Genomic DNA, 115,343 nt, shown 5'->3' with positions numbered 1-115,343 from the left:
CAATAATGTGTTTTCCAATAAAATATCATTATAAAGATGGAGGATCAATTTCATATAAAGCTATTTTATACTCATATACAAAATATCACAAATTGGAAGATGATGGTTCGTATTTTATAGATACTGAATTTTTAAATTTCCCATTTAATTTTCTAAAATAAAAGAGGAGGCTCTACTTCTACGAATGATAATATCGTTAAGCGTGCAGTTGATAGAGGAGCTGACGTAGCAGTAGGTTGGACAAATACTGTAAGTGCAGGTTCACATACGAATTGGCTAAAAAGATACAATAATGCTTTGGCTAACGGTAAATCTGTGTCACAGGCAATCAATACGGCAAATTCTTATATTTATACTCCAGGTTCTGGGGTAAAAAATATAAAATATTATGGTAATGGAAGTGTAAGAATCACTTCAACGAGTCGTGCTGCAACACTTAATTTATATGATTCACCTATTTTAAAAGTTGATAATATTAATTTATACTCAAAAAAATTATTGACTTAGTTTTAAGTAGTAATGGATTTTTTTAAACGGAAGATTTTCAGGGATACATCTATCCTTCAGATGAGGGGTATTTAGTAGATGTTTACTATAAAACTAATGGAATTGTAACGAATGCGGCAATTACTATTCAAATTGATTATAATGGTCAAATTATAGGACTAAAAACAAATAATATTGAAACGAACTCATTAGATGGCGTTCCATCAATTTTAGAAAATGAGCCTGTAGTGTTTGCTACAGATAGACTTAAAAATCATGTTGCAACTACAGAGCTAAATTCTATACAGAGTTCCGAGAGTGTATCTAATCAAATTCAATTTGAATACTATGATGTTGAAGAAAAAACTAAGTATTTAGTGACATATACAGAGATTATAGATGATGTAGGAGCAAAATATGTCTCAGAGAATATTTCTCCAATAAAATAAGTGGAAATGAAATAAAATAAAAAACATTATAGAGAAATAAATATTAAAAATAAAAGTCAACATCAATATAAGATGCGACTTTTATTGTGACTATAAATACAACTTATACCCAATTTTAGGAGGTAGTAATATAAACATTTTAAACTTAATATTCAAGTCGAGAGACAAACCCAAAGACGGGGAGAGTATATCTTCATCGTCTTTTTTTATTGCAAGAAAGGAGTTATATATGAAAAAATTAGAACAAATAAGACAAGAATCAAAAGAAATAAAAGATAAAATTGATCATACAGAAGAAAGATTAAGGCAATTAAAAAATCAAGAAAAGAAGATATTAAAACAAGACATAGTAAAAAAAAGAAAAGAAAGAACTCATAGGCTCATAACAAGAGGAGCAATCTTAGAAAGCCTTATAGAAAATGCAGAGGAACTAACAGATGAAGAAATAAAAATCCTACTAGAAGAAGCAACAAAGACAAAAGAATTTAGAGATACACTAAGAATAATGATAGAAAATTAAGAAAAATAAAATAATCAAATCTCCCTTAGATTTTCTAAGGGCGCAATTATACACCCTAAAGGGTGCTTGCGTCATGCGGAGCCAAACCCTTGCAGGGAGCAACAACCATTCGCTTTTTAAAAGTCAAGGGTAAATAAACTCGCTAAGGCTCGCCCTTGACTTTTAAAATTTGAAATGAACAAAACAATTAAGCCGACATACTGAAACAACAAAAATTAATTCAGTAGTCGGCTTTTTCTATTCTATCATTTCAAAACGCTCATTCACAAAGAGGATATAAAAATCTATTAAGCCTCCACCTAAAACAACAAAAAAAAATAAAGGAAGAGATAAAAATGGCAGACAGTTTTCATTTTTCAGTAAACATAATATCAAGAGGAAAAGGCAAAAGTGCAGTAGCAAGTGCAGCATATATAAGTGGTGAAAAAATAAAAAATGAATGGGACGGTGTAACTCATGACTACACCAAAAAACAAGGAGTAATTAGCAAAGAAATATATTTACCAGATCACGCACCAGAAGAATATAAAGACCGAAAAACCTTGTGGAACTCGGTAGAACTATTTGAGAAAAACTCTAATGCCCAACTTGCAAGAAACTTTATCATATCTTTACCAAAAGAATTAAGCGTAGAAGAAAATAAAAAGATGATAGAAGAATATGTTCAAAACAATTTTGTAAAAGAGGGAATGATAGTAGACCTAGCAATTCATGATGAAAGTAGAGAGGGAAATCAAAATATTCATGCTCATATAATGACCATAGTAAGACCAATAAATGAAGATGGAACATGGGGGCAAAAAAGTAAAAAAGAATATATCCTAGATGAAAAAGGAGAAAAGATTTTAAACAAAAATGGAAAACCAAAGACAAGAAAAGTAGAACTAACAACCTGGAACAATAAAGGCAATGTAGAAAAATGGAGAGAAAATTTTTCAGACCTTTGCAATGAATATCTAGCAAAAAACAAGATAGAAAAAAGAGTAGACCATAGGAGTTTTAAAAGACAAGGCATAAAACAAATACCAACAATACATCTAGGAGCAAGTGCTAGTGCAATGGAAAGAAAAGGAATAAGGACAGAAAAAGGAGATATAAATCGAGAAATAAAAAAACAGAATGAACTATTAAAAAACATAGGCAATGAAATAAAGAAAATAACATCATGGTTAGCAGGCTTTAAAGATAAGCTAAAAGAATCATATAGGGAATATAAAGACCAAAGTAAAAAGCAAATCGAAAATGAATCAGGACTCTTTAACCTCTATGAATATTTAAGCTTCTATCAAGAAATGCAGGAAAACAATAGAGCTGAATTATCATTTTATGGGAAAAGAAACAAAGCAATCTATGATCTAAAAAGATATGCGAGTGGAATAAATTATCTAAGAGAAAATAAAATAAAAACCATATCAGACCTACAAGGACATATAAACACCCTAAGAAGTAAAAACTCTGATATATATAAGACCATAAAAGAAAACAGTAAAAAGATAGAAGACCTTAATAAGTGTTTAGCCTATGCAAAGACTGTAAGAAAAACAAAAGCAACCTACCAAGAATATGAAAGCAAGAAAATATTCAAAGAAAGCTTTTACAAGAATAACCAAAAGGAAATAGACCAACATATAAGGGCAAGAACCTTAATTGAAAAAATCAGTGGAAAGAAAAATTTAAGAGAAAAAGAATGGTTAGGAGAAATTAAAAGCTTAGAAAATGAAATCAGTGAATTAAATACAGAGTCAGAAAAGATAAGGGAAAGATACAAGGAAATAAATCATATTAAATATGCAGTAGAAGTAGTAAATAAAGAATATGGTATTGACATATCAATAGAAATTGACAAGGCGATTAAGAGAGGAGAAAAAGAAAGTATCATAGAAAAGATAAAAGAATATAAAAGGGATAGCGATAGTTTCAATAATAAAAAGCAAAAAATCAAAGATTATTACAAAAATCAAGAAAGGTAAGAGCTGGTAAAAATATCTTATCCAAGCTATAATATGACCAAACAACTAAAGGCAGATCTAGGAGGTAATAGAGATGAATAAAAGGCAAGAACTAATAGATGAACTCATAAAAGCAGATCAAGATGGAACATATAAAACATATAAAAGCACAGAAGAAATAAAATCAATGAACAATGAAGAAATACAGATTATATATTCCAACATGAAAAACTATCTATCAGATAAAAGAACACACATAAACTACTAAAGGTGGAAAAGCAAATAAGAGCAGAAAAACAACAAAAGGTACAAATACCAAAGAAAGCTATAAAAATATCAAAATAAAGCATTCCACCACCAACAACCAAATAAAAAGATCCAAAGGGAAGTATAGAAAAATTAAAGCCTATACTTCCCTTTTTTTCATTTAAGGAAGAAAGGAGCAAATTATGATAAACGAAGAAATAAGCAAAGAAGCAGGAAATGCAATAAAAACCATAATAAGCTACACAATAAAGGCAGCAAAAGAATCAATCAACTTAGAAAAAGAAATAAGAAAAAAGATGAATGAAACTTTAGAAAAAGCAAATGGAAACCTAAAAAGTCTTATGGGCGATGAAATGAAAATAAAAGACCTCTACAAGAAAGGACAACTAGAAAATATAAGCATAGATCAAGGCGACCTCAAAGACTTAAAAAAAGAACTAAACAAACTTGGAGTAAGTTTCTCAGTAATGAAAAACAAAGAAAGCAAAAACTATGAAATATTCTTCCAATCCAAAGACATAAAAGTAATGGAATATGCCTTTAAACAAGTTATAGCCAAAGAAAATAAAAAAGAAAAAGAAAGTATCCTAAAACAAATAAAGAAATATAAAGACCTATCCAAGAACAAGGATAGGACAAAAGAAAAAGTCAAAAGAAAAGTAAAAGAAAAAGTAAAACCAAGCAAAAAAGATATGACCAGAGAAATCTAAGGGAGTAACGAAAAGTTACACCCTTAAATAACCATAATAACAAGACTTCCGAAAAGCAGAAGTCCAGAATTCCGAAAATCGGAAATCAAGAATTTCGATTATCGAAAATCTGGGAAGGAGCAGATATGGCAACAAACAAAAGATATTATTGGATAAAGTTAAAAGAAGATACATACAAAATAAACAGAGGACATTGTCCTTAATGAGTCCAACCCATGTCCGATAAGATATAGAGAAAGATATAGAGATAGATAAAGAGAGAGAGGGAGAGATAGAAAAGATTTAATATTTTTGGTATAATTATAGAAATTAGAATTTGAAAATATGATGGATAATTGGCTTAAGAGCTATAAGCTAAATGAAATAAAGAGAAAATGGCTACAAGTTGTAGCTCCAAAAATATATAGGAGGTGAGTTTTGTGGCAGAGCAAAATAAGGAAATTGTAGTTATAGATGAAACTACAATTAAAAGTAAGATTTACTATATACGAAATCAAAAGGTTATGCTTGATTTTGAGCTTGCTGAAATATATGGGTATGAAACAAGAGCTTTTAATCAACAGGTAAAAAGAAATAGTGAAAAATTTGATGATGATTTTATGTTCCAATTAACTGATGAAGAAGTATATGAACTTTCAAGATCACAAAATGTGACCTTGAAGAGAGGAACAGGTAGAGGAAGCAATATAAAGTATAATCCATATGCCTTTACAGAACAGGGAATATATATGCTTATGACTGTATTAAGGGGAGAACTTGCTGTTAAACAGAGCAAGGCTTTAATACGAATGTTTAAGCAGATGAAAGACTTCATCATTGAAAATCAAGATTTTATCAGCTCAAAGGAATTAGTTCAAATAGCAATTCAAACCAACCAAAACACAAAAGATATTGCAGGAATAAAATCTCAAATGGCTACAAAAGAAGATTTGAAAAAGGTAATGGACAATTTTATAGACCCGGAAACATATAAACATTTCCTCTTGATGAATGGAGATAAGATAGAAGCTGATCTTGCCTATACAAAAATATATAAATCAGCAAAGAAAAGTATTTATGTTATAGATAACTATATAGGGCTTAAAACATTAGAACTTTTAAGAGCTGCAAGAGATAAGACTCAAATCATAGTCTTTAGTGATAATGTTAAAAACAAGGATATGCTTACAAAAAATATCTTAGATGATTTTAGAAAAGACTATCCTAATATAGACCTGAAACTGAAGATAGCGGGTAAAAAATACCATGATAGATATATTGCCATAGACTATGGAACGGGAAATGAAGCCTTTTATCTTTGCGGAGCATCATCAAAGGATGCAGGGAATAAGGTATCAACCATTACCAAGATAGAAGAATCTTCTAAAGATATGTACCATGGTATGTTTAGTAAGATTTTAAATAATAAAGACTTAAAAATTTAATATATGATTATGTTAAATCATAGCAATACACAAGGCGGTAGAAGTAAAAACTATCGTCTTTTTTATTTGAAGAAAGGGAGGAGAGCATGGCAGATAAAAGAATGTTTTCACTAAAGATAGTGGATAGCGACTTATTTTTGGATATGCCACTAAGTAGTCAATGCCTGTATTTTCATCTATCAATGCGAGCAGATGATGACGGGTTTGTAAATAACCCTAACAAAATCATCAAAATCATAGGAGCAAATGAAGATGACCTAAAAATACTTATTGCCAAAGGCTTTGTGATAGTCTTTGATCAGGGAATTATCGTCATTACTCATTGGAAGATAAATAACTTTATTAGAAAAGACAGATATAAGCCAACAATGTATATCGAACAGAAACAACAGCTTTATCAAACGGACAATGGAGCATATATTTCAGAAGAAAAAGTTGGTTGTCATCTGGTTAACCAAAGGTTGTCAAGTGGTCAACCCAGTATAGGTAAGGGTAGATTAGATAAGGTTAGTATAGATAAGGGGAGAGAAGAACAGTCCACCCCCATCTTTTATGGAGAATTCAAAAATGTAAGGTTAAGCAAAGAAGAATATAAAAATCTTAAAGAAAAATTAAACTCACACACAGAAATAATGATAAATAAACTATCAAGATACATGGAAAGCAGTGGTAAGACCTACCAAAACCACTATGCAACAATCTTAAAATGGTATGAAGAAGACAAAGAAAAACTAAGACAGAAAGGTTTAAATAAAAAAATGAACTATGATGTAGGAGAATCTTTATAGATAAAAAGAGGTGGAAAGCCATTATTAAAGACTTTAAGTCTAAAAAGGTATAAAAGTATGCCAAAGATAAAAAAATGTAAATATGACACTTAAAAGGCGATTAGAAAATTAAAAATCTAATCGCATTTTTTATTGCAACAAAGAGGAGGAAAAATATATGCACGAAAATAAAAATGAACAGAATACAGGAACAAAAACTATAAAGAAAATTGGTAAAGCAACCTATGAGGTTGTTGTTCACTTTAATGAAAATGCAACGGAAACAATGCAAGACAAATTAAAACGCATAATGCTTAGAGAAATGGAGAGAGAAAAACATCAAAAAGTCGATAAAAATGATTAGAAAGTCCTTGACAAGTTGTTACAGGAAAAACTGCTAAGTCAATTTTAATATCATGTGGAGCAAGACTTGCACCTTTTGATATAAGAGAACTTAGAGAATTAATGAGCGAAGATGAATTAGAACTAGATAAAATTGGAGATAGAAAAACTGCCTTGTTCGTAATAATATCAGATACAGATGATACCTTTAACTTTGTAGTTTCAATAATGTATTCTCAACTATTTAATCTACTATGTGATAAGGCAGATGATGTGTATGGTGGAAGACTTCCAATTCATGTTAGGTGTTTGCTTGATGAGTTTGCAAATATTGGCTTAATTCCTAAATTTGAGAAACTAATAGCGACAATTCGTTCAAGAGAAATATCAGCAAGCATAATATTGCAAGCACAATCTCAATTAAAAGCAATCTATAAAGACCATGCAGATACAATAGTTGGTAACTGCGACTCTACACTCTTTCTAGGAGGAAAAGAAAAAACAACAGTAAAAGAGTTATCAGAAACCTTAGGAAAAGAAACCATAGACCTATATAACACATCAGAAACAAGATCAAATCAAAAGAGCTTTGGACTAAATTATCAAAAGACTGGTAAGGAACTTATGAGCCAAGATGAAATAACTGTAATGGATGGCGGTAAGTGTATTTATCAGCTAAGAGGAGTAAGACCTTTCTTATCTGATAAGTTTGATATTACAAAGCATAAGAATTATAAGTTATTGGAAGACTATGATAAGAAGAATTTGTTTGATGTGGAAGAGTATTTGAAAAATAGGGATAAGATAAAAATAAAAAGAAACAGTATTATTACAAAATTAGAAATTAGTATCTAAGCAAATTGAAATGTAGTATAATTATATAAAGGAGATATTTATGAGGTCGTATGAAAACAAAGAAGAGTTGAAAAATGAAATTAAGAAGACTTTTGAAAAATATATTTCAGAGTTTGACAATATACCAGAAGAACTAAAAGATAAAAGACTAGAAGAAGTTGATAGGACACCAGCAGAAAATCTTGCCTATCAAGTAGGCTGGACGACTTTAGTATTAAAATGGGAAGAAGATGAGAAGAATGGACTTAAAGTTAAAACGCCATCAGATAAATTCAAATGGAATCAGCTCGGAGAATTATATCAATGGTTTACAGACACCTATGCTCATAAATCTTTAAAAGAATTAAAAGAAATACTAACAAGAAATGTAGAAGATATTTATTTAATGATAGATAAGCTTTCCGAAGAAGAACTATTTAAACCACACATGAGAAAATGGGCAGACGAAGCAACAAAAACTGCAACTTGGGAAGTTTATAAATTTATTCATGTAAATACAGTAGCCCCTTTTGGAACATTTAGAACTAAAATTAGAAAATGGAAAAAAATAGTTCTATAAGATATAAAAATCAATGAATGGAGAAATAAAGTTAATTGTGAAATGTTTAAAGAAAATATTAAATAAAAAACTAATTCATAATAATCGTACTGAAGAAATATCTAAAGAAGAGATATTTACACAATATATAAATATAATAAATAGCAAAAGTGGTTCTCAAAAAGCTGTTCTTGCTAAGAATTTAATAACTATCATAGTGGAATATTTGAATTATTATGAACTAATTCAAACTATTGAAGGTAATAACAAAAGTTTAAAGAATTGCCAAATAGAACAAATATATGGAATTCTAAGTAATAAAATGTGCCTGAATCCGATAATTAATGTTGTAGAAAACAAAAAGGATATAGATATAAATGACATTCCTATTCTAATTGATCCATGGAATAAGGATAGAGTAATTAATAACATATTATTTTTTATTGACGAAAATACTATATTTGATTGGAAGAACTCAAATGGTAACATTCAAAATTATTATATCAAGCCAATGAATATTATTATATGTAGAGGTGGAAATCACTCACAATTTGCCGCGAAAATCAAAAAACAAGGAATTACAACAATAACTGAAATCAGAGATTTTAGCAATATATATCAAAAAATTCATTTTAATGGTAAAAATTATATAGATAATAATGGGGAGATTATTACAATAGAATATAATAAAGATGAAATATTCTTTTATTCAGGATTGATTTTTGAGCTTGGTAGATACCTATTATAATTTAATATTTGCATTTATACTAAACTGAAAAAATATTTAGACGATAGAAATTAAAAACTCTATCGTCTTTTTTATACTCAAAATTAGGAGGTCAAGATGGTAAGGATAAGAAGTCCTACTAAAATAATTTAAAATAGATAACATTTAGCGATTGAAATATAAGTTCAGTCGCTTTTTTAATTGAAATTTATAGATTAAGGAGAAGAAATTAATGGATAGAGAAATGATAAATATTAATGCAAATTTAGTTAAGGAAGCTGAATTTTCTGAATTTGAAAAAGATGGGGAAAATATTCAAGTAGCAAATTTTGCTCTTGTAAAAAAATATGGAAAGGGCAAAGAATACACAAATTGCTCAGTATATGGAGAAAAGGTAGAAATTGTAAAAGAATTTCAAAAAGGAGATTTTATCCACGTATTTGGATATTTCAAAGAAAACAAAAAAGGAGATAAGGTCTACAAGAATTTTATAGTTAAATCACTAAACAAAATAGAAAATAAAGAGAAAGAAAACGAGGAGGAATAATATGGAATTTTTTACAGCTGGAGTTGGAGTTTTAAAGACACTTGTAACTGCAATTGGTGCAGGACTTGGAGCATGGGGAGTTATAAACCTAATGGAAGGTTATGGTAATGACAACCCTGGTGCTAAATCTCAAGGTATTAAGCAATTTATGGCAAAATAAGGACGGAATAACACAACAAATTCTCTAAAACAAATCACTAAATCAATGTAAGATTGAATGAAATCAATATTTATGCTATAATTAAATAAATCTAATGAAAAGAAAAAGAGGGATATTATGGCACTTAACTATAAACCATTATGGATACAGTTAGCAAAAAAAGGTTTAAAGAAAACTGATGTAATAGCTATGGCAGGGCTTACAACAAATGTTATGGCACAAATGGGCAAGGATAAACCAATTACATTTAAGAATTTAGAAAGAATATGTAAGGCTCTATCTTGCACTCCTAATGATATTATTAGTTTTGAAGATGAATTTGAACAAGAGATTTAAATTCTTATAGTTCTTTAAACTTGATTTATAAGGAATCAAAGAAAATCTTAATAAAGTTATCTAAAATTTTATTGAAATAACAGTAATGGATGGAGGCACGTGTATATACCAGATAAGAGTGGTAAGACTTTTACTATCTGATAAATTTGATATCACAAAACATAAGAATTACAAGTTACTGGAAGATTATGATTAAATATTAAGATATAATTATTTTTGGTAAAATATCTATATACAAACCATGGAGGTAGGCATATGAGGTCTTATGAAAGTAAGGAAGAATTAAAAAATGAGATTAAAAAAACTTTTGCAAAATATATTTCAGAGTTTGATAATATCCCAGAAGAATTAAAAGATAAAAGAGTAGACGAAGCTGATAGGACACCAGCAGAAAATCTTGCCTATCAAGTAGGTTGGACAGCTTTAGTATTGAAATGGGAAGAAGATGAGAAAAAAGGACTTGAAGTAAAAACACCATCAGATAAATTCAAGTGGAATCAATTAGCCGAATTATATCAATGGTTTACAGAAGCTTACGCTCATAAATCTTTAAAGGAACTAAAAGAACAATTAACAAAAAATATTGAAGATATTTATCTTATGATAGATGAGCTAACAGAAGAAGAATTATTTAAACCTCATATGAGAAAATGGGCAGATGAAGCAACAAAAACAGCAACTTGGGAAGTGTATAAATTTATTCATGTAAATACAGTAGCACCATTTGGTACATTTAGAACTAAGGTTAGAAAATGGAAGAAATTAGTACTTTAGTAACATAACTTTGACGTATATTAGAATAATTTGATTTAGACGATAGAAATTAAAACTATATCGTCTTTTTTTATACTCAAAATTGGGAAATTAAGGGGGTTGAAAAAAATTTTTATTGGTGGTATTATTAAAATAACAAGTACACATAAGTACACTTCTGGAACAGGAGGTGCATTATAAATATTGTTATAAATACCGATTCTAGCGAACCGATTTATGAACAAATCGAAAATCAGATAAAAAAACAAATTATGAATGAAGATTTGAAAACTGGAGATTCTATACCATCTATGAGAGTATTAGCTAGAAATCTTAAGGTAGCTGTAATTACAGTTCAAAAGGCTTATGAAAATTTACAAAAAGATGGATTTATTGAAACTATTCACGGAAAAGGCAGTTTTATATCAGCAAGAAATATTGAATTACAAAAAATAGAAACATATACAGAAGTGGAAGATTTAGCAAAGAAAATTGTCAAGAAAATACAATCAAGTTCTATTTCAATAGATGATTTGATAGATTTAATAAAAAAGATATATGAGGAGGGGCAATGATGGATTCATATGAAAATAAATTTGCATTAAGGGTATCTGGATTAAATAAAAAGAATAAAACAAATGATTTTTCTTTGAAAAATATAAATATTGAAGTACCTTATGGATCTATTGTAGGAAACATAGGAAGAAATGGAGCAGGAAAAAGTACTACTATTTCTTGTATACTTGGAATGTTTCAAAAAGATGAGGGAAAAGTAGAGATATTTGGTACTGAATATTGTAATCAAATAGATATTAAAAAACACATAGGTGTTGTTTTAGATGACCCTAACTATTCATTATTATTAACACCTAATGAGATAAATGAGGTAATGAAATTTAATTATAGTAATTGGGAAGAAGATAGTTTTAAAAATTATTTGAATCGATTTAATTTGCCAATAGACAAGAAAACTAAGCAATTTTCATTTGGAATGAAAAAGAAGTTATCGTTGGCTATAGCATTGTCTCATGAAACAAAACTTCTCATATTAGATGAAATTACTTCAGGGTTAGACCCAGTAAGTAGAGATGAGATTTTATGTATATTATTAGAATTTATAGAAAACCCAGAACACTCGGTATATATATCATCACATATTACAACAGATTTGGAAAAAATAGCTGATTATATAGTTTTTATGGATAATGGTAAAGTCGTGTTGAGTGAAGAAAAGGATGAATTGTTATATAACTATGGGATACTTCGTTGTACTGATACAGAACTAGAAAAAGTGGAAAAAACGGACATCATTTCATACAGGAGAGAATATGGGAGAGTAAATATTTTAGTAAAAGATATATCGAAGATAAAGAATAAGTATAAAGAATTTGTTGTGAATAAACCAAATTTTGATGAAATGTTATTAATATTAACATGGAAGGAGGACTAATATATGAAAGGTTTATTGTTAGAAATATATTATAAAAACATTAAAAACATTTTTATAATGAATGCATTTTTAATTTTAGCATGGATTCTAATAAATTTATTTGCTGACATACAAATGGTTGTTTTTGCGTATTTTGCAGTAGTAATCTTCGCTAACAGTTTGTTGATCCTTTTATCTCAAAGAAAAGATTATGATTTAAAATTATATAAATATGAATTCATGCTACCAATAAAAAGTAAAAATATAATACTATCAAAATATATAAGTCAAGTAGTTATTATTCTCTTTTCTATATTGATGTTGATTATTTTGAATTATATATCAATTTATCTAGGTAAGCATTATTTTGATTATGGAGCTTCAGACTTAATATCTTTGTTAAATGTTCTATTAGGTCTTATTTTGCAATTAGTATCAATCTTCTACTTAGCCATGTACTTTATTGATTTAGAGAAAGGTGATTTGTGGATGGTTTTAGGCTTAATTGGCTCTATAATGCTAGTATCAATAGAAATATTTGCATTAAATAGGCTTGGATTTTCTAAGTCAGGTGGAAATGTTGCACTTTGTGTAATATATTTGATAATATTTCTAATGTCTTTTGCATTGAACTCAAAAAAAATGGAAAATCTAAAATTAGATATTTAGGATGAATGATGATATATCTGTATTAGATATAGAAATAACAAGTATAATAAGTGATTATATTAAGATTCAGAGTTGCTGAAACTAAAATATGGTCTTGTGGTAAGGATATAAAAACTTATTAAATTAGAAAAATGTTAAAACATTAAATGATGAATATCCTAGGCGATAGAAAATAAAAACTCTATCGTCTTTTTTTATTGTAAGAAAGGAATTATATATGAAAAATTTAGACAAAATTAGACAAGAGTCAAAAGAAATAAAAGATAAAATTGATGATACAGAAGAAAGATTAAGGCAATTAAAAAATCAAGAAAATAAGATATTAAAACAAGACATAGTAAAAAGAAGAAAAGAAAGAACTCATAGGCTAATAACAAGAGGAGCAATCTTAGAAAGCCTTATAGAAAACGCAGAAGAACTAACAGATGAAGAAATAAAAATCCTACTAGAAGAAGCAACAAAGACAAAAGAATTTAAAGAAACAATAAGAATAATAAGAGGAAATTAATAAAAATAAAATAACAAAATCTCCCTTAGATTTTCTAAGGGCGCAATTATACACCCTAAAGGGTGCTTGCGTGTCTTTAGAGCCAAACCCTTGCAGGGAGCAACAACCATTCGCTTTTTAAAAGTCAAGGGTAAATAAACTCGCTAACGCTCGCCCTTGACTTTTAAAATTTGAAATGAAAGTAACAATTAAGCCGACATACTGAAACAACAAAAATTAATTCAGTAGTCGGCTTTTTCTATTTTATCATTTCAAAACGCTCATTCACAAAGAGGATATACAACTCTATTAAGCCTCCACCTAAAACAACAAAGAAAGAAAGACTAACTATAAAAAGTCAAGATGTAAAATGAAAAAATATAGGAATTGATATAGATAAAAACTGAATAAAAATAGGCACAACAAAAAGACCTAATATTTAATAAATTTTAAATATGGGATTCATAAGGTTTTTGCTCGTGAAATTGTAATTTTCTCAAAAGAACCTGCAAATGATAAAGGCTAAGCACGAGCAAAGATAGTCATTTACAGAACCTTTATCAAAAATTTGTAAACAGTTAAGCAAAAACTAACTTTGTTGTTGATATGGTTCATTCTTAGTAAGAACAGCAAAAATAGTATGACAAAGCTTTCTAGCAACAGCATTGGTTGCAACTAGATGATGCTTTCCCTCTGTAATTTTCTTTTGATAATAAGCTGAGAAAATAGGATCACAAAATTCAGCTCTAAGAGCGGATTGAAAAAGAGCACGCCTTAAGTAAGGAGAACCTCTTTTACTCATATGATTGTAAGTAGATTCATATTCTCCAGACTGAGAAACGCTAGCATCCAAACCAGCATAAGCGACAAGTTTAGAAGGATTAGAAAATCTATTAACATCACCAATTTCACCTAATATAGTAGCTGCATTAACAGAACCTATACCTGGAATAGTAGTAATTGGAGAATTAAGTTTTCCAAGTAAAACCTCAATTTCATTCTCAACATCAGAAACCTGATTTTGAATAAAAGAAATTTGCTCAATAAGCATTTTGATTTGAAGACTAAATGAGTCCAGGCAGAAATTAATACCAAAAGAAGAAGAAGCCTTTTTAGAAAGCTCATCAATCTTCTTAGAAGCATAGTTTTTCTTAGAAACAGATTCAAGAAAAGTACTCAAATCATCAGAATTAATATCCTCAAAATCAGAAGGAGTAGAGAAATTTGAAAGAATTTCTTTAGAAGTCTTACCAAAAATGTTGCTAAAAGAAGAAGCATATTCAGGGAAAACTTGGTCTAAAAGTGCAATAGTTTTTCTTTTAAGATCGCCAATTGAAGAAATAAGGTAGGACCTAAATCTGGAAAGATTTCTCAAAGACAAATAATCTTCATTAGAAAGTGAAGTCTCAACGAAATCTCCATATCTAAGAAGATCAGCTATTAAAAGAGAATCAATAATATCAGTTTTTCTCTTTCTGATTTCTATACCAGATCTCCAACCGTCAGTTTGGACAGGGTTGATAACACGAACAGTGAAGTTCTTTTCACAAAGAAACGAGTATAAACTTAGCCAATAATGACCAGTGGCTTCCATACCTATTTCAAGTTCATTTTTGAAAGCTTCTAGTTTAAGGATTAAACTCTCAGCACCATTAATGGAATTTGGAAAAGAAAAAGCCTTAAAAATAACTTTTTTCTTGTCATCAACTAATGAAGCAACATGAGTATTTTTACCAATATCGATACCTAAATAAAACATTTGAAACCTCATAAAAAGTATTTTAGATAGACACCTCAAAATCTAATAACGTTACTGCCTTATGGTATATACGAAGTACCCTGAAAGGGTCAACATCTAACTTATTCGTAAACGGTTAAAAGATTAGAGGACTCACTCTTTCAAGTACGAGATTAAATCTCAAGGAAGTGACGAGTACACTCTATCTAATAACAATATTATACAGTAAAACTGAATAATACTTAGTCGATAAAGGATTATAGGTTACCTTTAACAACCTAAATACATTATATAAGGAAGTGATAAAATGGCAGACAGTTTTCATTTTTCAGTAAACATAATATCAAGAGGAAAAGGGAAAAGTGCAGTAGCAAGTGCAGCATATATAAGTGGAGAAAAAATAAAAAATGAATGGGACGGAGTAACCCATGACTATACAAGAAAAGGAAAAGTATTAGCAAAAAATATAATATTACCTGATCATATACCAAAAGAATTTAACGATAGGTCTACCTTATGGAATAAAGTAGAAATGGCAGAAAAAAATTCTAATGCACAACTAGCAAGACAATTCATAATAGGACTACCAAAAGAATTAACTTTAAGTGAAAATAAAAACCTAGTTGAAAGATTTATAAAAGAAAATCTAACATCACAAGGAATGATAGTAGATTATGCAATTCATGATGAGAGTCAAGATAAAAATGGAAATATCCATTGTCATATAATGACCATAATGCGACCCATAAACGAAAAAGGAGAGTTCTTAGCAAAGTCAAAAAAAGAATATATCCTAAATGAAAAAGGAGAGAAGATTTTAAACAAAAATGGAAAACCAAAGACAAGAAAAGTAGAACTAACAACCTGGAATGATAAGGGAAATGTAGAAAAATGGAGAGAAAATTTTTCAGACCTTTGCAATGAATATCTAGCAAGAAACAAGATAGAAAGAAGAGTAGACCATAGGAGTTTTAAAAGACAAAATTCAGATTATTTACCGACAATCCACTTAGGATCAGCAGCAAGTGCAATGGAAAGAAAGGGAATAGAAACTGACAAGGGAAACTATAATAGAGAAATAAGAAAATATAATAACCTTGTAAAAACAATAAAAGAAGAGATAAAAACATTAAAGGGTTGGATAGGAAATTTATTAGATAACTTGTCTACTGCTTATGAAAAATTTAAGGATATAGAAAGAGATAAGGTAATAGACAACCCTAAACTTTTCAATCTAACAAATTATCTATTAACTTATTCAGAAATTCAAAAAGAAAAAAGCAAATATCTAAAAGGATATGCAAAAACAAATAAAGAAAAATATGACTTCAAAAAGCTAACGAGTGCATATAGTTATTTAAGAAAGAATAACATAGAAACCATAGGTCAGTTACAAACAAAAATAGAAACATTAAAGTCTAATAGTTACAAACTAAATAAAAAAGCAAAGACAATCCATAAAGAAATGGAAGATGTAGAAAAGAAAATTCTATACTATGAAATCTACAAAGCCAAAAAAGGAGTTTATGAAGAATATCAAAAGAAAAATATATTCACAAAAGACACCTTTTATAATAAACATAAGAAAGACATAGACCAATATAAAGTAGTAAGTGGGAAATTAAAAAAACTCCTATCAGATAAGGAAAAACTAAGTCCTAAAAAATGGAATGAAGAAAAAAATCTTTTAATGGTAAATCTTGAAGAAATAAATAAAGAAAAAGACAAGATAAAAGATGAATACCAGGAAATTAATCATATAAAATATTCAGTAGATTTTGTAAATAAAGAACTTGGCATAGACTTATCCATAGAAATAGATAAGCTAATAAAACAAGGAGAAAAACCAAGTGTAATAGCACAGATTAAAAAATTCCAAGACCAAGTCAATAAAGATAATGAATACAGAGAAAGTATGAAAAACAAGAAAATGGATCAAGAAAGATAAGTCCTGGTAAAAATATCTTATCCAAGCTATAATATGACCAAGAAAATAAAGACCGTTTTAGGAGGTAATAGAGATGAATAAAAGGCAAGAGCTAATAGATGAACTCATAAAAGCAGATGAAGATGGAACATACAAAACATATAAAAGCACAGAAGAAATAAAAGCGCTGAACAATGAAGAAGTGCAGATATTATATTCCAACATGAAAAACTATCTATCAGACAAAAGAACACACACAAACTACTAAAGGTGGAAAGGTAAAATGAAAGCAGACAAAGGTTAATTTATGATGGGTGTTTCAAGAAAATACTGGTCAATTTAACAAACCAACTGGCAAGTTATCCTTTATACTTTATATTGCTTTAGAAAAGAAATTTTAGGAGATTTTCTATTTTTAGATAAACATTGTTAAACTAAAAATCTCCTAATAGTAAATCATATAGTTTATTGAAGGGAGATTTTACATTTGAGTAATAGACCAGCTATTAAATGTCAATAAAAATTAAAAAAAGAATGTGATTATTAATACTAGATTAATTAAAAATTAGGTTGTATAGTATCAAAAAAACACTTGGAGGATATTATGAAAATAATACAACGATTTACGGCACTTATGCTATCTGTGATGATGCTTGCAACTTCTTATGCACCAGTAATAGCGAGTTCACAAAATTTAGATAGCTATTTAGTAGATGATACTAATACTGAATCAATACTATACACTGAAGAACAGCTGAGTGATATAAATTATGCTTTTTATTCAGCAGATGAAGATGAGCTTATTTATAATGATGAAGGAATTCAAACCAGGAGTCTATGGGATGTTTTAGATGTAGTTATGGCTGGTTTTAGCTGGGCAACTTTTTTAAATGATCCTAGTTTTGGAAATTTTGGTTGGGCAGTTCTGGATACAGCAGCATTATTACCATTTTTACCATCAAGCGCATACTTTAGACAAGGTGGAAAAATGGTTCCTAAAATGGATGAAGTTCTAAAATTTGCGAACAAAAGTTCAAAAAATAAAAGTATAGTAAAAAGAGCTATTAAAAAAATATCATCTTCTAAAGCAATTAGCTTGATTAGAAAAGTTGCAAAAGGGTATAACTTAGGAGATGATGTATTTAGAAACCACATTTTATATAGGCATGGTTTCAACAGTAAAGTAAAAGGAACATCAAAGTTTATTAAAAATTTCGACATAAAAAATGCGATAAAGAGAACTCTAACAGATGGAACTGCTACTGTAAGTGCAAATTCAAATAACAGATATGGATATGTATTTATTAAAAACTTTTATTCTAAGATTGGAACTGATCATGGTAAATCTTTAAATAGGCTAAAAGTAGTTATAAATAACAGAGGTCATGTTGTAACAGCATATCCTATAAAATAAAAAGGAGATATTATGGCTCTGGTAATAGTATCAGCAAAAAATATTAATGAAGCTAACGAGAAAAGTATAAATAAAAAAGATAAAAAATCATATATTATTGAGGATGAGGGTTTACAGGATTTCTTTTTTGAGTATAAAGATAGCTTTAGTTACTATGATATATACTATAAATTAGAACCATACGGAACATCAAAAATTGATAACTCTGATATTGTATATATAAAAGAGTTTGCAGAATCAGTAATGAATTTTATAGAAACAAATACTGAATTAGAAAATGAAAGTATAGAAAAATTTAATGTATCCTTATCTAAAGTTAAAAGATATATTAAAAAATTAATTAAGCTAACTCAATATGCAATAATATATAGTGATAACCTAATTGGGTTAGGTGACTAGTAGATAAAGGAAAAGATATGTAAATGAAGCTGATTGCTAGTATAACTAGTCGTCAGTTTTTTTATGTAGGTAATTATATAGTTTGAAAAAACAAATCCAAGTATCCAGATAAAATAGCAGATTACATTGTAGGATCAATTGTAATTTAACATATAATAAAATATTATCCTAAAACAAATAAAGAAATACAGATAATATATTCCAACATGAAAAACTATCTATCAGACAAAAGAACACACATAAACTACTAAAGGTGGAAAGCTATTTTAAGCTATTTAAAAGTATAAAAGGTACAAAGACCTAAGAAAGCTATAAAAACATCAAAATAAGCACTCCACCACCAACAACAATAAAATAAAAACAATCAAAGGGAAGTATAGAAAAATTAAAGCCTATACTTCCCTTTTTTTAATTCAAACAAAGGAGAGAAAGGCATGATAAACGAAGAAATAAGCAAAGAAGCAGGTCAAGCAGCACAAACCATAATAACATACACAATAAAGGCAGCAAAAGAATCAATCAACTTAGACAAAGAAATAAGAAAAAAGATGAATGAAACTTTAGAAAAAGCAAATGGCAACCTAAAAAGCCTTATGGGCGGTGAAATGAAAATAAAAGACCTATATAAAAAAGGACAACTAGAAAATATAAGCATAGATCAAAGCAATCTCAAAGACTTAAAAAAAGAACTAAACAAACTTGGAGTAAGTTTCTCAGTAATGAAAAACAAAGAAAGCCAAAACTATGAAATATTCTTCCAAGCCAAAGACATAAAAGTAATGGAATATGCCTTTAAACAAGTCATAGCCAAGGAAAATAAAAAAGAAAAAGAAAGTATCCTAAAACAAATAAAGAAATACAAAGACCTATCCAATAACAAGGATAAGACAAAAGAGAAAGTCAAAAGAAAAGTAAAAGAAAAAGTAAAACCAAGCAAAAAAGATATGACCAGAGAAATCTAAGGGAGTAACGAAAAGTTACACCCTTAGACACCTAAAATAACAAGACTTCCGAAAAGCAGAAGTCCAGAATTCCGAAAATCGGAAATCAAGAATTTCGATTATCGAAAATCAAGAAAGGAGCAGATATGGCAACAAACAAGAGATATTATTGGATAAAATTAAAAGAGGACATTGTCCTTAATGAGTCCAACCCATGTCCGACAAGAGATAGAGATAGAGAAAGATATAGAGATAGATAGAGAGAGATAGGGAGAGATAGAAAAGATTTAATATTTTTGGTATAATTATAGAAATTGACTTTGAAAATATGATGGATAATTGGCTTAAGAGCTGTAAGCTAAATGAAACAAAGATAAAATGGCTACAAGTTGTAGCCCCCAAAATATATAGGAGGTGAATTTTATGGCAGAGCAAAATAAGGAAATTGTAGTTATAGATGAAACTACAATTAAAAGTAAGATTTACTATATACGAAATCAAAAGGTTATGCTTGATTTTGAGTTAGCTGAAATATATGGGTATACAACGACAAGATTTAACGAACAAGTAAAAAATAATTCGGAGAAATTTGATGATGATTTTATGTTTCAGTTGACGAAATCAGAGTTTGAAAACTTGATATCGAAAAAATCGACATCAAGTTGGGGTGGTCGTAGAAAACTACCTTATGCTTTTACAGAGCAGGGTATTTATATGCTTATGACTGTATTAAGGGGAGAACTTGCAGTTAAACAGAGCAAGGCTTTAATACGAATGTTTAAGCAGATGAAAGACTTCATCGTTGAAAATCAAGATTTTATCAGCTCAAAGGAATTAGTTCAAATAGCAATTCAAACAAATCAAAACACAAATGATATTGCAAGGATAGATAGCAAGATTAACACATTAGCTACTAAAGAAGATTTAAAAAAGGTAATGGATAATTTTATAGACCCGGAAACATATAAACATTTCCTCTTGATGAATGGAGATAAGATAGAAGCTGATGTTGCCTATACAAAAATATATAAATCAGCAAAGAAAAGTATTTATGTTATAGATAACTATATAGGGCTTAAAACATTAGAACTTTTAAGAGCTGCAAGAGATAAGACTCAAATCATAGTCTTTAGCGATAATGTTAAAAACAAGGATATGCTTACAAAAAATATCTTAGATGATTTTAGAAAAGAATATCCTAATATAGACCTGAAACTGAAAATAGCGGGTAAAAAATACCATGATAGATACATTGCCATAGACTATGGAACGGGAAATGAAGCCTTTTATCTTTGTGGAGCATCATCAAAGGATGCAGGGAATAAGGTATCAACCATTACCAAGATAGAAGAATCTTCTAAAGATATGTATCATGATATGTTTAGTAAGATGTTAAATAATAAAGACTTAAAAATTTAATATATAATTATGTTAAATCATAGCAATATGTAAGGCGATAGAAGTAAAAAACTATCGTCTTTTTTTATTTGAAGAAAGGTAGGAGAGCATGGCAGATAAAAGAATGTTTTCACTAAAGATAGTAGATAGCGACTTATTTTTGGATATGCCACTAAGTAGTCAATGTCTGTATTTTCATCTATCAATGAGGGCAGATGATGATGGTTTTGTAAATAATCCTAAGAAAATCATCAAGATTATCGGAGCAAATGAAGATGATCTAAAAATACTCATTGCCAAAGGCTTTGTGATAGTCTTTGATCAGGGAATTATCGTCATTACTCATTGGAAGATAAATAATTTTATTAGAAAAGACAGATATAAGCCAACAATGTATATAGAGCAGAAACAACAGCTTTATCAAACGGAAAATGGAGCATATATTTCAGAAGAAAAAGTTGGTTGTCATTTGGTTGACCAAAGGTTGTCAAGTGGTCAACCCAGTATAGGTAAGGGTAGATTAGATAAGGTTAGTATAGATAAGGGGAGAGGAGAACAGTCCACCCCCATTTTTTATGGAGAATTCAAAAATGTAAGGTTAAGCAAAGAAGAATATAAGAACCTTAAAGAAAAATTAAACTCACACACAGAAATAATGATAAATAAACTATCAAGATACATGAAAAGTAGTGGCAAGACCTATCAAAACCATTATGCGACAATCTTAAAATGGTATGAAGAAGATAAAGAAAAACTAAGACATCAAGGAGGAAATAAAAAAATGAACTATGATGTAGGAGAATCTTTATAGATAAAAAGAGGTGGAAAGCCACTATTAAAGACTTTAAGTCTAAAAAGGTATCAAAGTATGCCAGAGATAATAAAAAGATAAATATGACACTTAAAAGGCGATTAGAAAATTAAAAATCTAATCGCCTTTTTTTATTGCATGAAAGGACAATCTATGACAAAAAGACAAATAAAATATATTGTAAAAAGAAATTATGATAATAGAAGAACAGACACAGACGCTTTTCTAAGATTAATAAAAAAATCAAGCAAATTAAATAAGACTAATGAAATTGAGTATAACAAATATAATATTGATAGTAATAAAAAAGAGTGCTATAATAAAAATAGTTTTAGAGAAAGTTGTGTTATTTCTGAAAACTCAAACAAGGAGGAATAGGAAATGATACAAACAAATTCAAATCACTTTTCATTCAAAGCTGCAATTTATTGCAGACTATCTAAAGATGATGAGCAGAAAGGAGAGAGTGCCAGCATACAAAACCAAAAGGAACTTTTAGAAAACTATGTAAAATCAAAAGGTTGGAGTATTTACGATGTATATATAGATGATGGATATACTGGATTAAATACAAATAGACCATCATTTCAAAGACTAATTAGAGATATTGAAAATAAGAAAGTGGATATAGTCATCACTAAGGACTTATCAAGGCTTGGAAGAAACTATTTGCAGACTGGATACTATACAGAAAATTTCTTCCCAAAGAACAATGTCAGATATATAGCTTTAAATGATGGAGTAGATACCTTTCAAGAAAACAACGAAATAGTTCCTTTTAAAAATGTTTTAAACGAGTTTTATTCAAGAGATGTTTCCAAAAAGATGAAATCTGCCTATATGACAAGGGCAAGGCAAGGAAAATTTATTGGTTGTCTTGCTCCAATAGGATATAGGAAAGACAATGATGATCCACACAAATTAGTAATCGATGATGAAACCTCATGGATTGTTGAAAAAATTTTTGATCTTGCTTTTAGTGGTTATGGAGTACAAGCAATTAGGAGAAGACTTTTTGAAGAAAAAATACCTACACCTACCTGGTGGAATAGAAAAAAAGGACTTAGAAATAAAAAAACTAAGTTAGAAATGACCGTAGATGGTGGAGAGTATTGGTGGGACTGCACAACCCTAAAAGAAATTATTGAAAACCCAGTTTATATTGGTCATATTGCTAGTCAAAAAGTTAATTATAAATTCAAAGTAGGTTGGTTATCCGATAAACCTAAAGAGGAATGGATAATAGTAGAAAATACACACGAACCAATTATTTCTGAAGATATTTATAATATAGCAAATGAAAAATTAAAGAGCAGGAGAAGACCATTCAAAAATAGAGAAGAAAGCATATTTGCAGGCATTGTGAAATGCCCCGATTGTGGAAAATCTTTAAATCTTGGAAGAAACAAATCGAAAAAAAGAGAAAAGTTACTCACTTGTAACACTTATAGAAGATACGGGAAGTCATTATGTAGTCAACATAGAATTTATTACGATACTCTTTATGAGATAGTGCTTAAAGATATTAGAAAAAATGCAGAAATAGCATTAAAAGATGAAAAAGAAATCATAAAAGCACTTGAAAAATCACGAGAAATTGATAATGAAGAAGAACAAAAATTTATCATGGATAAGATTTACGAAGATCAGATAAGAGTAGAAGACTTAACTAAAAAGATTGAAAGACTATATGATGACTGGCTAGATAATAAGATAAGTGAAAGCAACTTCCAAAAAATTCTTGAAAAATCACAGAAAGAACAAGACTATTTAAACCAAAGAATAGAAGATAATCAAAAATTGATTGTTAAAGAAGATCTTGAAGATATTAATGTCAAAAAATGGATTGAACTCATAAAAAAACATAGGGATATAAAGAAGCTGGACAAAGAAACCTTAAACGAACTCATCTCAAAAATCTATGTTCACGAAAAAGAAGTAGTGAATGGAGAAATCACCCAAACAATTGATATTTACTACAATTTCATAGGAAATACAGACACACTACAAGTATTTTACAATCTTTAATTAGGCATAAAGCAGCTAATGGCTGGTGGAGGAATTGTGTTGATTGGTATGAAGTTAATTCCACTACTTGCAAATGCTCTAAACTAGGAGCAGATCTATGTTTGGTATCTTTGATAAGCTGACTGAATTTTTTAAGGAGATGCTACTTGGAGGTATCAAAGCAAATCTTGAGTCAATGTTTTTAGATATAAATGACAAGGTAGGAGTTATTGCAACTGATGTTGGTAAAACACCAATGGGATGGAATGGAGAAGTATATAACTTCATTAAAAGCATTAATGATAATGTAATTGTCCCGATAGCTGGTCTTATTATAACGGCGGTCTTGTGTATTGAACTCATAAATATGGTTATGCAGAAGAACAATATGCATGATACAGATACTTTTGAGTTTTTCAAATACATTATAAAGATGTTTATAGCGGTCTACCTTGCAAGCCATGCCTTTGAATTTTCAATGGCAGTATTTGACGTGGCACAAAATCTTGTAAATAGGGCGGCAGGGGTAATCACTACTTCTGCCACTGTTTCAGGAGATCAGATTGTTGCAATGGTTGATACATTAAAAGAAAAAGACGTAGGCGAGTTATTAATGGTGCTTGTTGAAACAGGTCTAGTAAGGCTTGCAATTCAAGGTATATCACTTGTAATTACTCTAATAGTTTATGGACGTATGTTTGAAATTTATGTCTATTCATCAGTATCTTCAATACCATTTGCGACTATGGGAAATAAAGAATGGGGTCAGATTGGAACAAATTATATCAAGGGACTTTTTGCCTTGGGACTACAAGGTTTGTTTTTGATGGTATGTTTGGGTATCTATACGGTTTTAATAAGGACAGTTCAAATTACAGATATTCACGCATCACTTTTTAGCATTTTAGGATATGCTCTACTACTTGGACTAATGATGTTTAAGAGTGGAACAGTTGCAAAAAGCATTATGAACACACACTAGGAGGAATAAATGGATAAAAAGAAAAAATATATTTTGTTAGGTCTTGGCATTTTATCAGGATCTATTTTTGAAATTTTAAAAGAGAAAAGACAAAAAGAAGAAATCAACCTATTGAAAAATAAAATCAATAAACTTGGTCATTGTCATAATGAGTTTATTATGTACCAAGGAAAATACAACGATGACAATGATGAATTACTTGAAGAATTAAATGAAAGAGTTAGTTACCTAGAAGAAGAAACGACTTCTAACTATGACCACATTGTTGAAGTTTCAAAAGATATTGTAAGAGGAGATTAAAATGGCTTATGTACCAATACCAAAAGACTTGGATAAGATAAAAACAAAAGTAGCCTTTAATCTAACAAAAAGACAGTTAATAGGTTTTTCTGTGGCAGGACTAATTGGCATACCTACCTATCTATTTGTGAAGAAATATTTACCTAATGATATTTCAATTATTGTAATGCTAATAGTAACCTTGCCAATCTTTTTTATAACCCTATATGAAAAAGACACCTTAACTTTTGAAAAATATTTTAAGTTTTTCTATCTACACAAGTTTTATCAGCCAAATAAAAGGATAAGAAGGGAGGTCTACCTTGAAGAAAAGAGAAAAGCAAATCAAAGAATTAAGTCAAAGGCAAAGACAGTTAAAAGAAGACAAAAAGGAAGTAAAGAAATTAAAAGCAAAGATAGAAAATAAGAATAACTTGCTAAATATACTTCTAAAGAAAGAAAAGAAGAAATTCACGGTAGAAGATACTATTCCATATTTAAGAATGTTACCAGAGGGAATTTGTCAATTAGATGAAAAGAATTATTCAAAAACAATTGCATTTCAAGATATAAATTACCAGTTGGCATTGGAAGAAGATAGAGATTTAATCTTTAACCAATTTGCCAACTTTTTAAATTCCTTTGATCCAAGTGTCCACATTGAACTTTCTTATGTAAACCAATTAGGAAGAAATGAAGATCTTCAAGATGCAATAAAAATTGCTGATAAAGGAGACTTCTATGACGATGTAAGAAAAGAGTTTAGGGAGATGTTGAAGCTTCAACTTGCAAAGGGAAATAATGGACTTAAAAAGATGAAGTATATAACCTTTACCACAGAAGCAGACAATCTTGAGCAAGCAAGGGCAAAACTTAATAGACTTGAAGTAGATATCTTATCTAATTTTAAATCAATGGGAGTAAGGGCAGAAAGTCTTGATGGAGAGGAAAGATTAAAGTTAATCCACGATATGCTTAATCCTGATAAGAATTTTAATTTTTCATATAAGGATTTAAAAAAGAAAGAGTCAACAAAGACAAGAATTACACCAAATGTCTTTAACTTTACACCAGCAAATAATTTTAAGTTTGGTAAATATATTGGAGCAACAAGTCATTTTCAAATACTTGCAAGTGAGTTATCAGACAGAATGTTATCAGAGTTTTTAGATATTGATGACAATATTTATGTAGCCTTTCATATTGATGTTGTCGAGCAAGCAGAAGCAATTAAGCTAATAAAAAGAAAAAATACAGACCTAGATAGAATGAAAATTGAGGAGCAGAAAAAGGCGGTTCGAGCAGGATATGATATGGATATTATCCCGTCAGACATTAATACCTATGGGGCAGATGTTAAGGGAATGCTTTCAGACTTACAAAATAGGGACGAAAGGCTCTTTGTAGTTACCATAGTAATGATGAATTTTGCAAGGACTAATCAAAAATTAGAAAACACTATTGCACAAATCTCATCAATTGCAAATAGGCACAATTGCCAAGTAAAAAGACTTACTCATCAGCAAGAACAAGGACTTGTTTCAATCTTACCAATTGGAATAAATCAAGTGGAGATAAAAAGATTTTTAACGTCATCATCAACGGCGGTCTTTATGCCTTTTACAACAGAAGAGCTATTTATTGATTCGGCAAATTCCTTGTATTATGGCTTAAATGCCCTTAGCCAAAACTTGATAATGGCAGATAGAAAGAAACTTAAAAACCCTAATGGACTTATTTTAGGTACACCAGGTTCTGGTAAATCTTTCTCGGCAAAAAGAGAAATGGCAAATGCAATTCTTGTCACAGTTGACGATGTAATTATTTGTGATCCTGAAGGCGAGTATTCAAACCTTGTAAAACAATTTAATGGAGAAGTTATTAAAGTTTCGGCAAAATCAAAGGACTACCTAAACCCACTAGATATTAATATGAACTATGGAGATGGGGACGCACCACTAAAGGATAAGGCAAATTTCATAATGTCTATGCTTGAACTTGTAGTTGGTGGAAGTGGACTTACTGCTGCAGAAAAATCTGTTATAGATAGGTGTTTACCAAAGATATATCAAAAATATTTTGAAGACCCTATTCCTGAAAATATGCCAATACTTGGAGATTTATACGATATGCTCCTATCTCAAGAAGAGGGAGTTGGCAAGAAACTCGCAACAGAAATGGAAATTTATGTTAAGGGAAGTCTTAATGTATTTAATAATAGGTCAAATGTTGACCTAAATAGGCAACTGCTCTGTTTTGATATAAAAGAGCTAGGAACACAACTTAAAAAAATAGGTATGCTTGTAATTCAAGACCAAGTTTGGAACAAGGTTTCCCTAAATAGAGGAAGCAAGTCTACAAGATACTATATAGATGAGTTCCACCTTTTATTAAAAGACCCACAAACTGCTTCATATTCTGTAGAAATATGGAAAAGATTTAGAAAATGGGGCGGTATTCCAACAGGTATAACTCAAAACGTAAAAGACCTTTTAACAAGTCAGGAAATTGAAAATATATTTGATAATACAGACTTTGTTCTAATGCTAAATCAAGCATCTGGAGATAGGGATATTCTTGCTAAGAAACTTAAAATATCACCTTATCAGCTAAACTATATAACTAATTCAAATGCAGGTGAGGGACTTTTATTCTTCGGAAATACTATTGTTCCCTTTATAGATAAATTCCCTAAAGACACCATGCTATATAAACTGATGACAACAAAACCAGAAGAAGCTAAGTAGGTGTGATATGGATAAGAAGTTAAAAAAAGATTTCCAAAAGAAAATTATACGAAATAGGGACGCTCCTCAAAAGAATGTTGATAGTAAACTTGTTCATTCAGATGATTATACCAATAAGATTATTAAGACTAAGGATAGGTTTAAGGACAAAATAGCTGATAAGGAATCTAAACTTATCCATGAGCGAGTAAAGACAAGTTCGGAGAAAAAAGAAAAACTAATGGACTTTCAAAAATCTAAAAATAAAGAAAGAATCAAAAAAGAAGTAAGTGAAAGCAAGAATAAAGTTAATGAAGATTTAAGTGAAACTAAGGCAGAAAGTGTTTTAGAAAATATTGAAAACGATGGTTTTAATAAGAATGAAGAGCTTGATTATGATTATAGAAAGGTAGATTTTAATAGAAATCTTAAAAGAAGTAGTGATAATGATAAATTAACGACTGAGGATACAAATCCAAATGTTGAGCCTTTATCTAATAAGAAGTCAAAAAGTAAAAGACAAATTCAAAAAAACTTTCAAGATAAGATTACTCATAGTAAGGATAGGTTTCAAGATAAGATTAGTCAAAAAGAATCTAAAATGCTTCATACAAGTGAAGATAAACCTATTGAGACTAAGAAAAGTAAAAGAAGATATAGGAAAGAAAAACAGATTGAAATTAAGAATGATGAAAATGGTATAAAGTCTAATGATTTAAAGAGTAAGGGATTAAAAGATTACCAAAAGAGCCTTTACAAAAAGTCTATAGAAGTTAAGGAAAATACTACTTTAAAAGCTAATGAAACTGATTTTAAAAAAGATAACCAAGACTCTGCAATTGAAGAAAGATTTAGTGAAAATCTTAAAGAAGAAAAAGATATAAGTTCAAAAGAATCTTTAGCTCAAAAGAATATAAATAAGAAAAAAACCTATTACAAAAGGAAAAATTATGAAAGTGAAGCTCTTACTAGAAAGAAAATCAAGGATTTAAGAAAAGAAGTAAAAGCTGATGATGTAAAAGACTTCATAAAAGATAAGAAAATCTTAGAACTTGATAAGAAAAGAAAAAAGATAAAGGATAAAACATTAAAAGTAAATGTCAAAGATAAACTTGAATCAGGGATTTTATTATCAAGAGCAAAATCATCAGAGCTTGTAAGAGATTATCTAAAAGAAGGTTCTGATAATTCAGGAGTAGAGTCGGGAGAAAAGTTAGCTAATCTTTCATCTAAACTAAATCATGGGATAAGAAAGTATAAGCTAAATAAAAAGAAGAAGTCTATTAAAAAACTTTCCAACTTAGATAAGAAAATAAAAAAGAGAAAGACCAAGCTTGAATTTAGGTCGGGACTTGAAGAGTTAAGGAAGAAGGAAGACTATAAAAAGAAAAGTTTTTTTAAAAAGTTTTACCAAAGAAAACAAATGAAGAGCATGATAGCTAAAAAGCACGAAACAAGACTTGTAGATAAAGTTAAAAAAGCTATTTTAAGTTTAGGTAAGGCTTCTAAAGAGTTAATCATTAGAAAAGGTAAAGCAGTTCTATTTGTAGTTATAGGCTTAGGACTTGCTATATCTATATTTGTAGGTGGTGGAAGTGTTGGAATGAGTGGACTTTCTAACTCTGTAAACTCAGTAATGACAACAACATACCTATCACAAGACACAGTTCTAAGTGAAGTAAATCAAGAATTTTCATCAATGGAATATGACCTACAATCACAAATCGAAAGTGTAAAAACGAGTCATCCTGGATATGACGAATATATCATAAATAAAGAAGGAGAAATTGGTCATAATACCCATGAACTTTTATCCTATATAACTTCAAGATGTGGAGAAGTAAAATCAGCATCTGAAGTAAAAGGAATTCTAAAAGAGCTTTTCGATAAGATGTATAAGCTTGATTTTAAGGAAGAAATTGAAATTAGAACAAGAACAGTAGCAAGGACTAGATATGATAGTCGTGGCAATCCTTATACTAGCTATGAAAAAGAAGAGTACGAATATAAAAAGTTAATTGTAACTTTAAAGAAAAAAGAAATGGATGAAGTTGTTAGGGAAATTTTTAAAGATTATCCAGACAATGTAGTTCATTATGAAGCCTTACTTGAAGCTAAGGGGAATATGGGAGATGTTTTTGGATCAGGTAATGGGGACTTAGGAGAAATAGTAGACAATCCAAACTTTGGAAATCCTGGTCTTGCTTTTGATTCAGCTACTGCTAAAGCTTTATTTAATGAAGCAGAAAAACACATAGGCAAAAGATATGTCTTTGGAGCAAGTGGACCATCTAATTTTGACTGCTCAGGTTTTGTATGTTGGTCATTTACAAAGTCTGGAGTAAAAAGAATGCCAAGAACAACTGCATGGAGAATATACAAAGACTATTGTAATCCAGTAAGTCCAAGTGAAGCAAAGCCTGGCGATATTATATTTTTCCATTCAACATATAATAGTGGAACACCAATATCCCATGTAGGAATATATGCAGGGAATGGCATGATGATTCACGCAGGAGATCCAATTCAGTACACTTCAATTAATTCAAAATATTGGAAATCACACTTTTATGGTTTTGGAAGACCAAGATAGAAGGGAGATACTATGTGAATAAAAAACTTATAAGTATTAGGAACAAAAAGAAAAAGCTAAAAGAAAAACTTGATGATTTAAATGCAAAATATAAGGAAATTTGTGATGAAGAAATTCAAGTTGAAAATGAAGAAATAATTGTTACTCTAAGACGAAATAACATTAGTCTTGAAGAATTAATGGAGAAAATTAATGATAGAAAAAGAGAAGAAAAATTAAGAGAAAAGGAGATTTTTAATAATGAAGAAACTAAATACGATTAGACTAAGAGCCTTGTTTATGGCTCTTTTGTTAATTTTAACGACAACAACTCATTCTGTATTTGCAGAAAGTAATGAAGTTAAATTTGAAGATAAAAAGTTAGAAGAAGCTGTTAAAAAAACAATTAAGGTAGATAAGGTAACTAAAGAAAATATAAAAGACTTAGAAAAATTAACTTGTAAAGGTATCTCCAGTATAGCTGGATTAGAGTATGCGACAAATCTTAAAGATTTAGACTTTTATTATGGAAATGTTAAAGATCTTAGCCCTATTAAGCATTTAAAGAAGTTAGAAGGACTTCACTTTTTTGATAATGATATAAGGGATATTAGTCCAATTAGTGGACTTACAAATCTAAAAGTTTTATCAATAGGTGCTAATCCTATTAGCGATATAAGTCCATTAAAAAACTTAGTAAATTTAAAAGAGTTTCAAAGGAATATGAACTCGATTAAAGATTTGAGTCCAATTAAATATTTAAAAAATCTTGAAATGTTAGTTATTCAATATCAATCAACACCAGTTAAAGATATTAGTGTGGTTTCAGAACTTAATAAGTTAAGATATTTTTGCTGCTCAGATGGAGATGTTGAAGATATTACGCCCCTTAGAAATCTTAAAAATTTAGACACTTTGTATATTCATAATTCAAAATTAAAGGACATTTCTGTTATAAAAGAAATGCCAAAATTAAAAAGTTTTGGTGCAAGTGGGCAAAAAATAACACTTGTAGCAAAAAAGAGATATGAAAAAATTGATTTAAATAAAGTGATAAAAAGCATTGATGAAGGAGATAAAATTAATTTTTCTTTGGATTCTAAAGATGATGGAGTAAGCTTAACTGATGATAATATACTTGTAATAAATAATCCGTCTTTAGAAGAAGCAAAGGTTAAATTTAATATTTTAGAAAGTAAAAATCCTTTAGCTAAAGAATTATGGGGTCATATATTTGTTGATTTAAGTAAACTTCCAAAAGATGCTTCAACTCAAACTGATATGACAGGATCTGATATTGATGAGAAAGATAAAAATATCGAAGATTTAACAAATCAGCTTAAAGAATTAGAAGATAAAATAAAAGATTTGGAAAATGAAAAGAGTAAAGACCAAGAAAAGATTAAAGAGCTAACAGACAAACTTTCATCTTGTAAGGATAATGGAGAAAAATTAAAAGAAGAAAAGAAAAATCTTGAAGAAAAAATTAAGGAAAAAGATAAGGAAATTTCTGATTTAAATAAGAAAATTGAAGAAATTAAGAAAACTAATGACGATGAGTTGAGTTCTCAAAGAGATAAGCTTAATGACGAAATAAAGAAACTTCAAGATGAAAATTCTAAATTAAAAGATGAATGCTCAAAGACTAAGAGCGAACTTGCAGCTGAAAAAGAAAAGAATGAAAATAATGAAGAAAAAATCAAAGAATTAGAAGATAAGATTAAGTCCTTAGAAGATTTGATTAAAGTTAAAGAAAAAGAAATTGAAGGTAAGGATAGTAAGATTAAAGATTTAGAAAAATCAAATTCTGAGAAAGAAGATAAAATCAAGGAGCTTGAGAAAAACATTGAAGATAAAAATAAAGAGAAAGATTCTTGTTGTAAGAGAATTGAAGATATTAAAAAAGACCTTGATAGTTTAAAAGATTTATCAGAAAAAAGTAAAAAAGAACTTGAAGATAGGATAAAAGATTTAGAAGATAAGCAAAAATCAACTGATGAAGAGTTGAAAAAGCTAAAAGAAGAGTTAAATAAAAAATCTGAAGACTTAAAAAAATTAATCGAAGAAGAAAACAAAAAGAGAAAAGATGAAATTGATAAAGCTATTAAGGATAATGAAAAAGATAAAAAGAAACAAGAAGAATCTGACCTATCTAAAAAGCTTGATGAACTTCTAAATATCAAAAAAGAAAATGAAACTAAAAAAGAAGATAAGAAAGCAGATGATAAAAAATGGAACGAAATTCTAAAGGCTGATGATAAAAATATTTTAAATCAATTTGATCTAAATAAGATGAAAGATAAAGCTAAGGATAAAGACAAAGAAATTTCCAGGGAAAAAGAATTTGCAGTATTTCAAGTAGATAAAAACTTCTATAACATTATCGACCATAAGGGGAAAACTACTGTATACATGGACGTTAAAACTTATGTGGATGATGGAAGAACAATGATTCCAGTAAGATATATTGCTTACACCTTAGGTTTTAATGTTGAATATGATAATGAAACAAGGGAAGCTATTTTTTCAAATAAAGAGAATAATATCTTGGCTAAAAAGACATTAAGACTAAATATTGATACTGGAGTTATGAAAGATTCAGACGGCAAAGTATATAACTCAGATGTTAAGCCAGTCATTATAAATGGAAGAATTCACGCATCAATTTCAAATATTGCAAAAGCCTTTGGAGCAAGCCATGGAGATATTAAAGACGGAAAGAACCAAACTATTGAATGGGATAACCAAAGAAAAGCAGTCTATGTTTTTAAAAATGTAAAATAAGGAAGGAAAAGAAGATGATAAAAAATATTAAGCGAGGAGTAGCATTAAGCCTACTCCTTTTTACTTGTATAAGTCCAATTAATAGCTTTGCTATGACAAATGAGAATGTAGTCGAAAGTCAAAAAGAAAGCATTTATGAACCACAAAAAGAAGAATTTGAGAAGATGTTAAAAGATGATGTTTTTACACCATCAAAAGAAGAAATACCTTATCAAGATGTGCCAAGAATTCCTGATAATAAGAAAGAAAATAAAACAACACCAAATAATACAAATAAGACACCGATGCAAAAGACTCCTCTTGTAAAAGGTGGTAATACAAAGGCAGTAAATAATCTTGCTACAAAAGAAAATAAAGCAAGAGGAACAGTTACTGAAAATGTAGATAGGAATGGAAAAGATATTACACCAAGTGGAGATATAGAAAAAGATAAAGAAAATCCAGTAGATGTAAGACAATTTCTAACCTTTCAAACTAAAAGCGGCAAGACCTTGCATTTAATAGTAGATCATTCATCAAGCCAAGATAATGTAAGACTACTAACAGAAGTAGGAGAGCAAGACTTACTAAATATGATTGAATCAGAAGATAAAAACACTTTAAAGGTGGAAGAGCCTAAGAAAGAAGAAGTAAAAAAAGAAGAGCCAAAAATAGAAAAAGTAAAGGAAGAAAAGAAAAGCTCCATAGGTTCATTTCTAATAATTGCACTTGTAATAGGTGGAGTTGTTGGAGCAGGATATTATTTTAAAGTAGTCAAAGCAAAAGAGGATAAAATAATGGAAGGCTTTGAAGAAGACGATGAGGATTATATTAGTGAGTCAGAAGATGAATCTGACAATGAAGAAAGTCACGAAGAATCTTTAGATGAAGACGATGAACTATTATAATAATTTTTAAAAGCTTGAGCGAGAGAGAAATCTTTCGCTCTTTTTTATTGGAGGTATAAATGAAATTAGTAATAGCAGAAAAGCCAAGTGTAGCAGTTTCTATTGCAAAAGTAATAGGAGCAAAATCAAGAAAAAGTGGATATTATGAGGGTAATGGATACATTGTTTCATGGTGCGTGGGTCATTTAATTCAAATGGTAAGTCCAGATAAGATAGACGAAAAATGGAAGAAATGGACAATAGACACTCTTCCTATAATTCCAGAAGAATATATTTATGAAGTATCTAAAAGCACTAAGAAACAATATGGAGTTTTAAAGAAACTTTTAAACGATAAGAACATAGACACAGTAATAAATGCTTGCGATGCTGGACGTGAAGGAGAATTAATTTTTAGGCTTGTATATGATGAGGCAAAATGCAAGAAGAAAATTCAAAGACTTTGGATATCTTCTATGGAAGACAGTGCAATAAAAAGTGGCTTTGAAAACTTAAAAGAAGGAGACGACTATATTAATCTATACGATTCAGCAAAGGCAAGATCAATTGCAGATTGGCTTGTAGGAATGAATTTAAGTAGGTTATATTCTTGTTTATATAAAGAATCCTATTCAGTGGGCAGAGTCCAAACACCGACCCTATATTTAATAGCTAAAAGGGATAGTGAAATAAGTCTATTTAAAAAACAAAAATATTATACAGTCGACTTATCTTACAAAGATTTAAAACTTGTATCAGAAAGAATAGATAAAAGAGAAATCGCAGAGCAGTTATTAAATCTAATAGATAATGAAATCATAATAACAAATGTCGAAAATAAGGAAGCTACAAGAAGACCTGATAAGCCATATGATTTAACAACACTTCAAAGAGAAGCAAATAAATACTTTGGATATTCAGCAAATGATACTTTAAAAATTGCACAAAGCCTTTATGAAAAGAAGTTAATAACCTATCCAAGGACGGATAGTAGGTATTTAGCTGATGATATGGTGGAAACCATAAAAGAACTTTTAGTAGATCTTCACGAAGATTTTAAGATTAATGAATCAAACTTCCAGTCTATTTTTAATTCATCTAAGGTAACCGACCACTATGCACTAATTCCAACCTTATCAGGTCTTGAAAAAGCAAAAGAACTATTAGATAAGGAAAGCAAAATATATAATCTAATAAAAGATAAATTACTAGCGTCTGTTTCGGATAATTTAATAGAATCAACTACAAAAATAACCTATGAATACGATAAATTTACATTTACTTCAAGTGGTAAAAGCGTAATTAATGAGGGATATACAAGATATCTAAAAGCTTATGTAAAAAACAAAGAAGAAAAGAACTTACCTAAATTATCTACTGGAGAAAAAATCAAACTTTCATCTAAAGAAATTTCAGAAAAGTTTACAAAACCACAAAGTCACTACACTGAAGACAGTCTTTTAAAGGTAATGGAACTTGCGGGAGTAGAAAGTCTTGATAAAAATATAGAAGTAGAAAGAAAAGGCTTAGGAACACCAGCCACAAGAGCTGGAATTATTGAAAATTTAATTTATAAGGGACTAATTAAAAGAGATAAGAAAAATCTACTTGTAACAGAAAAAGGCAATAGATTAGTTTCCATTGTAGAAGAAAGATTTAAATCAGCAAAGACCACATCTGAATGGGAGATGAAACTTGCAAAGATTAGCTCTGGTGAAGTAGACAAAGATGACTTTTTAAGAGAAATAGAAGATAACATAAGGGAGCTTGTAGATAGATACAAGAATAATCTAAATGAAAAGGATTAAAATATTAGAGCTTTTCGGTGGCATAGGTGCTATTAGAAAGGCTTTTATTAATTTAAAGATACCTTATGAAGTAATTGATTATGTAGAAATAGATAAGTCTTGTGTTAAATCATATAACGCACTTTATGGAGAAGATTATATAGCAAAATCAGTAGTAGGATATAAAGCACCTAATGAGAACATAGACTTAATTATGCATGGAAGTCCTTGCCAAGACTTTTCAAGAATTGGTAAAAAGAAAGGTGGAGTAAAAAATTCAGGAACAAGATCAAGCTTATTATTTGAAACAATAAGAATAATTAAAGAAATGAAAGATAAACCTAAATGGATAATTTGGGAAAATGTAAAGGGAGTCCTTGATAGAAATATGAGGGACTCCTTTTTTATTTATCTAAAAGAGCTAGAAAACCTTGGATATGAAAATAAGTATGAAATTCTAAATGCAATGGACTTTGGCATTCCGCAAAAAAGAGAAAGGATATTTGTTGTATCGTATTTTGGAAAAAATAACTTTTCTTTTGATAAGTTAGAAAGAAAAGAAACAAGACCCTTAAATGAATTTTTAGAAAAAGAAGTAAGTAGTCTATATACAATGACCCAACCCTATATGCTTAAATTCTTAAACAAAGACTTAAACAACTCTTTTAAAGGAAGATTAAAGATAATAAAAAACTATGCTTATACAATCACAACCAAACAAATGAGAGTACCAAACTCAGGAATAATTGATATAGGCAATGGAAAATATAGGTATTTAACAGAAAGAGAATGTTTAAGATTAATGGGGTTTGATGATAGTGATATAGATAAATTAGAAAAGGCTCATTTAAGAAGAAAAAATTGCACTTCAAGTAAGCTATATAGACAAGCGGGTAATTCTATTGTTGTTGATGTTTTAATGGAAATAATTATCGCAATAATGTGTATTAGTGCAAAATAGCAACTATAAATGATATAATTAATAAAGAAAGGAATTGAAAATGGACATTAAAACTTTTATTTCAAAATTTAAGAACCATCCAGTGCTTTTTGTAGGGACAGGTATGAGTTTAAGATATTTAAATAATTCATATAGTTGGGATGCTTTATTAAAAAAAATTGCTATGGATCTAACAGGTAGCAATGAATATTTTTATGATATAAAGTCTAAATATCATGACGATCATGGATATAAATATGATTTAATTGCATCTGATTTACAACATAAATTTGATGAAGATGTGAGAAATGACAGGGAAGGAAAATTCAAATATATAAATGACCAATTTTATGATTTAATGGAACAAGATATAAATATAAGTAGGTTCAAGATATATATTTCGAAAATTTTAGATAAACTTGACTATAAAAATATAGATGAACTTAACGAATTAAAAAAAGCAAGAAAAAATATAAGCTCAATTATCACAACAAATTATGATGTTATGTTAGAAGACATTTTTGGATTTAAACCCTTAATTGGAAATGACATATTATTGAGTGATCCATATGGTTCGATTTATAAAATTCATGGTTGTGTAACTGAGCCAGATAAAATAATTATTACTAATGAAGACTATAATAAATTTAATGAAAAATATGAACTTATTAGAGCTCAATTGCTTTCATTATTTATGCATAATCCGATCATTTTTATAGGGTATAGCATTAGCGATAATAATATTAAAAGTATATTAAAAACCATTTTCACATATGTAGATCCTAATTCAGATGAGGCTGAAAAAGTAAGACAAAATTTTTTGCTTGTTGAACATGATGAGGGTTCGAATAATATACAAGTTGTTGATCATGATATAGATATAGAGGGAATACCAACAATCAAGATTAATAAAATTAAAACAGATAACTTTAAAATTATTTATGAAACATTATCTAACTTACAGTTACCTGTATCAGCTATGGATATTAGAAAGGTTCAAAATGTTTTTAGAGATATAAAATCTGGAGGAGATATCAGAGTAAGCATTACAGATGATTTAGATTCCTTAAAGAATAATGAAAAAGTATTGGCGGTTGGTTCTGTAAATACAATTAGATACTCTTTTCAAAATACAAGTGAAATAATGAAAAATTATTTTAAGATAATTGAAGAAGAAAATTTCCAATTATTAGAAGTTGTAGATAAATTAGTAATACAGTCTCAACAGTTTTTTCCTATTTTTGGCTTTTCAAAAATAAATAAAAATATAAAAAGAATTGAAAAATTAAAAACTCAACAAAGCGATAAAATGAAGTCACTAGAAGAATCAATGAAAAATAAAGATTTTAAGAATATACCAAATACTATAAAGGGAATCTTAGATAGTGAAAAAATAGGAATTAGTTTAAAACCTAAGTTAATTGCATTTCAAATTCTAAAAGGAAATATTAAACTAGATGATGCAGAAAAATATTTCAAATCATTAAGTGAAGATGAGAGAACTACAACTGAATATAGAAGACAATTATGTGCATATGATATAAAAAAATATAAATAATAGATAAGTAACATGGACGATAGAAATTAAAATCTATCGTCTCTTTTATTGTCAAAAAACGGAAGGAGGAAGGATATGCAAGTAAATGATTTTAAGAATATAACCCAATCGATTAAGTACGAGATATTACAAGATGAAAAAGAGTATTTAAAACTTTTAAAGGTTATTGGAAATAATCAGAAGTATGATTTTGAAAGTCAGCTAAGTATATACAATAAAGAGCCTGAAGCGACTGCTTGTGCAACTTTTGATATGTGGAGAAAATATTTTGATAGAACTGTTATGAGAGGAGAAAAGGGTATTCCAATTTTAATTGGAAATGACCTATATAAAAAAGTTTCATATATCTTTGATATAAGCCAAACAACTTCAATGAATAGAAATCTAAATCAAGTAAATTTATGGCAGTTTGATCGTTATAATCATAAGGAAGCATTAGATGAATTAATTACGGATAATTCTTTTGAAACAAGTGATTCATTAAATGAAAATATATTTTCTTTAAGTCGCATTTATGGAGATGAGTATATAAATCTATTGCTTTCTGATTTAAGAATAGATATTGAAGATAGGCTAAGCTTTGAAAAATTTATGAGAGATTCCATTTCCCATGCAGTTGGTCAAAGATTTAATCACGACTATCCAATGGATATGGAAAATATTAAAAATAATTTTTTAAGACTTAATACAATTTCACTTGAATCGATAGGTATTGTAATTTCAAGGGTTAGTGAAGATATAATTGACAAAACAATAGAAAAAACTAAAGAAGTTGATAGGCGTAGGCTGCTGACAGAAAGGACTGCCGCCGACTATAATATAGATATAGAAGAAGATGAAGGAGGTAAAGATGGTTTACTTAGACGAGATGATAAGGAAAGAGAACTTGATGACAAGCGAGTTTTCAGAGATGGAGACACCAGAAGAGATAGCGATGAAGATAGAGGAGATAACATTGGATCAAATGGAGATGGACGAGGACTTCATAGAGAAATTTCCGAATCCGACCTACGCAGTCCTAAGACTATCCTATCTAGTGATGAGCGAGGACATGGAGAACTGGAAGAAACTTCAGGAAATGTACGAGGAGAAAACACTTTTGAATCATCTGAAGGAAATTCAAGTTCAGGCAATAGACTATATAGCGAAAGAGAAAGCAAAGATGATGAAAGCCTTGGAGATAAAGGACGAGAATCAGAAAGAGTACAAGGAAATGATGAACACATTGAAGGAAATGGCAATCAAAGAATACGTGGAAGTTTAGAAAATGAAATAAATTCTGATAAAGAAGCTGACAAGGCTTCTTTTTTCTATGCAAAAGATAATCCAAGCATTTTAATGACTGATGAAATGCTAGAAAGAGTGCCAAATCTTTACGCCCAAGAAAATATAAATCTAGCTGATAAAGAAGTTCATACAGCATATTTTATCCCATTTAAAAGCAATTGGACTTGGTACATGACTGAATATGATAGAGAAACAGGTGATGCTTTTGGTCTTGTCTTGGGAGATGAGCCAGAGTGGGGATATTTTAATCTTAATGAACTAAAAGAGCTAAATGCACAAAGATTAATCTTAGAAGATTTTCCAAAAACTTTTAGAGAGATTAAAGATACAGAGCTTGTAAAACAGATGACAAGTGAAGAGCTTGAAAGAGTTTTTAATGGAGAATTATCTTTTGAAAAAGATAAAAGCCTTGATTTAGATTTAAAACCTGGAGATAAGATATATTTTAAAAATAGGGAGTATCTTGTTGATGAAATTAGAGAAAAAGAAGATGGAAGTCATAGGTTAATCTTAAATTCTGATAGTGATGATATCTTCAAAAGTCCCTTTGTAGATTTTTCAAATGAAGAAGATTTGTTAAATAAGATAAGTCTTGAAAGACCTAAGTTTATTATAGGAGATGAAGTTAGATACAAAGATAAAAACTACACTATTACAAATTTTGACCAAATGAGTGGAGGACTTAAAACTGTAACTATAAAGGATAATACAGAATACTTAGGCGGAATGATAAGTGGTTCTGAAGTTATCCCATATAGAAATGATGCTTATCTTGATAATATCTTTGAAAATCTAACTTACACAAATGAAAAGATAGCCGTGAAAGTTGGGCGAGAATTTATTTTTGAGGATACAGATGTTTTTAAAGAGATAAGTCTAGTTGAAACTGGAAATGAAGTAGAAATTGACGGAGAAAAATTTAGTCTATACAAGGGAGAAACTTTTGAAGAAAGTAGAAAGCTTGATGAAATCTTAGATAGTGGAAAATATAAGATATATAATTTATCAGATCAATCTTTAGAAGATGAGATAGAAGTAGAACCTATACAAACATCTATCCTTGATTCATATAATCCTGAAATAGATGAGATGATGAATAAATATGATGTGCCAAGAGAATCTGCGGAAAATCTATTAAGAGGAAAAGAAGACTTAATAAATCAAGGATATAAGCCAAAGATAGATATGACCTTTGCTAAAAACTATGATTTAAAAAGTCATATCTATTCTGAAAATCTTACACCATCTGAAAGACTAGATAAGAATATAAAAGCAATTAAAATGCTAAAAAGATTAGATGATGAAAATAGACTTCCAAAAGAATACGAACAAGCCTACCTTGCTGATTACCTAGGTTGGGGTGGTCTTGCTGATGTATTTGATGAAGAAAAGAAAGGTCAATGGGAAGATGCTCGAAATATTTTAAAAGAAAATCTATCGGAGGAAGAATATAAAAATGCCAAAGAGTCAACTTTAACTGCCTTTTATACACCAAGAGAAGTAATTGATTCTATATATAAGACCTTGTCTGATATGGGTTTTAAGTCTGGAAATATTTTAGAGCCATCAGCAGGTGTTGGAAATTTTATAGGTAACTTACCTACTGAGATGAAAGAGTCAAAAGTTTATGGAGTAGAGCAAGACCTATTAAGTGGAAGAATTTTAGAAAAACTTTATCCAAAGGCTAATATTCAAATAAAAGGCTTTGAAGAAACTTCCTTTTCAAATAACTTTTTTGATATAGCAATAGGTAATGTTCCTTTTGGAGATTTTAAGGTAAATGATAGGGAATATAACAAAAATAACTTTCTAATTCATGACTATTTCTTTGCAAAATCAATAGATAAGGTCAGAAATGGTGGGATAATTGCCTTTATTACATCAAGTGGAACAATGGATAAAAAAGATGAATCGGTAAGAAAATATCTAAATGCAAGGGCAGAATTCTTAGGGGCAATAAGACTTCCTAACACAACATTTAAAGGCTCTGCTGGAACTGAAGTAACATCAGATATTATTTTTCTAAAGAAAAGAGATTCGGTTATAGAAAGAGATGATGATTGGATACACCTTGCAACTGATAAAAAAGGTCTAACTTACAATAAATATTTTGTAGATAATCCTAGGATGGTATTAGGGGATATGAAAGAAGTATCTGGTAGATTTGGAAATACTATCACTTGTAATGAAAAAGAAGACGAAAATCTAAAAGACTTAATGGATCTAGCAAGTAAGGAAATATCTTCAAATTCTAAATATGAAGAAGTCGAGCTATTGGAAGATGAAGAATTAAGTCTTCCAGCGACAGATGATGTTAAGAATTTTTCCTATACCATTATTGACGAAGATGTCTACCTAAGAGAGAACTCAGTCTTAATTAAGCAGAATATATCAGATAAAAATAAAGAGAAGATAAAAGATTATCTTGATGTAATGAATGCTTTGAAAGATGTAATAGAAAAGCAAAAGGATGATTTTTCAGACGAGGAAATAAAAGAGTCACAAGCAAAGTTAAATGAAGTCTATGATAACTTTTCTAAAAAGCATGGCTTTATAAATTCCCTATCAAATACAAGAGCCTTAAAGGAAGATTCAAACTTTCCTTTGGTTTCATCAATAGAAATACTTGATGATGAGGATAATTTTAAGGCTAAAAGTGATATTTTCTCAAAAAGAACAATAACAAGGGCAAAAGTAGTAGACCATGTCGATACTTCCCTTGAAGCCTTAGTTCTATCCATTTCACAAAGAGGTAATGTTGATTTTGACTATATGGAAAATTTAACAGATAAGGATAGAAATACTTTAATAAGAGAACTTGAAGGAGAAATCTTTTTAGATATAAAAGATTTTGATAAGACAAATAATATCATGCCTTTTCAAAATTTTTCTAATGATGATCCCTTTCATTTTAAATATGTAGCAGCAGATGAATACCTAAGTGGAAATATTAGAGAAAAGATTGGCTATTTAAACTCATATATAAATGAACTTGAAAGAGTAAGCGAACTTGTTCCAAGTGAAAAGAAAGATGACTTTTTAAAAGAAATATCTAAATTAAATTTTCAAAGGGAAAAATTACAAGAAGTTATGCCAAAAGAACTTACTGCATCTGAAATAAATGTAAGGTTTGGAGCAACTTGGATACCTGAAAAGGATATAGAAAACTTTACCTTTAATCTACTAAAAACACCTGGATGGGCAAGGTGGAATATAAAGGTGAAATTTTCTCCATTTACAAGCGAGTGGAATGTTGAGGGTAAGAGCCAAGACTCATCAAATGACCTTGCTAACATGACTTATGGTACAAGTAGAGTAAATGCCTATAAGCTAATTGAAAATGCCCTTAATCTAAAAGATACGAAGGTATTTGACCAAGTAATAAATGATGATGGGTCTAAGACTTCTGTATTGAATAAAAAAGAAACTATGCTTGCAAGTCAAAAGCAAGAACTGATTAAAGAAGAATTTAAGAATTGGATATTTGAAGATCCTGATAGAAGATATAGGCTAGAAAAGATTTATAATGAAAAATTCAATTCAATTAGGAATAGAGAATTTGATGGCTCTAACTTAACTTTTGATGGAATGAATACTGAAATCAGACTTCGAGAACATCAAAAAAATGCCATAGCAAGGACTCTTTATGGTGGAAATACACTACTTGCCCATGTAGTAGGAGCAGGAAAAACTTTTGAAATGGTAGCTTCTGCTATGGAATCTAAAAAGTTAGGACTTGCAAGTAAGTCATTATTTGTAGTTCCTAACCATCTAACTACTCAAATCGGGAGAGAGTTTATGCAATTATATCCGTCAGCAAATATTATGGTGGCCGATAAAAAAGATTTTCAACCTAAAAATAGGAAAAGATTTATTGGTAGGATTGCAACGGGAGAATATGATGCGGTCATCATAGGACACTCTCAATTTGAAAAAATACCAATGTCTAAGGAGTACCAGGTAAGGCATATACAAGACCAAATAGATGATATAGTTTCCTTTATTGACGAGAATAAAAGAAATAGAGGAGAAAATTTCACTGTAAAACAACTGGAAAAGACAAAGAAGAAACTTTTGGTAAGACTAGAAAAACTAAATGATGATTTTAAAAAGGATGACGTAATAACCTTTGAAGAACTAGGAGTAGATAAATTATTTATAGACGAAGCTCATAATTACAAAAACTTATTCTTGCATACCAAGATGAGAAATGTTGCGGGTATCGGTCAGAGTGAAGCCTTTAAGTCTTCGGATATGTATATGAAATGTAGGTATATGGATGAAATGACAGATGGAAAGGGCGTTGTATTTGCTACTGGTACACCAATATCAAATTCAATGACAGAGCTTTATACTATGCAAAGATATCTTCAATATGACGATTTAAAGGCAAGAGGATTAGAACATTTTGACGCTTGGGCTTCTACCTTTGGAGAAACAGAAAACACTTTTGAATTATCTCCAGAAGGCACTGGATATAGGCAAAAGACAAGATTTTCAAAGTTCTATAATTTGCCAGAATTGATGAGCATGTTTAAAGAAGTAGCAGATATAAAGACTTCAGATATGTTAAATTTGCCAGTACCAGAAGCAAATTTTGAAGTTATTAAAACAAAACCTACTGAGGAACAAAAAGAAATATTAGAAGCTATTTCAGAAAGGGCTGACGCTGTTAGAAATAACCAAGTAGAGCCAACAGAAGATAATATGTTAAAGATTACAAATGATGGTAAAAAACTTGCCCTTGACCAAAGATTAATAAATCCACTACTTCCCGATGATCCTAATTCAAAGGTAAATGTATGTGTTAAAAATATCTTTTCGATCTGGGATAAGACAAAAGAAAATTCATCGACACAATTAGTATTTTCAGATATGTCTACACCAAAAGGAGATGGAGAGTTTAATATCTATGATGATATTAGAAATAAGCTAGTGAATATGGGAATACCTAAAGAAGAAATAGCCTTTATCCATGAGGCTGACACCGATAAACAAAAAGATGAACTATTTGCCAAGGTTAGAAAAGGCGAAGTAAGGGTATTATTAGGCTCTACTCAAAAAATGGGAGCAGGTACAAATGTACAGAACAAATTAATAGCCTTACACGATTTAGACGTCCCATGGAGACCGTCTGACCTTGAGCAGAGGGCGGGTAGAATTGTTCGTCAAGGTAATGAAAATGATAGGGTAAATATCTTTAGATATGTAACAGAAAATACCTTTGATGCTTATTTGTGGGTGCGACATGAAGTCGCTTAATTTAACTGTTTGGCATGATGACCAAACCAACTATTCCGTTAGTTGAGCCGAGTATCGACTGCACGTAGGTGTGGTAAGCCGATATTAAAGTAACCCTACTTGAGGTAAAACCGTAAGGAAATACCGAAACTGCCAGCAACAAGGTGGTTAGGGAGCGAGGCTTGATAATATGGCTAACATATGTGAACTACTGATAAATGTCGTTAAGGTGAACAGGCTAAAGTTGCTGATAAGCCTGAACCAAAATGGTGTGTAGTCGGATAATCCTTTCCACAGTGGGATTACACGGACAAAAAGACTACCGGCAGAGAGGTAGAGCCTAAGTTATCAATGTTAATTAAGTGAAACATGGTAAGCCTGTACTATTGCCATAAGGCAAGGCAAATCGTAAGAAATGCTGATAATGGTGCAGGTAAAGGAGAATGGAAAAAGCGAATGCCATCTTGTAATGAGATGGATAGGGGTTCAAAATTTGCCTTAACTTGAAAGAGTGCAGACTTCCATTTGGTTTTTAATCACAAGAGAACTTGTAGAATTTTTGAAAGGAGAAAGCAAATGAACAGTAAAATGTGTGCTACTACTAACAGAGCTAAAAACTGGGAAAGTATAGACTTTTCTCTAGCAGAAAGCTATGTTAAAAAACTACAAATGCGTATTGTGAAAGCGTGGAAAATGAGTAAATATGGAAAGGTAAAATCTTTACAACATTTACTCACAACTTCATTTTATGCAAAAGCCTTAGCTATTAAGAGGGTAACTGAAAATCAAGGCAAGAAAACAAGTGGTGTAGATGGCGAATTATGGCTAACACCACAGGCAAAGTATAAGGCGATAGAAAAGTTAAATTTAAGAGGATATAAACCTAAGCCTCTTAGAAGAGTGTATATACCAAAGAAAAATGGTAAGAAAAGACCTCTCAGCATTCCTACAATGACGGATAGAGCAATGCAAACCCTATATAAATTTGCACTTGAACCAATAGCAGAAACTACTGCTGACCCTAATTCTTATGGATTTAGGACAAAAAGATGTACACAAGATGCTATCGAGCAGTGTTTTACATCACTTAATAAAAAGAAATCTGCAAAATGGGTACTTGAGGGAGATATAAAAGGTTGTTTTGATAATATAAGTCATGAATGGATATTAAATAATATCCCGATGAACAAGAAATTATTAAAACTCTGGCTTGAGTGTGGATATATAGAAAAACAAAAACTATTTCCAACAGAAACAGGAAGTCCCCAAGGCTCGCCAATATCACCTATTATTTCCAATATGGTATTAGATGGTTTAGAAAAAGCAATCAAAGAGAAATACCATAGAAGAACAGTAAATAAGAAAACATATTTCCCAAAGGTTAACTTTGTTAGATATGCAGATGATTTCATCGTTACAGGAGAAAGTGCAGAATTGCTTGAAAATGGTGTAAAGCCAATCATTGTAAAATTTCTAGCTAAAAGAGGTTTAGAATTATCAGAGGAAAAGACACTCATAACACACATAAATGACGGTTTTGATTTTCTTGGAGTTAATATTAGGATGTATAAAGATAAGTTGCTTACAAAACCATCTGATAAGAACTTTAAGGCTATTGTCGATAAAATCAGACGAATCATAAAAGATAATCCGTCAATGAAACAAGAAATTTTGATTAGAAAATTAAATCCAATCATTATAGGTTGGGTAAACTATCATAAATATAATGTTTCATCTAAAGCCTTTGAAAAACTTGATTATGAAATATATAAAAGCTTGTGGACCTGGTGCGTTCGTAGACACCCAAAGAAAGGTAGAAAATGGATAGCTAAGAAATACTTCCATACCATTGGAAATAGAACCTGGACTTTCAGTGTAGCAACTGGCGACAAAATGGAAAATGGCGAGAAATACTATCTTCGTCTTAAATATGCTACAGATACTGATATTAAAAGATTTACCAAGATACAAGCTGAAGCAAATCCATTTGATGAAAATTGGCAAATATACTTTGAAGAAAGAGAAGATTTAAAAATACGAAACGAACTTAAAGGACGTACAGTTATAAATAGACTGTATAAAACGCAAAATGGAATATGCCCTGTTTGTGGAGAGAAAATAACTATTGATACAGACTTTAGAGTACATCAAACAATTCAAAATAACATTACCCTTAAAACATTAGTACACCCTTGGTGTCATAGAAAATTGCATATAAATGATGAAGAAAACACGCTGGCTCTTTAATCAGGGCTTATAAAAACTTGAGCCGTGTGAGGGGAAACTCTCATGCACGGTTCTTAGAGGGGAAAGGGATAGTAATATCCCCGACCTACTCGACCAGACAATAGAGAACAAGCAAAAGTTTATTTCTCAAATTATGACTTCAAAAACTCCAGTAAGGGTTGCAGAAGATGTTGATGAATCAAGCCTTTCTTATGCGGAAATCAAAGCTTTAGCTACGGGCAATCCTCTAATTAAAGAAAAGATGGATTTAGATAACGAAGTTACAAAACTAAAAATGCTTGAATCAAACTATAAGTCTAATAAGTATAAGCTTGAAGATAAGGTCAATAAAATTTATCCTAAAAATATTGAAAATACTGAAAAATTAATTAAGGCAGTAGAAAAGGACATGGTAGATGTAGAACCCTTAGCTAGTGGCGAAAACAAGTTTACTTCTTTAAGTCTTGGAGGAAATACAATCTATGATAAAAAAGAAGCTGGAGAAAAACTATTAGAAGAAATCAAAAAGTTAAAAATTAATGAAAGTAAGGTTATAGGAAAGTATAGAAATTTTGATTTAGAAGCTTCATATAACTTCATGACTAATACTTACACCTTTAAATTAAAAGGGCAAGCGGAGTATTTTGGAGAGTTTTCAACTTCTCCTGATGGTAACATTACAAGACTTGATAATGCCATTGATAAAATGAATCTAAGACTTGAAAAGCTAAAACAAAATCTTGAATCTTACAAAGAATCTTTAGAAAATGCTAAAGTAGAATTAAAAAAACCATTTGAAAAAGCTGATGAGTTAAGGGAAAAAACTTTAAGACTTGCAGAAATAAATAAACTTTTAGATATGGGAGATGTAGAAGAATTAGAAAATGATTCACCAGTCTTAGAAGATTTAAAGAGGGCAATCATTGACTATGCAAATTATGAATTTTCAGAAAGTAATAGCTATGAAGATTTTGATAAGTTATATCCTGATTTAAAACACATTGGACTTGCCTATACAGAAACACCTAACGGTAATCATTCAATTCAATATGAGATAGACATTGAAGAAAAAACATGGACTCAGTATGTAGATAATGTTGCTATTAGAACAGAATCTTTTGTAGAAGAATATATATCTAATTCACAAGCTATTAAAGATATGACTGAAGCCATAAAGATGTCAAGTTTTGATGATCTGGTATCAGTAGATGAAGAAGATTTAAAGCAAGCTCTAGGACTAGAAATAGATGATGATGGAAACTTCTATGATCCACTTGCAAAAGATCTTGATAATGATGGAATAGTAGATAGGTATGACAATGACTTCAAAGATAGTGATTACTTTGAATCAACTTATGATGTAGAGGATAATCTTTACGCAAGGGAAGAAAAACCATCAATATTGGGACAAATATCAAAATTCAAATCAGAAGAGAAAAAAGAAAACACACAAGAAAAAAGTGAAAAAGAACAAGAAAGGTAAGGAGGGCAATTAGCTCTCCTAATTTTAATTTACGGAGGAAATTATGGAATACAAAGAAATGAGAGAAAATATAGAAAAAATGGCAAATGAAAACTATGAAGACCTAATAAAGGCAATAATTGGCTTTGAGAAAGGAATAGATGATGAAAAAGTTCTAAGTGAGATTTATAAGGAATATATAGATAACGACACCTTTACACTATTAAGTGAAGATTTTGATTATATGATTGATGAAATGAAAGAGCTAGGGAAGATAGGAGAAAATGCCAATGAACTCGAAGAAAAAGATGATTTAGTAAATATAGTTGGCAACATTGTAGGAGAAGTAGAAAATCTTGAAAGAGAAAATGCAAATGGAGAGAAATTTAAAGTAAGCAATTTTTCTCTTGTTTCTAAAGATGATGATGGAAACAAAGTCTATACTAATTGCTCAGCCTATGGAGATAAGACAAAAGAAGTAACAAACTTAAAACAAGGAGATTTTGTTAAAATATTTGGGCAAGTTAGAACAAGTATTGATAATAATGGAAAAGAGCATAAAAATGTGCGTGTATTATCTTCTAAGCTATTAAAAGCGGTTAAGGATATGGATAAAAGTAATAGTATCGATAATCTAAAAGATGAAATAAAGGAATTAAAGGCAAAAATTGAAGAAAGAGAATTGGATAAATACTACTCAGATTCTTTTGAACAATCAGCACAAATAGGTAAAGATATAAATAGACTAAAAAGTAAACTTGAAAAAGCTGAATATAAATTAGAAAAAACATCTAAGGGAAAAGAGAAAAACTCAATACTTGGAGCAATTGAAAAATTTAAGAAAGAAGATAAAGGGAAAGAAAATAAAAAGTCTAATCATAACAAAGAGCAAGAAATCTAAATACAGGCGGTCTTCGGACTGCCTTTTATTTTTTTGATTATTTAACACAATACATTAAGCCATTGAAAATAAACAAGAGTTCATGCTATAATAAGGTAGTTAATCTATACATTTGGAAAGGTTAAAATAAGAATTGGAGAATGATATGGCATTTTCATATAATAAATTATGGAAGTTATTAATAGATAAAAATATGAAAAAAACAGACTTACAATGTGCAATATGCACAACACCTAAAACTATTGCAAAGATGGGTAGAGATGAAAATGTGAGTTTGGAAACATTAGGAAAGATTTGTGAGTATTTTCAATGTGATATTGGGGATATTATTGAATATAAAGATGAAAGGGAACTAAATGAACTATAATCAACTTAGTATGGACTTATTTTTTGAAGATAAAACTAGAATAGTTAGAAAACCTCAAAACACTCCAAGGGTTATTTCGTTATTCAGTGGTTGTGGTGGTCTTGATTTAGGTTTTAAACAATCGGGATATAAGATTGTCTATGCCAATGATTTTGATAAGGACGCTCAAAGAGTGTATAGAGAAAATTTAGGAGAAATTGACGATAGAGATATATTAACAATAGATAATGATGAATTTCCTGAATGTGACATTTTAATAGCAGGATTTCCATGCCAACCATTTTCAACTGCAGGAAGTAGATTAGGGGTTGACGATGAAAGAGGCAATTTGTACCTTGAATGCTTAAGAGTTATAAATGCAAAACGACCAAAAGTTGTTGTTTTTGAGAATGTAAGAGGTATTTTATCAGTTAAAAACCAAGATGGTAGCAAGCTAATAGATACTATTAGAGAAAGTTTAGAGGAGCTTAATTATAATGTTGAAATCAAGTTGTTGAATGCTAGTGACTATGGAGTTCCTCAAAACAGATATAGAGTATTTATTGTGGCATTTGATTCTAAATATGACAAAAGATTTGTATTTCCAAGCCCGATGAGAAAAAATGAATCTCAAACGGTAGGAGCTGTTATAAATATTCCTGAAGAAGTTCCAAATCAAGTAAGTTGGGATTTATCTCCTCAGTCAGCGAGCATGGTTCCTTTTATTACAGAAGGAGGATCATGGAAAGATATTCCATATGAGCATCTTCCAAAAAGATTAAAAAAAATTAGGGATAATATGAAAAAGTATAGAAGTCCTAATTTTTATAGAAGATTTGCTAGACATGAAATTAATGGGACTATAACAGCTTCTGCTCAACCAGAAAATTGTGGCATTATACACCCTATAGAGAATAGAAGATATACGATTAGAGAAGTTGCAAGGTTTCAATCTTTCCCAGATGATTTTATATTTTTTGATGATACATCAAGTGATATTGTGGGAATGTATAAGGTTATAGGAAATGCTGTCCCACCGAAACTTGCTAAGGTAATAGCTGATGAAATTCTATATCAATTTTGGAATCATATTTAGGAGGGTATATGAAATATTTAAGTCAAAATTCATTAAAAGAAACCATTAATTATTTTACTGAATTCGATATGAAGTCACCAGAACAACTAGGATTATTTTTCTTCTTTAAAGGGTTAGGATTCAATACTAAAATTCCATATTATTATAAAAAAGTCGGAGAAATGAATTCTGATGAAAAAGAAAAATATAATCAAATATTGTTTAATCTTGGAGCTCTTTTTGATTTTAATGAGAAACCAGGAAAAAGGACTTGTCTATTCCCTTTTTCTATCTCGAATCCAGTTGATAAGAGTAGTTATTTTAATGGAGGGACACCATTTAAAAGTCTATTATCAAGAATAAGAGATACTGTAGATAATACCCTAATAGATACCTCAAAATATTTACGTGTTTCAGATGACAATACCGATAAGTTTAAGTTTGCAAGAAACTATATAGACATTTTATGTAGTGAGGCTTTTTTGAATGGAAAAAGAATAAGCTTAACATATTTTTCTGCTTGGTATATGCGATTTAGAGCTTTCGATGTAGATGAAAAAGCACAAGATGATGATTTGAGGAATGCGTGTATAGAGAAAACCTGTGAAGAATTAAACATTTCATCAGAAGAAATAAACAATATATTTATTGATGACAGAAAAACATTATCGTTTGTAAATACTGAGATTCATGGCAATGATTTAAGAGATATGTTGAGTTTTAAAGGTGAATTACCAGAAATATTTGCAGGTAACATTGATTTTGATTTATTAGGAGAACATATTGTGGATAGAGAATATATAAATGAAGTAGTTCAAAGTGTAGGGGACAATATCTCTCCTGACAATTTGTATGAACTTTTGCAAAATGCTAAGCAAGTAATATTACATGGTGTACCAGGAACTGGGAAAAGTTTTATAACAAAACAAATTGAATCAAAATTTGAAAAAGTTCAAACTGTTCAATTTCATCCATCAATGAGTTACGAACAATTTATTGGTGGTCATACTATAGATTTAGAAGGTAATTTAGTTACTAAAGCAGGAGTTTTTTTAAAAGCTTGTAAAGAGGCATCTGGAATGAAAGGTGACTATTTATTTATAATAGATGAAATTAATAGGGGTAATATTTCAAAAATTTTTGGTGAAACTATTCTTGTGTTGGATAGGGAGTACGAAGTTGATTTAGTTTCACCATTAAGATTAGACAATGGTGATATAATAACAGATTTGAAGATACCTGAGAATTTATATATTATTGGAACAATGAATTCTGCAGATCGCAGTATAGCATTTATTGATTATGCAATAAGACGAAGATTTGCTTTTGTAAAGTTTAATCCAAATTATAGTGTTGTCCAAAATAATTCAGAATATATGGGAAATTATGATGTTAAAATTTACCAAATTATGAAACAAATAAATTTAAGGATACTCGAAGTTTTAAAAAATGAGGATTTACTTTTGGGACAATCATTTTTTATGCCTGATTGGATAAAAAAACAAGGGAAATTTATTTGGACAGACGTTGATTTAAAGGATCTTTTTAACTATTATATTATACCTATTATTGAAGAATATACTTATGGCAATATCAATGACTTAAGAAAAATTGTAGGGGTGAATATTTCAAATAGAATTCAAGATACTGATAAGTTTATTAAGGAGTTAGTTCAAGAATTTTACCCTAGAAGTCAAGGATGATCTAATGGAGAAGGAAAGAGTTTTTATAGAACAAGGAAATACTATAATTATTAATTCGGAAGAATATGAGGTGTTAGCTGGAATATTCCAAGGACATAATATAACAATTGATCAATCAAAATTCAACAATGGTTTTGTAGAATTTCCTAAACAATATGTTGGGATTATAGAGTTACCTAATAGGATAATCATAATAAAACCGAAAGTTTTTGGATTAAACCTATCTCATATTATGAGGATGTACTATTTTGTTTTTTTAAATAATAAAGTGGATTTAGATGAGGACATCTTTGGTATCGATAATAATAAAAATCTATCAATATCTGAATTATTTATTAATGAACTTATGAAAATAATAAAAATCGGTCTCCCAATGCAGTACAAAGATTTTCAGACGACATCTAAGTTTTCTAATGGAACGCTTGATTTATTGAATACGGTTGTACGTCTCCAACAAAAAAAAGATGATCCATTTGCTGTCCATATAAGTAATTTAAGCAAAGATATCGAAGTTAACAGAGTTTTATATTTAGCTTATAGAAAAATATATGATTTAGTAAATGAGAATGTAAAAGGATTTTTAGATAGAAATTTTCAAAATATTTCTAGAATAGATAGAGTTCATAACAAGCCTATGGTTACAAGAAATATAAAATACTGTGAAAAAGCACTAACTTTAGCTTATATTATAATTAATGATATGTCAGTATCAGGGTTTGGAGAAAGCGGGTTTGGGGAAAATATTCTTATAAACTTTGATAAACTTTTTGAGTATTTTGTACAAAAGGTGTTGATTGTATATACTGATGATAATTACTTCACAACTTGGAATGAACCTCATTATTTTGGAGAATACAATAGTCCTGATTATGGAATAACTAATAAAACTTATTTACCAGATTTATTGTACAACTATAGGAAAACTCTTACTGGAGGTAAGTGTTCTTGCATTTTAGATATGAAAAATAAAACTTCTAGTCCATTTAGTAATGCTGATGTGTATCAGATGTGTTTTTATTCATCTATGTTAAAAACAAATAAGGTAATTCTGTGTTATCCATCATCGGAACCTAAAGAGTCCTTAGTTTTGAATCTAAGTAATGAAGGAATAATTCTTTCAAAAATTAATGCTGTATATATTAATTTAGCTGGTAACTCTTCAACAGAGTTTAAGAAAAATATATATAGTTTCATAAAAAAAATATATAGAATTATTGAGTAAGAGAAAGGCGTCAATCATGAATAATAAAGAATTTAAGATGAGGTTTGATAAAAATACAATAGACCATTTAGGAATTAAAAGCTGGAAATGAATATGACAAGTATTTTGGACAACCTATAGAACTATTAGTTTATAGCAAGATTCTCGATGTAAGAAAAGAGAAGAACAGATATTACTATTCTATGGCTCATCCTAACAATAAAACACAATATGCGGATAAAGATTTTCAATACATTTGTCTTATTGCAAAATTAACCAAAATATATCTAGATCTAACCTCTGAGAAAGAGGATAAGTTCTATGATTTTGACGACTATAAATTTGTATTAAACACTGGTCTTGAGACAGAAGACTTCAGTTCTATAAGTTTTTTAGACTTTGCAAGCATTATTGATAAGATTGACTATTACTATATAGACAATATTAATAACAATAAATATTATAAATTAATAAATGACAACAAGTTAGATAGAAATCAGCAGTATTTGGAAAATTCTATTGATTTTAAGATGGTAGCAGAAGAACAAACTGATTATAGAGTTTAAATAACCGTTACCAAAAATGTTTGGAGGTGAAAAATATAATGTGGAAAGATAGTGAATCAAAAATTGACTATATAGATTTTGAATATATAGCAGACTTAGTAAATTATATAATTTTAGAAGACAGTTTACTACCAGCAAGTATTGGGGTGTATGGCGATTGGGGTAGTGGAAAATCAAGCATTATGTCAATAAGCCAAAAAAGGTTGCAAGATAAAGATAATAAGGCTTTGGTTGTCAATTTCAACGCATGGTTGTTTGAGGGTTACGATGATATTAAAACAACTATTATTAACTATCTTTTAGACTCAATAGAAGAAAAGAAAAAGTTGGGAGAAACCGCAAAAGGAATCTTGCAAGGATTGAGGAAAAGTTTGTTAAATATAAACTTAATACCAGTCATATCAAAAGGTTTCTTTGCTGCACTATCTACATTTAGTACCAATCCATCTGCAAGTAAATCAGAATTAATCCTTGGACAGTCTGAGAATATAAAAGAGTTTATTAACACAGTTAAAGATAATTATATTGAGGCAACATCTGATGAGAAAATTAGAAATGAAATCTCAATGTTCAGAGAAAAGTTTGGAGAATTGATTGATACAACAGACATCACACGTGTAGCAATTTATATAGATGAAATTGATAGATGTTCCACTGCTACGATTTTAGAGCTTTTTGAGGCGATGAGACTATTTATGTTTTCTGGTAAAGTTGCTTTTATCTATGGAGCAGATGAAAGGCAAATTGCTTATGCAATAAAGCAAAAATACTCGGAAGATATATCGGATAATGGTTCAAAAATAGATATTGGTAAAGAATATTTAGAAAAAATCATTCAGTATCCAGTGCGTATTCCAAGAATGAATGTTGCTGAAACAGAGATTTATATAACACTATTATTAAGCGAGAATACAGTAGATAAAGACGAATTTTCATCATTAAAAATGGATTTGATCAAACAATATAGAGAAAAATTATCAAGTGTATCTTTACCGAAAGAAAGCAAGGACAATGTACTTATAGTTAAAAATTTTACATTAGCAAAAAGGATAGCAGAACTTTTAAATTCAGGTTTAAATGGTAATCCTAGACAGTTTAAAAGATTTTTAAATGAATTTGAATTAAGAAAAAGAACTGCTGAATTAAAAAACATTGAGATTGATGATCAGGTTTTAGTTAAGGTAATGGTCTTACAATATGTCAAACCATCAATATTTACAGATTTTGTTCAGCTACAACAAGAGAATAAATTAGATGAGATTTTGAGCTATTACCAAGAGATTGATAATGAAAAAGAATCTGATGAAGATCAAAATATTAAATCTAAAGCAAATAATCTAATAAAAAAGAAAAAGATAGATAAAAAATGGGAAGATGAATGGTTTGAGCAATGGGTTAGAATAGAGCCCAATCTTATAGATCATGATCTCAAACCTTATTTCTACTTATCACGTAATAAAGGGTTAGACTCAATTACATTCGGAAAAGCATTATCTAACGATGCTGTTCAAGTTATTAAAGCTTATTTATCAGGGAATGACATTGTTAAATTAAACGCTGAGGAAAATATTAAAAATCTTTCTTCTGTCGAACTTAACTTAATAGTCGAACAACTTTCTGAAGAGTTTATTAAACAGCCTGAGAATAAAAGGATTGGCGTATTTAAAGGTTTAATCGATTTAAGCACTAAAAGAAATGAGTGTGCAGATTTTGTAGTAAGAAAAATATCTAGTTTACCTTCAAAATATATTACTGAACCAATGAAGATATATGCTAGGAATCTAACAAATTTAACTATACCAGCAAGTAATAATATGAGCTCAGTTATTAATAGCTGGAATGATAAATAAAAATGGAGGTATGTATTGGGTACATCAAGTTCTTTTAAAGGGAAAAAAGGAAATGCATTATTACCAAATGACTTTTTACAAGAAGATAACAATAACGATGACAAAGACAATAAAAAAGATTTAGATAAGCCGAATTGGACATCAGCAAAAACATCCATGAGTAAATATATTTCTTCTGGTGGGAACATTGGAAGCTCGAAGAAAGTTGTTAGTAATTATATTGGGGCAAATGGTGGAGCTAAAGCTTTCTCATCAAGGCAAGGGATAAGTTCTGCAGGAAGTAATTTTTCTAATTTATTGAGTAGTATAACAAAAAATGGATTTACTACTACGATTGCTTCATTAGGAAATCAATTTAAAAATAAATCCACCGTAGAGTCTATATCACTTTTGGTAAATTATGTAGTAGAAAATTCTATATCAAAAGATGATATAGCTATAAGGACTGCTACAGTAAACACTTTGGAAGAAATGAGTTTATTATTAGGTGACAAAAATTCTTTAACTGAAATTGAATCAAAATACTTACTTCAATATTTTACTAGGGAATTAATTTGGCAATTAATGTTAGTTGATTACGGATACTCATTTGAAAAAAAAGGTAGCAATATTCAAGAAGCTATTAGGATTGAAAGAAATATTAAGGAATATATTCAAGCTTGCGTTGAGGTGGGATTTAACTCATATAAAGATGACTATTTCACCGAAGATTCATTTAATAAGATTTTAACTTCTTGCTTAGAGATTATGGAGGAATAAAATGAGAATATATTGTACAAATGAATCAATTGAGAACATTCCTGAAGGATTTGATGAAAAACTAGATATAACAAATAAAAAAGATATTGGTTTTAATTTTTGGGATAATTACATTAAGTTAGAGAAAGAATTTTCAAAATTAGCCATTGATTTATTATATTTATCTATTTTTGTTTTTGTAGCTGATCGAATAGTAAAAAGAGATACTCAAAATGATGGTTGGACTAGGACTATCAAACTAAATGTTCCTGTATCTGACATTGATTTTTGGAACTCTCAAAAAGTATTATTAACTGATATGTTGAATTTTTTAAGTGGGGACAATTGGACTTTTGAATTTAGACCCAAAACTGTATATCAAGAGCAAATATACTATTCATCTAAAAAATATAAAGAGCTGGATAAGAGGATCTATGATAAAATTTGTATGTTTTCAGGTGGTTTAGACTCTTTTATAGGAGCAATAGACTTACTTGAATATTCAACTTCTTCAATATTACTAGTCAGTCATTACGGTGGAGGAAAAGGAACTAAAAGCTATCAAGATGATATTTTTACAGCTGTAAAAGAAAAATATATGTTAGATGATAGAGATCAGGTGCAATCATACGTTGTTGCTAGAAATGGTAGAGAAGATACAACTAGAACAAGATCTTTTATGTTTTTTTCTCATGCAATTGCTTATGCTTCAGCTTTTGGGAGAAAAACACAGCTATATATTCCTGAAAATGGTTATATATCCTTAAATGTTCCTTTATCTGGAGCAAGATTTGGGAGTAGCAGCACAAGAACTACACATCCTTACTATATGAAAAAATTACAAACTTTAATAAATAATATGAATTTAGATATTAAAATCATTAACCCATATCAGTTTAAAACTAAAGGTGAAATGATGAAAGAGTGTAAAAATAGTAGCTTTCTAAAAGATCAGTATGTTAATACCATGTCTTGCTCACACCCAGATAATGGTAGATTTAAAAAAGAGAAGACATCAAAGCACTGTGGCGATTGCATCCCTTGCATAGTTAGAAAAGCAGCTATAATATCCGCTTATGGGAAAGATGAAACGGCGTATAGACATAAAAACCTAGAAAAATCTGAAGCTGGAATCTTAAATAGAAATGCTTTTTTACAAATGCTTGAAAAGCATAATCCAAAAAGAGCGGCTTTTGAGATACAGAAATCTGGTCCATTAACAGATAACTTATTTAAGTTTGCAGACGTTTATAATAGGAGTATAGAAGAGTTAGATAAAATAATCAATGAGGTAGATGTGAATGAGATTAATTGATTTTCATTGCCATCCAGATTTATATAATAACAATTTTAAAATATTAAACAATGGTAATAAAATAGTGTTTATGACAAATTTACCAGTTTTGTTTGAAAGATACTATCCAAAATATAAAGATTCTACAAATACTTTTTTAGCTTTAGGCTACCATCCAGAATTGATTGAAGAGTACCCTAATTACTTTGACATTTTTAAACGAAATTTGTATAAAACTAGGTTTGTAGGAGAAATAGGTCTAGATAATTCTGAAAGCAATAAAAAATCTTTTGAAAAACAACTGAAAATATTTCGAGAAATAATGGATGAGTGTAATAAAAACGATGGCAAGATTATATCAATTCACTCAAGAAAAGCTGAAAGTGTTATATTTGAAGAACTAATTAACAACAACAATAATATATATATTCTACATTGGTATACAGGAGCTCTTAAAAGACTACTAGATGGTATGATGATTAGTAAAAACATATATATATCTGTCAATTTAGATATGACAACAACAAAAAAAGGTAATGATTTAATTCAAAGTGTACCTATAGATAGAATTGTTTTAGAAACAGATGCCCCTTTTACAAAAGAAAGTAAAAAAAGATATGATTATAAAATCTTAGAAGATACTATTGCTCAAATAGCAAGAATAAAAAAATCTACTTTAGAGGATGTTACTATTCAAATTCAAGCTAATTCAAAGAAAATATTAGAATAGGAAGTAGTTACCTCTCTACTTCCTTCCCATAATAATTTTCATAGTTTTTTCTATATTGAATAAGGTCAGAAAATTGTTCTTTATTCAAAGAATACTCTTGCAAAAGGGTGTTCTTTTTTTCTTGCAATTTATCGAGTTTGGTTAATATTTCTTTTGTGTTTGGAAGTTTTTTATAGTTTTCTAAAATTTCTTTTGCGGCTATTTTATAGACGGAAAGTTCACTATAATACTCATCTGCAAATTGCTTATCTTTAGGATTTTTCTTGTAGTATTTATATATTTCACGATACTTATTTATAGTATTTATATTTTCCATATCTCGAGATAAACTCTTCATTTCAGCTTCAATCTTCTTTATTTTATCTAATAAGTCTTGTCTATCATCGGCAGATTTTTTGATTAGATCATCTAGTTGGGTAATTGAATTAATTCCTTGTTCTCTTAATTTTATTATTGAATCAGCCATTGTTTTGATATTGTGTTTTCTTGCCCATATTTCATAACCTTTAGAGGATTGTGCTTTTTCATTAGTAGATATATCAATAACATTTCCTACACGCTTTTTAATAGGATTAGCTTTATTTTTAATTGCTAATACTATTCTTTCTTTGATTTTTTCTTCAGTATAATCTTCTCCGATAGTCTTAGCTCTTGTAAATCTTTGCTTATCTTTATGACGAAAAGCAATGTGTTTACCAAACTTAATTTCATAATCAAGAGATTTCATATTTTCTAAAAACTCTTCCCATGAGTTAGACTTATTAATCATTCTGTCTATATCAAAATGCAGTTTAGACTTCCAAGAATTTCCTTTCTTATTTTGGTCATATTCGTACCAAGATTTACCTGCAGTTTTATATTTTCTTTTGTAAGCTTTATAATATTCATCAATGACTGAAAGCTTATTTTCTATACATAATTCATCACTTTGATACCTAATTTTGTGGTAAGATTTTTTGTTAGATTGGTAGCATTTACCAGTCTTGTAATTAACATTATTAAAAATAATATGGTTATGAATATGCCCTCTATCTATATGAGTTGCAAGAACAAATTCATAATCTTCTTTTAAAATTTTCTTACATAATTCCATACCAATTTCGTGAGCTTTTATAGGATCAACTTCTCCTGGTAGAAAAGATTGGATTAAATGTCTAGCCAAAACTGTACCTTTAGTATCATTGTCTTCTCGTGTTTTCATAAACTGAATATGGGCAGTAGATGGATGACATTTGAATGAAGATACCAAAATTTTTTCATCAGTTTTTTCACTCTTGGTAATGTAATCTATTGCCAAATTTAGAGTTGATTTTATAGGATGTATTTTTGTAATTGCCATACTAATCACCAGAACTTTCTTTTGATTTATTAAGAAGTAGGGAATGGATCTGCCATATTTCTCTTGATAATTTTTCTATCTGCTTATGCATTGATTCGATTTCATTTTTGTAAATAACACCAGTTGTATTAGTAGCTTTTGCGATCTGGTTTATATTGTTTGTTGCATTTGAAAGTAGCCATTGTAGGTTTCTAAATGGTTCTAAGTCAACTACATAAATTTCCTTTTCTAACACACATTTTCTAAGAAAGTGGGACATAGTTTTGCAATTTGCAAGCTTCATTTTCTTATCAAAAATTTCTTTTTCTTCTTTAGTTAGTTTTATTTCTATTCTTTCATTTCTAAGTCTATTTGCCATTTTATTCTCCTTTATAAAATATATTTCGGGGTCTTAGGGTTCTCCCTAACAAGGTAAAAATTAAAAAAATGGAGCATTCCGTAAAGGTTTGCTCCATTAATTTTTTCGTAAGTGTCCGTACACTTACTGTGCTTGCTATTAAAGTTATAAGCGTTAAGCGTGTATTTAATTTTATATCTAAAAACCTAATTTTGAAATTATAATAGCTCCAATAACTGCACCAGTAACTGTAGCAATTATACCGAATATCCACTTCATTATATAATTATGACTTCTTATCCTAGAAATAAAATGATTATAAGAGACTCCTTTATTTGTAAGATTTAAATGATAGGGGATATTGTCTGCCCAGAATGCTGTAATATAATTTCCTTCTTTAAGTGCTTTAAAAGAATTTCTAATTTTTAAATCGTCTGATGAATCTAATTTATCAAATTTATTAGTCCAATATTCTTGTTGTTCTTCCTCACTCAACTTTTTAACTTTTCTAATTTCTTTCAATAATTCCCAATCTTGTTTAATCATGCTTATTATCCTTAATGTAATAATTTTGAATGAAGTAATTTGCTATATAACCAGCTAAATAATCGTGCATATCAAGAATTTGATTATAATATTTTTCTTTTATTTTACCATCTAGCCATTCATCTTCAAAATTTTCAAACTGACTTGAAATATCCAAATATGTTTCTACATAAAACTCAATATTTTTGTTGGTCAATTTTTCTTTTACCTTGTCTAAGTCAATCATATAATCTCCTATTTTTTAAAAGTTATTCTTACTAAAGAGATTATAACAATAAATTAAATTTAAAAACTGTCAAAATTGTTTCAAAAATTTAATACATTTAACTTACTAATTTGTTTCTCCAAGTATAAATTTCATTCTACCTTTAAACACTGGAATACTAATCAAGAATACAATTACATAATGAATAAAGGAATTTATCATCATATTTTTTGTTATTGGTAATTGATGATAAGTTTGACCTATTATTTTAAAAGCACTTAGTGTGCTTGTTATAAAATCTAGTGCCAACCATAGTGCAACTGATGATCCTATAAAAGCAATTATATAGTTTAAAAGTTTACTGATCTTTGGTAGCTTTTGATCTATTAAAACTAGCAATATTACATAAATTATTACTACTGTAATTGAAAGGGGAATAGCTAATTTGTTATCTAGTTTATATTTTATGGATATATAAAATCCTAAACCTACAACTATAAAATCAATCAAAAATGCTGAGATTTTTACAGAGTAGGTAGAGATGAGATAGTAGAAAACTATTCCAGAAAGGATTAATAAAAAATATCCTGCAATAAAAATTCCCATAGAGTCTCCTAATAATAATCATCATGTTCAGGGCGATAGTTTTTAAGAAAATCTCCCTGGGGTGTATTAACATTAATTGGTTTATTAAACTTGCCCATTTTTGCTAACTCAGAAATTTTTAAATTTAGTAAATTTATATCTACGCCTAATTTTCCAGCGATTTCATAATCACATACTTGATCATTGATATTATCGAGGACATCTTCATCACTAATTAATAAATGAGCTGCAAAAATATTTGCTTCAGTTTCAAATTTATTTGTAGGGTTTAGCACTGTTTGGTCATGAAAAGCTCCGCCACTCATACAATAATCTCTGTGAAGTTGATCGTGACCTAATTCATGTGCTAATATAGTCTTTCTATTAAAATTTGTGTTGCTACTGATAAAAATAAATCTGTTTCTTTGAATATAATGGTACATTCCTAAAAGTATTTTTGTTTCAGGTAGATATACCAGGTTAATATTCAAAGCTTCTATTAATTCGATAGGATCTCGTGTCTTATATTTTTTTATAAGTCGATTAACCTTATCATATATATAGCGATTCATGCTCATATAATCACCTAATCTTTTTTCTTACGACCATATTTCTTATTTTCTCTTTTCGCCTCCCAATAAGCACGAGTAATAGCTTCAAAAGCAGCATCTTTATCTTCATCAGATATTTCTCCACCAGCAAATAAAGAGCTTAGACCTTCAGTTAATGCTCTAGCTTTTTCTAATTCTTTTTTGCCACCCATGTTATAAACTCGATTTAAAAACTCATCACTTTCTTCTAAAAGATAATTATAATCGCAGTTCATAACCTCAGCTATTTTTTTGTAAACCTCGACATCTCTTGGGTATCTTTCTCCGTCTTCATAATGTACAAGAGTTCTTGTACTTATTCCTATCATTTTTGCAAAATCTGCTTGACTTAACTTTTCTTTTTCACGAAATTCCTTTAATCTATCCGCAAAAGCCATAACTTTAACCTCCTGTACTAATGTGCATTTATAACTTTTAATACGAACAATAGTGCTTGAATTATTTTCCTGTTTGAGATATAATACAAACTGAACTTATATTCACATTATAGCACAAACATTCAAGTTTGTAAATAAGTTGTATTGGGGTGATTAGATTGAGAATAAGTAAAACTTTAAAGAATATAATGAACATGTATGCAGATAGCAACTTGAAATTTGAAGAGATCAGTTCAGCTGCAAAACTTATTTTAAGTTTATATAGACAAGTTACCTGGGCAGTAGATAGCAGGGCAAATTTTATGATGTTTGAGAGTAAAGAAAACTATGGATCAACTTCAGAATCTGCTTACTTGTATCTTTCTACATTTGCTCCAGAAAAAGTTGAAGAAAAGTTTAATAATAGAGTTTCCAATGTAATGGATAGTAAGCTTATGCTTTTAATAATTTATGATGCCTGTGTTAGGCTAAAAGTTTATCCAGAGTATGGAGAAATCTATCATAAGATTATTTATAACTACTACATTAATGAAAAAAAGATTACTGATGAAGCTTGTATGAGAAGTGTGTCTTTAGAGAGAACTGTTTATTATCAAAGAAAAAAGGAAGCAATTGCATTGGTTGGTGTAATAATTTGGGGATATACTTTACCAACTGCTATTAGCCAACTTGAAGACGGTCGTAGCATTGAAGAAATAATGAATATCTAAGAAATTAATTTATGACGAACTTATTGCGTACTATTTCCGAATGAAAAAAGTACCATATACGAATTTTATGTGTACTTAAGTGCATATATAATATCCATGATGGGTGATTTGCACCTAAATTTAATATTGGCATTTATTGACTGAAAGAATTTATTTTCTTTCGGTCTTTTTTTATGCCCAGGAGAATATATGCAAAAAATTAGAAGCCCTCCTTGTGTGAATTTCATTTTTAAACAAAAGAAATTCATGTCAACAAGGAGGAAAAATTAATGGACAAAGAATATTATTTATTTGTAGAAGGAAAGAAAGTAGTTGTTAGCAAGGAAGTATATCTTGCTTATCATAGTGAACTGAATAAAGAGAAATATCAAATGAGAAGAGACAGGTTAAATAACTGTTTCTTTTTTTGTTCCTATGATCATGATGGAAATTTCGAAGAAAATTTAGAAGATCTGGAATTTGATGTTGAAAAAATTATCGAAACAAAGGAAATGATTGAAGAAGTAAGAAGAGCTATTTCTAAACTCAATCCTGCTGAAAGAGACCTAATAGAAAGCCTCTTTTACAAAGAGGAAACAATTAGAGAAGTAGCTGCCAAACTCAATATATCTCATCCAGCCGTTATTAAAAGGCGTAATAAAGTCTTAGAAAAACTAAAAGAAATGCTAGAAGACTTTTAGATGAAAGTTACCAAGAGGGTCTAATTTTCACTGTTACTTATGCAGTGGGAATTGGACCTTTTCATTTAACCAAATTTATTTTTGAAAATTGGTTACCAAGAAAGACTTCTTTTCACTGTTAAGTATAAGAGGGTAATTTTAAACAATTTTGTTTCATCAAGATAAGTATTTTCTGATGGTCAAATTTTAAAAAGATTAATAACTCTCGATAAATTTTGAACCTTAACAATTGAATAGACCAAGACAAGACATTAATCATTTTTGGAGCGTAATAACCTATCCGCCAAGATCTTTCTGCTGAATAATTCGGCAAAACAAGTACTGCTAAGCTAAAAGCAAGGGAAGAAGAAAGGGAGCGATAAGTAAGAGTTTGAATATAGGGAGGGATACCCTATTCGCTATGAAGAAAATGAGGATAATGATACTTCTAAGGTTGAAGCCGGCTCATCCTGAACAGAGGCGGAGGTGAGATTCCTATGTTGCTAATCCAAGGCACTTGTCAATGTCAAAAAACTTTAATTTTATATTGTGAGGTAAAACCTATGAATACAAAAGAAAAGAAGAAATATAAACCTAAAGAGCAAATATCAAAAGAAGATTATTCTAAAAAAATTACTTACACTCAAAGTGATAAAGAGTCCCTCGACTTACTAGATATTGTAGAACTTTATTTATGTAGAGCTTGCATAAGACTATAAGATGGGGTGCTGACTTAAAAACTTGGGTGCGGTAAAATATAAATGGTAGAAGAACTCCTTAATGACTATTTGCCCAAATACAAATTAAGGAGGTTTTGTGATGGAGAAATTTGCTTGTATGTATCTTCGTTTATCAAGAGAGGATGGAGATAGCACAGAAAGTAATTCTATTTCAAATCAAAGACAGATTATCAAATCATATGCAAGGGACAATGATTTTAAAGTTGTTGCTGAATATGTAGATGATGGCTTTTCAGGATCTAATTTTGACAGACCAAAATTTAAGAAGATGATTCAAGATCTTGAAGAAAAGAAGTTCAAAACAATTATTGTGAAGGACTTATCCCGTTTTGGGAGAGATTATATCGAATCAGGAAAATATCTACAAAAGATATTCCCAGAAAAAGGTATAAGATTTATATCGGTAAACGATAACTATGACAGTGAAAATGCAGATGTAAGCGATACACACCTAATTCTTCCTATAAGAAACTTTATTAATGATTCTTATTGTAGGGATATTTCTATGAAGGTTAAATCTTCAAAAGAGATTAAAAGAAAGAATGGTGAATTTATTGGTGCGTTTGCTCCTTTTGGTTATAAGAAGGATAGCAAAAACAAACATAAGTTAGTCGTAGATACAGAAGTTTCACATATAATTGAAAGAATCTTCAATATGAAGATAGATGGTTATTCGTCTAAGGCTATTGCAGATTTTTTAAATAGCATAGGTTGTGTAACACCATCTAAGCATAAAGAAAATTCTGGAGATAATCATACTACTGGTTTTATTGTTAAAGACTCTAAATGGGACGCAAAAATGGTCAATAGGATTATTACAAACAAGGTCTATATAGGAGTACTTGAACAAGGGAAAACTAGAAAACTAAATTACAAGTCTAAGAGAGAAGTAGAAGTAAATGAAGAAGATTGGATTGTAATAAACGACTCTCATAAGCCTATCATTTCAAAAAGCATTTATGCTTTGGCTAATAAGATGATGCTCCGAGATGTAAAACAATCGGCAGATATACCACATATTTTATCAGGAATGCTTTATTGCAAAGATTGTGGATCTTCAATGGTTAGAAGAAAGGTTAAGTCCAAGAATGGATATAATATTTTTTATATTTGTTCTCACTATAATAACAAAGGAGATTGCACAAGACATAGTATAAAAGAAGACTATCTACTTGATATGACTCTTTTTGCACTTAAAGATTATTTAAAAAAATATAACGAACTACTAAGTCAAGTTAATAAGTTAGATGTATCAAAAGTTACATTTAATATTGATTTTGAAAGCTTAAACTCAGAAAAGAGAAAGTATGAAAGACTTAGACAATCTTTATATATGGACTTAGAAGACCAACTTATAACTTCTGAAGAGTTTGAAAGGTTCAGAAAAAATTATCTTATTAAAATCAGGGAAATAGAGAAACAAATTGCTACAAAGAAAAATATACTTGCTAACTTGCAAGAAAAGATGAAAAACAAGGACAGTTTGGTTTCTGAAATTGTTCCCACTGATTTAAGCAGTCTAAATAGGCTAACAATTGTATCTTTTATAGATAGAATTGAGATCGGAGAAAATAATGAGATTAATTTTGTCTTTAATAATTTGGAAACAGTTAACTTACTGAAGACCCTTATAAAAGAAGAAAGTGAAAGCAAGTCCGAAGTAAAGAAAAATTTGATTTCAATAAATAAAATATTTGGAAATGCTCTTGAAAACAAGACTCCAATGCAATTAGTTGGAGGTGTTTTATAATGGCAAGAACTTCCAAAAGATATATTGAAAAGAAAAGCGAAAAGATCGAAAGAAAAGTCTTTAAGGCTGGAATTTATACAAGACTATCTAACGAAAGAACAGAAGAGTGGAGAGAAAAATCATATTCCATAGAAACTCAAATCCTATCTTGTAAAGAATATGCATTAAAAGAAAATATAGATGTTTTAGAAGTTTATACTGACTATGAATATAGTGGGACAAACTTTGAAAGACCATCATTTCAAAATATGATGCAAGATATTAGAGATAGAAGAATCAATTGTATTATTATCAGAGATTTATCAAGACTTGGTAGAGAATATCTGGAAATGGGAAGATTGATTGATAAAGTTTTTCCATTTTTAGGTGTTAGATTTATTTCAGTTAATGATAAATTAGACACAGTCAAAGAAACAGATTCAAAGAAATCTTTTGAGGTTACTCTTAAAAATATTATCAACGATATGTATGCTAAGGATATTTCAGTTAAGATAAAAACCTCAAAACACAATAGGGCAAGAAACGGATACTTTATTGGTTCTGTTCCACCTTATGGGTACAAGATTAAAAAATCTAAAGAAGGTCAAAAACTTGTAATTGATGAAAATGTTAGATTTATAGTGGAAGAGATGTTTGATTTAACTCTTCAAGGCAAAAGCCAATATGAAGTAGCAAAGCATTTTAATGAAAGAGGGTATGCTCCTGGAATGATTTACTATAAAACTGGGAGAGTTTACAGAGAAAATGATGATCCTGAGTGGAACAAAGGAACAATTTCAAAAATGCTTACAAACCCAGCTTATACGGGGACTTTAGTGCAAGGAGTTAAGCAACAAAATCTTGCAAAAGGAATTAAACAACATTTTGTAGACGAAAGTCAGTATATAATTTGTGAGAATGCACATGAAGCAATCATTTCTAAAGAAGTTCACGAAAGAATCTTGCAAGAAAGACGAGAGAGAAAGAAAAATCATGTTTTCAGTTCGCCAATGCACAATTTTGAAAATAGGGACTATGAGAACAGATTTAAAGGTCTTGTAATCAATAATAATACTGGCAAAGAACTTAATAGAAGAACTCGTATCTATGGTAAAAATAAAGATAGACTTTACTATTCATTTCAGAATGAGAGATTTAGCGGAAGTATAAAACCCGAAAAATCAGTATTTATTATGGAAAGAGATTTGGATCAGGCTATTTGTGATAAGATTTCTGAGTTTATTATTAAAACAACTAGCAAGACAAAATTTGTTAATCGAATTAGAGCTAGATTTAATAAAGCGATAGATACTTTTAAGAAAGACATTGAAAATCTTAAAAGAAAAAATCTAAATGAAGAAAATATCATTCAAAAAGCCTACGAGGAATATAGTCTAGGCAAGATTGATAGAGATGAGTATCTATTGAGAAGAGAGATTGCTCAAAGTCATATGTCTACATTTGATAACGAGATTTCAGCAATTGAAGTTAATATATCAAAGCTTAAAAAAGAAAGATTAAAATCAACAAAATGGATAAATGATTTATATGCTTCAAAGAATTTGGAAAAGCTACCTGGCGATTTAATCCATAGCTTAATTGAAAAAATAATAGTTTATGATAAACACGAATTTGAAATAGTCTTTAAATTCAATATAGATAATTTGCTAGGAGGAACAGACAATGAATAAGATTGCTCTTTATATTAGATTATCCGTTGAAGATATGATAAAGACTGATGAGAGTGAAAGTATCATAAACCAAAGAGCATATCTAAACGATTATCTAGATAAAAATGAAGAATTTAAGAACTTCACAAGAGAAGAATATGTTGATGATGGATATTCTGGAACAAATGAAAATAGACCAGCCTTTCAAAGAATGCTTGAAGATGTAAAGAAAAATGATATACAGGCGATAATTGTAAAAGACTTGTCGAGATTTATGAGAGATTATATAACACTTGGAGATTATCTTGAAAATATATTTCCATTCTTAGGAGTAAGATTTATCGCCATAAATGATGGCTATGATAGTGACAAAGAAAAAGGAAATGGAACAGATTTAGATATTCAATTCAAGGGACTATTATATGATTTCTACACAAAAGATATTTCTGAAAAAGTAAAGTCATCTATGACCACACTTAAAAAGCAAGGAAAGTTTTTAGCTTGGAGTCCACCATTAGGATATATGAAAGATCCTAATGATAGACATAAAATCATAGTTGATGAAGAAACAGCTTGGATAGTAAAAAAGATTTTCAAACTTGCACTAGATGGTATATCTTCAAGAAATATAGCTAAGATATTAAATGAAGAAAAAATTCCAACACCATCAAAAAGAAAGAGCGAATTAACCAATCTTGACTTTGAATATTCAATAATCAGAACTGCGAAAAAACCTAGACCAACTTGGACTAATGGAAATGTAATAGATGTATTAGCAAATGAAAATTATACTGGAACTTACACTTTTAATATGCAAGATAAGTCAGTATTAAATCCGTCTTCTTTTAAATTCAAACCAAAAGAAGAGTGGGGAAGAGTTGAGAATAACCATGAAGCTATTATATCTAAAGAAGACTTCGAAAAAGTTCAAAAGATAAAAGAGAAGAATCTGTTTATGAAAGGTAAAAATACCGATTATGAATGGAGAAAGAAATCTCCACTACAAGGTTTTGCAAAATGTCCAACTTGTAATCATATTCTAGGGTGTATTCAATCAAAAAGAAAACGACAAGATGGAAGCATAAGAGTTCACACATATTTTACTTGTAGGATATGTAAGTGTAATAATGTAAAACACAAGAACTCAAGAGCAGGAAGTCTCGAAGAGAAAGTATTTGAAGCAATAAAAGAAAAGTATGGTTTAGAAGATTCAAATAAAGATGAAAAAGTAAAAGTTAAACCTATGGAAAAATCTATTGAAGATCTTGAAGCTAAGAAAATGCAAAATTTTGAGAAGTATAAATTAGGCAAGATGAATAGACAAAAATTCATTGACTCTAAAAATTTGATAGATGAAGAAATACAAGCAATAAAAGAAAAAATACAAAAAGCAAAAGAAGAAAAAGAAGTAATAGACAACACTAAGCTTACCAGAGAATTGATGGAAAAATATATAGACTCAGTATTCTGTGAAGGAAACGAAGTGTTGAACATAATATGGAAGTAGCAAAGGGAGTGAGCAATCACTCTCTTTTAAATTACATAACTATAACCCCTTTTTTGTCATAAGCTTGAAATGAGAGGGTATAGGTAATTTACTATTGAATGCTATGATTCAAGAATTACAATGTAAAGGAATCAAAGAGTTTTGTATGGATAGTGGATATTCCAATGCACAGAAAATATGGAGAAAAAGGTTTGGTGAACCTGAATATTTCCTAGAGAATTATTGGGCAGAGGGTCAACATCATCTAATCTGGAAAATTAAGATTTGAATATATCATGTAAAGATGAATTCCTATAAAAATCTCTACGAGTTATTAGTAATATGACAAGTTAAATGCGTTAAGGGATCAAATCTTCCTTGACAAATATAATAAAAACAAATATTATAATATGTAGTATTAATTAAAGGAGTTTTATCATATGAGGCATAGTATTTTTAAATAACTATTAATAAAATAGAACAAGTACATTTTCCATACTAGTTAATATTTGTATGGCTTGTTAATTGTACTTTTATTTAAAAATATTCTCATAATAATAAATTTATATTTTTATGTATTATAAGGCATTGACCAGATTAAAGATATAGCACGATTATGCTATATCGAATTGTATATGTCATATTTACTTTAAGCAGTTATATAAAAAATAAGTTCCCCTGTGAAGAGAGTATTTTATCACAGGGGATTTTTATATAATTATGGAGGTATAAAATGAAAATTATTAATATAGGAATATTAGCACATGTTGATGCAGGTAAAACAACTGTTACAGAAGGTTTATTATATAAAAGTGGGGCGATTAATAAAATTGGAAGAGTTGATAATGCTACAACGACAACGGATTCGATGGAACTTGAAAGAGATAGGGGAATAACTATACGGGCGTCTACAGTTTCATTTAATTACAATGATACAAAGGTAAATATCATAGATACACCTGGGCACATGGATTTCATAGCCGAAGTTGAGCGAACTCTGAAAGTGTTAGATGGAGCTATTTTAGTAATTTCAGCAAAAGAAGGAATTCAAGTCCAAACTAAAGTGATTTTTAATACTTTAGTGAAATTAAATATACCAACACTTATATTTGTGAATAAAATAGATCGAAAGGGAGTATGTTTGGATGAGATATACACTCAAATACAGGAGAAATTAACTTCTAATCTTGCAATAATGCAATCAGTTAAAATAAAAGATAAAGGTGATTTTGAATTGACAAATGTAAGGGATGATAAAGTAATTCAAAGTCAAATAATAGAGAAGTTACTGGATATAAATGATTATCTAGCAGAAAAATATATAAATGGCGATGTCATTGCAGAAAAAGAATATAATGATGTATTTTTGGATGAGATTAATAACTGCAATCTTTATCCTGTATTTCATGGTTCGGCTTTAAAAAATATTGGAATTGACGAGCTATTATTTGCCATTACTAAATATCTTCCTACCAAGAGCTATAATACTGAAGACCTTTTATCAGCGTATGTTTATAAGATTGATAGGGATGAAAAATCTAGAAAGATGACTTTCTTAAGAGTATTCAGTGGGAATATAAGGACACGTCAAGATGTTTATATAAATGGCACAGAAGAAACTTTCAAGATAAAAAGTCTGGAATCAATTATGAATGGTGAAATTGTGAAGGTAGATCAGGTTAATAGTGGGGATATTGCTATTATTTCTAATGCTAATTCTCTGAAGATAGGTGATTATATTGGTAAGAAATATGACGGGATTTTAGATATAAAGATAGCCCAACCGGCATTGAGAGCATCAATTAAACCTTGTGATTTAAGCAAAAGAAGCAAACTGATAGAAGCACTATTTGAATTAACTGAAGAAGACCCATTTCTCGATTGTGAAATTAACGGAGATACTGGAGAAATCATATTGAAGCTATTTGGAAATATTCAAATGGAAGTAATAGAATCACTACTTAAAAGCCGATACAAAATAGATGCTAGATTTGGTGAATTGAAAACAATATATAAAGAACGACCTAAGAGAAACTCTAAAGCAGTAATCCATATAGAGGTTCCACCAAATCCTTATTGGGCATCTATTGGACTGTCAATAGAACCACTACCAATAGGGTCAGGATTATTATATAAGACAGAGGTGTCCTATGGATATTTAAATAATTCATTTCAAAATGCAGTAAAAGATGCTGTAGAGAAGGCTTGTAAAGAAGGGCTTTATGGATGGGAAGTTACAGACTTAAAGGTAACTTTTGACTACGGATTATACTATAGCCCGGTAAGTACCCCCTCTGACTTTAGGAATTTAACACCATATGTATTTTGGGAAGCTCTTCGAAAAGCAGGAACTGAAATATTAGAACCTTATTTAAAATATACAGTTCAAGTTCCAAATGATTTCTGCGGAAGGGTTATGAGTGATCTTAGAAAGATGAGGGCTTCTATTGAAGATATAATAGCCAAGGGAGAGGAGACAACTTTAAGTGGAAAGATACCTGTTGATACATCGAAGTCCTATCAGTCAGAATTACTTTCTTATTCAAATGGAAAGGGTATATTTATTACTGAGCCTTATGGGTATGATATATATAATGGTGAGTCTATAACTAATGATATTAGAAATAATGATAATGATAGTAGCAAAGAAGGACTGAGATATTTATTTCAGAAACAAAGTGAAATTTGAAAGGAGCTTAAGTGCAATTATCAGTTAAATATGGATAAAACCTATATCTATAAAGGTTTTCACCATATGTACAAAAAAATGAACCATGGGATAAACATCAATACGTAAAACAAGAAATGGTGGTAGTATATAACTATGGATACTAAATAAGGTTTTATATATATGCTATAGCAGAGGATGCTTTAAGATCTTAGGAAGAGCTTATTATGTTTTTAGATGATTGGCTTAAACCAAATCGTGTAAACTACTCATTAAATCATTTAACAAAAATATTTAAAGAGGAGCTAGTTAATAATTAATATTATAACAATACATGAAATCTTTTAATAAATCTTAGTGGTTCAGATATAAAAGTCTGGGCCGTTTTTTTTATTTCCCTAGAAAGGAGGTTACCTGCATGGTAAATGACGAAGTCAATAATAAGGCTATAAATATTGAGATTAAGGTTGCAGAGTATTCAGCAAAAGCAATCTTTAAGGCAATTAAAAAGATTATGGAAGATGCAGCTGAAAAAAGCCAACCACTTGCTGACTATCTTAGTGAGAAAAGGAAGACTAATTCAAGGAGACTTAAGGATATGGTTAAAAAAGGTCAGCTTGAAAATATTGAACTACAAAAAGGTGAAGTCAAGGAACTTAAAAAACAACTTAACCGATATGGAGTAAGGTTTTCTGTAATGAAGAATAAGGAGGCAGGACTATACTCTGTATTCTTCCAGGCAAAAGATACTAAGGCTATGGATCTAGCCTTTAAAAAAGCTATAGAAAGATATGAAAAGAAAGAAAATAAGAGAAATTCAACAAGGGATATTTTAAATAAGTTTAAGGTGAAAGTGAAAAATACAGTAGTTAAAGACAAGGTGAAAGAAAAACACCAGCAACAAGAAAGATAAGGAGAGAGGCATTTAAGAGAAATTTTAGATGTCTTTTTTTATTGAGATGAGGTGAAGTGAATGGATTTTGATTATTTCTATGGGAGAGACGCTGAAAGCTTTAGGTTTATCCGCTTACCTATAGTTCTTATTGAAGATGAAACGTTTAAAAGCCTATCAATAGATGCTAAGGTGCTTTATTCCATGTATCTGTCAAGGAGTACCTTATCTTATAAGAATAACTGGGTAGATGAAAATGGAAGGGTTTATATCTACTTTACTGTTGAGGAAACAGCCGCACAACTTGCTTGTGGTATTAAAAAGGCAGTAAAACTTATTAAAGATCTTGAGAAGATTGGTCTTATTACAAAAAAGAGGGCAGGCCAGGGTAATCCTACTAAAATTTATGTCAAAGATTTTATGAGTATTTTTAGAAATGAAGAGCTTAGATCAATCAAAAGGGAAAATCAAGACTTGTCAAAAGGACAAGTCAAGAATGGTGATTTTGATAATTCAAGAGTGGCAAAAAAGGAAAGTCTAGACTTATCAAAAAGACAACCTAACCATCTATGAAAAGAACTTAAGTGATCTTGACCTTGAAATCCTTTCAATAGAAGCTCAAGCTGAAGAGGAAATAGGATTATTTGATAATCTATTTTCCAATAAAGACATCAAGCTAGATGAAGATATTGTTCAGAAATATATTGAACGTATTGATATATATGATAATGAAACTATAGAAATTAGCTTAAAAGGCTTTTTAGGTGGAAGGGAGATGAGGTCAAATGATTAATACTGCTATTTATCTTAGAATATCCGTACTTGAAAAAGGGAATCTAGGGCATACAGAAGACACTATAAATTCTCAAAGAAATATTATAAAGAACTTCATCTTTAATGACCAAGAGCTTAAAAAGACAAATATAGAAGAATTTATTGATGAGGGCTATAGTGGTAGCACTACTTCAAGACCTGGCTTGGATAAGCTTCTTTTAAAGGTAAAACAAGGAAAGATAAACTGTATCATTGTAAAGGATATGTCACGATTTATGAGAAATTATATAGAGATGGGAGATTATCTTGAAAATATCTTTCCTTTTATGGGGATCAGATTTATAGCAATTAATGATGGCTATGATAGTTCAAAAGAAGTTGGAAATGGTGTTGAACTTGATGTTCAATTCAAGAATCTTATGTATGACTTTTATGCAAAAGATGCTTCTGCTAAAGTTAAGGCAGTAAAGAAAACTTTGAATGAGCAAGGAAAAATACAATCATGGAATCCACCATATGGCTATATGAAAGATCCTGAGGACAAATACAAGATTATTCCAGATGAGGAAACATCTTGGGTGGTAAAGAAGATTTATGAACTTTATCTTGAAGGTCTATCTACAAGGAAAATTAAGGATTATCTCAATGAAAACGAGATAATTACACCAGCTCAAAGAAAGCTTCAGTTAACCAAAATGGACTACTCAAACAGATACACAACAATTAAGGACAATCCAGCGTGGAACTTCTCTTCCGTAATAGATATTCTGGCCGATGAGATTTACACAGGAACTTATATCTATAGCCGAGTAGATAAGTCATTAGTTAATGGAACAAAAGAAAAGAGTAAATATCTCCCTAAAGAAGACTGGGGAAGAGTCGTTAATAATCATGAGGAGATAATATCTAAAGATGTATTTGATGAGGTTCAGGAGTTAAAAGCTTCTAAGCGTTTTAAGGACAAGAATACAGATTATAAATGGCACAATCACTCACCATTACAAGGGTTTTTATATTGCCCTGAGTGTGGTCATGTTTTAGCAATGACAAGATCAAAGAGACAAAGGAAAGATGGCACAGTAAAAGAACATCGATATTTTAGATGTCGTTATTGTAAGAATGATGGAGTAAAGATAATAGGGTCTAATGCTGATAAAGTTGAACCGTTAGTATTAGAAGCGATTAAAGTTAAATGTGATATTTCTTCTGAAATACAAGAGCAGAAGAAGTATCTAATTGACTCTGATGTTCTCATACAAGATTTAGAATCTAAAAAGCTTGCTTCTTATGAGAAATATAAACTAGGAAAAATGACAAGACTTGATTTCATAGAGGAAAAGAAAAAACTTGATGAAGAAATTGATGCTTTGATAAATGAACAATCAAAGAAAGTTGTTCAACAAGCAAATATGCATGAAGAAAAGTTAACAAGAAAGCTGATGGAAAAGGACATCAAATCAATCATAGTTAGAGGAAATCAGATTCTAAAAATTGAATGGAAGTAAGCTAGAAGAGGGTGACATAACAGTTGCCCTCTTTTAATGCCTAGAAGCACTTATTTTTACATATTATATCGGAAATATTTTTTGATTCTATTTGTAAATATTAACCAAATTTTCAATAAATCTATATAATTTAAATCTAATTAGCTATAGAATAATAGTATATATTATGACGTAAACTGTTACTACAAGTTTATAAGAAGATTTTAAGGTAATAAAATGGAGGATAGATATAAATGATCTATTATTTTTCTGGTACGGGAAATACCGAACATATTGCTAAGAAGTTGACAACTAAGATTGGTCAAGAATTTATTCTTATTACTCATGAAACTATTACAGATAAAGATGAGCGCACGATTATCCAAACTCCACTTTATTTTTGGTCTATGCCACAAATTGTCAAAGAATATTTATCAATGATTACTTGGAAAAAGAAGATGAATTAATTTTTATTCTAACTTATGGAGGATCTTTAGGAACAGGAGATTTAGCCATTGAGAAGTTGATAAACCCAGCACGATCAAAAGTATACGAACTATCAATAGAAACCAATTATATTATTTTTCATGAAATGGACGATGAAAAAACGATAAAAAGTAAACTCAAGAAAGCCGATGAAAGTCTTCTGAAAATCATCGATGATTTTGAAATAGGTTTTTTAAAGAATGAGAAAATAAAAATCGTTATTCATCAAGAGAATATCCAAGAAGAAAAACTAACTAAAGATTTAATCGAAAAATATATTGTGTCGATTGTAGTTAGAGGAAATGAAATATTATAAGTAAATTTTAGATAATAGCTAGTATCCAAATTCAATAAACTATCAAAAAGCTGTTGTTGAAGTGGATACTTAGAAGTGATATAATGAAAAAGAGAAAAATAGTTTCTCTAAAAATTAATGTATTAAAGATGCATTAATAATTTAAGGAGGACATAATATGCAAATATATGGTGGCATTTATCATATCAGATTAAGAAACAGTTCATTAAACCAATCGATTAATTAACCGGTTATAATGAACTAAAAAAGGTTCATTATAACCAGAAAGGTAAAGGTTATAATGAACAGAAAAAGTGTTAGATTTGGACAAAATTTTGTAACTTCTATTAATGATATAAACAAAATATGTAAGAAGATAGACGTGAATTCTAATGATGTTTATTTTGAAATTGGTCCAGGTAAAGGGCATTTTACTCAATACTTTGTGGAAAGGGCTAAACAGGTAATTGCTATTGAAATAGACAGTGAATTAATTCCTATATTAAACAACAAATTTTCAGATCTAGATAATATAAAAATTGTTAATCATGACTTTATGTCTTATGAATTACCATCTACATTTAAGTATAAAGTTTTTGGAAATATTCCATTTAATTTGAGTACTTCTATTATTCGTAAACTTAGTTTAGAAAAATATGCAGATGAGATTTACTTAATAGTGGAATTAGGGTTTGCAAAAAGATTAAAAGACTTAAACCGTAAAATGGGCCTAATGTTAGCTCCATTTTATGAAATTTCAATTTTATACAATATTCCTAAAAGATATTTTCATCCCATACCCAGTGTTGAGGTAGTGCTGATAAAACTAAAAAGAACTTCCTATAATATGTCCATGAAAGAATATATAAAGTATGAAGACTTTATAGAAAAATGGGTAAAAAAGGATTATAATGTTTTATTTACAAAAAATCAGCTAAAACAAGCAATCAGATATGGAAATATTGATAATTTAAGAATCCTAAAAGTTGATCAAATTCTATCCATATTTGAAAGTTACAAATTATTTAATGGGTTAAAGTAATATAATATTTTAAAAAAGCAGTTGACTTAATAAAGTTGACTGCTTTTAATTTTATTATCCATTAATATAATTATTGTCATTAGCTTGACACGAGAGGGAAGTGGTGCGTTCCTAGTTAGGGCAATGACTGATGCAATGGATGATTGTGAAACTGAAGAAGAACGTGAGGAAGTTAAAAGAAATCAAATTTATGGAATAGAATATGAAGATGGAGCATTTGGACTTTCTTCAACAAATATGCTTATTCATGGCGATGGAAATTCAAATGTAATTCAAGCATCAATGTTTGAACGTGGAGAATGGATAAAAGATAAGAATATAAATGTCGTTCTTATGAATCCACCTTATAATGCTACGAGAAAATTTTGTGACCCAGAATATGTAAAAAATTGGGGGTCAAGCAAAAAGGAAGATCCATCTAAAGGTTTCCATTTTGTAGAATATGTTGCAAGACATATACCAGCTAATTCAAAGATAGCGGTATTATTACCAATGCAAGCAGCTATAGGAAACAGTGGAGATGTGAAAAAATTTAAAAAGAAGATGCTAGATAATTATACTTTAGAAGCTGTTTTTTCACTACCAAATGAAATGTTTTATCCAGGTGCTGCTGCTATAGCTTGTTGTATGATTTTTGATTTATCTCAAAAACATGAAAGATCTAATAAAGAAACTTTTTTTGGCTATTTTAAAGACGATAAATTTATAAAAAGAAAAGGTCTAGGTAGAATAGAAAAAACTGATTCTAATGGAAATAGTTTATGGGCTAGTACAAAAGATGAGTGGCTTGATTTATATAAAAATAAAAAAGAAGTTCCTGGATTATCTGTAATGAAAAGAGTTACTTGGAAAGATGAATGGCTTGCTGAGGCATATATGGAAACTGATTATACAACATTAGAAGAATCAGATTTTCAAAAAGTTCTTAATGATTATTTATCTTACCTAATAAAAGAGGGATATATTTATGAAGATTGATTTTAATAACTGGAAAACTTTTTTATTTACAGAAGTATTTATAATTGAAAAAGGATTTTATAATAAAAAACCAGAAGAGTCAGGAAATGGAACGATACCATTTTTAGGGGCTACAGATAAAAACAATGGAATTACTGCACATTATACTATAGATGAGATTGATTCTGCATCAAAAACAGGAAAATTACCAAATGAATCTCTAAATAAAAAATATTTCCTGGAAAATCAGTTTGTGTAACAAATAATGGCTCAGTTGGATATGCATATTATCAAGAATCAGAATTTACTTGCAGTCATGATGTAAATCCACTTTATAGAAAAGACGGTGATTTTAACTATTTTACTGGTTTATTTGTAGCCTCTATTATAATGAAAGATAGGTATAGATGGGGGTATGGTAGAAAATGGCGTCCTGAAAGAATGATTAAGTCTAAAATTAATTTGCCTGCAACAAAAAATGGAACTCCTGATTGGGAATGGATGGAAAAATATATGAAATCATTACACCATAAACCCATCAGAACTAAAAATTCAGAAAATCAAAGTCTTATAATTGTCAATAATTGGAAAGAATTTTATTTGCACAAATTATTTAAAACATCGATGGGTAATGGGATAGATGCAATAGCTACAACTAATGATAATCCAAAGTACAATTATGTATCTCGTGATAGCAATGGTAATGGTGTTGTAGGATTTGTTGATGAAGTTGAAGGTCAAAATCCCTTCCCTGCTGGTGCCATGTCATTAGCATTAGGTGGAAGCTTTCTTGGGTCTTGTTTTATTCAAAAAGAGCCATTCTATACGGCGCAAAATGTTGGGATATTGCAAGAGAAAGAACAGCTTAGTATTCACACAAAATTATTTATCTCAACTCTTATAAGGAATGAGTGCAAAATAAAATATCAAGCTTTTGGAAGAGAACTAAACTCACATTTTAGAAAAGATTTTACAATAAAATTACCAGTTTTGATGGATGGTAATGACTATGTATACGATAAAAGCAAAAAGTATTCTGAGAAAGGATATATACCTGATTGGAAATATATGGAAAACTATATTAAAACTTTACCTTATGGAGATAGGATATAATTGTTGGAGGAATCTAATGAAATCAACTTATGTAGATATACACATTCACACTTCAGAAAATCCAAATAAATTAAATGACTGTTATAATGTGAAAGAATTATTAAAGAATATTAATAAAATGGCAAAAAACAATCCGGTTCTTATTTCCCTAACCGATCATAATACGATTAATAAAAAAGCCTATCTGGATTTAATAAAGGAAAATGTATCGGTACTGTTAGGAGTAGAACTTCACATAAAAAAATATGAAGATGCACCACCATATCATTGCCATATTATTTTTAATGTAGATATTAATGAAAAGAATATAGATTTATTAAACAAAAAATTAGATGAGCTATATCCCAATAAAATTATTAATGATGAGGATCAGAATACACCTAATATCGAAATGATTATCAATGCTTTTGATACTTATGATTTTTTATTATTACCCCATGGAGGACAATCGCATAGAACTTTCGATAAAGCAACATCAAAGGAAACTAGATTCGACACATCGATGGAACAAAGTATTTATCATAATCATTTTGATGGTTTTACATCAAGAAGTAGCAAAGGGATTGAAAGTACAAAGGAATATTTCAAAAGAATAGGTATTAATGAATTTGTTAACCTTATTACTTGTACGGATAATTATAATCCAGAGATTTATCCAAAAACAAAATCTAAAGAAGCAGAAGATTTTACTCCTACATGGATGCTTGCTGATCCAAGTTTTGATGGTTTGAGGTTGTCTCTCTCAGAAGAATCTAGGTTATATTATAACACTGAACCACCACAAAATTGGACAAAAACTTTTGGTAGAGTCGAACTCAAAAATGAAAAAATTGAAATTGACGTAAATATGACTCCTGGATTAAATGTAGTTATAGGTGGTTCTTCAAGTGGAAAAACATTATTTGTGGATAGTTTAGTTAGGAGAACTAAAAATGATTTTAAGGAATCTAAATATAATTATTTTGATGTGAAAAATATTGAAATAGAGAATCCAACAGGCGTTAGCCCTTATTATATTAGCCAAAATTTCATTATGTCAATAATAAAAGATAGTGAAAATGATTTAGGGGAAATACCAATAATAGATAAGGTTTTTCCAGAGGAAAAAGAAACTATAATTAGTATAAGAAATAGTTTAAAAAGATTGAAAGAATTAATTAATATACTAGTTGATAGTGCTGAAAAACTTGAAAAACTTAAGGATGATTTTTCACATATTAAAACACCAAATTTTCTTATTACAAATGAAAAAATAAAAGAAAATGCGATTGAAAAGATAAAACCAAATGATGATGTAATTGACAATTTGTCAGTATCCGTGGCAATTATAGAAGAATATAAAATGACACTAGAGAATATTAAAGAGATGCTTAACAACCATCCAATAATAGATAGCAAAGATAGTGAAATAAATGCATTAAATAAGGCGTTAGATGACCTGGTTCTTATTTCTGCGATAAATGGTGTTTTTATAGATAATATTCACGAGTCACTAGAAATTTTGAACAAAAAGAATATTGAAAATGACAGAAAAATCACACAAATAAAAAATGATAGGGAAAAACTGCTTAGTTATATACATGATTCATTAAAAGCACTTAAAGATTTTTATTATGCGAAATCGGAGCTATCAAAATTTGATGTTGCTTTTGAAACAAAAGAAATAGTTGTGTCTGGCCACACTTTAAGTATTAAAAATTCATTTAAACTTACAGAGGATGAATTGGTAGAATCTATTAATAGATGCTTAACAAATGAAAATAGATTAAATAATTTTGATGAATTAGTTCCAAATATACTTGAGAAAAACAAGTTTTCACAGAGGCCAAAAATCAATTCACATACTGATTTAGCAAATAAAGTATATAAGTCTATTGAGAATACAAATAAAAAAGAGTATCGAATTATAACAAATGACGGAAAAGATTATCAAAGTTTAAGTCCTGGTTGGAAATCAGCTGTAATTTTAGATTTGATTTTAGGATATGAGGCAAATTTTGCACCAATAATTATTGATCAGCCAGAAGATAATTTAGCAACTAAATATATTAATCATGATTTAATTGAAATGATAAAAAAGATAAAAGAAGATAAACAGGTTATCTTGGTTTCTCATAATGCTACAATACCGATGCTAGGAGATGCTCAAAACTTAATAATATGTGAAAATGATGGAGGAAAATTATATATTAATTCTGCACCTTTAGAATCAGAAATAAAAGGTAAAAAAACACTAGATTGGATTGCAGAATTGACAGATGGAGGAAAACCTTCGATAAAAAAACGAATAAAGAAATATAATTTTAGATCCTATAAGGGGGTATAATTTAATGAAATTAAAATTTTACAGAGAAGAAGGAAATGATTATGTAAAAATATTAACTCAAGATGGAAAAGAATTGGAATTTGATTATATAGAAATGATACGACATATATTTAATGATAAAAAAATAGAAGAAGCAGATATTGATGCTCAGTACTCAGAAGATGAAGCTAATTCTATCAAAGTATTAATTTCAGATATTTCTGAATCAATAGAAATACTTTTTAATGCTGATGAAGACAAGGATGATTCACTACTTAACTCTTAGAAAGTTCCATTTTTTATAAACACTATTTTTAATGGACCGGTACTGGGACTGGGATGGGACTAAAAATCTGAAAATGTTCTATAATTAGACGGATTTAGTGATACTAGAAAAAATAGAATGTAGTATTTTGAATGGTTTGAGATATACCGTATGTTTGAAAAAGAAGAATGGGAATAAGAAGATGCGATTGTGACTAACTTAGAATATGTTATTAAAGCATTAGAAAATCTCGGAGGAAAGGCTAATTATAAAGAGTTATATAATGAGTTCGAAATTTTTTCCAGAAAAGAACTTACTGTTAATACGAAAGCTGGAATTAGAGCTGAAATTCAAAGACATTCATCTGATAGCCAGGCATTTGAAGGGAAAAAAGATTTGTTTTTTTTCAGTAGATGGTTTAGGTAAGGGAACGTGGGGACTAAGATAATAATTCCATAAGTTAAATATTATAAAATTTAATAGTAAAAATATAGACCGAAAGTTTTTAACTCTCGGTCTTTTATATTTTAATATTTATGCATTTTTTACTGTTAAATCTCTAACCCAGTTGTATTTTTTATAATGTTTATAAACTGCGGGAAGTTTTACTACTTCATCTAAATTAATTATTGCAAAGACTGCTAAAACTGGCAAGTTAAAGACAAATGCTGCTAAGAAGCCAAGTGGTACAGAGAATGACCACGTTGTTATTGTGTCACAAATAAATCCAAATTTTGAATCTCCACCTGCACAGAAAATTCCGGCTATAAGTGTTGTGTTAACAGATTTTGCAACCATATAAATTGCACATAGTATTATCATCCATCTTAAATAATATTTTGACGTGTCGCTTAAGCTAATATTATTAACTATTATTGGTGACAATGAAATCATAATTATTCCTGCAATTATTCCGTAAATTATCGCCACATTTGTCAGCTTATGGCCATATAGTTTTGCTCTTTCAAGTCTTCCAGCTCCAAGCTCATTTCCAACTATTATAGCTCCACCATTGCTAAGTCCTATGCAAAAGCACACTACTAAATTTTTTACAATATTTGCAATGGAGTTTGAAGCGACTGCATCTGTTCCAAGGTGTCCCATAATTACAGTATACATTGTAAATCCTAATCCCCACACTATTTGATTGCCTAATATTGGCATTGTGTATTTTAAAAAGTCGCCTCTTAAAGCTTTATTTATATTTAATATTTTATTTAATTTTAATTTTACTTTTCCGCTATTGTGAGTAATTATTATGCAAATCGCAACTTCTAAGACCCAGGATATCACTGTAGCAAGTGCTGCACCTTCTACTTCCATTCTAGGCATCCCAAAAAGCCCGAAAATAAATACGGCATTTAATATTATATTTATAATTACGCAAAATGTACTGACCGCCATTACCAGCACAGCTTTTCCTGTGTTTTTTAAAATTGTTAAATATATTTGCGATATGCCTGCTAGTAAAAATGATAATGAAACTGTTCGAAGATAACCTACTCCATATTTTATAAGCACTTCATCACTTGTAAAAATCTTCATAAGTGCTTCAGGCATAAATAAACTGACTGCAAAAAATACTAAGGATATTAATGAAGTTATTTTCATTACATAGGCAAAGATGTCTTCAATTGAATTTCTGTCGCGCTTGCCCCAATATTGAGCCGCTAACATTGAAAGTCCTATGGACATTGCTGCTAAAAATAAATTTTCTACAAATGTGAGTTGCCCTGCAAGTGATACTGCTGAAAGAGCATCTTGAGACACAAGTCCAAGCATTAAAGCATCAGAAGCAGACACAAGAGCGAGCATAAATTGTTGAAAAGTAATGGGTAAAATTATTTTAAAAATCTTTTTAGTAAATTCTGATATATTGTAATTCAAGCTATACCTCCAATCAAAATAATTTTAAACAGATTTTAAATTCTATCACATGAGATATTCTTGTACAATATATTTTTTAAAAACTTATAAAATCTTGGAGTTATCTTAATCTATATGTACATACTTTTCGTAGTCTATATCAAAATCATTGCAATGATTTTCAAATTTAAGAGAATCAAAATTTTTACCAAACTTTTCTATTAGAGCGGATTCTATATCTTTATGAGGATTGACATTTAAACTTCTTTTAAGTAACTTAAAATTTTTCTTATCTAAATTGTAAGTCACTTCAAAATAAGAACCATCGAAAGAATCAACACCATAATCCTCATATCCAATTGATGCAGATCCATTTGAATATTTCGTAAAAATTAAAACACTGCTACTCATATAATCAACTCTAGAAGTAATATATAAATTATAACATTTATTTGATTAGAATTTGATATACTTATTTAAATACAAATTTAGAAGAGGTATTATGAAATTAAAAATTAAAAAATTTGATGAATTAAATATTTATGAACTTTATAAAATTATTAAACTTAGAGTAGATGTATTTGTTGTTGAACAAAATTGTCCTTATAAAGAACTTGATGACATGGACCAAAAGTCAATTCATCTTTGGTATGAAGAAGATGGAGAGATTAAGTCTTATCTAAGAGTTTTTGTAAAAGATAGAGAAAATAATGTAGCAGCAATTGGCCGTGTTATTTCTTATGACAGGGGAAGAGGTCTTGGAAGTTTAATCTTAGATGAAGGGATAAAAGCTGCTAGAAGTTTAGATGCTGATAAAATTTATATTGAAGCACAAACTTATGCCATAGATTTTTATAAGAAACACGGATTTGTTGAAGTTTCTGAATATTTCTTAGAAGATGGAATCGAACATGTATCTATGGAACTTAATTTAAAATAAGATTTTATTTCAGTCATTTTAATAATAAATTCACATTAATACTATATATTTTTATTCTTTTTGTATTATAATTTTTATAGTATTATATATTAAGAGTTGATAAATATGAAAAAAAATCTTATTGGCTTTTATGACAGTGGTGTCGGCGGACTCTCTGTTTTAAAAGTTGCTTTAAATAAAATAAAAAATAAAAATTTTGCTTTTTTTGCAGACACTGCGAGAATGCCCTATGGTGCAAAGACTCCTTCTGAAATTAGACAGTTTTCAATTGAAGCAATGGGTTTTCTAAAAGATTTAAATGTTGAGCTTTCAATTATTGCTTGTAACACCGCCACAAGTTATGGTCTAAGTGCTACTAGAAAGATTTATGATTATCCAATCCTAGGTGTAGTTGATCCTGGTGCAGAAAATGCAATTGAAAGGACAAAAAACAAAAAAATTGGACTTGTTGCAACAAAGGCAACTGTAAAAAGTGGTTTTTATGAAAAGAAAATAAAAAAACTAGATCCGGAGATAACTTTAAAATCAGTTTACTGTCCAGACTTAACTATTGCAGTGGAGCAGGGGAGATTTAAAAGAGAGTACATTGACCCAATTGTGAAAAAATACTTAGATGAGTTTGAAGATTTTGATTATGACACTTTGATTTTAGGTTGCACTCATTATCCAATTGTAGAGTTTTCTTTCAAAAGAGTTTTAAAGGAGATGGGAAGAGAGGTTTTATTTGTAGATCCGGCTTATAAAACTGTTTTAGATGCAATGGATGAGCTAAAGATTCCTTTTGATAATGAAGAAATTCCAAATAGAACAATAGATTTCTATATTACTGGAGATATTGATTTGTTTAAATTTACAATGAAAAAAATTGTAGATTTGTCAGACTTTACTCTTAAATTCCATCAAGTAAGTAATGAAAATTTAATTAAATATATAAAATAAAGCCTCGTATAAGCGAGGCTAATTTTAATTTAAACTATTTATTATATTTAGTCCATAAAGTCCTAAATCTTTTTCTACAATAAAATCAAACTTATTGTTTTTTAAATATTCTGCATGTGAACCAGTTACTATAATTTTTGTGTCTTCTTTTTTAAGAGAATATTCTTTTAATATGTCTTCTATTATTCCAACTACGGCATTTTTATACCCGTGATAAATTCCATTTTGCATGGCATTTACTGTACTATTGCCAACAACTTTTTCTGATGCTTTTATATCAACTCTTGGAAGTTTTGATGATTCAGAATAAAGTGATTTTTGGAACAAATCTATTCCCGGAAGAATAAGTCCTCCCATAAATTCTTTTTTATTACTTATAAAATCAATTGTAGTAATAGATGATGCAGATATTATTATTATATTTTCTTTATATTTATTAGAAGCTGCAACTGATCTTATAACTCTATCTGAGCCAACGCTCTTTGGATTTTCACATTTTATATTTATTCCAACTTTAAGTCCTGCTGATATAAATTTGGCAGGTTTTTTTGTTATATCTTTAGATAACATATCATAAGTTTGTTGTAATTCTGGCACAACTGTAGAAACTATAACCTCATCAACTTTTGATAAATTCATATCTCTATCCATTAAAATTAGTTTTATTGTAAGGCTAATTTCTTCTACAGTTCTTTGTCTGTCAGTTTTCACGGAAAAACTTGTGAGAAGTTTGTCATCTTCAAAAAGTCCAAAGATTGTATTTTTATTTTCAACATCAATTGCAAGTAGCATTCTAACTCCTCCTTGATTTTAATGCTTTTATAACAGCTGTTGTAATTATAACAGAAAGTATTGCCTCAGGTATTCCTGAAGTAATAGAAACACCAAGGATTGCAGACTTTGCAGTCTCAATTGGAATATTTAAAGCTTCTACATACTTTTGAGCATAGATTAAGTAAATTCCGCCAAGTACAAGCACAGTGTTAGTCATAGATCCGACAAAAGCACCGATTGCAATAGGGAAGTCTTCTTCGCTTGTTTTAAAGGAATATATGAAAAATCCCAAACAAATTAAAAGAAGAATTGACACTGCAGTAATTTGAACTAAGCTTGCACCAGTTGAGATGTTCTTGTAAAGTAAAAATCCTAGAAAGGCTGCAACTAAAGCCCAAAGAACTTTTGCTAAGTTTCTCAAATTCTTATGACTTAAATTTTGGAAAGCTGCATAGGAATAATAAGTTGTTATTCCAATTAGCACTCTTGGCAAAATAGAAATGAGTGGATTGTAAAATACAAATGCCACAGGACTTGCATTTCTTAAAATTGCATTGAGAAGAGATGAAATCCCAAAAATAAGTCCAACAAGTGCTCCCACTAGGGGACCTTCAGCAATTGCTGCTACTATGACTGGTATGTGCATAGTAGTTGGATTTATAAATCCAAGTGGAATAATTCCCAGTGGTGTCATTCCAAGCACAATTGTTATTGCGCCAAGCATTGAAGCTATTACTAGCTTTCTGTTTCTTACAGTAGTTTTATTCATTTGTACCTCCGATAGGGTTCATTTAGATACCCTTCAAAATTCATGCATCTTTAGATGCTATTATAACTTACGAGCCCTCCGCAATCACAACTTGAATATACTGCATTTGCAATAGATCTTGAAATTGATTTTGCTGCTAGTATTCCAATTAAATTAATATCTGATTCTACTTCACCTGATGCAATTGTAAAAATTGTGTCTCCGTCATTCATAGTATGCACTGGATTTATACTTCTTGCATATCCATCATGAGCCATTTGAGAAATTTTGTTACAATTTGCCTTAGAGAGTTTTGCATTAGTTGCAATTACAGATATTGTTGTATTTGCAAGGCTAACACTTTGATTATATCCCTTAAACTTATTTTCGTAAAGTTCATTTGTATTTAAAAACTTTTTATTTTCTCTATCGTAAACTCCTGCAATTCTTTCGCCCTTTTCATAATCATATATGTCTCCAAGGGCATTAAGTGCAACAATAGAAGATACAACTAAATCTCCAACTTTAAGAGATGATTGACCAATTCCAGTTTTCATGGCATAGTCATTACCTAAAATTTTTCCAACGCTTGCTCCAGTTCCTGCGCCGTAATTTCCCATAGTTTCATCTTTTTCTTTTGCATTTTGACATGCCTTATATCCCATTTTAAAGTCAGGGCGAATTTTAGAATCTCCAACTGCTAAATCAAATAAAACTGCACCAGGTACAATGGGAACAAGCCCAACTCCTACATCAAAACCATGACCTTTTTCTTCGAGATATTTCATAATTCCACCACCGACATCAAGTCCGTAGGCTGAGCCACCTGTTAAGAAAAGACCATGAATTTTTTGTACTAAATTTTCTGCGCGAAGTAGATCAGTCTCTCTAGTTCCTGGACCTGCTCCACGTACATCGACACCTGCTGTAAATCCTTCTTCACATAAAACTACTGAAACGCCAGTTAGAGCTTCTAAGTCTTGGCTATGTCCAAGCTTAACTCCACCGACATCTGTTAAAAATCCTTGATACATAATTCCTCCAAAGTATAATTATTTTGTAAGTCTTTTTTCATTAACTGATTTAACTTTATCTTTAAATGTATAATCTTTGTCGCGTCTATCGTCAATTTTAATTACTGAGTAAACTCTATTTGCTCCATTTTCAAAAACTGATTCTTGCATTTTTCTTATAACATTATATAAGACACCTAAATCTCTGTGAGATAAAATTGTGCCCATTGGATTTAGTTCGTAACTTAAGCCTTCAACTTCACCAATTGCATCAAGTGCAGCTGCTATATAGGGGCTTACTGAAGTTTTTTCTGTTCCAATAGGTATAAGTGTTAATTCTGCTACTGCCATAATTCCTCCTTAAAAAATAAAAATCCCCAGAATGGGGATTACTAATTTGATATCTTTGGCAAATTCCAATTTCTCTTAACTGCAATTAGTCTTATAATTAAAACTGCAAAAAAAGAAATTATCATTGAAGCTTCATAATTTAAAAAGTTGTAACAAATTATAAATACGATTGCCCCTAATATGCAGGCGCCTGCATAAATTTGTTCCTTAAAAATAAAGGGAATTGAACCAGAGAGCACATCTCTTATCATTCCGCCGCCAACTCCTGTTATAGTTCCGACAAAAATTAAAAGAAATTTCTTGTCATATCCAAGAGATAGGGCAGTACTAATTCCTGTGATTGTAAAGGAAGCAAGACCAATTGTATCAAAAATTGTCATAAGAGAATTCATAGACTTAATCCAATTTCTATTTATTATATCAAGTCTTATTGAATAATATAAAAATACAATTACTGCAGATATAGTTGAGATTATTGCATTAGTTGAATCTTGAAACATCTTTGGTGGATTAATTCCAAGGACAAGGTCTCTTACAAATCCACCTCCAAGAGCTGTTACAAGTCCAAGTACAATAACACCAAGGATATCCATATTTTTTCTTGCACCAAGTATTGCGCCAGATATTGCAAAGGCAATTGTGCCAATAATATCAAAAATTACATTTAAATCGAGATAATTTCCATTCATAAAATTATTATATCAAATATGAAATACAATAAACAATTTAATCTTACTAAAAAAACTTTCTAATCTTTGATATAATATTTTTATTGGAGGAATTATGAGCGTACTTATAAAAAATATTTCTTATTTAGATATTGAGAATGAAAAAATAGTTGATAATGCAGATATTTTTATCAATGGGAATAAGATTGAAAAAATTGGAAAAGATTTAAATTTAGAAGCAGATGAAACTATTAATGGAGAGGATAAACTTTTAACTCCAGGTTTTGTCAATGCTCACACTCATCTTGGAATGAGTTATTTTAGAAATTATGCCGATGATTTAAAATTAATGGATTGGCTCGAACAAGAAATTTGGCCAATAGAAGCAAAACTAAACGCCGAAGATATTTATTGGTCTTCAATGCTTTCAATTATTGAGAACATAAAATCAGGTGTAACCTCTTTTTGCGACATGTATTATGAAATGCACAGAGTTGGAGATGCAGCAATTGAATCTGGAATTAGAGGAGTGCTAACTCGTGGCATGACAGATGTGGACGGCGAAGGAGAAAAGAAGCTAAAAGAATTTGATGATTTGTATAAAAATTATCACAATAAAAGTGATGGCAGAATAAAAGTTGTCCCAGCACCACATGCAATTTATACTTGTAGCACAGAATTTTTAAAAGAAATTTCAAAAAGAGCGAAGGAAAATTATGATAACATAATTCACATTCATCTTTCCGAAACAATTAATGAAGTTGAAAATTCTAAAAAAGATTATGGAATGACACCTATTGAATATGTAGCATCACTAGGTTATTTAGATTCACAAATTATTGCAGCACACTGTGTTCACATCACTGATGAAGAAATTGAACTTGTAAAGGATAAGGAGTTTTATCCAGTTTACAATCCAAGTTCTAATTTAAAGCTTGCAAGTGGATTTACTCCAATTGACAAACTTTTAAAGAACAATATCAATATTGCAATGGGTACTGATGGGGATTCTTCAAATAATAATCAAGACTTTATCGAGGAAATGCACATTGGAGCAATTGTAAATAAAGCAGTTGAAATGAATGAAAAGGCAGTACCTGCAATTGAGATTTTAAAAATGGCAACAGTTAATGGAGCGAAAGCTCTTGGATTTAAAAATCTTGGACTAGTAAAAGAAGGTTATACTGCTGATTTAAATATATTTAATTTGGATTCAAATTCCTTTACACCAAGAAACAATTTAATATCAGCGCTAGTTTATTCAGCAAATTCTCATGATGTAGAGTCTGTTATTTGTGACGGAAAATTTATTATGAGAAATAGAGAAATAGTAAATATCGATGAAAAGAAAATTAGAGAAAAAGTTATAGAAATTTGGGAGAACATTAAAAATCGATGAAAAAATTTTTTAAAACCTTAGTAAAAATAATATTATCAGTAATTGCAATTGTACTTCTAAGTGGACTGTTTATGATGCTTGGATCTCTTTTATTTTATGGTAAAACATTTTTTAACAGTAATTGGGAAAATGCAAATTTAGTAATGCTATTTGGTACTACAGGGCAATTATTAGGAGCATTATTCATTACTAAATATATTATGAAAAAGCCTCTTAGTTATATTTTTATTAAAAAAGATAATTTATTAAAGAATATCTTCATTGGACTTTTAATTGGATTTTTACAAATTTCAACTTTTGTAATAATTGCACTAGTCTTAAATGGATTTTCTTTTAAGGGTTTAGATTTAAAAAATTTAAATTTATTTTTCATAGCATACTTTATAGTATTTTTCATACAGTCAACTTCAGAAGAGCTACTAGTAAGGGGAATGCTTACAAGAGCTTTGTTAGATAAATATGGTAAAAATGTGGCAATATATATACCGTCAATATTTTTTGGTCTTTTGCATTTAGCAAATAGTGGAGTTACTTTTATATCAACTTTCAACACTATTCTTGTTGGAATATTTTTTGCTAAATTATTATTTTATAAAGAAGATATCATGTTATGCAGTGGAGCTCACGCAGGTTGGAATTTTTCCATGGCAATTATTTATGGTTTACCTGTGAGTGGGTTTAATGGTTTTAATAGTTTATTAAATTTTGAAATATTAAATACAAATATATGTGATAAAGTGTACGGACCAGAGGGAAGTTTTATTGTTACACTTATAGAAGTTATTAGTATTTTAATTATGTTTTATTTAGAAAGAAAGAAGGAAAAATTAAATGGATAAGAAAATAGTTTATAGTGGGATTCAACCTTCAGGTTCACTCACTATTGGAAATTATATAGGAGCCTTAAAAAATTTTATAGGGCTTCAAGATGAATATAATTGTCTCTATTGTATAGCTGATATGCATGCAATAACAGTTCCTCAAGAGCCAAAGGATCTTAGAAAAAACACATTAGATGTACTTTCACTTTACCTTGCAGCAGGACTTGATCCTGAAAAGGGAATAATTTATATTCAATCACATGTGCCACAACATGCTGAACTTGCTTGGGTTTTAAACACTATCACTGGTCTTGGTCAACTTCAAAGAATGACTCAATTTAAAGACAAGTCAAAAAAATATACTGATGTGCAAGCAGGACTTTTAAATTACCCAGTACTTATGGCAGCTGATATTCTTCTATATGGAACTTCTTATGTTCCAGTTGGAGAAGATCAAAAGCAACATATTGAAATAACAAGAGATTTAGCTCAAAGATTTAACTCAAGATATTCAGACACATTTACAATTCCTGAAATAATGACACCAAAAGTTGGTGCGAGAATAATGTCACTTAAGGATCCAAGTGCAAAAATGAGTAAATCTGATTCAAATAAAGATGCCTTTATATTAATTCTCGATTCAGAAGATGATACAAGAAAGAAAATCAAAAGAGCAGTAACTGATTCATCTGGAGAATTTAATTATTCAGATGATCAACCTGGACTTAAAAACTTAATAAATATTCACGCTTCTTTCTCAGGTATGAGTCCAGAAGAAATTGTAAAGAAATATGAAAATCTTGGCTATGGAGAATTTAAAGAAGACTTAGGAGAAGTAGTAGTTGAAGGACTTAGACCACTTCGTGAAAGATATAAAGAAATTAGAAATGACAAGGAATATCTAGAAAAAGTTTATAAAGAAGGAGCAGATAAGGCAAGCTATCTTGCAAATAAAATGCTTAGAAAAGTATATAAGAAAGTTGGATTTATACCTAGATAGATTTAGAATTTAATATGAAAAAATTAATTTTATTATTGCCTTTATTTATCATTTCTTTATTTTTAATTATTAAATTAATTGATGTTCTATATATGAGAATTAAATATGGAAAGCCAAGTGAAGTAGCTTCTATTGGAATAATTGCTGGAAGTCTAGATTCAGAAGAAATTAAAACAATTGATGATGTAGAAGATTTTAAGTGAGATAATTTTATAAAATAGGAAGTTCTAATTATACATCAAAAGAGAAAAATAAAAATCTGTAGAATAAATGTACTATATTGAAAACAGTATTTATATATTGATAAATAAGGTTGTTATTGACTTATTAAGTTGTTTTGTGATATCTTCTTTATATATTATTGGAGGGAAATATGAGAAAAATCATAACTGCAATAGTAATAACATTTTTAATAGGAATTGTAGGAATTTTTATTTTAAATTATTTTCCATACAAAAATATAAAAAATGATGAAGCTAGTGCAATTGGAATAATCGGTGGAGCTGATGGGCCAACTGAAATTTATACTTCAAATGATAATTTTGAACTTAGCTATAAAGATTTAATTGAGAGTTATAATTTTAAATTTAACAGCCCAGAGGTTGAGAGCATTATAAAAAAAGAATATGACAATGTAGTTAGGGCTTTTGGATTTTTAGGACCTATGAATGATGAAGTTGTCACAAAAGAAATTGATTTAAGCTTTATTTCTAGCATTATAAAGCCAATAAGTTTCAATAATGGAGAGTTATTATTAGAAATTAATACTTATTCAAATGAAAAAAATCTCATGACCTCAGAATATATTCTTGTTTTTGAAGATGAAAATGGAAATGAAATAAAGGATTTAAAAATACGAATATTTACTTCTAGTCCAACTGATCATCAAAAAGAAAAAGAAATTATAAGAGGACTAGAAAATTATGAAAAAGTAAAAGTGTTTTTGAAAAAAGCTGAAGTTAAATCAGATAAAAGTTTCACAACTTTTTTACAGCCTAGTCAAAATATGACAATAGAGAACAAATAATATATAAGTAATAAAAAAGAGGGTTATAAAAATTTATACTTAGAGAGGAACTGTCTGGTGGAAGGTTTCTATATTTTTTATAATTGTAGCTTTTTTGCTTCTAAGGTGAATTTAGTAGCTTTAGACGACTTATCTCGTTAAAGATAGAGAGTGTTTATTTGAAAAAATAAAAATTAAGGTGGTACCGCGTCTTTCGTCCTTAGGATGAAGGACGTTTTTTTATTTTATAGAAGTAGGAACTTTTTTTAAGACTGGACCTAAGAGAGAATTGAATTAAACTTTAAGGGCTTTCCTTTAGGACCGCCCTTATAAATATAAAAGTCTTAATTAAATGCAGACAGCCCTAAAGGGCAGCCTGCTAAAATGATTAGACTGTCTCATAAGAAAAATAACAAAAAATAAAATTTATTAAAAACATATTAGGAGGAAAGATGAAAGAATTAAACAAAACTTACGCTCCCAAGGAGTTTGAAGAAAAAATTTATGATTATTGGATGGATAATGAATTTTTTAGAGCTGAAGTAGATGAAAACAAAAAGCCTTATTCAATTGTTATGCCACCTCCAAATGTAACTGGTAATCTTCACATGGGTCATGCACTTAATAACACTATTCAAGATATTTTAATTAGAACTAAAAGAATGCAAGGATATTCTGCTCTTTGGATTCCAGGAACAGACCACGCATCTATTTCAACTGAATCAAAAGTTGTAGAAAAATTAAAAAAAGAAGGAATTTCAAAAGATGAAATATCAAGAGAAGAATTCCTAGAACATGCCTGGGATTGGACTCACGAATATGGTGGAAATATTGTAAACCAACTTAAAAAACTAGGAGTTTCATGCGATTGGTCAAGACAAAGTTTTACCCTTGATGAAAATTTATCTCACGCTGTTGAGGAAGTTTTCATTGAACTATATGAAAAGGGATTAATTTACAGAGGCAATAGAATTATCAACTGGTGTCCAAGTTGTGAAACTTCAATTTCAGATGCAGAAGTTGAACATATTGAACAAGATGGACATATTTGGCATTTCAAATATCCCTTTGCAGATAGAGATGGTGGAATAGAAATAGCCACAACTCGTCCAGAAACAATTCCTGGAGACTTGGCAATTGCAGTTAATCCAGAAGATGAAAGATACAAGGACTTAATTGGAGAATATGTAGTAATTCCAGTTATGGACAATAAAAAGATTCCAATTATAGCAGATTCATATGTTGATATGGAATTTGGATCAGGTGCAGTAAAAATTACTCCATCACACGACCCTAATGACTTTGAAGTTGGAGCAAGACATGACCTTGGTCAATTTATAATAATGGATGGCAAGGGATATTTAAATGAAAATGCAGGAGCCTATGCAGGTCTTGAAAGATTTGAAGCAAGAAAGAAAATAATTGCTGACTTTGAAGAAAAGGGATTATATCTTGGAGAAAAACATCACCACAATGCTGTTGGTCACTGTGAAAGATGTAAGACAGTTATAGAACCACTTATCTCTAAGCAATGGTTTGTAAAGATGAAACCTCTTGCAGAACCGGCTCTTCGTGAATACAGAGAGGGAAATCTAAACATAATTCCTGAGAGATTTGGAAAAATTTATGAAAATTGGCTAGAAAATATTCGTGATTGGAATATTTCAAGACAACTTTGGTGGGGACATAGACTTCCAGTTTGGTATTCAGACACTGATGATGAAATTGTAGTATCAAGAGAAGATCCATCAAATACACCAGGTCATGAAAATAAAACCTATACTCAAGATGAAGACACATTAGATACTTGGTTCTCATCAGCACTTTGGCCTTTCTCAACAATGGGATGGCCTGAAGAAACAGAAGATTTTAAATATTTCTATCCAACAAATGTGCTTGTAACAGGTTATGACATTATTTTCTTCTGGGTAATTAGAATGGTATTTTCTGCACTTGAACAAACTGGAAAGCTCCCATTTAAGGACGTACTTTTAAATGGCCTTGTAAGAGATGACCAAGGTAGAAAGATGAGTAAATCTCTTGGAAATGGTATTGACCCACTTGATATCATTGATGAATATGGAGCAGATGCCCTTAGATTTACTCTTGTAACTGGAAATACTCCAGGAAATGATATGAGATTCTACACAAAAAGAGTTGAAGCAAATAGAAACTTTGCCAACAAACTTTGGAATGCAACAAGATTTTTAATGATGAATATGTCTGATGAAATTGAAGATTCTAACTTTAATGTAGAAAAACTTAATTATGAAGATAAGTGGATAATTTCAAAACTTCAAAGAGTTGTAAAATCAATGACAGAAAAAATTGATAAATATGAAATAGGACTTGCAGCATCAGATATTTATGACTTTATTTGGTCAGATTTCTGCGACTGGTACATTGAAATTGTAAAGCCAGTTCTATATTCAGACAACGCAGAAGAAAAGAATAATACAGTAAAAGTTTTATTATATGTTTTAGAAAATATTTTAAAACTTCTTCATCCATTTATGCCATATATCACTGAAGAAATTTGGCAAGCTCTTCCTAATAGAGGTACTGCTTTAATTGTGAGCGATTGGCCAAAATACAATGAAAAATTTGTATTTGAAAAAGAAGAAAAAGCTACAGAATATATAGAAAATGCAATTCGTGAAATTAGAAATGCCAGAGCTGAAATGAATATTGAAAACTCTAAAAAATCAAACACAATTGTTTATACAAAAGATTCTGAAATTAAAGAAATTTTTGAAGAACTTAAAAATTTAATTTTAAATCTTGGATACTCAAATTCTGTTGAAATTACAGATGATGAAACAAAGAAAAATTCTGAAAATATAGCAATTGTACTTGATAGAGCAGAAATTCAACTTCCACTTAAAGAACTTGTAGACTTTGAAAAAGAGCTTGCGAGACTTCAAAAGGATAAAAAAGAAGCTGATTCAGAACTTAAAAGAGCAAAAGGCAAACTTTCTAATGAAGGATTTGTGTCAAAAGCTCCGGAAAAGCTAATAGAGGAAGAAAAGGCAAAAGTTTCAAAATATGAAGAAATTTTAAAAACCGTTGAAGAGCAAATTGCAAAGGTTGAAAAAAATCTATGAAATATTTAGATGCTGTAAAAAATATAGAGAGCCGTATTGGAAAATTTAAGTCCAAAGGAAATATTAGAATTAAAAAATTCTTAGAAATAATTGGTTCACCTCACAAGAATTTAAAAGTAATTCATGTTGCAGGAACAAATGGCAAGGGCTCAACAGTAAATTTTATGAAGGATATATTAAAAGAGGATTACGAAGTGGGAAGCTTCGTATCTCCTCATTTAATAACTTATAGAGATAGAATTAAAATTGGAGATAATGAAATTTCTGAAGAAGATTTTGTAGAAATTGCAGAATTTATAATAAAAAAAGAACCTGAAATTATTGATGAATTCGGAGAATTAAATCTTTTTGAATTTTTGACAATTATGTCAATAATATACTATGACAAGAAAAAAGTGGATATTTGTGTTATAGAAGTAGGAATGGGCGGAAGAGCAGATTCTACAAATATTTTCTCAAGTGATGAGAAATTAATTTCAATAATAACTTCAATCTCAATGGATCACATGGAATACCTTGGCGATACTATTGAAGAAATAGCAGATGCAAAGGCTGGAATAATTACTGAAAAGGGACTAACAGTAACAACTAATAAAGATGAAAAAATTTTAAAAGTTATAAGAAGAGAAGCAGAATTAAAATCATCAGAACTTTATGAAACTAAAGATTTAGAGGTTGAAGTTATTGAATCAGATTTAAGAGGTTCTAGATTTAAAATAAAACTTAACGACTTTTATGAATTTAGCTTAAAACAAATTGGTATTTATCAAATAGAAAATGCCATCGGAGCAATTTATTCACTTTATCTTTTAAATAAAAAGGGTTTATTAAATATTAACATTCAAAAAATAAAGAAGAGAATAGAAAGCTCAATTTGGGCAGGCAGAATGGAAATTGTATCAAAAGATCCTCTAATAATTCTCGATGGAGCTCACAACTTTGATGGAATTAAAAATTTAATAAATTCTATTGAAAATTTCAACTACAATAATCTTCGTTTAATAATGTCAGTTTTATCAGACAAAGAGCATAAAAAGATGCTTAAGTTGATTTCAAATTATACTAAAGAAATTGTAATTACACCTCTTGATTATAAGAGAGGGTCTGATTCAAATGAGCTTAAAAAAGAAGCTGAAGAATATGGACTTAAAGCTGAAGTTCTCCCAATAGATGAGGCACTCAAATTTTATAAAGAAAAATACGAAGAAGATGATTTAATTTTAATTACAGGCTCACTTTATTTTATAAGTGAAGCAAGGGCGAATATATTAAATTATGACTATAGTATTTAATTTGTTAGAGTTAATTATAGTAACTTTTCGTAAAAATTTACAAAATTAATATAGTTAAAATAATTTTTACGACAATTTATGTAAACTTTTTGTAAAATATATAGCATTAAATGAATACAAGAGACGAAAATTCAATTTATAAAAATACAATTATTCATGAAGAATAAGTGAATTAAAAGGTCTTGTCTTTATTTATTTTTATACTATAATATATTTAAGATAATAAATTGTTAGGAGGGAAAATATGGTATTATTTATTATTGGCTTAGTAATTTTATTTGTTGGGGGTTATCTATATTCTAAGTATATTGAATCTCAATTAGAACCAGATGACAGAGAAACTCCAGCAGTAAGAAAGGCTGACGGTATTGACTATGTAGTAATGAGTGAAAAGAAAAATTGGCTTATTAACTTGCTTAATATCGCTGGTACAGGCCCAATCTTAGGACCTATTCAAGGTATTTTATTTGGACCTATTGCATTCTTAGCAATTCCAATAGGTTGTGTATTTGCAGGAGCACTTCATGATTATATGACAGGTTTTATTTCAATGAGGAATGGCGGCTCTCAAGTACCAAGATTAGTAGGAAAGTATGTAGGAGATGGAGTACGTAAATTCTACAATATAGTTATTGCAATCTTATTATTATTAACAGGTGTAGTTTTCGTTTATACTCCAGGAGATTTAATTGCTAATGACGTATTAGGAGTGGATCCTAGTTCTAATGCTATTTGGATAATTTATGCAGTTATTTTTATTTACTATATCGCATCTACTATTCTTCCAATTGACAAATTGATTGGTAGAATTTATCCAGTATTCGGAGCATTTCTAATTATTTCAGCAATTGGTGTTTTTATTGGAATTATATTTAAGGGATCAGGAGATCTTAGCTTTGCAGGTGCTGGACTTTTAGCAGAACATCCTGCAGGACAAAAATTCATTCCAGCATTTTTTATTACAGTAGCTTGCGGTATTCTTTCAGGTTTCCACGGTTCTCAAGTAACTCTTATCTCAAGAACTATTAAAACTGAAAGAGAAGCAAAATCAACTTTCTATTCAGCAATGATAACTGAAGGTTTTATAGCTATGATTTGGGCAGCAGGAGCTATGGTTTTATTCTCAACAGGAAATGCAGCTCTTGATACTCCAGGAACTCTTATGGTTGGTAAGATTTCAAAATATTTCATGGGTAATATTGGAGGACTCCTAGCAGTTCTTGGTGTAATTGCATTTCCTATTACTTCTGGGGACACTGCATTTAGATCACTAAGACTTATAATTGCAGAAGAATTAAATATTGATCAAAAATCTCCAACTAAGAGAGCTGGACTTGCAGCATGCCTATTCGTACCTGCAGCTGGCATTTTATTCTTTGCAAAGACAAATCCTAATGGATTTAACATTCTTTGGAGATACTTTGGATTCACAAACCAATTCGTAGCAATTTTTGCACTTGCAGTTGCAACTATATATTTAATGTATAATAACAAGAATTATTTAATGACACTAATTCCAGGTGTATTCTACACATTTATTGTATTCTCATTTATAATTCACGCTGATCCAATTGGACTTGCACAACCTTATGTTATTGCTTATCCAGTAGCAGCAGTTCTTGCTTTCTTATATGCAGCATTTGTAATTAGAGCTGGTAAGAAAAATAGAATCAGAATTGAAAATACAGTTTTAGATTAATTAAATTATTTTTAGAAAAGGTGGCATTTTGTCACCTTTTTTTATTTAGGAGATGTTATGAAATTTAAGTTAAATAAAAAAGCATTGGAATTTGCAAGAAAGAAAAATATAAATTCACTATTTATTGATCCAGATTTAAATTCAAAGGAGAGCTGTTGCACTATTGGCACAGTTGATTTTAATATTTCTCACAAGGATACAGGAGATAGAGATAGATATTTAAAATACGACGATGAAGCTGACAATGTAGAAATTTTTTACAATCCAAATATTGATTTTTTTATAGATGAAGATGAAGAAATTGAAATTTCTGTATTTGGAATTGGAAATTTTAAGAAATTTTACATTGTAAATGAAATTAATTCAATTGAGAGAAATTAATTATGGAAGATAAAATTTTAAAATTCATCGAAGAAAATCCCTTTGATGAAAAATATAAAAATAGAATTTCAAAACCTCATTTTAAATATCATGGTGATAAAATTTTAAAGCAGGCAATATCTGCAATTCTAGCTGGAAAAAATATATTGCTAGTTGGAGAAAAATCAACTGGAAAAAATGTATTGGCAGAAAATCTTTCCTATATTTTTAAAAGGCCAATGTGGAATATATCTTTTCATGTAAATGTTGATAGCTCTATTTTAATTGGAGATGAAACATTAAAAGATGGTAATGTGATTTTTAAAGATGGTCCAATTTCTACAGCAAGTAAAGTTGGTGGTTTTGCTGTATTAGATGAAATTAACATGGCAAAAAATGAAGCTATGTCAGTTTTGCACTCCACTTTAGATTACAGAAGAATTATTGATATTCCTGGTTATGATTTAATTAAGATTCATCCAGCAACAAGATTTATAGCAACAATGAATTATGGTTATGAAGGGACAAGAGATTTAAACGAAGCCCTTCTTTCAAGATTTGTAATTATAAAAATGCCAACTATTGAAAGAGATGAACTTGCAGAATTAATAAGAGAAGAATATCAATTTATTAACGAAAGATATTTAAAAGATATTGTAAATTTCTTTTATGATCTAAAATTAAAATCTGAATCCAATGAAATTTCTGAGTATGCACCTGATTTGAGGGGAATTTTTGATGCTATAGATTTAGCTAGAGAAGGACTTGAACTTACAGAAGCACTTAATCTAACAATCACAAATAAAATATTCGATGTTTTTGAAGAAGATTTAATCATGGATTTAATCAAGTCGAGATTTGAGAGTGAAATTTATTATTTAGATTTATTTGGTAAATAAAATGTTTGATAAAGATTTTAGAATTAAAGAAAATCGAATAAATAATTTGCAGTGGGCTGCAGCTAAAAACTATGATGTAGATACTTTTATAATAGGTGAGAACTTATCGGGAAATCCTGATTTTTATATGAATTTAATTATAGGACTTGCTATAAAATTTTTTGGTATAGATTCTTTAAATAAATTATTTGATAATTGGACTTTTAATATTTACAGAAATAAATTTGATATGCTTGCTATTTATCTTCTAGAAGATTTTTGCTACAGAAAAGAAGTTAGAGATAGAAATGTTTTAAAAAGTTTAAGAAAAAAATATGCTAGAGAATTTTTAGATGATAAGAACGATCTTGCAAGGAGAAATTTAGCTCTTAAAGAAAATCTTGTCTATTCACTTCAAATGAAGAAGATGAATGTTGTTTTGGGTAATGACTATAAAAAGTTAAATAATAAAGAAAGATTAATCTATGAAAATTTTTATCTAGCAGAAGATACAAATGGAAAAAATATTGAAGAGCGAGTTTTAAATCTTTTGATAAAATATGCAAGATACAAAGAAAATTATAACCTGAAGCCAAAATTTGCACTTGATTTTAATTTGTTTGGGGCAGCAGGCAATGTAAGTCTTGAAAGATCAAATATGCTTTCAATGTTTAAAGATGACAAGGTAAAAAAGTCAGTACAAGTCGGAAATATTTTCTTAAATTTTATGAGAAAGAAAAAATCTCAAAAACTTTCTTATATTGAAAAGACCTTTGGAAAGTCACTTTTTGACGAAGAAAAAAGACTTGCAATTGAAAATGAAATTTCAGTGGAGGGTCATAGAAAGTCAAAGATTTATTTCACTAAAGGCATAGAAAAAAATGACAAGGACTTAAATCAAGAGCTAAATGATAAGGCAGTAAAAAGGCATTTATTAAAGTTTAATGAAAATAAAAATTTATACAATAGTACAATTACATCGCTGACAAAAAAATTAAAATTATCAATTAATTCGAATCCTATATTTGAAGAAGAGCTTTCTAACAGGGGAAAGCTAGTTGGAAAAATTGCTTATAAATCACAAATTTCTGATAGAGCAAAAATTTTCGAGCATAAGATTAAGGGCGAATCAAATAGTTTGACAGTTGATTTAATATTAGATGCGTCGGCTTCACTTCTTAATATTGAATCAGACATTGCAATTGAAGCTTATATTATATCTAAATCCCTTGAAAATAATAATATAAAAAATCGAATTATTTCCTATCAAACTGTTCAGGACTACACAGTTATTATAATTTTAAAAGACTACGATGAGAAATCTGATATTAAAAGAATATTTAGATATAAATCCATTGGATGGAATAGAGATGGATATTTTTTTAAAGCTTACAGATATTTAATTGGTAAAAACAAAAATCTTTTTTCAATAATTTTAACTGATGCAAATCCAAGCGATTTTAGACCTTTGGTCATAAAGGGGATAATACCTAATAAAAATTATTCTGATGAAGTATCTTTAAAAGATACCGAAAAAGAACTTTTAGAACTTAGAAAAATAGGAGTTAAAATTTCAGCAGTTTTAAATAGAGATAATATTGAAAATGCTAGGAAGCTTTATAAAAATAAATTTGTGAAAATACAAAAAATTTCGCAGATAGCAAATGTTGCTGGAAAATTTATTCAAAAAGAAATAAATAAAATATGAAATTCTAATTGTAAGTAAATTATAATTAGAATTTTTTAATTTAGTATTCTAATTTGGATTTCTGTCAAATATTCATCTTCATTGTCAGTTAAATTAATATCTACAATATATCTTTCGATAAAATAATTATCTGTTTTTAAATTTTTTTCTTCTATCTCTTTAAATAAAATTTCATAGGCTTTTTTCGCATTGGAATATGGACCTCTAAATCGTATAAGCATATAGTTTCCTTGTGAAATCTCATCTTCATATTTCATGTCGTTTTCAATAATCAAAAAACCCTTTGAATACTCACTGAAACTTCCTTTTTTAGCCTTATTTAAACTTAATATCATCCCAAAATCTCTATTGAAAAATGAAATTTTATCATTCACATTATTTGAAAGTTTTGTATATGCAAGATCCACTTCATCATCTAAAGTTATTTCAGTTTTAATGTATACAACTTTTCTTGCAGGTAACTCTTTATAAAATATTTTAAAATCATCTTTAAAATTTTGAGCATCTTTTAAAATTTCAATTCTATTTGCAATATGATTTTTCTGATAAAATAAATCATCTATTTGTTCTTCAATATATGAAAATTCATCTTCTAAAAGATTAATTTCGTCTTCAACGGATCTATTTTCTAAAAATTTCTTAATATCTTTTAGTTGAACTCCAAGACTTTTCATGGTCTTTATCACATTTAATTTCCAAACATCAAAAATTGTATAGTATCTATAAGAATTTTCACCTCTCTTGGGAACTAAAAGCTCCATTTTTTCATAGAGTCTTAGAGTATCTGTAGATATATTATAAATTTTTGCTATCTCTCCAATTTTATATTTAGATTTCATTTGCCCTCCTTGACCTTGGACTTACTCCAAGCTTTATACTAATTATATGAAAAGGAGAGAAAAATGAAAAGCAATAATCTAAGAAAAACATATATTAAATATTTACTGCCAACAATTGGATCAATGATTTTATTTTCAACTTATTCAATGGTTGATGGAATTTTCGTAGGAAGGGGAGTGGGAGCAGAGGCTCTTTCAGCTGTTAATATTTCCATGCCCTTTGTGTCATTAATATTTGCGGTGGCAATTTTAATTTCAATAGGATGTTCAAACCTCATTACCTTTGAACTGGGAAGGAAAAATGAAAAAGAGGCATATAAATTTTTCTCCATAGGAATTTCTTTGGGAGCTGGAATTGGAATATTAATAAGCCTTTTATCAACTCTTAATATTAGAAACCTTGCTTATGTTCTGGGAGCAAGGGGGGAATTAATAGACTTAGTAGTTGATTATTTGGGAGTAATAGTTTTATTCGCGGGATTTTATATTTTAACTTATATGTTTGAAATTATGGTTAAGGCCGATGGAGAGCCAAGACTTGCAATAATATTTATGATTGTATCGGCTCTTACTAATATAATTTTGGACTATGTATTTATATTTGTTTTTAATTTTGGACTTGCAGGGGCTGCTTGGGCAACGGGAATATCTCAGCTAATTCCATGTGTTTTTTATTTTTTATATTTTTTATCAAAGAATTCAAAATTAAAATTTATTAAGTTTAAATTTTCCATCAAGGAACTTGGAAAAATATTAACTTATGGAATTCCAGCATCACTTACAGAACTTTCAACAGGAGTTACAATTTCAATTTTTAATATAACTATTTCAAAGTATTATGGAATAGAGGGGATAGCAGCTTTTTCTTTAATAGTCTATGTTCTCAATCTTGTCATAAATACAATGATTGCAATTAACCAAAGCTCACAACCTCTTGTGACATACAATTTAGGATTGGGAAATTTAATTAATGTCAAAAGAATAAGAAATAAACAGTTCATTACGATTGTGGTATTAGCTATTATTTTCTTTTTAGTTGCTCAAATTGCACCTGAAAGCATTGTAAAAATATTTCTTGATAAAATAGATAAGAATTTTTTAAACTTCACAGTTAAAGCTATGAGGCTATTCTCCATAAGTTTTTTAGTGATAGGATTTAATATCGGAATTGGAGGATTTTTAACTTCCATCAAAAAACCAAAATATGAATTTATAATATCTATTCTAAGGGGATATGTCTTAGTATTTTTATCTGTTGAACTTCTTCCGATGATTTTTGATAGAAGATTTATATGGATTGCACTTTTAATTTCAGAACTTTTAACACTTTCTATTTCACTGACATTATTAAAAAGAAGTGAATTGAAGGCATAAAAAAACCTCCCAATAAGGGAGGTTATATTGATGAATTATTTAGTTTCAGCCTTTTTTTCGTCCTTAACTTTAAGAACTTCATCTTTCTTTTCATCTTTTACTTTTTTAACTTCTTCTTTAGCTTCTTCTACTTTAACATCAGCTTTAGCGCCAAGTTTTTCTGTAGATTCCACAAGAGCTTTAAGAGAATTTTCAACTTGTTCTTTAGTTGCATCTTTGTCTTCTACAATAGATTTTGCAGCTGCAAGAGCATTTTCGTAATTAGTTTTTACTGCATCTTCAGCTTTCTTTAGTTCTTCAGAATCTTGGAATTTTTCAGCTTTTTCTACTTCTTTTTTTAGAGCTTCTTTAAGTTCAGCGACAGTTGGTTGAACAGCTTTTTCTTCTTTTTTATCTTCTAATTTACCAGTAGTTAAAAGAACAGTTCTAGTTGCTTCATCATAGTCAACACCGAAACCTAGAGCTTTTCCAAGATCTCTTAATCTATAGTAGTTGTTGTCATTAATCTTGTAAGCAGTAGCTTTAAGAACATCTTCTCCAACAAGAACTTTATCGTTAGTTAAAGCACCTTTAGCTTTTTCAGCAACTGATTTTTGATCAGTATCAAGAACTTTATAGTCTCCGCCTTTTGCAAGAGTTACAACATTGTCTTTGTAATCAACAGCAAATTTAGCATCAGTATCTTTAAGCACTGCAGCTAAATCTCTTAATTTGAAGTAGTTTTCGTCTTTGATATTGTATCCGAAGATTGCAACTTCTTTTCCATTAAGAGTTACTTTTTGGTTAGAAGCTTGAACATCCATAGCTTCTGCTTTCTTTTCTTCAACTTTTTCTTTTACTTCTTCTTTTTTAGCATCAGCTTCTTTTTTAACTTCATCTTTTTTAGCTTCAGCTTTTTCCTTTATTTCATCTTTTTTAGCTTCAGCTTTTTCTTTAGCAGCAGTAGCTTCTTCTTTAACTTTATCTTTAGTTTCAGTTGCTTTTTCTTCTACTTTTTCCTTAACTTCAGTTGCTTTTTCTTTACCTTTTTCAAGGCCTTTAGCAGCAGTTTCTTTCATTTCCTTAGCTTTTTGATCTACGATTTTTTCAATTTTATTCTCAGTTTTATCAGCAGTCTTAGTAGTTTCAGCAGCAAAAACTGGAGTTGTAGCAGAAAGTAATAAAACTCCTGCAAGAGTGATTGATGTTAATTTTTTTGACATATTTATTTCCTCCTTATATGTAAAAAATAATTTAATATTATTATACACAATGATTAAGTAAAATCAATTGCCAAAAATAAATTAATAATTTTGTAATATTAGTGTAACAAAATTTTTGAAAAAATAATATAACTGCTGATATATTGCTTTATCTTAGAAGGACTAAAATAACGAATGCATGATGGAAAGTATAAAAATTTAGATTAATTATAGTTTTTATCAATACAAATATTTTTTATAAAAGCGTGTCTATTTTAAAATTGAAATTATATATGTTTTTAAAATATCACCTAATTCATTTATTAAGTTTTCTAAATCAGGATTTTTATAAACTATTGTAATTCGGGCATAGTTTTCTTTAATTTCTATAAAATCACAAACATCAGTAGATCCAATCATACTTTTAGAGGTTCCGTAAATAAAAGTTACACCCTTCTTTGCCTTAGTTAGGCTAACCCCATTCATTATACTAGAAACAATTTCAGTATTTTTAGGTTTTAAATCATTATCCTTAAAAATTTCTTCTACGGATTTTCTCAAATTTTTCCATGGTTTTAATAAATAAAAAGTTTCATCTTTAAAATCCGATAAGTTAGTTTTGTTTTTAACGTTTTCAGATTTCGGATACATTAAGTAGATAGGATCATCGAGAATATATTTAGATTTTAAGTTTTTATTTTTAATTTCTCTATTGGTTATAAACAAGTCAATTTCATTATTTAAGAGTGCATTTTCAAAAGATATAGAACTGTATTTTTTTAATGTCAAGTCTAGTGATGGAAACTTTCTAATAAATTCCGGAATTATATCAGGAATTATATATTGAGTCATAAAGGTCAAAGCACCAATCCTAATTTTATTATAATTAGATAAATTATTTATTTTTTCATACATGTCATTTTCGAGTTTTTCAAATTTATTTATGTACTCAAAAAGTATTTCTCCTTCTTTAGTTAGTGTCATTGGAGAAGTAGATCTATTAAAAATATCATATCCAAAATTTTTTTCAATTTTTTTTAGAAGTCTACTTAAATTAGGCTGTGCAGTATAGAGTTTATCAGCAGCTTTACTAATATTTTTATAAATATTTATAGTTTTTAAAATCTTCAAACTTTTATCATCTAACACTAATATCACCTTAAACATTATATCATATTTTATATAATCATTATAACTCATAAAGTATTTCACTGTAAATTAGTACTATGATAAAATTTATTTAAAGAAAATGTTTGCAATCATTTTTAGGTAAGTATATTTTATTTTAATTACATAAGAGGGTGTAGTATGGAAAAAGTAAAAAAGAAAAAAGTACCACACACACTAGTTATTTTAGCTATAATAATTTTGTGTGCAGTTGTTTTAACATGGATTATACCAGCAGGGGTATATGAAAGAGTAGAAAATGCTCAAGGCGTGGAGGTAATAAATCCAGATAGTTTTAAATATATTGATAAGAGTCCTGTAAATCCTATAAAAATATTTAATATTAGTATGGATGGATTTAAAAAAGCGTCAACTTTAATTTTTGTAATTTTATTTTCAGGTGCTTCATTTAATATAATTACAATGAGTGGAGCTTTACAATCATTAATAGGTGTAGTATCTAAGAAAACAGAAAGTAAAGAGTATTTATTTATTCCGATTTTAACATTTATATTTGGGTTAATATGTACAACGCAAGGAGTAAATACATTTATTGGATTTGCACCAGTAATGGTAATGATAGCATTAGCTATGGGATTCGATTCCATAGTTGGAGCGTCTATTATACTTCTTGGTGGTGCGGTTGGTTTTTCAACAGGTACTTTGAATGTAAATACAACAATTGTTGCTCAAGAGATAGCAGGTCTTCCTCCTTATTCAGGGCTTTCATATAGAGCAGTTTGTTTTGTTATTTTTTATATAATAACAAATATTTATTTAGTAAGATATGCTCTAAAAATTAAAAAAAATCCTGAACTTAGTCCAATGTATGAATTAGACAAGACAAGAAAACTTGACAGTTCATCACATGATGAATTTAATTCATCAATGAATTTAAGAAAATGGCTTGTGATTACCACTCTATTTGGTGCATTAGGCTTGATTGTTTATGGAGGAGTTAAACTTGATTGGAAATTAGAACAAACTGCAGTTGTGTTTATTTGGTTAGGTATTTTAGCTGGATTTGCAGCTGGTTTCAATCCATCACAAATTGCCAAATATTTTGTAGATGGTGCAAAAAAGATGGTAGGAGCCGCTTTAATTATAGGACTTGCCAGAACAGTCTCAGGTGTTTTAGACGCTGGTAATATTATGGATACAAGCATTCACTCTATGACATCTTGGCTTAATTTTTTCCCTCATATACTAAAAGGTCCAGTTTTATATATTATAAATATTATTGTAAATATGTTTATAACATCTGGAAGTGGACAAGCAGCTGCTGTAATGCCTATATTTGCTCCTTTAGCAGATACAATAGGACTTACAAGACAAACGGCTGTATTAGCATTTAATTTTGGAGATGGGTTCTGTAATTATATTCTTCCAACTTCTACAGCTCTTATGGGTATATTAGGTGCTACAGATATTCCATATGATAGATGGATGGTTTTCATGGGAAAATTATTTGGAATTTGGGTTATTGTAGGTTCAATATTAATGGTAGGAGCTCAAATTATTAATTTAGGACCAATGTAGGAGAGTTAAATGAAAGATTTAGTTATAAAAGAAATAGATAAAATTAAAGAGAAATTATTTGAATTATCTGATCAGATATTTGATAATCCTGAACTTTGCTATAAAGAATTTTTTGCAAGTAATCTGCTCGAAGATTATTTAGAGGAAAATGGCTTTGAAGTAGAGAGAGGATTGGGGAGTGTTGAGACAGCTTTTAGAGCAAAATATTCTAATGGAGATTCTAAGTATAATATTGGTATTTTATGCGAATATGATGCACTTCCTATGGGTCATGGATGTGGTCATCAAATGCAAGGTCCATCTATTATAGGGGCAGCTATTGCAATCAAGGAAGCCGTTAAAGATTTACCATATAATTTAATTGTATATGGTACTCCAGCTGAAGAAGGTGGCGGAGGAAAAATGAAAATGCTTGATGAAGGATTTATTAAAGATATAGATGTAGCTTTAATGATGCATGGTGGACCAGCCACTCAAGTAGATGTTAAATCTATGGCAATGTCTTCAAGGTATGTCAAATTCTTTGGAAAATCATCTCATGCTGCATTAAAACCAGAAGCAGGTAGATCAGCTTTTGATGCTCTTCTTTTAGCCTTTCAAGGAGTGGAATTTTTAAGAGAGCATGTTAAAGAAGATACTAGAATGCATTACACAGTAACTACGCTTCCAGGACCAGCGAATGTAGTTCCTAGTAAAGTTGAAGGACATTTTTCATTGAGATCCTATAATTCAAAGTATTTAGATGAAATAGTTGAAAGATTCAATGATATAATTAAAGGAGCCGCTTTAATGACTGGTACTACTTATGAAATTAGAGAAGATAGAAGACTTGAGTCAAAAATTCCTGCCTATATTCTAAATGATTTAATTATGAAAAATGCAAGAAAACTTGGTGCTCCTAGAATTAGAGAAGCTAGAGAAAAAACGGGGTCAACTGATTTTGGCAATGTAACATATTTATTACCAGGTTCATGTGCAAGGATTGCATTCGTTCCTGAGGGAACATCATCACACTCACAAGAATTTTTAGACCTAGGAAAAGCAAAAGAAGCACGAGAATGTGTAGAATTTGGTGCGAAGATAATTGCAACAACAGTATATGATTTAATTGAAAATCCAAAATTAATAGAAAAGCAAATAGAAGAATTTAAAGAGTATAAGAAAAAAATGTAATATTATATTAAGAGCCTACTTTCAAAGTAGGCTCTTTTAATTTGCAGAGCTATTAGCTCTTATTGCTTGAGTATCTTTCATATTATTTAGTGATATTGTAAGAGCTATTAGAGGAAGTTCATATTTCTCATCGATTACTTCAAGTTCATAAGTATCTGTCAATGCAAAAAATGTTTTTGTTATTCTTCCAATAACTTCATTTTCTTTTCGGATTTCAAATCCCAAGTCGAATAAATTTCCTGAAAGTTTAAGTTTTTCTCCGTTATAATCTATATCTATTTTGCGGCTTAAAAAACTTAGTTTAGATTTTACTTCCATATTGTCACCATTTGCAAAGTCGATATAAAAAGTTTGAAATAGACTAAAAATTTTCTTATCAATATTAAATAAAGCTTTACCATCTTTATCAGAAACAGTGGATTTATATCCAAAAAATGTGAAGTCTTGATCTATAAAATAAACTTCATTTTTATTTTCATCTAGGACAGGGTAGTGGTCTGTAATTTTAAAAAATTTTTCTTTAAAATAATATTTTATCATATAAACTCCATAGTATAAAATAAACCCTGCACCGAAGCGCAGGGTAATGATTTATATTTTATTTAAAACAATCTAGAGAATCAACAGCATTATCAATTAGGCTATCTTCAACAAGATATGGAAGAGTAATGTGTCCGTATTCTGCTTCTTCGTTAAATTCTTTTGAAACTTCGATTGAGTGTTCGTTTCTAGCCCAGTTACGTCTAGCTACACCACTCATTACGTCCCAAGTAAGTGAAAGTTTGATAATTTCGTCAACCATTTCAGATCCGTCAAGTACTAGACCAAATCCACCATTGATTGATTTACCAATACCAACTCCACCACCATTGTGAAGAGCAACTAAACTCATACCTCTAGCACAGTTACCAGCGAAACATTGTGTTGCCATATCTGCCATTACATTAGAACCATCTTTGATGTTAGATGTTTCTCTAAATGGAGAGTCTGTACCAGATACGTCGTGGTGGTCACGTCCCATCATAACAGGTCCAATTTTTCCTTCTCTTACAAGTTCATTAAATTTAAGAGCTATATCAACTCTACCTTTAGCATCTTGATATAGAATTCTTGCTTGAGTACCAACTACTAATTGGTTCTTTTCAGCATCTCTAATCCAGATGTAGTTATCCATGTCTTGGTATCTTCTATCTTTGTCGATACATTCCATAGCTGCATGGTCAGTAGCGATTAAGTCTTCGTGTTTACCGCTTAAGCAAACCCATCTAAATGGTCCATATCCATAGTCAAATAGAAGAGGTCCCATAATATCTTCAACATATGAAGGGTAGATGAATCCGTCTTTGTCATCTTTACCATTTTTAGAAACTTCTTTAACTCCAGCATCATAAATTGCTTTTAAGAAAGAGTTACCATAGTCGAAGAAGTAAGTTCCTTTTGCAGTAAGTCTTTCAATAACTTCGAAGTGTTGTCTAAGTGTTTCATCAACAAGTTCATGGAATTTCTTAATATCTGTTCTAAGAAGTTCAGTTCTTTCTTCAAATGAAATACCAACTGGACAATATCCACCATTATATGCGTTGTGGCAAGAAGTTTGGTCAGAAAGTAAGTCGATATGGAAGTCATTTTCATCCATGTAGTGAAGAAGATCAACGATGTTTCCGTGGTATGCAATTGAAAGTGCTTCTTTCTTATCAAGAGCATCTTTTGCAAGTTGACAAGCTTCTTCAGGAGTTTCAGCAAGTTTTTTAATCCATCCTTGTTCAAGTCTAGTTTCAATTCTTGAAATATCAACTTCAGCAATGATAGAAACAGCGCCAGCGATGTCTCCAGCTTTACCTTGAGCACCACTCATTCCACCAAGTCCTGAAGAAACAAATAGTTTTCCAGCTAAATTGTCTTTTTCGCCTAAGCCAAGTTTTAATCTACCAGCGTTAAGGATAGTGTTGTATGTTCCGTGAACAATACCTTGAGGTCCAATGTACATCCAACCACCAGCAGTCATTTGACCGTAGTTAGCAACTCCCATTTCTTCTGCGATTTCCCAGTCTTCTAGGTTATCATATTCACCAATCATAAGTCCATTAGTAATGATTACTCTTGGAGCATTCTTTCTTGATTTGAATAGTCCAAGTGGGTGACCAGATTCCATTACAAGAGTTTCATCATCGTGCATAATTTGAAGATATTGCATAATTAAGTTATATTGCATCCAGTCGTGAGCAACAGAACCAGTTTCTCCATAAGTTACAAGTTCGTATGGATAAAGTGCAACTTCAAAGTCTAAGTTGTTATCGATCATAACTTGGAAAGCTTTACCTTGTAAACAATTTCCTTCATATTCATCAATTGGCTTTCCGTAAATTCTTCCTTCAGGTCTAAATCTATATCCATAGATTCTACCTCTAGTAGTTAATTCTTCTAAAAATTCAGGAATTAATTCTTCATGATATTCTTCTGGAATATATCTTAGAGCATTTCTAAGAGCAATCTTAGTTTGGTCTTTAGATAATCTAAATCCTCTATCTGGGGCTCTTCTAATTCCTGGTTCGAAAGATTTTTTTTCAGGTAGTTGGTCAATTTTAACCTTCATAATCTTTTGAACTTCTGCATTATGATTATTATTCACTTTTATCAACCTCCATTTATAAAATCATTATAGAATAAAAATTTTTAAATGTAAAGAGTAAGGGAAATTAATTTCCTAAAATATATAAAAAGTATTCATAAAACTAAGAATGAAGTTAAAACTACTGTAATTAGTAAACATTAATAAAACAAGAAATAGTATTAGCTATGAATTGATTTATTGAGATAAATTGAAAGAAAACAATTGCAAATAGAAAAAAGAAAAGAAGTATACTAAAAATGCTAATGGTAGTGAAAATAAAGTTTTAAAAATTTAGAGAGAAGATATTAAATCTTTCTGTATATTGTTGAGATAATGGAGAAAATTTTCATAACTATAAATGTATAGTTCAATCTTTTTTATATTTAAAGATTAGGAATTAGTTTTTCACCTAATTAATAATTTAAAATCAATGGGAAGAGATTATTTAAGATTTGTTATAAATGATGCAAAGTTGAATAAAATTTTAGCAAAGAATTTTAGCAAAGTTAAAAAATACTTAAAACTAAAAGGAAAAAATTATTGAAAAAGATAATGATGTGAATAATTAAATATAATACTATCTGCAAATTTATAAATTAAGTTTGCAGATTTTTTATTTATTTTATATAGTTATGGGTATAGTATAAGTGTTAATGTATATGCAGATTTAAGGAGGAATTATGAAAGCGGATAAAATATTAATTAATCTTGAACAAGTTTTTTCACCTAAAGATTTAGGCAGACCACTTAAAGGTGAAGAAATGAACAAAGCAGACATTTTAGAAAATGCTTACATTGCAATAGCTGATGGAAAAATTTTAGAAGTTGGCGAAGGCGATGGTTATGAAAATTTAAAAGATGACAATACTGAAATTATAGATCTTACCGGAAAAGTTGCGACTCCAGGCTTAATTGATGCCCACACTCACTTAGTATATGGTGGAAGTCGTGAAAATGAATTTGCTATGAAGTTAAATGGAATGGAATATCTAGAAATTCTTGAAGCTGGCGGAGGAATTCTTTCAACTTTAAAAGCAACTGAAGAAGCAAGTTTCGAAGAATTGTATGATAAGACTAAAGACTTGCTTGAACATATGCTTGTCCATGGAGTTACTGCAGTTGAAGCAAAAAGTGGTTATGGCATTACTCTTGAGACTGAACTTAAAGAGCTTGAAGTTCTCAATAAGTTAAATGAAGATTATCCAACTGATCTTATTATCACTTTCATGGCAGCTCATGTAATTCATGACAAATACAAAGACAATCCAGACGAATATGTAGATATTGTAATTGATATGATGCCAGAAGTTGCTAAGAGAAATCTTGCAGAATTTTGTGATGTATTCTGTGAAAAGGGAGTATTTACTGCAGAACAATCTGAAAGAATCTTAGAAGCAGCAAAAGAACACGGATTTAAAACTAGAATTCACTCTGATGAAATTGAAGACATTGGTGGAGTTAAAGTTGCAGCAGATGTAAATGCAGTTTCAGCTGAACACTTAATGGTAATTGGAGATGAAGAAATTGAAATGCTTGCTGAAAATAATGTAATTGGAAATCTACTTCCAGGTACAACTTTTTCACTTATGAAAGACACTTATGCTCCAGCAAGAAAGATGCTTGACAAGGGAATGGCAATTACACTTTGTACAGACTCTAATCCAGGATCTTGTCCTACTGCAAACTTACAATTTATAATGCAACTTGGATGTCTACAAATGAAACTTACTCCAATTGAAGTTTATAATGCAGTAACAATTAATGCTGCTTATTCAGTGGATAGAGCTGATACAATTGGATCATTTGATAAAGGTAAGAGAGCAAATATAACTGTATTTGATGCTCATAACATCGACTACACATTATATTTCTTTGCAACAAATCTTTGTGAACAAGTTTATATTGACGGTGAACTTGTAGTTGAAGATAGACAGGTTGTTAAAAAATAATTAAGATTTATAAGGCTGGCCTTTGGGCCAGTTTTTTTATGCCTTAAAATATATTAGTAAAAATAAATTTACTTTAACATAGTTAATAAAAACATAAATTTTAAAATAAAACAAAAAAGCTATATTGATATTATTATTTCAAATATAATGATATTGAGAATAATTTGAATTTATCATAGGTCCAAAATTGCTCTTGAAGCACTTGAAAGAAGAAGAGCAGAAGGAAAAGCTCCTAAACTTAGTGCTTAATATTTAAAAATAGGAAGTGAAAATATGAGTAAAGATAAAAAAATTAAATTACCCTGGGATGAAGAAATAGAAGCAATAAAATATGTATATGTAAATCCTAGAAAAAGCTTTTTAGAAAAATATGCATGCGTTGTAACTTTTAGTTTAATTGGACTTGCCATATTTACAAAATTTAAACTTACTTTGATTCTAGCTTTGCTCTTATTATTGTCACTTCTTACAAAGAAATATGTTGCAGCTACTAAAAAAGAACTTG

General features: G+C 29.6%; 108 protein-coding genes, 5 pseudogenes and 1 other annotated feature (2 of these 114 running past the window's edge). Of the genes and pseudogenes, 93 read left to right on the top strand and 20 right to left on the bottom strand.

Annotated elements, in window-relative coordinates:
• From KQI68_RS05600 to KQI68_RS05500, 22 genes and pseudogenes are all read left to right on the top strand, one after another.
• Positions 1–161, top strand: partial view of a hypothetical protein gene (locus tag KQI68_RS05600; RefSeq protein WP_216549147.1) — the 3' portion only. 52 nt of this gene lie to the left of the window's left edge; only the last 161 of its 213 coding nucleotides appear in the window; the start codon falls outside the window, past its left edge; its stop codon occupies positions 159–161.
• 136 nt (positions 162–297) lie between these two features.
• Positions 298–507, top strand: coding sequence for a hypothetical protein (locus tag KQI68_RS05595; protein ID WP_216549146.1), 210 nt, complete (start codon positions 298–300; stop codon positions 505–507).
• A gap of 227 nt (positions 508–734) precedes the next feature.
• Positions 735–935, top strand: a complete 201-nt coding sequence (locus KQI68_RS05590; protein WP_216549145.1) for a hypothetical protein — start codon at positions 735–737, stop codon at positions 933–935.
• Positions 936–1,164: 229 nt separating this feature from the next.
• Positions 1,165–1,455 carry a DUF3847 domain-containing protein gene (locus KQI68_RS05585; protein ID WP_216549144.1) on the top strand — a complete coding sequence of 97 codons (291 nt, stop codon included), beginning with the start codon at positions 1,165–1,167 and terminating at the stop codon, positions 1,453–1,455.
• Between the two features lie 335 nt (positions 1,456–1,790).
• A complete protein-coding gene (gene mobQ, locus KQI68_RS05580) occupies positions 1,791–3,425 on the top strand; it encodes a MobQ family relaxase (RefSeq protein WP_216549143.1) in 1,635 nt (544 codons plus the stop codon).
• Positions 3,426–3,498: 73 nt separating this feature from the next.
• Complete coding sequence (locus KQI68_RS05575) at positions 3,499–3,672, top strand: hypothetical protein (RefSeq protein WP_216549142.1); 174 nt, start codon at positions 3,499–3,501, stop codon at positions 3,670–3,672.
• 181 nt (positions 3,673–3,853) lie between these two features.
• Positions 3,854–4,381 carry a PcfB family protein gene (locus KQI68_RS05570; protein ID WP_216549141.1) on the top strand — a complete coding sequence of 176 codons (528 nt, stop codon included), beginning with the start codon at positions 3,854–3,856 and terminating at the stop codon, positions 4,379–4,381.
• Positions 4,382–4,800: 419 nt separating this feature from the next.
• Positions 4,801–5,805, top strand: a complete 1,005-nt coding sequence (locus tag KQI68_RS05565; protein ID WP_216549140.1) for an ORF6N domain-containing protein — start codon at positions 4,801–4,803, stop codon at positions 5,803–5,805.
• Between the two features lie 86 nt (positions 5,806–5,891).
• Positions 5,892–6,593: a replisome organizer gene (locus KQI68_RS05560; RefSeq protein WP_216549139.1), complete on the top strand. Its 702-nt coding sequence runs from the start codon at positions 5,892–5,894 to the stop codon at positions 6,591–6,593.
• 157 nt (positions 6,594–6,750) lie between these two features.
• Positions 6,751–6,936, top strand: a complete 186-nt coding sequence (locus KQI68_RS05555; protein ID WP_070811546.1) for a transposon-encoded TnpW family protein — start codon at positions 6,751–6,753, stop codon at positions 6,934–6,936.
• An 11-nt stretch (positions 6,937–6,947) separates the two neighbouring features.
• Positions 6,948–7,769 (top strand): annotated as a pseudogene (locus KQI68_RS05550) (VirD4-like conjugal transfer protein, CD1115 family); the annotation flags it as partial.
• 40 nt (positions 7,770–7,809) lie between these two features.
• Entirely contained in the window at positions 7,810–8,328 is a 519-nt protein-coding gene (locus KQI68_RS05545) for a ClbS/DfsB family four-helix bundle protein (protein ID WP_216549138.1), read from the top strand.
• 13 nt (positions 8,329–8,341) lie between these two features.
• Entirely contained in the window at positions 8,342–9,055 is a 714-nt protein-coding gene (locus tag KQI68_RS05540) for a DUF6710 family protein (RefSeq protein ID WP_216549137.1), read from the top strand.
• A gap of 211 nt (positions 9,056–9,266) precedes the next feature.
• Positions 9,267–9,581, top strand: coding sequence for a single-stranded DNA-binding protein (locus tag KQI68_RS05535; protein ID WP_216549136.1), 315 nt, complete (start codon positions 9,267–9,269; stop codon positions 9,579–9,581).
• A 1-nt stretch (position 9,582) separates the two neighbouring features.
• Complete coding sequence (locus KQI68_RS05530; protein WP_004825242.1) at positions 9,583–9,741, top strand: Maff2 family mobile element protein; 159 nt, start codon at positions 9,583–9,585, stop codon at positions 9,739–9,741.
• A 117-nt stretch (positions 9,742–9,858) separates the two neighbouring features.
• Positions 9,859–10,077, top strand: coding sequence for a helix-turn-helix domain-containing protein (locus KQI68_RS05525; RefSeq protein WP_004830100.1), 219 nt, complete (start codon positions 9,859–9,861; stop codon positions 10,075–10,077).
• Positions 10,078–10,150: 73 nt separating this feature from the next.
• Positions 10,151–10,270: pseudogene (locus tag KQI68_RS10490) on the top strand (conjugal transfer protein); the annotation flags it as partial.
• 62 nt (positions 10,271–10,332) lie between these two features.
• A complete protein-coding gene (locus KQI68_RS05520) occupies positions 10,333–10,851 on the top strand; it encodes a ClbS/DfsB family four-helix bundle protein (RefSeq protein ID WP_216549135.1) in 519 nt (172 codons plus the stop codon).
• A gap of 173 nt (positions 10,852–11,024) precedes the next feature.
• Positions 11,025–11,405: a GntR family transcriptional regulator gene (locus KQI68_RS05515; protein ID WP_343221671.1), complete on the top strand. Its 381-nt coding sequence runs from the start codon at positions 11,025–11,027 to the stop codon at positions 11,403–11,405.
• The gene (locus KQI68_RS05510; protein ID WP_216549133.1) at positions 11,402–12,280 is read left to right on the top strand and encodes an ABC transporter ATP-binding protein; all 879 of its coding nucleotides are present in this window, start codon (positions 11,402–11,404) and stop codon (positions 12,278–12,280) included. Before KQI68_RS05515 ends, KQI68_RS05510 begins: the two co-directional genes overlap by 4 nt.
• 3 nt (positions 12,281–12,283) lie before the next feature.
• Positions 12,284–12,928, top strand: coding sequence for an ABC-2 transporter permease (locus KQI68_RS05505; protein WP_216549132.1), 645 nt, complete (start codon positions 12,284–12,286; stop codon positions 12,926–12,928).
• A 217-nt stretch (positions 12,929–13,145) separates the two neighbouring features.
• Positions 13,146–13,436, top strand: coding sequence for a DUF3847 domain-containing protein (locus KQI68_RS05500; RefSeq protein ID WP_216549131.1), 291 nt, complete (start codon positions 13,146–13,148; stop codon positions 13,434–13,436).
• 568 nt (positions 13,437–14,004) lie between these two features.
• Here the strand turns inward: KQI68_RS05500 and KQI68_RS05495 are convergent.
• Entirely contained in the window at positions 14,005–15,174 is a 1,170-nt protein-coding gene (locus KQI68_RS05495) for an IS110 family RNA-guided transposase (RefSeq protein ID WP_216549130.1), read from the bottom strand.
• A gap of 286 nt (positions 15,175–15,460) precedes the next feature.
• On the opposite strand from KQI68_RS05495, the gene mobQ (KQI68_RS05490) reads away from it, so the two are divergent.
• From mobQ (KQI68_RS05490) to KQI68_RS05325, 34 genes and pseudogenes are all read left to right on the top strand, one after another.
• Positions 15,461–17,101 (top strand): MobQ family relaxase, encoded by a 1,641-nt coding sequence (mobQ, locus tag KQI68_RS05490; protein WP_216549129.1) that lies wholly within the window; start codon positions 15,461–15,463, stop codon positions 17,099–17,101.
• 73 nt (positions 17,102–17,174) lie between these two features.
• Complete coding sequence (locus KQI68_RS05485) at positions 17,175–17,348, top strand: hypothetical protein (RefSeq protein ID WP_216549128.1); 174 nt, start codon at positions 17,175–17,177, stop codon at positions 17,346–17,348.
• A 336-nt stretch (positions 17,349–17,684) separates the two neighbouring features.
• Positions 17,685–18,494, top strand: a complete 810-nt coding sequence (locus KQI68_RS05480) for a hypothetical protein (protein WP_216549127.1) — start codon at positions 17,685–17,687, stop codon at positions 18,492–18,494.
• Positions 18,495–18,506: 12 nt separating this feature from the next.
• Positions 18,507–18,893 (top strand): hypothetical protein, encoded by a 387-nt coding sequence (locus tag KQI68_RS05475; RefSeq protein ID WP_216549126.1) that lies wholly within the window; start codon positions 18,507–18,509, stop codon positions 18,891–18,893.
• A 434-nt stretch (positions 18,894–19,327) separates the two neighbouring features.
• On the top strand, positions 19,328–19,855 hold the full coding sequence (locus tag KQI68_RS05470) for a PcfB family protein (protein WP_216549125.1): 528 nt from the start codon (positions 19,328–19,330) through the stop codon (positions 19,853–19,855).
• 402 nt (positions 19,856–20,257) lie between these two features.
• Positions 20,258–21,253 carry an ORF6N domain-containing protein gene (locus tag KQI68_RS05465; protein WP_216549124.1) on the top strand — a complete coding sequence of 332 codons (996 nt, stop codon included), beginning with the start codon at positions 20,258–20,260 and terminating at the stop codon, positions 21,251–21,253.
• Between the two features lie 88 nt (positions 21,254–21,341).
• Positions 21,342–22,043, top strand: a complete 702-nt coding sequence (locus KQI68_RS05460) for a replisome organizer (protein WP_216549123.1) — start codon at positions 21,342–21,344, stop codon at positions 22,041–22,043.
• Positions 22,044–22,181: 138 nt separating this feature from the next.
• Positions 22,182–22,421 carry a hypothetical protein gene (locus KQI68_RS05455; RefSeq protein ID WP_246541252.1) on the top strand — a complete coding sequence of 80 codons (240 nt, stop codon included), beginning with the start codon at positions 22,182–22,184 and terminating at the stop codon, positions 22,419–22,421.
• A gap of 3 nt (positions 22,422–22,424) precedes the next feature.
• Positions 22,425–24,071, top strand: a complete 1,647-nt coding sequence (locus tag KQI68_RS05450; RefSeq protein ID WP_216549122.1) for a recombinase family protein — start codon at positions 22,425–22,427, stop codon at positions 24,069–24,071.
• Positions 24,072–24,077: 6 nt separating this feature from the next.
• A complete protein-coding gene (locus tag KQI68_RS05445; protein WP_425516610.1) occupies positions 24,078–24,158 on the top strand; it encodes a Maff2 family mobile element protein in 81 nt (26 codons plus the stop codon).
• A 10-nt stretch (positions 24,159–24,168) separates the two neighbouring features.
• Complete coding sequence (locus KQI68_RS05440; protein WP_216549121.1) at positions 24,169–25,032, top strand: VirB6/TrbL-like conjugal transfer protein, CD1112 family; 864 nt, start codon at positions 24,169–24,171, stop codon at positions 25,030–25,032.
• Positions 25,033–25,041: 9 nt separating this feature from the next.
• Complete coding sequence (locus KQI68_RS05435; protein ID WP_216549120.1) at positions 25,042–25,332, top strand: hypothetical protein; 291 nt, start codon at positions 25,042–25,044, stop codon at positions 25,330–25,332.
• A gap of 1 nt (position 25,333) precedes the next feature.
• Complete coding sequence (locus tag KQI68_RS05430; RefSeq protein ID WP_216549119.1) at positions 25,334–25,738, top strand: PrgI family protein; 405 nt, start codon at positions 25,334–25,336, stop codon at positions 25,736–25,738.
• Positions 25,635–28,058 (top strand): VirB4-like conjugal transfer ATPase, CD1110 family, encoded by a 2,424-nt coding sequence (locus tag KQI68_RS05425; protein WP_216549118.1) that lies wholly within the window; start codon positions 25,635–25,637, stop codon positions 28,056–28,058. Before KQI68_RS05430 ends, KQI68_RS05425 begins: the two co-directional genes overlap by 104 nt.
• Positions 28,059–28,065: 7 nt before the next feature.
• Positions 28,066–30,630, top strand: coding sequence for a C40 family peptidase (locus KQI68_RS05420; protein ID WP_216549117.1), 2,565 nt, complete (start codon positions 28,066–28,068; stop codon positions 30,628–30,630).
• A gap of 14 nt (positions 30,631–30,644) precedes the next feature.
• On the top strand, positions 30,645–30,893 hold the full coding sequence (locus KQI68_RS05415) for a hypothetical protein (protein WP_216549116.1): 249 nt from the start codon (positions 30,645–30,647) through the stop codon (positions 30,891–30,893).
• Positions 30,871–33,393 carry a stalk domain-containing protein gene (locus KQI68_RS10485; RefSeq protein ID WP_216549115.1) on the top strand — a complete coding sequence of 841 codons (2,523 nt, stop codon included), beginning with the start codon at positions 30,871–30,873 and terminating at the stop codon, positions 33,391–33,393. The genes KQI68_RS05415 and KQI68_RS10485 overlap by 23 nt, the downstream gene beginning before the upstream one ends.
• 14 nt (positions 33,394–33,407) lie before the next feature.
• On the top strand, positions 33,408–34,280 hold the full coding sequence (locus tag KQI68_RS05405) for a CD1107 family mobile element protein (RefSeq protein WP_216549114.1): 873 nt from the start codon (positions 33,408–33,410) through the stop codon (positions 34,278–34,280).
• Between the two features lie 59 nt (positions 34,281–34,339).
• Positions 34,340–36,067 (top strand): DNA topoisomerase 3, encoded by a 1,728-nt coding sequence (locus KQI68_RS05400; RefSeq protein WP_216549113.1) that lies wholly within the window; start codon positions 34,340–34,342, stop codon positions 36,065–36,067.
• Complete coding sequence (locus KQI68_RS05395; RefSeq protein WP_216549112.1) at positions 36,054–37,007, top strand: DNA cytosine methyltransferase; 954 nt, start codon at positions 36,054–36,056, stop codon at positions 37,005–37,007. The genes KQI68_RS05400 and KQI68_RS05395 overlap by 14 nt, the downstream gene beginning before the upstream one ends.
• Before the next feature lie 40 nt (positions 37,008–37,047).
• Complete coding sequence (locus KQI68_RS05390) at positions 37,048–38,544, top strand: SIR2 family protein (protein ID WP_216549111.1); 1,497 nt, start codon at positions 37,048–37,050, stop codon at positions 38,542–38,544.
• Between the two features lie 75 nt (positions 38,545–38,619).
• Positions 38,620–45,072 (top strand): annotated as a pseudogene (locus tag KQI68_RS10565) (helicase-related protein); the annotation flags it as partial.
• A 576-nt stretch (positions 45,073–45,648) separates the two neighbouring features.
• Positions 45,649–47,319 carry a group II intron reverse transcriptase/maturase gene (gene ltrA / locus KQI68_RS05380; protein WP_216549109.1) on the top strand — a complete coding sequence of 557 codons (1,671 nt, stop codon included), beginning with the start codon at positions 45,649–45,651 and terminating at the stop codon, positions 47,317–47,319.
• 88 nt (positions 47,320–47,407) lie between these two features.
• Positions 47,408–48,781, top strand: a pseudogene (locus KQI68_RS05375) (helicase-related protein); the annotation flags it as partial.
• Between the two features lie 43 nt (positions 48,782–48,824).
• Positions 48,825–49,475 (top strand): annotated as a pseudogene (locus KQI68_RS10330) (DNA-binding protein); the annotation flags it as partial.
• A gap of 331 nt (positions 49,476–49,806) precedes the next feature.
• Positions 49,807–50,028, top strand: coding sequence for a helix-turn-helix domain-containing protein (locus KQI68_RS05365; protein WP_216549106.1), 222 nt, complete (start codon positions 49,807–49,809; stop codon positions 50,026–50,028).
• Positions 50,018–51,103, top strand: a complete 1,086-nt coding sequence (locus tag KQI68_RS05360; RefSeq protein ID WP_216549105.1) for a DNA cytosine methyltransferase — start codon at positions 50,018–50,020, stop codon at positions 51,101–51,103. The genes KQI68_RS05365 and KQI68_RS05360 overlap by 11 nt, the downstream gene beginning before the upstream one ends.
• An 8-nt stretch (positions 51,104–51,111) precedes the next feature.
• A complete protein-coding gene (locus tag KQI68_RS05355) occupies positions 51,112–52,785 on the top strand; it encodes an McrB family protein (protein ID WP_216549104.1) in 1,674 nt (557 codons plus the stop codon).
• Between the two features lie 4 nt (positions 52,786–52,789).
• On the top strand, positions 52,790–54,007 hold the full coding sequence (locus KQI68_RS05350) for an McrC family protein (protein ID WP_216549103.1): 1,218 nt from the start codon (positions 52,790–52,792) through the stop codon (positions 54,005–54,007).
• Between the two features lie 182 nt (positions 54,008–54,189).
• Positions 54,190–54,552 (top strand): hypothetical protein, encoded by a 363-nt coding sequence (locus tag KQI68_RS05345; RefSeq protein WP_216549102.1) that lies wholly within the window; start codon positions 54,190–54,192, stop codon positions 54,550–54,552.
• Positions 54,553–54,590: 38 nt separating this feature from the next.
• The gene (locus tag KQI68_RS05340; RefSeq protein ID WP_216549101.1) at positions 54,591–56,402 is read left to right on the top strand and encodes a KAP family P-loop NTPase fold protein; all 1,812 of its coding nucleotides are present in this window, start codon (positions 54,591–54,593) and stop codon (positions 56,400–56,402) included.
• A 15-nt stretch (positions 56,403–56,417) separates the two neighbouring features.
• Complete coding sequence (locus tag KQI68_RS05335; protein WP_216549100.1) at positions 56,418–57,161, top strand: hypothetical protein; 744 nt, start codon at positions 56,418–56,420, stop codon at positions 57,159–57,161.
• A gap of 1 nt (position 57,162) precedes the next feature.
• Positions 57,163–58,455: a Qat anti-phage system QueC-like protein QatC gene (gene qatC / locus KQI68_RS05330; protein WP_216549099.1), complete on the top strand. Its 1,293-nt coding sequence runs from the start codon at positions 57,163–57,165 to the stop codon at positions 58,453–58,455.
• Positions 58,442–59,164, top strand: a complete 723-nt coding sequence (locus KQI68_RS05325) for a TatD family hydrolase (protein WP_216549098.1) — start codon at positions 58,442–58,444, stop codon at positions 59,162–59,164. The genes qatC and KQI68_RS05325 overlap by 14 nt, the downstream gene beginning before the upstream one ends.
• 7 nt (positions 59,165–59,171) lie before the next feature.
• On the opposite strand, the gene KQI68_RS05320 is transcribed toward KQI68_RS05325, so the two are convergent.
• From KQI68_RS05320 to KQI68_RS05290, 7 genes are all read right to left on the bottom strand, one after another.
• Positions 59,172–60,503: a relaxase/mobilization nuclease domain-containing protein gene (locus tag KQI68_RS05320; protein ID WP_216549097.1), complete on the bottom strand. Its 1,332-nt coding sequence runs from the start codon at positions 60,501–60,503 to the stop codon at positions 59,172–59,174.
• A gap of 1 nt (position 60,504) precedes the next feature.
• Positions 60,505–60,861 carry a plasmid mobilization protein gene (locus KQI68_RS05315; protein ID WP_216549096.1) on the bottom strand — a complete coding sequence of 119 codons (357 nt, stop codon included), beginning with the start codon at positions 60,859–60,861 and terminating at the stop codon, positions 60,505–60,507.
• Positions 60,862–61,038: 177 nt separating this feature from the next.
• The gene (locus KQI68_RS05310) at positions 61,039–61,386 is read right to left on the bottom strand and encodes a hypothetical protein (RefSeq protein WP_211494577.1); all 348 of its coding nucleotides are present in this window, start codon (positions 61,384–61,386) and stop codon (positions 61,039–61,041) included.
• Complete coding sequence (locus KQI68_RS05305) at positions 61,379–61,612, bottom strand: hypothetical protein (RefSeq protein WP_211494578.1); 234 nt, start codon at positions 61,610–61,612, stop codon at positions 61,379–61,381. The genes KQI68_RS05310 and KQI68_RS05305 overlap by 8 nt, the downstream gene beginning before the upstream one ends.
• Before the next feature lie 105 nt (positions 61,613–61,717).
• Entirely contained in the window at positions 61,718–62,197 is a 480-nt protein-coding gene (locus KQI68_RS05300; protein WP_216549095.1) for a hypothetical protein, read from the bottom strand.
• Positions 62,198–62,205: 8 nt separating this feature from the next.
• Positions 62,206–62,754: an ImmA/IrrE family metallo-endopeptidase gene (locus tag KQI68_RS05295; protein ID WP_202492114.1), complete on the bottom strand. Its 549-nt coding sequence runs from the start codon at positions 62,752–62,754 to the stop codon at positions 62,206–62,208.
• An 8-nt stretch (positions 62,755–62,762) separates the two neighbouring features.
• On the bottom strand, positions 62,763–63,164 hold the full coding sequence (locus tag KQI68_RS05290; RefSeq protein ID WP_216549094.1) for a helix-turn-helix domain-containing protein: 402 nt from the start codon (positions 63,162–63,164) through the stop codon (positions 62,763–62,765).
• A 188-nt stretch (positions 63,165–63,352) separates the two neighbouring features.
• Here KQI68_RS05290 and KQI68_RS05285 point away from each other — a divergent pair, with 188 nt between their 5' ends.
• From KQI68_RS05285 to KQI68_RS05195, 19 genes are all read left to right on the top strand, one after another.
• A complete protein-coding gene (locus KQI68_RS05285; protein ID WP_343221670.1) occupies positions 63,353–63,874 on the top strand; it encodes a hypothetical protein in 522 nt (173 codons plus the stop codon).
• A gap of 269 nt (positions 63,875–64,143) precedes the next feature.
• Positions 64,144–64,554, top strand: coding sequence for a sigma-70 family RNA polymerase sigma factor (locus tag KQI68_RS05280; protein ID WP_216549093.1), 411 nt, complete (start codon positions 64,144–64,146; stop codon positions 64,552–64,554).
• A 476-nt stretch (positions 64,555–65,030) separates the two neighbouring features.
• A complete protein-coding gene (locus KQI68_RS05275; RefSeq protein WP_000924587.1) occupies positions 65,031–65,252 on the top strand; it encodes a hypothetical protein in 222 nt (73 codons plus the stop codon).
• Positions 65,253–65,352: 100 nt separating this feature from the next.
• The gene (locus KQI68_RS05270; RefSeq protein ID WP_216549092.1) at positions 65,353–67,023 is read left to right on the top strand and encodes a recombinase family protein; all 1,671 of its coding nucleotides are present in this window, start codon (positions 65,353–65,355) and stop codon (positions 67,021–67,023) included.
• Positions 67,023–68,693 (top strand): recombinase family protein, encoded by a 1,671-nt coding sequence (locus KQI68_RS05265; protein WP_216549091.1) that lies wholly within the window; start codon positions 67,023–67,025, stop codon positions 68,691–68,693. Before KQI68_RS05270 ends, KQI68_RS05265 begins: the two co-directional genes overlap by 1 nt.
• A complete protein-coding gene (locus KQI68_RS05260; protein ID WP_216549090.1) occupies positions 68,686–70,179 on the top strand; it encodes a recombinase family protein in 1,494 nt (497 codons plus the stop codon). The genes KQI68_RS05265 and KQI68_RS05260 overlap by 8 nt, the downstream gene beginning before the upstream one ends.
• Before the next feature lie 712 nt (positions 70,180–70,891).
• A complete protein-coding gene (tet(T), locus tag KQI68_RS05255; RefSeq protein WP_216549089.1) occupies positions 70,892–72,847 on the top strand; it encodes a tetracycline resistance ribosomal protection protein Tet(T) in 1,956 nt (651 codons plus the stop codon).
• A gap of 397 nt (positions 72,848–73,244) precedes the next feature.
• Positions 73,245–73,739 (top strand): PcfB family protein, encoded by a 495-nt coding sequence (locus KQI68_RS05250; RefSeq protein ID WP_025642388.1) that lies wholly within the window; start codon positions 73,245–73,247, stop codon positions 73,737–73,739.
• Between the two features lie 60 nt (positions 73,740–73,799).
• Positions 73,800–74,291, top strand: coding sequence for a replication initiator protein A (locus KQI68_RS05245; RefSeq protein WP_216549088.1), 492 nt, complete (start codon positions 73,800–73,802; stop codon positions 74,289–74,291).
• A 212-nt stretch (positions 74,292–74,503) separates the two neighbouring features.
• A complete protein-coding gene (locus tag KQI68_RS05240; protein WP_216549087.1) occupies positions 74,504–75,997 on the top strand; it encodes a recombinase family protein in 1,494 nt (497 codons plus the stop codon).
• A 233-nt stretch (positions 75,998–76,230) separates the two neighbouring features.
• Positions 76,231–76,443 (top strand): NAD(P)H-dependent oxidoreductase, encoded by a 213-nt coding sequence (locus KQI68_RS05235; RefSeq protein WP_216549086.1) that lies wholly within the window; start codon positions 76,231–76,233, stop codon positions 76,441–76,443.
• Positions 76,422–76,778, top strand: coding sequence for a hypothetical protein (locus tag KQI68_RS05230; protein ID WP_045078622.1), 357 nt, complete (start codon positions 76,422–76,424; stop codon positions 76,776–76,778). The genes KQI68_RS05235 and KQI68_RS05230 overlap by 22 nt, the downstream gene beginning before the upstream one ends.
• 280 nt (positions 76,779–77,058) lie before the next feature.
• Positions 77,059–77,799: a 23S ribosomal RNA methyltransferase Erm gene (erm, locus tag KQI68_RS05225; RefSeq protein WP_216549085.1), complete on the top strand. Its 741-nt coding sequence runs from the start codon at positions 77,059–77,061 to the stop codon at positions 77,797–77,799.
• A gap of 84 nt (positions 77,800–77,883) precedes the next feature.
• Complete coding sequence (locus KQI68_RS05220) at positions 77,884–78,777, top strand: HsdM family class I SAM-dependent methyltransferase (protein ID WP_281422238.1); 894 nt, start codon at positions 77,884–77,886, stop codon at positions 78,775–78,777.
• Positions 78,767–79,015, top strand: a complete 249-nt coding sequence (locus tag KQI68_RS10430; RefSeq protein ID WP_216549083.1) for a restriction endonuclease subunit S — start codon at positions 78,767–78,769, stop codon at positions 79,013–79,015. The genes KQI68_RS05220 and KQI68_RS10430 overlap by 11 nt, the downstream gene beginning before the upstream one ends.
• Positions 78,988–79,869: a restriction endonuclease subunit S gene (locus KQI68_RS10480; protein WP_343221669.1), complete on the top strand. Its 882-nt coding sequence runs from the start codon at positions 78,988–78,990 to the stop codon at positions 79,867–79,869. Before KQI68_RS10430 ends, KQI68_RS10480 begins: the two co-directional genes overlap by 28 nt.
• Before the next feature lie 16 nt (positions 79,870–79,885).
• Positions 79,886–82,195, top strand: coding sequence for a PHP domain-containing protein (locus KQI68_RS05205; protein ID WP_216549081.1), 2,310 nt, complete (start codon positions 79,886–79,888; stop codon positions 82,193–82,195).
• Positions 82,196–82,199: 4 nt separating this feature from the next.
• Entirely contained in the window at positions 82,200–82,460 is a 261-nt protein-coding gene (locus KQI68_RS05200; protein ID WP_216549080.1) for a hypothetical protein, read from the top strand.
• A gap of 189 nt (positions 82,461–82,649) precedes the next feature.
• The gene (locus tag KQI68_RS05195) at positions 82,650–82,865 is read left to right on the top strand and encodes a hypothetical protein (RefSeq protein ID WP_216549079.1); all 216 of its coding nucleotides are present in this window, start codon (positions 82,650–82,652) and stop codon (positions 82,863–82,865) included.
• 108 nt (positions 82,866–82,973) lie between these two features.
• Here KQI68_RS05195 and KQI68_RS05190 read toward each other — a convergent pair whose 3' ends face one another.
• Positions 82,974–84,326, bottom strand: a complete 1,353-nt coding sequence (locus KQI68_RS05190) for an MATE family efflux transporter (protein ID WP_216549078.1) — start codon at positions 84,324–84,326, stop codon at positions 82,974–82,976.
• A gap of 105 nt (positions 84,327–84,431) precedes the next feature.
• On the bottom strand, positions 84,432–84,716 hold the full coding sequence (locus KQI68_RS05185; protein WP_216549077.1) for a hypothetical protein: 285 nt from the start codon (positions 84,714–84,716) through the stop codon (positions 84,432–84,434).
• 91 nt (positions 84,717–84,807) lie between these two features.
• Between KQI68_RS05185 and KQI68_RS05180 the strand changes: the two genes are divergently transcribed.
• Both KQI68_RS05180 and murI read left to right on the top strand, forming a co-directional pair.
• The gene (locus KQI68_RS05180) at positions 84,808–85,245 is read left to right on the top strand and encodes a GNAT family N-acetyltransferase (RefSeq protein ID WP_216549076.1); all 438 of its coding nucleotides are present in this window, start codon (positions 84,808–84,810) and stop codon (positions 85,243–85,245) included.
• Between the two features lie 105 nt (positions 85,246–85,350).
• Entirely contained in the window at positions 85,351–86,184 is an 834-nt protein-coding gene (gene murI, locus KQI68_RS05175) for a glutamate racemase (RefSeq protein ID WP_216549075.1), read from the top strand.
• Between the two features lie 24 nt (positions 86,185–86,208).
• On the opposite strand, the gene KQI68_RS05170 is transcribed toward murI, so the two are convergent.
• The 5 genes from KQI68_RS05170 to KQI68_RS05150 are packed head-to-tail and all read right to left on the bottom strand — an operon-like array spanning position 86,209 to position 89,759.
• On the bottom strand, positions 86,209–86,976 hold the full coding sequence (locus KQI68_RS05170) for a type III pantothenate kinase (RefSeq protein ID WP_216549074.1): 768 nt from the start codon (positions 86,974–86,976) through the stop codon (positions 86,209–86,211).
• 1 nt (position 86,977) lies between these two features.
• Positions 86,978–87,727 (bottom strand): ECF transporter S component, encoded by a 750-nt coding sequence (locus tag KQI68_RS05165; protein ID WP_216549073.1) that lies wholly within the window; start codon positions 87,725–87,727, stop codon positions 86,978–86,980.
• A gap of 50 nt (positions 87,728–87,777) precedes the next feature.
• A complete protein-coding gene (locus KQI68_RS05160; protein ID WP_216549072.1) occupies positions 87,778–88,740 on the bottom strand; it encodes a P1 family peptidase in 963 nt (320 codons plus the stop codon).
• Positions 88,741–88,758: 18 nt separating this feature from the next.
• Positions 88,759–89,070 (bottom strand): MTH1187 family thiamine-binding protein, encoded by a 312-nt coding sequence (locus tag KQI68_RS05155; protein WP_216549071.1) that lies wholly within the window; start codon positions 89,068–89,070, stop codon positions 88,759–88,761.
• Positions 89,071–89,111: 41 nt separating this feature from the next.
• Entirely contained in the window at positions 89,112–89,759 is a 648-nt protein-coding gene (locus KQI68_RS05150; protein ID WP_216549070.1) for a trimeric intracellular cation channel family protein, read from the bottom strand.
• A 94-nt stretch (positions 89,760–89,853) separates the two neighbouring features.
• Between KQI68_RS05150 and KQI68_RS05145 the strand changes: the two genes are divergently transcribed.
• The 11 genes from KQI68_RS05145 (at position 89,854) to KQI68_RS05095 (ending at position 103,005) form a co-directional block, all read left to right on the top strand.
• Positions 89,854–91,137 carry an amidohydrolase gene (locus KQI68_RS05145; protein WP_216549069.1) on the top strand — a complete coding sequence of 428 codons (1,284 nt, stop codon included), beginning with the start codon at positions 89,854–89,856 and terminating at the stop codon, positions 91,135–91,137.
• The gene (locus tag KQI68_RS05140; RefSeq protein WP_216549068.1) at positions 91,134–91,976 is read left to right on the top strand and encodes a CPBP family intramembrane glutamic endopeptidase; all 843 of its coding nucleotides are present in this window, start codon (positions 91,134–91,136) and stop codon (positions 91,974–91,976) included. Before KQI68_RS05145 ends, KQI68_RS05140 begins: the two co-directional genes overlap by 4 nt.
• Positions 91,969–92,958 (top strand): tryptophan--tRNA ligase, encoded by a 990-nt coding sequence (trpS, locus tag KQI68_RS05135; protein ID WP_216549067.1) that lies wholly within the window; start codon positions 91,969–91,971, stop codon positions 92,956–92,958. The genes KQI68_RS05140 and trpS overlap by 8 nt, the downstream gene beginning before the upstream one ends.
• Before the next feature lie 14 nt (positions 92,959–92,972).
• Positions 92,973–93,161 carry a hypothetical protein gene (locus tag KQI68_RS05130; protein ID WP_216549066.1) on the top strand — a complete coding sequence of 63 codons (189 nt, stop codon included), beginning with the start codon at positions 92,973–92,975 and terminating at the stop codon, positions 93,159–93,161.
• Positions 93,162–93,331: 170 nt separating this feature from the next.
• Positions 93,332–93,985 (top strand): hypothetical protein, encoded by a 654-nt coding sequence (locus KQI68_RS05125; RefSeq protein WP_216549065.1) that lies wholly within the window; start codon positions 93,332–93,334, stop codon positions 93,983–93,985.
• Between the two features lies 1 nt (position 93,986).
• Positions 93,987–94,189 (top strand) — a binding site (T-box leader).
• 227 nt (positions 94,190–94,416) lie between these two features.
• Positions 94,417–97,068: a valine--tRNA ligase gene (locus tag KQI68_RS05120; RefSeq protein WP_216549064.1), complete on the top strand. Its 2,652-nt coding sequence runs from the start codon at positions 94,417–94,419 to the stop codon at positions 97,066–97,068.
• Positions 97,065–98,360 (top strand): bifunctional folylpolyglutamate synthase/dihydrofolate synthase, encoded by a 1,296-nt coding sequence (locus KQI68_RS05115; RefSeq protein ID WP_216549063.1) that lies wholly within the window; start codon positions 97,065–97,067, stop codon positions 98,358–98,360. Before KQI68_RS05120 ends, KQI68_RS05115 begins: the two co-directional genes overlap by 4 nt.
• A gap of 244 nt (positions 98,361–98,604) precedes the next feature.
• Positions 98,605–100,059 carry a carbon starvation CstA family protein gene (locus KQI68_RS05110; protein WP_216549062.1) on the top strand — a complete coding sequence of 485 codons (1,455 nt, stop codon included), beginning with the start codon at positions 98,605–98,607 and terminating at the stop codon, positions 100,057–100,059.
• A gap of 57 nt (positions 100,060–100,116) precedes the next feature.
• Complete coding sequence (locus KQI68_RS05105) at positions 100,117–100,440, top strand: hypothetical protein (protein WP_216549061.1); 324 nt, start codon at positions 100,117–100,119, stop codon at positions 100,438–100,440.
• Between the two features lie 2 nt (positions 100,441–100,442).
• The gene (locus KQI68_RS05100; RefSeq protein WP_216549060.1) at positions 100,443–101,318 is read left to right on the top strand and encodes an AAA family ATPase; all 876 of its coding nucleotides are present in this window, start codon (positions 100,443–100,445) and stop codon (positions 101,316–101,318) included.
• Between the two features lies 1 nt (position 101,319).
• Positions 101,320–103,005, top strand: a complete 1,686-nt coding sequence (locus tag KQI68_RS05095; RefSeq protein ID WP_216549059.1) for a VWA domain-containing protein — start codon at positions 101,320–101,322, stop codon at positions 103,003–103,005.
• Between the two features lie 35 nt (positions 103,006–103,040).
• Here the strand turns inward: KQI68_RS05095 and KQI68_RS05090 are convergent, their stop codons facing one another.
• On the bottom strand, positions 103,041–103,844 hold the full coding sequence (locus KQI68_RS05090; RefSeq protein WP_216549058.1) for a MerR family transcriptional regulator: 804 nt from the start codon (positions 103,842–103,844) through the stop codon (positions 103,041–103,043).
• A gap of 63 nt (positions 103,845–103,907) precedes the next feature.
• Here KQI68_RS05090 and KQI68_RS05085 point away from each other — a divergent pair, with 63 nt between their 5' ends.
• On the top strand, positions 103,908–105,218 hold the full coding sequence (locus tag KQI68_RS05085) for an MATE family efflux transporter (protein ID WP_216549057.1): 1,311 nt from the start codon (positions 103,908–103,910) through the stop codon (positions 105,216–105,218).
• Between the two features lie 35 nt (positions 105,219–105,253).
• Here KQI68_RS05085 and KQI68_RS05080 read toward each other — a convergent pair whose 3' ends face one another.
• Together KQI68_RS05080 and KQI68_RS05075 are read right to left on the bottom strand one after the other, a co-directional pair.
• Complete coding sequence (locus tag KQI68_RS05080; protein WP_216549056.1) at positions 105,254–106,420, bottom strand: FIVAR domain-containing protein; 1,167 nt, start codon at positions 106,418–106,420, stop codon at positions 105,254–105,256.
• A 249-nt stretch (positions 106,421–106,669) separates the two neighbouring features.
• On the bottom strand, positions 106,670–107,548 hold the full coding sequence (locus KQI68_RS05075; protein WP_216549055.1) for a LysR family transcriptional regulator: 879 nt from the start codon (positions 107,546–107,548) through the stop codon (positions 106,670–106,672).
• 159 nt (positions 107,549–107,707) lie between these two features.
• Here KQI68_RS05075 and KQI68_RS05070 point away from each other — a divergent pair, with 159 nt between their 5' ends.
• Complete coding sequence (locus tag KQI68_RS05070) at positions 107,708–109,105, top strand: YfcC family protein (RefSeq protein WP_216549054.1); 1,398 nt, start codon at positions 107,708–107,710, stop codon at positions 109,103–109,105.
• 9 nt (positions 109,106–109,114) lie between these two features.
• Positions 109,115–110,278, top strand: a complete 1,164-nt coding sequence (locus tag KQI68_RS05065; protein ID WP_216549053.1) for a M20 family metallopeptidase — start codon at positions 109,115–109,117, stop codon at positions 110,276–110,278.
• A gap of 36 nt (positions 110,279–110,314) precedes the next feature.
• Here the strand turns inward: KQI68_RS05065 and KQI68_RS05060 are convergent, their stop codons facing one another.
• Both KQI68_RS05060 and KQI68_RS05055 read right to left on the bottom strand, forming a co-directional pair.
• Entirely contained in the window at positions 110,315–110,818 is a 504-nt protein-coding gene (locus KQI68_RS05060) for an LURP-one-related/scramblase family protein (RefSeq protein ID WP_216549052.1), read from the bottom strand.
• 58 nt (positions 110,819–110,876) lie between these two features.
• Positions 110,877–112,871: a urocanate hydratase gene (locus KQI68_RS05055; RefSeq protein ID WP_216549175.1), complete on the bottom strand. Its 1,995-nt coding sequence runs from the start codon at positions 112,869–112,871 to the stop codon at positions 110,877–110,879.
• 698 nt (positions 112,872–113,569) lie between these two features.
• On the opposite strand from KQI68_RS05055, the gene hutI reads away from it, so the two are divergent.
• Together hutI and KQI68_RS05045 are read left to right on the top strand one after the other, a co-directional pair.
• Positions 113,570–114,838: an imidazolonepropionase gene (gene hutI / locus KQI68_RS05050; RefSeq protein WP_216549051.1), complete on the top strand. Its 1,269-nt coding sequence runs from the start codon at positions 113,570–113,572 to the stop codon at positions 114,836–114,838.
• A gap of 273 nt (positions 114,839–115,111) precedes the next feature.
• Positions 115,112–115,343 carry the 5' portion of a hypothetical protein gene (locus KQI68_RS05045; protein ID WP_246541249.1) on the top strand. The gene runs 197 nt beyond the window's last position, so only the first 232 of its 429 coding nucleotides appear in the window; the start codon lies at positions 115,112–115,114; its stop codon lies off the right edge, out of view.

It is taken from the genome of Peptoniphilus ovalis, from assembly GCF_018919265.1.
Classification (GTDB): Bacteria; Bacillota; Clostridia; order Tissierellales; family Peptoniphilaceae; genus Peptoniphilus_A; species Peptoniphilus_A ovalis.
This window is presented reverse-complemented; position numbering and strand designations above follow the sequence as displayed.

What these genes read in the sequence shown, in the direction of transcription:
- KQI68_RS05520 (WP_216549135.1), top strand. Translation starts at nt 10,333, where the DNA reads ATGAGGTCTTATGAAAGTAAGGAAGAATTAAAAAATGAGATTAAAAAA.
- KQI68_RS05485 (WP_216549128.1), top strand. Translation starts at nt 17,175, where the DNA reads ATGAATAAAAGGCAAGAGCTAATAGATGAACTCATAAAAGCAGATGAA.
- KQI68_RS05110 (WP_216549062.1), top strand. Translation starts at nt 98,605, where the DNA reads ATGGTATTATTTATTATTGGCTTAGTAATTTTATTTGTTGGGGGTTAT.
- KQI68_RS05440 (WP_216549121.1), top strand. Translation starts at nt 24,169, where the DNA reads ATGTTTGGTATCTTTGATAAGCTGACTGAATTTTTTAAGGAGATGCTA.
- KQI68_RS05525 (WP_004830100.1), top strand. Translation starts at nt 9,859, where the DNA reads ATGGCACTTAACTATAAACCATTATGGATACAGTTAGCAAAAAAAGGT.
- KQI68_RS05280 (WP_216549093.1), top strand. Translation starts at nt 64,144, where the DNA reads ATGGACAAAGAATATTATTTATTTGTAGAAGGAAAGAAAGTAGTTGTT.
- KQI68_RS05585 (WP_216549144.1), top strand. Translation starts at nt 1,165, where the DNA reads ATGAAAAAATTAGAACAAATAAGACAAGAATCAAAAGAAATAAAAGAT.
- KQI68_RS05320 (WP_216549097.1), bottom strand. Translation starts at nt 60,503, where the DNA reads ATGGCAATTACAAAAATACATCCTATAAAATCAACTCTAAATTTGGCA.
- KQI68_RS05345 (WP_216549102.1), top strand. Translation starts at nt 54,190, where the DNA reads ATGGCTCATCCTAACAATAAAACACAATATGCGGATAAAGATTTTCAA.
- KQI68_RS05455 (WP_246541252.1), top strand. Translation starts at nt 22,182, where the DNA reads ATGAAAGGACAATCTATGACAAAAAGACAAATAAAATATATTGTAAAA.
- KQI68_RS05235 (WP_216549086.1), top strand. Translation starts at nt 76,231, where the DNA reads ATGATCTATTATTTTTCTGGTACGGGAAATACCGAACATATTGCTAAG.
- mobQ (WP_216549143.1), top strand. Translation starts at nt 1,791, where the DNA reads ATGGCAGACAGTTTTCATTTTTCAGTAAACATAATATCAAGAGGAAAA.
- KQI68_RS05390 (WP_216549111.1), top strand. Translation starts at nt 37,048, where the DNA reads ATGGACATTAAAACTTTTATTTCAAAATTTAAGAACCATCCAGTGCTT.
- KQI68_RS05535 (WP_216549136.1), top strand. Translation starts at nt 9,267, where the DNA reads ATGGATAGAGAAATGATAAATATTAATGCAAATTTAGTTAAGGAAGCT.
- KQI68_RS05090 (WP_216549058.1), bottom strand. Translation starts at nt 103,844, where the DNA reads ATGAAATCTAAATATAAAATTGGAGAGATAGCAAAAATTTATAATATA.
- KQI68_RS05475 (WP_216549126.1), top strand. Translation starts at nt 18,507, where the DNA reads ATGGCTCTGGTAATAGTATCAGCAAAAAATATTAATGAAGCTAACGAG.
- KQI68_RS05495 (WP_216549130.1), bottom strand. Translation starts at nt 15,174, where the DNA reads ATGTTTTATTTAGGTATCGATATTGGTAAAAATACTCATGTTGCTTCA.
- KQI68_RS05295 (WP_202492114.1), bottom strand. Translation starts at nt 62,754, where the DNA reads ATGAGCATGAATCGCTATATATATGATAAGGTTAATCGACTTATAAAA.
- KQI68_RS05265 (WP_216549091.1), top strand. Translation starts at nt 67,023, where the DNA reads ATGGCAAGAACTTCCAAAAGATATATTGAAAAGAAAAGCGAAAAGATC.
- KQI68_RS05560 (WP_216549139.1), top strand. Translation starts at nt 5,892, where the DNA reads ATGGCAGATAAAAGAATGTTTTCACTAAAGATAGTGGATAGCGACTTA.
- KQI68_RS05540 (WP_216549137.1), top strand. Translation starts at nt 8,342, where the DNA reads ATGAATGGAGAAATAAAGTTAATTGTGAAATGTTTAAAGAAAATATTA.
- KQI68_RS05545 (WP_216549138.1), top strand. Translation starts at nt 7,810, where the DNA reads ATGAGGTCGTATGAAAACAAAGAAGAGTTGAAAAATGAAATTAAGAAG.
- KQI68_RS05140 (WP_216549068.1), top strand. Translation starts at nt 91,134, where the DNA reads ATGAAAAAATTTTTTAAAACCTTAGTAAAAATAATATTATCAGTAATT.
- KQI68_RS05355 (WP_216549104.1), top strand. Translation starts at nt 51,112, where the DNA reads ATGAAATATTTAAGTCAAAATTCATTAAAAGAAACCATTAATTATTTT.
- KQI68_RS05145 (WP_216549069.1), top strand. Translation starts at nt 89,854, where the DNA reads ATGAGCGTACTTATAAAAAATATTTCTTATTTAGATATTGAGAATGAA.
- KQI68_RS10430 (WP_216549083.1), top strand. Translation starts at nt 78,767, where the DNA reads ATGAAGATTGATTTTAATAACTGGAAAACTTTTTTATTTACAGAAGTA.
- KQI68_RS05360 (WP_216549105.1), top strand. Translation starts at nt 50,018, where the DNA reads ATGAACTATAATCAACTTAGTATGGACTTATTTTTTGAAGATAAAACT.
- KQI68_RS05285 (WP_343221670.1), top strand. Translation starts at nt 63,353, where the DNA reads ATGAACATGTATGCAGATAGCAACTTGAAATTTGAAGAGATCAGTTCA.
- KQI68_RS05460 (WP_216549123.1), top strand. Translation starts at nt 21,342, where the DNA reads ATGGCAGATAAAAGAATGTTTTCACTAAAGATAGTAGATAGCGACTTA.
- KQI68_RS05325 (WP_216549098.1), top strand. Translation starts at nt 58,442, where the DNA reads ATGAGATTAATTGATTTTCATTGCCATCCAGATTTATATAATAACAAT.
- KQI68_RS05115 (WP_216549063.1), top strand. Translation starts at nt 97,065, where the DNA reads ATGAAATATTTAGATGCTGTAAAAAATATAGAGAGCCGTATTGGAAAA.
- KQI68_RS05160 (WP_216549072.1), bottom strand. Translation starts at nt 88,740, where the DNA reads ATGTATCAAGGATTTTTAACAGATGTCGGTGGAGTTAAGCTTGGACAT.
- KQI68_RS05300 (WP_216549095.1), bottom strand. Translation starts at nt 62,197, where the DNA reads ATGGGAATTTTTATTGCAGGATATTTTTTATTAATCCTTTCTGGAATA.
- KQI68_RS05150 (WP_216549070.1), bottom strand. Translation starts at nt 89,759, where the DNA reads ATGAATGGAAATTATCTCGATTTAAATGTAATTTTTGATATTATTGGC.
- KQI68_RS05365 (WP_216549106.1), top strand. Translation starts at nt 49,807, where the DNA reads ATGGCATTTTCATATAATAAATTATGGAAGTTATTAATAGATAAAAAT.
- murI (WP_216549075.1), top strand. Translation starts at nt 85,351, where the DNA reads ATGAAAAAAAATCTTATTGGCTTTTATGACAGTGGTGTCGGCGGACTC.
- KQI68_RS05505 (WP_216549132.1), top strand. Translation starts at nt 12,284, where the DNA reads ATGAAAGGTTTATTGTTAGAAATATATTATAAAAACATTAAAAACATT.
- KQI68_RS05275 (WP_000924587.1), top strand. Translation starts at nt 65,031, where the DNA reads ATGTTGCTAATCCAAGGCACTTGTCAATGTCAAAAAACTTTAATTTTA.
- mobQ (WP_216549129.1), top strand. Translation starts at nt 15,461, where the DNA reads ATGGCAGACAGTTTTCATTTTTCAGTAAACATAATATCAAGAGGAAAA.
- KQI68_RS05290 (WP_216549094.1), bottom strand. Translation starts at nt 63,164, where the DNA reads ATGGCTTTTGCGGATAGATTAAAGGAATTTCGTGAAAAAGAAAAGTTA.
- KQI68_RS05420 (WP_216549117.1), top strand. Translation starts at nt 28,066, where the DNA reads ATGGATAAGAAGTTAAAAAAAGATTTCCAAAAGAAAATTATACGAAAT.
- KQI68_RS05180 (WP_216549076.1), top strand. Translation starts at nt 84,808, where the DNA reads ATGAAATTAAAAATTAAAAAATTTGATGAATTAAATATTTATGAACTT.
- KQI68_RS05085 (WP_216549057.1), top strand. Translation starts at nt 103,908, where the DNA reads ATGAAAAGCAATAATCTAAGAAAAACATATATTAAATATTTACTGCCA.
- KQI68_RS05155 (WP_216549071.1), bottom strand. Translation starts at nt 89,070, where the DNA reads ATGGCAGTAGCAGAATTAACACTTATACCTATTGGAACAGAAAAAACT.
- KQI68_RS05480 (WP_216549127.1), top strand. Translation starts at nt 17,685, where the DNA reads ATGAAAATAATACAACGATTTACGGCACTTATGCTATCTGTGATGATG.
- KQI68_RS05250 (WP_025642388.1), top strand. Translation starts at nt 73,245, where the DNA reads ATGGTAAATGACGAAGTCAATAATAAGGCTATAAATATTGAGATTAAG.
- KQI68_RS05080 (WP_216549056.1), bottom strand. Translation starts at nt 106,420, where the DNA reads ATGTCAAAAAAATTAACATCAATCACTCTTGCAGGAGTTTTATTACTT.
- KQI68_RS05530 (WP_004825242.1), top strand. Translation starts at nt 9,583, where the DNA reads ATGGAATTTTTTACAGCTGGAGTTGGAGTTTTAAAGACACTTGTAACT.
- KQI68_RS05055 (WP_216549175.1), bottom strand. Translation starts at nt 112,871, where the DNA reads ATGAAGGTTAAAATTGACCAACTACCTGAAAAAAAATCTTTCGAACCA.
- KQI68_RS05270 (WP_216549092.1), top strand. Translation starts at nt 65,353, where the DNA reads ATGGAGAAATTTGCTTGTATGTATCTTCGTTTATCAAGAGAGGATGGA.
- KQI68_RS05430 (WP_216549119.1), top strand. Translation starts at nt 25,334, where the DNA reads ATGGCTTATGTACCAATACCAAAAGACTTGGATAAGATAAAAACAAAA.
- KQI68_RS05165 (WP_216549073.1), bottom strand. Translation starts at nt 87,727, where the DNA reads ATGAATAAAACTACTGTAAGAAACAGAAAGCTAGTAATAGCTTCAATG.
- KQI68_RS05310 (WP_211494577.1), bottom strand. Translation starts at nt 61,386, where the DNA reads ATGATTAAACAAGATTGGGAATTATTGAAAGAAATTAGAAAAGTTAAA.
- KQI68_RS05450 (WP_216549122.1), top strand. Translation starts at nt 22,425, where the DNA reads ATGATACAAACAAATTCAAATCACTTTTCATTCAAAGCTGCAATTTAT.
- KQI68_RS05400 (WP_216549113.1), top strand. Translation starts at nt 34,340, where the DNA reads ATGAAATTAGTAATAGCAGAAAAGCCAAGTGTAGCAGTTTCTATTGCA.
- KQI68_RS05315 (WP_216549096.1), bottom strand. Translation starts at nt 60,861, where the DNA reads ATGGCAAATAGACTTAGAAATGAAAGAATAGAAATAAAACTAACTAAA.
- KQI68_RS05245 (WP_216549088.1), top strand. Translation starts at nt 73,800, where the DNA reads ATGGATTTTGATTATTTCTATGGGAGAGACGCTGAAAGCTTTAGGTTT.
- KQI68_RS05095 (WP_216549059.1), top strand. Translation starts at nt 101,320, where the DNA reads ATGTTTGATAAAGATTTTAGAATTAAAGAAAATCGAATAAATAATTTG.
- KQI68_RS05435 (WP_216549120.1), top strand. Translation starts at nt 25,042, where the DNA reads ATGGATAAAAAGAAAAAATATATTTTGTTAGGTCTTGGCATTTTATCA.
- KQI68_RS05350 (WP_216549103.1), top strand. Translation starts at nt 52,790, where the DNA reads ATGGAGAAGGAAAGAGTTTTTATAGAACAAGGAAATACTATAATTATT.
- KQI68_RS05205 (WP_216549081.1), top strand. Translation starts at nt 79,886, where the DNA reads ATGAAATCAACTTATGTAGATATACACATTCACACTTCAGAAAATCCA.
- KQI68_RS05570 (WP_216549141.1), top strand. Translation starts at nt 3,854, where the DNA reads ATGATAAACGAAGAAATAAGCAAAGAAGCAGGAAATGCAATAAAAACC.
- ltrA (WP_216549109.1), top strand. Translation starts at nt 45,649, where the DNA reads ATGAACAGTAAAATGTGTGCTACTACTAACAGAGCTAAAAACTGGGAA.
- KQI68_RS05470 (WP_216549125.1), top strand. Translation starts at nt 19,328, where the DNA reads ATGATAAACGAAGAAATAAGCAAAGAAGCAGGTCAAGCAGCACAAACC.
- KQI68_RS05555 (WP_070811546.1), top strand. Translation starts at nt 6,751, where the DNA reads ATGCACGAAAATAAAAATGAACAGAATACAGGAACAAAAACTATAAAG.
- qatC (WP_216549099.1), top strand. Translation starts at nt 57,163, where the DNA reads ATGAGAATATATTGTACAAATGAATCAATTGAGAACATTCCTGAAGGA.
- KQI68_RS05170 (WP_216549074.1), bottom strand. Translation starts at nt 86,976, where the DNA reads ATGCTACTTGCAATTGATGTTGAAAATAAAAATACAATCTTTGGACTT.
- KQI68_RS05200 (WP_216549080.1), top strand. Translation starts at nt 82,200, where the DNA reads ATGAAATTAAAATTTTACAGAGAAGAAGGAAATGATTATGTAAAAATA.
- KQI68_RS05060 (WP_216549052.1), bottom strand. Translation starts at nt 110,818, where the DNA reads ATGATAAAATATTATTTTAAAGAAAAATTTTTTAAAATTACAGACCAC.
- KQI68_RS05395 (WP_216549112.1), top strand. Translation starts at nt 36,054, where the DNA reads ATGAAAAGGATTAAAATATTAGAGCTTTTCGGTGGCATAGGTGCTATT.
- KQI68_RS05465 (WP_216549124.1), top strand. Translation starts at nt 20,258, where the DNA reads ATGGCAGAGCAAAATAAGGAAATTGTAGTTATAGATGAAACTACAATT.
- KQI68_RS05125 (WP_216549065.1), top strand. Translation starts at nt 93,332, where the DNA reads ATGAGAAAAATCATAACTGCAATAGTAATAACATTTTTAATAGGAATT.
- KQI68_RS05240 (WP_216549087.1), top strand. Translation starts at nt 74,504, where the DNA reads ATGATTAATACTGCTATTTATCTTAGAATATCCGTACTTGAAAAAGGG.
- KQI68_RS10485 (WP_216549115.1), top strand. Translation starts at nt 30,871, where the DNA reads ATGAAGAAACTAAATACGATTAGACTAAGAGCCTTGTTTATGGCTCTT.
- KQI68_RS05405 (WP_216549114.1), top strand. Translation starts at nt 33,408, where the DNA reads ATGATAAAAAATATTAAGCGAGGAGTAGCATTAAGCCTACTCCTTTTT.
- KQI68_RS05130 (WP_216549066.1), top strand. Translation starts at nt 92,973, where the DNA reads ATGAAAAAATTAATTTTATTATTGCCTTTATTTATCATTTCTTTATTT.
- KQI68_RS05120 (WP_216549064.1), top strand. Translation starts at nt 94,417, where the DNA reads ATGAAAGAATTAAACAAAACTTACGCTCCCAAGGAGTTTGAAGAAAAA.
- KQI68_RS05340 (WP_216549101.1), top strand. Translation starts at nt 54,591, where the DNA reads ATGTGGAAAGATAGTGAATCAAAAATTGACTATATAGATTTTGAATAT.
- KQI68_RS05105 (WP_216549061.1), top strand. Translation starts at nt 100,117, where the DNA reads ATGAAATTTAAGTTAAATAAAAAAGCATTGGAATTTGCAAGAAAGAAA.
- KQI68_RS05500 (WP_216549131.1), top strand. Translation starts at nt 13,146, where the DNA reads ATGAAAAATTTAGACAAAATTAGACAAGAGTCAAAAGAAATAAAAGAT.
- KQI68_RS05510 (WP_216549133.1), top strand. Translation starts at nt 11,402, where the DNA reads ATGATGGATTCATATGAAAATAAATTTGCATTAAGGGTATCTGGATTA.
- KQI68_RS05065 (WP_216549053.1), top strand. Translation starts at nt 109,115, where the DNA reads ATGAAAGATTTAGTTATAAAAGAAATAGATAAAATTAAAGAGAAATTA.
- hutI (WP_216549051.1), top strand. Translation starts at nt 113,570, where the DNA reads ATGAAAGCGGATAAAATATTAATTAATCTTGAACAAGTTTTTTCACCT.
- erm (WP_216549085.1), top strand. Translation starts at nt 77,059, where the DNA reads ATGAACAGAAAAAGTGTTAGATTTGGACAAAATTTTGTAACTTCTATT.
- KQI68_RS05260 (WP_216549090.1), top strand. Translation starts at nt 68,686, where the DNA reads ATGAATAAGATTGCTCTTTATATTAGATTATCCGTTGAAGATATGATA.
- KQI68_RS05575 (WP_216549142.1), top strand. Translation starts at nt 3,499, where the DNA reads ATGAATAAAAGGCAAGAACTAATAGATGAACTCATAAAAGCAGATCAA.
- KQI68_RS05070 (WP_216549054.1), top strand. Translation starts at nt 107,708, where the DNA reads ATGGAAAAAGTAAAAAAGAAAAAAGTACCACACACACTAGTTATTTTA.
- KQI68_RS05100 (WP_216549060.1), top strand. Translation starts at nt 100,443, where the DNA reads ATGGAAGATAAAATTTTAAAATTCATCGAAGAAAATCCCTTTGATGAA.
- KQI68_RS05305 (WP_211494578.1), bottom strand. Translation starts at nt 61,612, where the DNA reads ATGATTGACTTAGACAAGGTAAAAGAAAAATTGACCAACAAAAATATT.
- KQI68_RS05185 (WP_216549077.1), bottom strand. Translation starts at nt 84,716, where the DNA reads ATGAGTAGCAGTGTTTTAATTTTTACGAAATATTCAAATGGATCTGCA.
- trpS (WP_216549067.1), top strand. Translation starts at nt 91,969, where the DNA reads ATGGATAAGAAAATAGTTTATAGTGGGATTCAACCTTCAGGTTCACTC.